Raw genomic sequence first — 112033 nt, 5'->3', positions numbered from 1 at the left:
TCATCGACGAGTCGCTGGCATCCCGGACGGTGGACGCGCAGGCAGGCGCGCTGCGCGAGGCCAGCATCGTGCTCGGCACGCTGCTCGCAGGCCTCGCGCTCGCCCTCTCGGTGGCCCGCACGCTGGTGGTTCCGGTGCGCAGGCTGCGGCGCGACGCGCTCGAGGTCGCGCACGTCAAGCTGCCGGACGAGCTCGCGGTGGTGCGCGCCGGTGGCGCCACCCCGCGGATCACCCCGGTCGGCGTGCACAGCACCGACGAGATCGGCCAGCTGGCCCGCGCGGTGGACGAGATCCACGAGCAGGCGCTCGCGCTCGCCGCCGAGCAGGCCAGGCTCCGGGTGCAGATCGGCAACATGTTCGAGACGCTCTCCCGGCGCAGCCAGTCGCTGGTCGAGCAGCAGCTCACCCTGATCGAGGAGCTGGAGCACGACGAGGACGACGGCGAGCGGCTGCAGGCCCTCTTCCGCCTCGACCACCTCGCCACCCGCATGCGGCGCAACGGCGACAACCTGCTCGTGCTCGCCGGTACCCAGCTGCGCCGCGGCCAGCTGCACGGCGTTCCGCTCTCGGACATGCTGTGGAGCGCGGTCTCCCAGGTGGAGGATTACCAGCGGGTGGAGATCGGCTCGGTGCCGGAGGGCGTCGTACCGGGCGAGCCCGCGGTCGACATCGAGCACCTGCTCGCCGAGCTGATCGACAACGCGCTGCGCTACTCGCCGCCGACCACCGCGGTCGCGGTGATGGTGGCCCGCGCGGTGGACGGCGGCTACCTGATCGAGATCACCGACCGCGGCCTCGGCATGGCGTCGGAGGATCTGCAGGCCACCAACGAGCGGCTGGCCTCCGGCGGTGAGGTCAATGTCGAGACCGCGCGCCGGATGGGGCTCTTCGTGGTGGGCAGGCTCGCCAAGCGGCACACCATCACGGTGAGCCTGCGGCGCACCTCGACCATGGCGCAGCAGCCGGGCATCACGGCGAGCGTGCACCTGCCCGGCGCGCTCGTGGCGCCGCAGCTGGACCCCACCGACCCCAGCGGCAAGCAGTTCGGCGGTGCGCGGGACGACGGCTTCGGCTCCGCGCCGACCCGCAACCTGGTTCCGGTGCCGAGCCTGCCCCAGCGCGAGACCGCGAGCAGCGGCTTCGGCACCACCACCAACGGGCTGCCGCAGCGCCGCCCGGCCATGCGGGTGGCGGAGGCGTCGGAGCAGCCGAGCGTCTCGGTCCCCGGCCGCGGCGACCGCACCGGCACCGAGCCGCCGCGCACCTCCGCGTTCGGCTCGGACGAGTCGTCGACCCCGACGACCGGTGGCTTCCCGGCGGTCGACCCGCACAACCCGCCCACCGGCACCGACCTGTGGGCGGAGAACAAGGACGAACCGGCCGACGACGGCGACTTCGCCCAGTTCACCAGCCGCTCCGGGCTTCCGGTTCGCAGGCCGGGCGAGCACGCGCCCGCCGCGGTCCGGCTGGACAACACCGACCGGTCCGATCGCGCGGCGCAGCCCTCGGCGCGCGACGACCAGCGGGCCGAGCCGGCCGAGACCGGCGAGCAGCCGGCCGCCGGACGTCGCCCGGTCCCGGATTGGGACGGCCCGGAGTACGCCACCCAGGCGTACCGTCCGTTCGACCGGCAGCCGCACACCGGCGAGCAGCAGCGGGTCCGCCGCACCGAGGAGACCGACGACGGCCGCGAGCAGACCGGCTCTTCCCGGCTGCAGCCCATCGCCGGGGAGTCACCGACTCCGATCTACCAGCGGATGGTCTCGGAGTGGCTGGTCGAGCCGGCATCGTCGGAGGCGTCCCCCGGCTCCTGGTCGTCGCCCGCCGACGCCGGCTGGTCCGCGGCGGCCGACGCGAGCAAGCCGACCACCTCCTCGCGCACCGCGGGCGGGCTGCCCATCCGCAGGCCGGGCGCGCAGCTGGTTCCGGGCGGGCTCGCCCAGGCGGAGGAGCAGGGTGACCGCGACCCTGAGGAGATCCGCACCAACCTCACCAGGCATCTCAGCGGAGTCCGCAGTGGGCGGGCCAATGTGCAGTACAACGACGGAGGGCTTGCATGACCAACGCCAACAGCACCACGGACGAGAACTTGAACTGGCTGGTCGCACGATTCACCCGGGACATCCCCGGCGTCTCGCACGCCGTCCTGGTGTCGGCCGACGGCCTGCTGCAGGCGACGAGCCCGCACCTGCCGTCGGACCGGGCCGAGCAGCTGGCGGCCGTCACCGCCGGGCTGGCGAGCCTCGCCACGGGGGCGGCGCAACTGTTCGACGGCGGTAAGGTGATGCAGTCGATCGTCGAGATGCAGCGCGGGTACCTCCTGGTGATGAGCGTCGGAAACGGCTCGCACCTGGCAGTTCTCGCCAATAAATCGCACGATATCGGCCGCATCGGGTACGAGATGGCCCTGCTCGTCGACCGGGTCGGCAGTGTCGTGTCGGCGACCGCGCGGACTGCCGTCTGAGCTTGCCATGTCCAGCCCGCACGGCTCCGGACCGTATCGACCCCCCACTCGCGTTCGGCCCTACGCTCTGACCTCGGGGCGGACCGAGCCCGCGGTGGACCTGCCGCTCGAAGCGGTGATCGAAACCCTGTCGCACAACGCGCATCTCGACTGGCCGTCCGGTGACATCCGTACCGAGATCCTGCGTCTCGGAACGCACCGGTTGTCCGTCGCCGAGATCGCCGCACATCTGGACCGCCCGCTGGGTATGGTCCGGGTGGTGATCGGCGATCTCGTCGTGGACGGCGCCATGCGCATGCACATCACACTGACCGAACAGACGAGCTTCAGCGAGCGCCGTACCCTGATGGAGAGGACATTGCGTGGACTCCGCGCCCTTTAGGAAACAAGGGCCCGAAAGCAAGATCGGGCCCGAAGGCAGCACCGGGCCCGATGATGCCGATACCAGGACCGCGTCCACCAAGATCGTGGTGGCGGGCGGGTTCGGCGCAGGGAAGACGACGTTCGTCGGCGCGGTGTCCGAAATCGTGCCGTTGCGCACCGAGGCCATGGTCACCCAGTTCTCGGACGGCATCGACGATCTCGCCGACACTCCGCAGAAGGAGACCACAACGGTCGCCATGGATTTCGGGCGGATCATCCTGCCGGGCAACCTCACGCTGTACCTGTTCGGCACGCCCGGCCAGCGCCGGTTCTGGTTCATGTGGGACGACCTGATCCGCGGCGCGATCGGCGCCGTCGTCCTGATCGACACCCGCAGGCTGGAGGACAGCTTCGCCGCGGTGGACTTCTTCGAGGCGCGCGGGCTGCCCTTCCTGATCGCGGTGAACCGCTTCCCGCACGCGCCGCGCTTCCCGATCGCCGAGCTGCGCGAGGCGCTCTCGGTGCGCGAGGGGGTGCCGATCGTCGACATCGACGCGCGCAACGCGGTCGAGGTGCGGCAGGCGCTCGCCGCGGTGACCGAGTACGCCATCGCGGAGCTCAAGTCGCAGGAACTGGAAGGGGCCGCTCGGCATGGGTGAGCCGCAACTGCTGGCGAGCGGAGGCACCGAGGTCGACCTGTTCGTCCTCGGGCCCTGGATCGCCGGGCTCTCCGTCGCCATCTCGGTGCTCGGCGCGCTGGTCGGGTTCGCCTGCATCGTGCACAGCGTGCGCTCGGCCCGGTTCCGGCTGGTCTGGCTGACCGCGGCCGCCGTCTCGATCGGCGGCATCGGCATCTGGCTCGCCACCTCGGTCACGCTGCTCGGGCTGGATGTCTCCAGCACCGTGCTCCGCTACGACCTGGCCTACCAGATCGCCGCGCTCGTCGTGGCCTTCGCGGCGGTACTGATCGGGCTGCTGCTGCTCGGCCGCTCGTTCCGGCTGCCGCTGCTGCTCGCGGGCGGGCTCGTCATGGGGCTCGGCACCGCGACCACGCTGTACCTGACCCTCGGTTCGATCAGCGTGCAGGGCAAGGTGGACATCTCGCCGTGGCCTGCCGCGTTGGCCGCCGTGGTGGCGGTGCTGGTGTGCGGCGGCGCGCTGTGGTCGTTCCAGGCGCTGCGCGGCAGGCCGGCCCGCGCGGCGAGCACGCTGCTCTTCGGCCTCGGCATCGCCGGGGTGTACTACCTCGGGCTCTCGGCGCTGGAGTTCGAGGTCGACCCGACCGCGACGGCGCCGGACGGCATGGAGCTGTTCGACTTCGTGTTCCCGATGTTCGTGGTCGGGCTGCTGTCGCTGACCATTCCGATCAGCGCGGTGCTCATCGCGCCGGATCGCCGTGCGCTGGCCGCGACCGCGCCCGCGCCGCGTCCGGACCTCGAGCCCGCACGCTGACCGGCTCGCGCGGCGACCAGGAGGGAGCGGGGTGTGACCCCGGAACAGGAAGCCGTGCTGCGCGAGATCCGGCGGCAGCTGCGCGTCCCCGAGCCCGCCGGGCTCGGGGAGCCGGATGCCACGCTGGCGGGGGCGGTGGCCGCGATCCGCGCCGACACCTCGGCGCTGCGCGAGCAGGCGGAGGCGCTGCGCGGCCAGATCGTGGCGCTGCGGACCGAGATCAGTGAGCTGGAGGCCACGACAGCCGATCTCTCGGCGGAGCTGCGCGGGCTGATCGAGCGGCGGCTGCCGTTCCCGCTGTCGCTGCTGGAGGGGCCTGCGGTGGCGCTGGTGGAGCGGTTGGAATCGCTGCTGCCCGCTCGGCCTGCCGAGCTGGCCGCCCCTACCGAAGGACCGGAACGTCACCCTTGAAACGGGGTGGAAATCCGCTGGTGGAGCTTGGCGATGAGCGGGTTCCCTTGGGGCACCGGCCAAACCGGGCCTTCGAGGAACCCGCCCTCCCGCACGAGGGTACCGGTGCGGATCGGTGAAATCCACTCATTCGGCAGGACTTTTATAGGGGTCCAAACCAACCTGTGGTCTGGACCACGCTCTGCCGCAAACTTTTCGCATCGCCGATCGAAACATCGTGAAAGGTCCGGCGGGTTCAGGGGGTCGCGGCGTGTTTGCCCAGCGGGCCCACCCTGTCGAGGGTCCTTACGCTGGATCACACCGCGCGTTCCCGGCCCGGCGCGCTCGAAACCGGGTTATTGTCGGCGCGCACGACGCATCCGGGTTCGTTCGTTCGAAGGAGTTCCGCATGGCTGTCACCGTCACGCTCGACAAGGCCCTCGACAAGGCGTTCGAGGATCAGTCGCTGCAGGAGATTCTCGCCGCTCCGCCCTCGGCGTTCGCCGGGCTCACCGAGGCGGCGGATCAGAAGCTGCTGGACGCGCTGAAGATCAAGACGATCGCTGATCTCGGGAACAACAAGTACTTCCGCCTCGCGGCGGCGCTCGTCGATCTCGCCGGGCGCGAGGGGTAGTTCTTTCCGCCGCATCGGCCGGTACTCGCGCAACGGGAACGTTCGACGGGGGCGGCGCACTGTCCTGTGCGCCGCCCCCGGCTCGCCCGAAAGCTGTCCCGACCTGCTACCGGCAGAGCTGGCCGAACGGCGCTCGCGCCGAGTGATATGGGCGGTGGCGCGAGTCCGGATCAGATCCGGGACGGGTCGACGAGTCCGCGGCGGACGGCGGCGACGAGGCGGCGGGGCACCCGGTGGGCGATACCGCCGACGGTCACGGTGACGAGGTCGGGGGCGACGGCTTTCCACTGCGCCCGCCTGCTCCGCGTATTGCTGCGCGACATCCGCCGCTTGGGGACTGCCACCGGATCACCCCTCCCGGCCGGGGCGAGCACGCCGCCCGTACCTGCGCTCGAACTTCTCGACTCGCCCCGCGGTGTCGAGCACCCGGTTCGCCCCGGTCCAGAACGGGTGCGAATCCGAGGTCACATCCACGACGATGAGCGGGTAGCTGCCCCCGTCGCTCCACTCGACGGTGCGCGAACTGCCCGCGGTCGAGCGGGTCAGGAACCGCGCCCCGGTACTGGAGTCCTCGAAGACCACCGGCCGGTACTCCGGGTGAATCCCTGCTTTCATGCGTTGTCCTCTCTCTGCATGCCCTCGGCGCCGACCCCGGACGGGTCGGCGCACGGATCGGTGTGCTGCTCGCCGAACGGGTCATCCCACCCGGCGACGACCTGCGGCGACCGCGCGACGAGGCGCAGCTCGTCGTCCTCGACCAGCGCCCAGTGCATGGCCCGCCGGATCTCGGCCGGGTCGGCGTCGTGCACGAGCACGACCAGCGAGACGTGCCGGTCACCGAAGCGCTCGTCCCAGCGCAGCGCGGCCAGCGCGGCGCGCTCGGGGTCGACGGCGGCCCGCTCGGCCGGGGTCATGGCGGCCAGCCAGCGCCCCGCTCCCCCGACCCGGAGCCCGCCGCCCGCCGACTCCAGCCACACCACGTCGGCGGGCTGGGTGGCCAGCCAGATCCGGCCGCGCGCGGTGACGACGCCGTCCAGCAGCACGTCCAGCGCCTCGTGCAGCCGGGCCGGGTGGAACGGCCGGTCGGCGGCGAACTCCACCCACTCGACGCCGTGCTCCCGGCTCAGCGGCGGCTGCCCGCGCAGCAGCGGCGCGTGCGGGTCGAAGCCGCGAGCGCGCTCGGGGACCACGGCGAGCAGCGCCTCGATCGCGTCGGCGGCCGGCTCGGCGCCCGGCTCAGCGCGCAGCGCGGGAACGCCGGGGACCAGCCGGTCCAGCACGGCCGCGGTGCGCACCCGCCGCACCGGGTCGGCGCTGCCCGCGATCAGCAGCGCGTCCGCGGACTCGACCCGGCCGAGCGCCGTCTGCGCCACCGTGCGGTCGTCGTCGACCGTGGTCAGGCCGTGCTCGGCCAGGGTGTCGTCGCCGGTGGCGTCGGCGAACCAGGTGTCTTCGTCCAGGCAGGCGAGCACCGCCGAGACTCGCACGTCGCGGCTCGCGGGCGCGTCCGGCCTGCCGACCATCCCCGCCACCACGACGTGCTCGATCGCCTCGCACACCGAGTCCGCCTCGAAAGCGGCGTCGAGGTCGAGCACGATGCGGCGCACCGGCTCCCGCGCCGCGAGCGTGCGCAGCAGCGGCAGCAGGTCGCCGCGGAGCGTGCAGGAGACGCAGCCGTGCGCGAGCTCGAGCACGGAGAGCTCGGCGCGGTCGCCGTCCAGCACGGTCCGCCGGACCACCCCCTCACGGAGGTCACGCAGATCGTGCCGGACGACGACGGTGCCGGGCGCGCGGAGCAGCGCCTCCGGCACCCCGCGCGGGCCGCTGCCGGTGAGCAGGACGACGGGGGTGCGCCGGTCGGACGCGGAGACGGGATCGGCCACCGGAACAAAATTCCTTTCGACAACGGTTTTCATTTGCTGGGTGCCGACGCTACAGTGTCGAACGGCCATTGTCGAAAACGATATTCAATAGGAGGTCGGGTCATGTCGGCCCACTGCCAGGTCACCGGGCGCGCGCCCGGGTTCGGCAAATCCGTCTCGCACTCGCACAAGCGCACCAACCGGCGCTGGGATCCGAACATCCAGCGCAAGACCTACTACCTGCCCAGCGCGGGGCGCCGGATCACGCTGACCGTCTCCGCGAAGGGCATCAAGACCATCGATCGCGACGGGATCGAGGCCGTGGCGGCACGGCTGCGGGCCCGCGGCGAGAAATTCTGAGGAGGGGCACATGGCCTCGAAGTCGACCGAACTCCGGCCGATCGTGAAGCTGAAGAGCACGGCCGGAACCGGCTACACCTACGTCACCAGGAAGAACCGGCGTAACGACCCGGACCGGATGGTGCTGCGGAAGTACGACCCCGTCGTGCGCAGGCACGTGGATTTCCGGGAGGAGCGCTGATGGCGAAGAAGTCGAAGATCGCGCGGGATCAGCAGCGCCGGGTGATCGTCGCGCGGTATGCCGAGCGCAGGGCGGAGCTGAAGGAGCTCGTCCGCAAGCCGGCCACGCCGGACCAGCTACGGGCCGCCGCACAGGCCGAGCTGCGGAAAATGCCGCGTGACGCCAGTCCGGTACGATTGCGCAATCGGGACGCCGCCGACGGTCGACCGCGCGGCCACCTCAGGAAGTTCGGGCTCTCGCGGGTCCGGGTGCGCGAGATGGCGCACCGGGGCGAGTTGCCCGGAGTGCGCAAATCGAGCTGGTAGATCATCCACGATCGCGGAGAAGGAAGTCGTCAGCATGGCAGTGAAGCGAGCACCGTCGAAGAAGGTCCGTGCCGAGCAGGCGCGCCGCCCGAAGAAGAACCCGTTGATCGCCGCGGGCATCGAGCACGTCGACTACAAGGACGTGAACCTGCTCCGCACGTTCATCTCCGATCGCGGCAAGATCCGCAGCCGCCGGGTCACCGGGCTCACCCCGCAGCAGCAGCGACAGGTCGCCATCGCCGTCAAGAACGCCCGTGAGATGGCGCTGCTGCCGTTCACCAGCCGCTGATCCCGGCGACCAGCGAGGCCCGGTGCGCGCGCACCGGGCCTCGGTCGTCTCACGGGATGGTGAGTACCTGGCCCGGGTGGATCAGGTCCGGGTCGTCGACGCCGCTGGCCGCCGCGATCTCGTGGTAGCGGTTGCCGTCGCCGTAGAAGTGCTCGGCGATGGCCCACAGCGTGTCACCGGGCTCGACGGTGTGCGTGCGCGGCGCGGGCGGCGGCGGGGGCACGTCGGCCGGGGCCTGCTCGAAGGCCGGCTGGGCGACGGCCTCGGCGACCGGCTCCGGCTCCGCGGGGGCGGCCTCGGCGACCGGCTCCGGGGCGGGCAGCGGGTTGTCGGTCTCGGTGCCGGAGGCCCACAGCGCGCTGCCGTCGGTGCCGTAGAGCACCACGTTGCGATCGGCCTGCACCACCAGGCGATCGGCCGACCGGTCATTGGTCTCGGTGGACCAGGCGGCGTCGCTGCCGTCCTTGTAGAGCACGAAGTTGCCGTCGTGCTGCAGCACCGCGTTGCGCACACCCTGATCGTGGGTCTGGGTGGACCACAGCACAGTGCCGCCGGGCTCGGAGAGCACCAGATTGCCGTCGTTCTGCAGGGTCAGGGTGTAGGCCCCGCCCGTCAGCGACTGCCCCAGCCCCAGTTCTTCACCTACGCGCAGCGTATCGACCACGTTCGTCCTTCCGGAAGTCAGCCTGAATTGTTCGAATACGGTGTGCCACCGGGCGTTCGGGGCAAACCGTCACCGAATGTACTGGCGTTCGGCGGAGAGCGCCCGTGCCGGGCGGGGGATTCGCTCACAATTCACCCGGCACCCGGTCCGACGGGAAGCGGCTAGGGTCGGTGGCATGGCTCGGATCTCGTTCCCGCGGCGGGTCGCCGCGCTCGCCCTGCTGCTCGGCACCGTCGTCTGCGCGGGGTGCGGGGGCTCCACATCGGAGGGGAACGACTCTGCCGCGCAGTCGGTTTCGTCCACTTCCGCGGCGCCGAGCATGCCGGTCGAGGGCGAGCCGGGGCTGCCCCCGCGGCCCTTCACGGAGTCTCCGGTGCTGGTCGAGGCGTACCCGATTCCGTTCGGCTCCTACTCGCGGGTGGGCGCGGATCGGCTCGCGGTGGTCTTCGAAACCGGTTCGCCGGAGTGTTACGGAGTGTCGGCAAAGGTCATCGCGGAGACCGATGCCGCGGTGACGATCGAGCTCAGGGCGGGGCGCAGGCCCGATGCGGCGAGCCGCATGTGCACCCTGATCGCGGTGACCGGGAGCCTCGAGGTGCAGCTGCCCTCGCCGCTGGGGCAGCGGCAGGTGCTCAGCGCGGCGTGACCCGGCTGGGCAGCGGCTCGTCGTGATCCGCCGGGGCTCGCGCGGCGCCGCATCGCGCCGGTCGACCAGCGAGGCGACAGCCGGGGCCGCGCAGACGCACCACGCTCCTCGGCCCCGGCGGCCGGGCGCCCCGCGGGGTGCCCGGCCGCCGGAGCGACCTCCTCAGTGCGCGAAGTGCCGTGCGCCGGTCAGGTAGAGCGTGACCCCGGCCTCGCGGGCCAGGTCGATGGTCTCCTGGTCGCGCACCGAGCCGCCGGGCTGCACGATGGCGCGCACCCCGGCCTGGATCAGCTGCTGCGGGCCGTCCGGGAAGGGGAAGTAGGCATCCGAGGCGGCCACCGAGCCCTTGGCCCGGTCGCCGGCCCGCTGCACCGCGAGCTGCACCGCGTCCACCCGGTTCACCTGGCCCATGCCGACGCCCACCGAGGCGCCGTCGGCGGCGAGCAGGATGGCGTTGGACTTCACCGCGCGGCAGGCCAGCCAGGCGAAGGCGAGGTCGGCGAGGGTGGCCTCGTCGGCCGGATCGCCCGCCGCCAGCGTCCAGTTCGCCGGGTCGTCGCCGGGGGCGTCCAGGATGTCCCGCTGCTGCAGCAGCAGGCCGCCGCTGATCGGGCGCAGCTCGGCGCCTGCCCGCTGTGGCGGCTCGGCGATCAGGATGCGCACGTTCTTCTTGCGCTGCAGCACCTCGACCGCGCCGTCCGCGTAGCCGGGGGCGACGATGACCTCGGTGAACACCTCGGCCACCTGCTCCGCCATCGCCACCGTGACCTCGCGGTTGGCCGCGATGACGCCGCCGAACGCGCTCACCGGGTCACAGGCGTGCGCCTTGCGGTGCGCCTCGGCGATATCGGCGCCGATCGCGATGCCGCACGGGTTGGCGTGCTTGATGATCGCCACCGCGGCCGCGTCGTGGTCGAACGCGGCGCGCCAGGCGGCGTCGGCGTCGGTGTAGTTGTTGTACGACATCTCCTTACCGTGCAGCTGCTCCGCCTGCGCCAGCCCGGTGCGCCCGTCGCCGTTGGTGTAGAGCGCGGCCGACTGGTGCGGGTTCTCGCCGTAGCGCAGCACCGCCGACCGCTCCCAGGTGCCGCCGACCCAGGCCGGGAAGCCCTCCGGCTCGCCGCCGACGTCCGGCACCCGGACACTGAGCATCCAGCTCGCCACCGCGACGTCGTAGCTCGCGGTGTGCTGGAACGCCTCGGCCGCCAGCGCGGTCCGCTCGGCGAGGGTGAAGCCGCCCGCCTCGACCGCGGCCTGCACGCTCGCGTAGTCGTCGGTGTTCACCACGACCGCCACCGACGGGTGGTTCTTGGCCGCCGCGCGCACCATGGACGGGCCGCCGATATCGATCTGCTCGACGCACTCGTCCGGGGTCGCGCCGCCGGCCACGGTCTCGGTGAACGGGTACAGGTTCACCACGACCAGCTCGAACGCCTCGACGCCGAGCTCGGTGAGCTGCGCCAGGTGCTCGGGACGCCTGGTGTCCGCGAGGATGCCCGCGTGCACCCGCGGGTGCAGCGTCTTCACCCGGCCGTCCAGGGTCTCCGGGAAGCCGGTGAGCTCCTCCACCTTGGTCACCGGGATGCCCGCGGCGGCGATCCGCCCCGCGGTGGAGCCGGTCGACACGATCTCGACGCCGGCCGCGTGCAGCCCGGTGGCCAGCTCCTCCAGCCCCGTCTTGTCGTAGACGCTCACCAGCGCCCTGCGGATCGGCCTGCGGTCACTCACCGGGGTACTCGCTCATCTGGGATCACTGCCTTTCGTCCGTCGGAGACAATGCCGCGGGTCGCGATGCCGGCGACGACCTCCGCCAGCAACCGTCGCTCGACAACCTTGATGCGCTCGTGCAGCGTGGCCTCGTCGTCGGCGGGCAGCACCGGCACCGGCTCCTGCGCCAGGATCGGGCCGGTGTCGACGCCGGCGTCGACCAGGTGCACGGTCGAGCCGGTGACCTTCACGCCGTAGGCGAGCGCGTCCCGCACGCCGTGCGCGCCGGGGAAGGCGGGCAGCAGCGCCGGGTGGGTATTGACGATCCGGCCGCCGAAGCGCTCCAGGAAGGCGGGGCCGAGGATCTTCATGAAGCCTGCCGAGACCACCAGGTCCGGCGTGTACTCCGCGACCGCGGCGGTGAGCGCGCGGTCCCAGGCGGCGCGGTCGGCGTGGTCGGCGAGTGCGACCAGGAAACTCGGGATACCGGCGGCCGCGGCGTGCCCGGTGGCCGCGCACTCGCGGTCCACCCCGACCGCGACGATCCGGGCCGGGTACCCGGGGGCGGCCGCCGCCTCGAGCAGGGCGCGGAGCAGCGATCCGGTGCCCGAGGCGAGCACGACGACGGTGGCGGGCACCCGGTCGACAGACGGTGACGTCAGCGCTCTACTCCTGCGTGAGATGGACGGCGGCAACGTGATCGTGGGCCGAACACCGCCGCCCCAGAGCCTAACGACCCGGGGTGCGGCCACCGTCCGGCAGGTCGGCATCCACGATCTCGGCGTCCAGGATCTCCGGGGTCGTCCCGGTGGTCGCGGATGGGGTTCGCGCGGTGCCGACGGGGTCGTCGGAGTCGAGCAGCTCGGCGTCGAACGGCTCTTCCGCGCCCGCGTCGAGGTAGCGGGCGCCGGGGTGGTCGGGGTCGTCGCCCGGTCCCGCGTCGGCGCGCGCGCCATCGGCTTCGTCCCGCCCGCTCGCCGAGTGGTCGCCGTCGTCATCGGCGTACCGGGCGTCGCCGCTCCCCGGCGCCGCGCGGTCGCCGTCGGCGCCGCTCCCGACCTCCGCGTCCGCGCTCCGGTCGTCGGAGTATTCGGCGGCACCGCCGCCTGCCGCCGCCTGCTCACCGTCCTCGTCGTCGTACTCGTCCCGGTGATATCCCTCGGTGTCGTACCCGTCCTCGTCGAAGCCGTGCCGGTCGAACCCGTCGTCGTCGTAGCCGTCCTCGTGCAGCCCGTCCTCGTGGTACCCGCGCTCGTCGTACCCCTCGTGGTCGTAGCCGTGCGCGTCGTACCCGTGCGCGTCGAAACCATCGCGGTCGTACCCGTCGCGGTCGAATCCGTCGGCATCGAAGCCGTATTCGTCGTACGGCACCGCCGCGGTGCGCTCGGCGACCGGCGCCGGACGCCGCAGCCGCGGCCGCCGCAGCTCGACGTTCCAGCGCCTGCCGAGCGCCATCCCGGCGTACCCGAAGAGCGCGAACCAGCCGAAGGAAATCACCGCGAAGGCGGGCAGCAGCATGCCGACCCGGCCCGCGTCGCCGAGCGTGCCGCCGCTGACCGCGCCGAGCAGCAGCAGCGCCAGCGTGGCGCTGCCGGCGGCGGTGAGCGTGGCCCACGGCGCGGTCAGCCGGTCGTCCGAGGTGCGCGCGGTGTCGAGCCCGCCGAGCGCGCCCACCGCGGCGGGCAGCACGAGCAGCGCGGGCCACCATCCGGCGGCCGGGCCGGTCGGCACCGCGGCCAGCACCGGAAGCCCCGGCACCGCGCCGCCGACCACCCCGAAGAGCCCGAACTCGGCGCCGCCGAGCTGCGCGCCCGGCCCGAGCAGCACGCTCACCGTCGCCACCACCACATTGGGCAGGTAGCCGATCGAGAGCAGAGTGAGGCCGAGCACGCCGACCACCCCGTCCGCGCCCGCGTAGGCGTCGAGCACGGCGGAGCCACGCGCGAACAGCGCGAGCACGACGACGACGGCCGCGCAGGCCAGCATGCGGAGCACGATCAGCCCGCCCGCGCGCAGCCCGGCCAGCACCAAGCGCGGCGGCTGCGGCAGCGGGAGGTCGACGTCGTGCAGCCGGGTCGCGATGCCGGCGCCCGCACCGAGCAGGTGCCAGCCGAAGACCCAGAGGAAGGCGGCGAGCGGGTTCGGCGGCTGTAGCGCGACGACGGCGGAGGCGTCCTCGGTGACCGCGATGCAGATGGAGGTCACCACCAGCGGCCCGAGCAGCGCGGCGCCCAGGATCCAGGACAGGTCGACCCGGTTCGCGCCCGGCCGGACGGCGTGCGCGCACTCCCGCGCCACACCCCAGACCAGCAGCGCGGTGGCGAGCAGCGGGAGCGCGCCGAGCGTGGTCTTGCCGATCGTGAGCGGCACCTGGTGGATGGCGAGCCAGCTCGCGGCGATGGCGCCGGCCCCGCCCCCGGTGCCGCTGCCCGCGGCGAGCAGCGTGGTCAGGATCAGCACGGTGGCGATGGTCAGCGCGAAGGTCGCCGGTCGCGCCGCGACCAGCAGGAGCACCCGCGCCCGCTCCGGGCTCAGCGCCCAGCCGCCCTCCGGGCCATGGCCCTCCGGGCCGTGGCGCTCCGGCCCGGGGCGCGTCGGACGGCGGCGTTCGGCCGTTGTTCTCGGGGCGCTCATGGGAGTGAAGCGTGGCACCGGCCCCGGCGCGCCGTCGTCAGGCGCGCCGGGGCCGGTGCGGCCGCGCTACTACTTGTTGTCGTCCGAGGGGCGGAAGGCCCTTGTCGCCTCGGCGGTCGGGTCGGCGCCCTGCTCCCCGCCGAACGGCTGCTGCTGGGCCTGGCCGCTCTGCGGCTGGGCGGACTGGGCGGGCTGGCTCTGCTGCCCGGCCTGCGGCTGAGCGGACTGCTGCTGCCCGGTCTGCGGCTGGCCGTAGCCCTGGGCGCCGTACTGCGGCTGCTGCCCGCCGAAGTGCTGGGTGGCCTGATCCGAGCCGGGGAAGGCCCCCTGCTGCTGCGCGCCGTACCCCTGCTGCTGGCCGTACTGCTGCCCGTAGGGCTGCTGCTGCCCGTAGGCGGGCTGGCTCTGCCCGTAGGGCTGCTGCTGGACCGGGTACTGCGCCCCGCTCTGCTGGCCGAAGGCCTGGGTGGACGGGCCGGCCTGCTGCCCGAACCCGGCCTGCTGCCCCTGCTGCCCGTAGCCGCCCTGCTGGCCGTACCCCGCCTGCTGACCCTGCTGGCCGTACCCGCCCTGCTGACCGTAGGCGCCCTGCTGGCCGTAGTTCTGCTGGCCGAAGTTCTGCTGCGCCGGAGCGGCCGGACGCGGCGCGGGCGGCTTGATGATGCCGAGCTCGAAGAGCACCGCGGCGACCGCGATGGCGGCCTGCACGAAGAGCAGCACCAGGATCACCCAGGCGCCCCACTTCAGCTCCAGCCCCTCGCCCAGGTTGAACGAGACGAAGAGCAGCGCGAAGAACGCCACCACCGCGGCGGCGGCGGCCGGCGGCAGCCAGGCCTGCTTGGGCAGCAGCGAGAAGGCGGCGAGCAGCCCGGCGAAGAGCGCGAAGCCGAGGATCGCCGCGCCGAAGGCGGTGTCGAACAGGCTGTTCGACACGTCCGACTCGATCGAGGTGTCGCCGAAGCTCACCGGGGAGGTGGTGAGGAACGGCAGGAAGCCGAGCAGGAAGTTCAGCACGCCGAGCGCCGCCACACCCACCGTCAGCAGGAAGGGCAGCCCCTTGCCCGCAACGCCGGTCGCCGAGGTGCTGGTGGCCGCGCCGGTCGCGCCGGCGCCGGTGCTCGGCGTACCCGCCTGCTGCCCGGTGCTCGGAGTGGCGGAGGGCGGGACGGGGTTGTTGTACCCGGAGCCCCCGGTCGGGTAGGACATGTCGTCGTCTCCTTGTCGATGGGTCGAGCGGCGCGGGCCGGTCGAGTCGTGCACGGCTTTCGACGGGTGATTACCCCCGACGCTACTGCAACCCACACCTCGGGTCATCACCAGCCGAGAAGAGCGGAGGCCGCCTCCCCGCTGGGAAGACGGCCTCCGCTGGCGCCCGGTGTGGATCAGGCCGTGACGGCCGCCTTCTCCAGGATTTCGCGGGCCAGCGCGGCGGTCTCGGACGGCGTCTTGCCGACCTTCACGCCCGCGGCCTCCAGCGCTTCCTTCTTGGCCGCCGCGGTGCCCGACGAGCCGGAGACGATGGCGCCCGCGTGGCCCATGGTCTTGCCCTCGGGGGCGGTGAAGCCCGCGACGTAGCCGACGACCGGCTTGGTGACATTGGCCTTGATGAAGGCCGCGGCGCGCTCCTCGGCGTCGCCGCCGATCTCGCCGATCATCACGATGAGCTCGGTCTCCGGGTCCTTCTCGAACGCCTCGATGGCGTCGATGTGGGTGGTGCCGATGACCGGGTCGCCGCCGATGCCGATGGAGGTCGAGAAGCCGAAATCGCGCAGCTCGTACATCATCTGGTAGGTCAGCGTGCCGGACTTGGAGACCAGCCCGATCGGGCCCTTGCCCGCGATGTTGGCGGGGGTGATGCCGACCAGCGACTCGCCCGGAGTGATGATGCCGGGGCAGTTGGGGCCGATGATCCGGGTCTTGTTGCCCTTCTCCAGGTTGTAGGCCCACGCGTACGCGGTGTCCTGCACCGGGATGCCCTCGGTGATGACCACGAGCAGCGGGATCTCCGCGTCGATGGCCTCGATGACGGCGTCCTTGGCGAACTTCGGCGGCACGAACGCGATCGACACGTCGGCGCCGGTCTTCTCGATGGCCTCGGCGACCGAGCCGAACACCGGCAGCTCGACGTCGCTGCCGTCCTTGGCGACGTGCGCGACGGTGGTGCCCGCCTTGCGCGCGTTCACGCCGCCGACGACCTGGGTGCCGGCCTTCAGCATCAGCGCGGTGTGCTTGGTGCCCTCGCCGCCGGTGATGCCCTGGACGATGACCTTGGAGTCCTTGTTCAGGAAGATAGACATTGCCGTTGTCCTTACTTGGCCGCTGCCAGTTCGGCCGCCTTGTCGGCGCCCTCGTCCATTGTCTGCGCCAGCGTCACCTGCGGGAGCGCGGCATCGGCGAGGATCTTGCGGCCCTCGTCCACCCGGTTGCCGTCGAGCCGGACCACCAGCGGCTTGGTGGCCGCGTCGCCCAGGATCTCCAGCGCCTTCACGATGCCGTTGGCCACCGCGTCACACGCGGTGATACCACCGAAGACGTTGACGAACACGCTCTTGACCTGCTCGTCGCCCAGGATGACGTCGAGCCCGGCCGCCATCACCTCGGCCGAGGCGCCGCCGCCGATGTCGAGGAAGTTGGCCGGCTTGACGCCGTTGTGCGCCTCGCCCGCGTAGGCCACCACGTCGAGGGTGGACATGACCAGCCCCGCGCCGTTGCCGATGATCCCGACCTCGCCGTCCAGCTTGACGTAGTTGAGGTCGTTCTCCTTGGCCTTGAGCTCCAGCGGATCGGTGGCGTCACGATCGGCGAAGGCCTCGTGGTCGGCGTGCCGGAACGAGGCGTTCTCGTCCAGGGTGACCTTGCCGTCCAGCGCGAGGATCTCGTCCTGCGGGGTGCGGACCAGCGGGTTGACCTCGACCAGGGTGGCGTCCTCGGCGACGAAGACCTCCCACAGCTTCTGGATGGTCACGGCCGCGGCGTCCAGCACCTCGGCGGGCAGGTGGCCCTGCTCGGCGATGGAGCGCGCGAACGCCAGGTCGACGCCCTTGACGGCGTCCACGGAGATCCGGGCCAGCCGGTCCGGCTTGGTCTCGGCGACCTCTTCGATCTCCATGCCGCCCTCGACCGAGCACATGGCCAGGTAGTTGCGGTTGGCGCGGTCCAGCAGGAAGGAGATGTAGTACTCCTCCGCGATGTCCTTCGCCTCCGCGACCAGGACCTTCTTGGTGATGTGGCCCTTGATGTCCAGGCCGAGGATGTTCGAGGCGTGGGTGAACGCGTCGTCCGGGGTGGCGGCGTACTTGACGCCACCCGCCTTGCCGCGGCCGCCGACCTTCACCTGGGACTTGATCATCACCGGCTTGCCGATTTCCTCCGCGATGGCGCGCGCGTCCTCGGCCGTGTCCGTGACGCGGCCCTCCGACGAGGGCACTCCGTGCTTAACGAAGAGCTCCTTCGCCTGATATTCGAAGAGATCCATGTACTCACCGTCTCGTCTGCGTTGTGATGACAACGTCTTTGTTGGGGCCCGACGTCGCAAGCGGGTCGGCTCGGACTCTAATCAGCCGCGCGGAGCGGGAATCGACCGCGTACCGCTCGAGTGGCACAGGTCACGGGCGCGTGCCGGGGGCCGCAAAACCGCCGGTCAACGCTACCGGCGAGTAGGTAAGCAGGTAGAGCGGCAGCGGGGAGGGAAGGAGGGTGAGCGCATCGGCGGCGGCTCGCGTACCCTCACACCGGTGCCCGCCGGGGTGTGCGTCGTTACCGTCCCGTGCGGTGATCAATCTCACATGCTTGGACAGAATCGGCCGAGCACTTGAAGCCTTGTAGTCGTTTCGTTACCGTTATGCGGTCGATGTCACAGCAAGGTCACGACACGTGCCAGGTCACGAGGAGGACGGCAAGCTTGTCACAGCACACCACTCCGCAGGTGCACTGCCGCTCTCTCACTGACCGGGTGCCCGGTACCAGGACGATTTACACCTCGATGCTTCTCCTCACCTCCGGTCGGTCCGTCCGATGACCGACGCGCTCTCGTTCGACGCCTTCGCGGGCACCCGCCGCCGTCAGGTCGGCTCGCTGTACCGCTACCGGGACGCCGAGCCGACGGCAGCCGTGCTCCCCTTCCGGCCGACCACCCCCGACGACAGAACCGGCCACTGCCTGCCGCACGACGGCACGCCCGGCCACTGGCCGGGCACCGACGGCCGGGGCGGTGCCTGGGACGACGGCTCGCCCGCCGCTCCCGCCTGGGGCGCCGAGCAGGCCTGGAACGCCGAGCAGAACTGGAACGACGCCCCCACCTGGAACGCCGACGCGGCCTGGGGCGAGCAGCCCGCCACCCAGGAGTGGCAGCAAGGCGCCGCCTGGGACGCCGAGCGGAACTGGGACGGTGGCTACGACGAGCCGGCCTGGAGCGCCGACCAGGCGTGGAACTCCGAGCCGCAGTGGAGCCCCGAGCAGACCTGGAGCCCGGACGAGCGCTGGGACGCCGAGCCGGAGGAACCGGCCGAGGAGTCGGGGCCGCGGCCGCGCTACATCGGCTCGCGCGCGGGCCACAAGGCAGGCACCGGCACACACCGCCTGCCCGCGCCTCCCGGATCGCTCAAGGGCAGGGCCGCCGTCGTCGCCGTCGCCGCAGGCGCGGTCGTCGCCGCGGGCCAGGCCGCGCTGGCCGCCCCCGGCCAGTCCGCGCAGGCCGTCGACTACGAGGCCGCCGGCCAGGTGCACGAGATCGCCGCGCAGTCGATGAGCGTCGCCGACCCGTCCGTCGCCTCGCCGGAATCGCCGCAGATGCTGAACATCTCCGCACCCACCGGGCTGGACCAGTTCAGCGACATCCTGCAGAAGGGCGCCAAGTACGCGGAGGATCTGGCAGCGGCCGAATCCGCCAAGTTCCGGCCGCTCTTCGCCAAGTTCACCTCCGGCACCTACACCTCCGGCTACGGCGCCCGCTGGGGCGTGCAGCACCTCGGCCTCGATATCGCCGGGCCGATCGGCACCCCGATCTACGCGGTCGCCGACGGCACGGTGCTCGAGTCCGGGCCTGCCTCCGGCTTCGGCATGTGGGTCCGGCTGCTGCACGACGACGGCACCGTCACCGTGTACGGCCACATCGACACCGCGACGGTGTCGCAGGGCGAGCGGGTGCTGGCAGGCGACCAGATCGCCACCATGGGCAACCGCGGCTTCTCCACCGGCCCGCACGTCCACTTCGAAGTCTGGCTGAACGGCTCCAACAAGATCGACCCGCAGCCCTGGCTCGCCACCCGCGGCATCAGCCTCGGCCCGATGGGCGACTAGCCGGCCGCGACGATCGCAAGGCCGAAGAGCGCGACCAGCTTGACCACTTCGGCCCCGATGTACCAGTAGTGCGCGTGCGAGCGCGATAGCTCCGCGCCCGCCAGCACTCGATCCGAGCGACGGCTCAGTGGCGGCCGGATCACGAATACCTGGATGGCTCGGCCCCGCGACCGCGCTGCCGAGCCATACCCGGCTCGCCGCCGCTGGGCCCAGCACCGCGGCGGCGAGCTGCTCAGAGCTTCATCAGTGACCGGCTGAACTGCGGGATCAGCCGGATGGTGCCCGCGGTGCCGAAATCGATGGTCACCGTCGCCAGCGGCCCGACGCCGTCGGCCGCCACCACCCGGCCGAGACCGTACTTGTCGTCGGTCACCCGATCGCCCACCGCCAGCACCAGGTCGGTGTTGTTCCGCTTGACCCCGCCGCCCGGCGCCGGCCTGCGCGGGCCGCCACGCACGCCGGGGCGCTCGTCCCAGCCGCTGCCCCGGGTCCAGTCCCTGGCCATGCCCTCGTCCTCGCCGCGCCGCCTGCCGCGCGGGCCGGTCTGGCTCACCGGCTCCAGCCGCTGCCAGTCGATGAGGTGCTGCGGAATCTCCTGGAGGAAACGGGATTCCGGGTTGCTCACCGGCTGGCCCCAGCCGGAGCGCACCACCGCGCGCGAGAGGTAGAGCCGCTGCCTGGCCCTGGTGATGCCGACGTAGGCGAGCCGGCGCTCCTCGGCCAGCTCGGTCGGGTCGCCGAGCGCCCGCATGTGCGGGAACTGCCCGTCCTCCCAGCCGGTCACGAAGACCACGGGGAACTCCAGCCCCTTGGCGGTGTGCAGGGTCATCATGGTGACCACGCCGGTGCCCTCGTCCGGGATCTGGTCGGTGTCGGCGACCAGCGAGACCCGCTCCAGGAAGGCCGCCAGCGAGCCCGGGTCGGGCTCGCCCTCCTCGGCCTCCGGCACCAGCCCCTCGGTGGCCGCCGCCTCGGCGTTGTTGTGCGCCTCGGAGCTGAATTCCCTGGCCACGCTGACGAGTTCGTTCAGGTTGTCCAGCCGGGCGCCGTCCTGCGGGTCGTCCGATGCCGCCAGCTCGGCGCGGTAGCCGGTGCGGTCGAGCACCGCGTCGACGACGGTGCCGACGTCGAAGTAGGCGGCGTCCGGCTGGGCGCCGAGCGCGCGCACCTCGTCCAGCAGGTCGAGGAAGCCGGCGATGGCGCGCTGCGCCCTGGTGTTCAACAGCGCGACCTTGCCGTCCGCCGCGTCCCGCAGCGCCGCCCCGAAGCCGAGGCCGCGCTGCTCGGCGTGCACCGCGACGCAGGCCTCCGCCCGGTCGCCGATGCCGCGGCGCGGGGTGTTCAGGATGCGGCGCATGCTCACCGCGTCCTCCGGGTTCGCCAGCACCCTGAGGTAGGCGACGATATCGCGCACCTCCTTGCGCTCGTAGAACCGGACGCCGCCGACCACCTTGTACGGCAGCCCCATCCGGATGAAGATCTCCTCCAGGGCGCGCGAGTTGTTGTTGGTGCGGTAGAAGACCGCGACGTCGCCGTAGTTGGCGTCGCCCGCGTCGACCAGCCGGTCGATCTCCCGCGCGACGAAGGAGGCCTCGTCGTGCTCGTTGTCCGCGACGTAGCCGACGATCAGGTCGCCCTCGCCGGAATCGGTCCACAGCCGCTTCTCGCGCCGGTTCTCGTTGCGCGCGATCACCGCGTTCGCGGCGGAGAGGATGTGCTGGGTGGAGCGGTAGTTCTGCTCCAGCAGGATGGTCTCCGCGTCCGGGAAGTCGCGCTCGAACTCCTCGATATTGCGGATCGTCGCGCCGCGGAAGGCGTAGATGGACTGGTCGGCGTCGCCGACCACGCAGAGCTCGCTCGGCGGCACCTCGCTGTGCAGCTCGCGGCCGTCGGGCCCCTGCTCCGGCGCGCTGATCGCGTGCCCGACCAGCTCGCGGATCAGCACGTACTGCGCGTGGTTGGTGTCCTGGTACTCGTCGACGAGGACGTGCCGGAAGCGGCGGCGGTAGTACTCGGCCACCTCGGGGTGGTTCCGCAGGATCGCGACCGTCTCGCCGATCAGGTCGTCGAAGTCGAGCGCGTTCGCCGCGCGCAGCCTGCGCTGGTACTCGGTGTAGACCTTGGCGACCAGGGTGGGCAGCTCGGACTCGTCCGACTCCGCGTCCGCGACCGCCTGCGCCGGGCCGATCAGCTCGTTCTTCAGGTTGGAGATGGCGGTGGCGAGCAGCCGGGCCGAGTACTTCTTGACGTCGATCTCCATGTCGCGGCTGATCATGGTGAGCAGCCGGCGCGAATCGTCCGCGTCGTAGATGGAGAAGTTCGAGTTCATCCCGGGCAGCAGCGCGGCCTGCATGCGCAGGATCCGCACGCAGCTGGAGTGGAACGTGGAGACCCACATGCTCTGCGCGCGCGGCCCGACCAGCCCGGCCACCCGCTCGCGCATCTCGGCGGCGGCCTTGTTGGTGAAGGTGATGGCCAGGATCTGCCCGGTGTGCGCGCCGCGGGCGGCGAGCAGGTAGGCGATCCGGCGGGTGAGCACGGCGGTCTTGCCCGACCCCGCGCCCGCGACGATGAGCAGCGGCGCTCCGGCGTGCACGACGGCGGCGCGCTGCTGCGGGTTCAGCCCCTCGAGCAGGTGCTCGGCCTCGTCCGCGCGCTTGCGCTCGCGCTCGACCCGCAGCCGCTCGCGCTCGTCCTGGCTGAGCGGGGCCTGCGCGGTGAGCGCGACCCGCTTCGCCGGAGCCGGACCCGTTCGATCCCTGTTCGTTTCGTTCTGCGCCACCGTGATGTCCATTGCCCATCCACGCTACCGGCGCGCACCGACAGAACCGAGCCCGGACCGGGGGTCCCGCCGCGCACCGGCCCCGCCGGGGGCGGTGTGGCAGACTGGGCGCGTGATCAGCGACCCGACCCGCAGCCCGGAGTTCCGGTTGTCCGCAGGCCACCCTTTCCGCGGATCCTGATCCACGTGTGACCGTGCGGGGGGAGAATACAAGGTCCACCAGGTCTGTTTCAGAGTGAAAGAACTGATCGGTAACGACAAGGGGATGACGACCGATCCACGTTCTGACACGAGGAGATGAATGATGAGCACCCCTGCCACCACCGCCGGGTCGAATTCCGCGTCGTCCCCCGGGTCCGACGCCGCGCTCCCGCAGAGCGAGGCCGAGATCGAGAAGCTCCGCAAGGAGATCGATCGGCTCGACGCGGAGATCCTCGCCGCCATCAAGCGGCGCAGTGAGATCTCCCGGGTGATCGGCCGGACCCGGATGGCCTCCGGCGGCCCGCGGCTGGTGCACAGCCGGGAGATGAAGGTGCTCGAGCGCTTCAGCGAGCTCGGGCAGGAGGGGCACACCCTCGCCATGCTGCTGCTGCGCCTCGGCCGCGGACGCCTCGGCCACTAGGCACTTCGGTCCTCGTCCGACAGCCGCCCCGGTCTCTCCGATCGGGGCGGCTGTCGCGCATCAGGTGAGCGCGATGTACTTCGTCGAGAGGTACTCCTCGATGCCCTCACTGCCGCCCTCGCGCCCGAAGCCGGAGGACTTGACCCCGCCGAACGGCGCGGCGGTATCGGAGATCACGCCGCGGTTCACCCCGACCATGCCGCTCTCCAGCCCCTCCGCGATCCGCAGCGCGCGGTCCAGATCCCGGGTGTAGATGTAGGCGACCAGCCCGAATTCGGTGTCGTTGGCGGCGGCCAGCCCCTCCTCCTCGGTCTCGAAGGTGACCACCGGCGCCACCGGCCCGAAGACCTCCTCGCGCAGGATGCGGGCGTCGGCTGGCAGCTCGGCGAGCACCGTCGCGGGGTAGTACCAGCCGGTGCCGTCCGGCCGCTCGCCGCCGATCCTGACCTTCGCGCCCTTCGCGACCGCGTCCTCGACCAGCTCCGACACCGTGTTCAGCTGGTCCTCGCTGACCAGCGGGCCGAGCGTGGTCTCCGGGTCGGTGCCGGGCCCGAGCACCACCGACTCCATCGCCTTCGCGAACTTGGCGGTGAACTCCTCGGCCACCCCGGCCTGCACGTGGAAGCGGTTGGCGGCGGTGCACGCCTCGCCGCCGTTGCGCAGCTTGGCCAGCATGGCGCCCTGCGCCGCGGCATCGACGTCGGCGTCGTCGAAGACCACGAACGGGGCGTTGCCGCCCAGCTCCATGGAGGTGCGCAGGAGCAGCGGCGCGGCCTGCTCGACCAGCTTGCGCCCCACCTCGGTCGAGCCGGTGAAGGTCAGCTTGCGCAACCGGGAATCCTCCAGCAGCGGCTTGGTGACGGCGGCCGAGCGGCTGGACGGGATCACCGAGAGCACGCCGTCCGGCAGCCCGGCCTCGCCGCACAGCTTCGCCAGCAGCAGCATGGTGAGCGGGGTCGCCGAGGCGGGCTTGACCAGCATGGTGCAGCCCGCGGCGAGCGCGGGACCGATCTTGCGGGTGCCCATGGCGAGCGGGAAGTTCCACGGGGTGATGGCCAGACAGGGCCCGACCGGCTGCTTGTGCACGATGATCCGGCCGGTGCCGAGCGGGGAGTGCTGGTAGCGGCCGTGCACCCGCACCGCCTCCTCGGCGAACCAGCGGAAGAACTCGGCGCCGTAGCGCACCTCGTTGCGGCTCTCCGGCAGCGCCTTGCCCATCTCCAGCGTCATGAGCAGCGCGAAATCCTCGCTGCGCGCGGTGATCGCCTCGAAGACGGCGCGCAGGATCTCGCCGCGCTCGCGGGACGGGGTCGCGGCCCACTCGGCCTGCACCGCGACCGCCGCGTCCAGCGCCTTCACCGCATCGCGCGGGCCCGCGTCTGCGATCTCCAGCAGGGTCTCGCCGGTCGCCGGGTTGTGCACGGCGAAGGTGCCGCCCTCGACCGGATCGGCCGGGCCGCCGATCCACAGCGAGGTGGGGACGGACTGCAGAACTTCGAGTGCTTCCTTTTCCAGGGCCATGCCGTCAGCCTAATGACCTCGTGCCCGGTTGCGGGGAGCCTTCTCCGGCTCGGAAACGGGTCTCAGAGCCGGCCGCGCAGCAGCAGATTCCAATAGACGCGGGGCAGGACGTAGCGGTCGAAGGCCCACGCGCTGCGGCGCGGCCGGAGCGGGTCCAGGAACGAGGGCAGCGCTGAGGAGAGGGCGCCGCTGCGGTCGAACTCGGCGGGGATGAGCCGGTGCGCGTCGGTGGCGATCGGCGCCACCGTGTAGCCGTCGTATTCGCGCAGCGCGGCTCCGGCGCGGGCGGCGGCGATGTTGTCGGCGAGCACCGCGATCTGGCGGCGCAGCGCACCGCCGGAGGGATCGGTGGCGACCGCGGCGGCGTCGCCCGCCGACCAGATGTCGTCGAAGGCGCGGTGCCGCAGCGTCCCGGGATCGATGTCGACGAGCCCGTGCGGCGCGGCGGCGAGTCCGGAGGTCTCGATCCACCGGGGGCCGCGGAACGGGGGAACCAGGTGCAGCAGGTCGTAGGGCAGCCGATGCTCGCTCCCCTCCGCGGTGACGGTGACAGCCTGGACGTCGGGGTGCAGCGCGGTGACCGTGCTGTCGTCCCACACCCGGACGTTCAGGGCGGCGAGCCTGGACCGCAGCGCGTCGTCGAGTTCCCGCACGCCGATCAGGTCGGGGCGGTCGACGACCAACGCCAGGTCGAGGGTGTCCAGGATCCCGCGTCGACGCCAGTGCGCCGCGGCCAGGAACAGCGGCTTGATCGTCGTTCCGGTGCAGCTCACCGGTGCTCTCGGCACCGTGAAGACCACCCGGCTCCCGGGTGCGAGGGTGCGGACGAGTTCCCAGGTCCGCGCGGCCCGGTCGAGATAGTTGCTGGTCACTCCCGGTGTGTCGAGCGCCGCGTCGAGGCCGGGCAGTGCGTCGGTGTCGGGGACCAGACCGGGCGCGACGACGAGATCGCGATAGCCGACGACCGCACCGGATTCGCAGCGCACCCGGTGCGCCGACGGCTCGACCGCGACCACCGCGTCGCGGATCCAGCTCGCTCCGGCGGGCGTGACGGAGCGCTGGGTCCGCTCCGCCTGCGTGAGGCTCGCCTGACCGCCGCCGACGTAGGACAGCAGCGGCCGGTAGGTGTGCACCGCGTTCGGCTCGACGATGGCGACATCCTCGATCCCCTGCCGGATCAGCCGGGCGGCCGCGCTGATGCCCGCGTTGCCGCCGCCGATGATCACCACGTCGAACTGCCGCTCGGGTCTGGTCGCCGTCATCGCCCGGAGCTACCCCCGTTCCCCGGCATCGAAACGAGCCGTGTGACCGCGGCCCGCCCGCTGTAATGTCGGTGGGCGTGAGCAGCGACATCACCGCGTCGGCGGCCTGGCGGAAACTGCACGATCACCACGAGGGTGTCAGGGGGATCCACCTGCGCGAGCTCTTCGCCGACGATCCGGAGCGCGGGCGCGAGCTCGTCGTCCAGGTCGGCGACCTGCGCATCGACTACAGCAAGCACCGCGTCACCCGCGAAACCCTCGCGCTGCTCGCCGAACTGGCGCGCGAGGCGGACGTCGCCGGGCACCGGGACGCCATGTTCCGCGGCGACCACATCAACACCAGCGAGGACCGCGCGGTCGGGCACATCGCCCTGCGCGCCCCCGCCGGGGAGCGGCTGACCATCGACGGCGCCGACGCCACCGCCGAGGTGCACGACGTGCTGCGCCGGATGGGCGAGTTCACCGACGCGGTGCGCTCCGGGGAGTGGCGCGGCGCCACCGGCGAGCGCATCCACACGGTCGTGAACATCGGCATCGGCGGCTCCGACCTCGGCCCGGTCATGGTGCACCGGGCGCTGCGGCACTACGCCGACGCCGGTGTGGACGCCCGCTTCGTCTCCAACGTGGACCCCGCCGACCTGGTCGCCGAGCTCACCGGGCTCGACCCCGCGCACACGCTCTTCGTCATCGCCTCCAAGACCTTCTCCACCCTGGAGACGCTCACCAACGCCACCGCGGCCAGGCGCTGGCTCACCGCCGCGCTCGGTGAGGACGCGGTGGCTGAGCACTTCGTCGCGGTCTCCACCAATGCCGAGCGGGTCGCCGAGTTCGGCATCGACACTGCGAACATGTTCGGCTTTTGGGACTGGGTCGGCGGGCGCTACTCGGTGGACTCCGCCATCGGGCTCTCCGTCATGGCGACCATCGGGAAGGAGCGGTTCGCCGAGTTCCTGGCCGGGATGCACGCCGTGGATCAGCACTTCGCGACCGCGCCGCTCGAGGCCAACGCCCCGGTACTGCTCGGCCTGCTCGGCGTCTGGTACTCGAACTTCTTCGGCGCGGAATCCCGCGCCGTGCTGCCGTACTCGAACGACCTCGACCGGTTCCCCGCCTACCTGCAGCAGCTCACCATGGAGTCCAACGGCAAGTCGGTGCGCGCCGACGGCACCCCGGTGCGCACCTCCACCGGCGAGATCTTCTGGGGCGAGCCGGGCACCAACGGCCAGCACGCCTTCTACCAGCTGCTGCACCAGGGCACCCGGCTGGTGCCCGCCGACTTCATCGGCTTCGCCACCCCCACCGACGACCTGCCGACCAGGGACGGCACCGGCAGCATGCACGATCTGCTCATGAGCAACCTCTTCGCGCAGACCAAGGTGCTCGCCTTCGGCAAGACCGCCGAGGAGATCGCCGCCGAGGGCACCGCCCCGGAGCTGGTGCCGCACAAGGTCATGCCGGGCAATCGGCCGACCACCACGATCCTGGCGCCGAAGCTCACCCCCTCGGTGGTGGGTCAGCTGATCGCGCTGTACGAGCACATCGTGTTCGTGGAGGGCGCGATCTGGGGCATCGACAGCTTCGACCAGTGGGGCGTCGAGCTCGGCAAACAGCAGGCGCTCGCCCTGGAGCCGCTGCTCACCGCCGCCGAGGAGCCGGAGCCGCAGGACGACTCCTCCACCGACGCCCTCATTCGCTGGTACCGCGCATCCCGCGGGTGATCGCGCCGGTGGCGACGGCGAGCAGGACGCCGACCACAACCAGGTCGAACACGATCTGCAGCATGGTGACGACGCGCGCCGTCTGCCCGACGGCGTGCACGTCGCCGAAGCCGACGGTGCCCAGCGTGACGATGGTGTAGTACAGCGCGTCGGTGCGCGTCACCAGCCCGTCGAACTGGCCGGGGTCGTTCTTCGCCAGCAGGTAGTAGGTGAGCGCGAAGAAGACGACGGTCACCGTGAGCAGCAGCAGAATGCCGTCCACCTGCCTGCCCGCCCGCTGCGGGGCCGCGGTCAGGCGGCGGATGTGCCGGTCGGTCAGCTGGGCCAGTCCGGCCAGGCCCGCGAGGAAGACGAGCACGCCGATGATGCGGTCCTCGAGGTTCAGGTTCAGCGGGATGCCGTAGTAGACGAGCAGGGCGCAGAGGATCGCGATCCCGTTGCGGAGCAGGCGGGTGCGGTGCGAGTCGGGCGGGGGCATCGGTTCATCATGTGTCCCTCGTGCGGCTTGTCGCGGTACCCGCGCCGCACCGGGGAGTCCGCCGAACGGCTCCCCGTCGGTCACAGCACATGCGCACCGATCACCAGATCGGCCCGGTCGCGGGTGCGGGCGATCAGATCGGCATTGCGCAGATCGCTGTCGTACACCTTGCGGTGTGCCTGATGCTCGCTGCGGCCACCCGCGCGGTGCCGCGCCAGCAGCCGCCGCGCGAGAAGGTCGCGCGGGGCGTCGAGGTACCAGACCTCGTCCAGGAGGGGGCGGACCTGCGGCCAGGTCAGCAGGTAGTTGCCCTCGACCAGGGCGACACGCTGGGTCGTGAAGGTGACACCCGCGGGTGTGGGCTCGTCCGTGGCGCGGTCGAAGGTGGGCCAGAGGACTCGGGCTTCGGTTCGGAGGGCTCGGAGATTCGCGACGAACCCCTCGACGTCGAAGGTGTCCGGCTCGCCCTTCCGCTCCCGCGCGCCGCGCTGGTCCAGGATCGCGTTCGACAGGTGGTACCCGTCCATCGGGGCGATCTCCGCGTCCGGCGCGAGGGCGGTGCGCAGCGCCTCGGCCAGGGTGGACTTGCCGGTGCCCGGCGGCCCGGTGATGCCGAGCAGGAAGCGGTGGTCACCCGTTCCGGCCCGGGCCCGGACCCGGCGGGCGAGCTCACCCGGCACCGGGCCGAGGGGAATCGACGCATCGCGCGCGGTTCCCCTCGGCCCGGTCATAGCAGGATGTATACACCCGATTCGGGCTACCAGCAGTACTTGAAGCTGCGGTAGTACTCGCACTCCTGCTGGTAGTTCCAGCGGTCCGGAACGTCGGAGTTCGGGACGGAGGCGCCGGCCGCGCCGCCGGCGGCCATGCCGCCGAGCAGGCCGACGATCAGCCCGATCGGCAGGGTGATGGGGAGGAGCAGCCCCATGGTCGCGATGCCGAGCACCACACCGAGGAAGCCGCCGGCGAGGCTGCCGAGCACGGCGCCGATCCCGGCGCCCGCCTCGATGCTGCGGTCCCGCGGCGACGTCATCCGCCAGTAGCCGATCTCCTGGGCGGAGACGGCGGCGATCAGCTTGGTGCCGTCGTCCTCGACGCGCGGGGCGAGGCTCACCTGGTGCTGCCCGACCGGGATGTGCAGCGGCACCGATGCCACCACCGCCCCCGCGGCGTCGGCGATCTCGATGACTTCTCCGGTGACCCGGAAGGTGCCGGAGGTGAGCGCGGCGGTGAGCGTGCGGCCGTCGGCGCCGCCGTTCACGGTGTAGCCGACGCCCTGCTCTTCACCCGTGGCACTACCGGGCAGTTCGGCCGCGGTGATCACCGCCGGGTCGGGCTGCGCGAACGCGGTGGCCTGGGTGACGGTGAACGCGGCGACGGCGAGCGCGAGGACGGCGGTGAGCTTCTTGATTCTCATCGTGCGGTGTTCTGTTCCGATCAGGGAGAGGGAATGGTGAGTAGCCGTAGATATACTCACGAGATGCTGTGCAGTGCAACAATTTCCGGATATACCCTGTTCGGATTACAGAACTACTGGTCGGTACCGCACGGACCGGCGATTCCGTGCGATGGCGAAAAGTTCGCGGGCGCAATGCCCGGAATCAGCTCACGAACGCCCGCTCGATGATCGACGTCGTGTCGACGCCCACCGGGAGGGTGCCGAAGGCGATGCCCCAGTCGCCGCCGAGCCGGGTGGCGCAGAAGGCGTCGGCGACGGCGGAGTGGCCGTGGCGGACCAGCTGCGCACCCTGGAGAACCAGGGCCATGAGTTCGATGACGCGGCGGGCGCGGTACTCGATGTCGGAGAAGTCGGTGAGTTCCTTGCCGACGCGGTCGATGGCGTCGTCCAGGCGCGGGTCGGCGCCGCGGGCGAGCGCGACCTCGGCGAAGTAGGCCTCGACCGACTCCGGTTGGCGAGCCATGGCGCGCAGTGCGTCGAGGGCGGCGACATTGCCCGACCCCTCCCAGATGGACATGAGCGGCGCCTCGCGGTAGAGCCGCGGCATGCCGGACTCCTCCGCGTACCCGTTGCCGCCCAGGCACTCCAGCGCCTCGGCGGCGTGCGCGGGGGCGCGTTTGCAGACCCAGTACTTGGTGATGGCGAGCGCGATCCGGCGCAGCGCGGCCTCGCCGGGGTCGGCGCCCGCCCGGTCGGTTGCGCCTGCCAGCCGCAGCATGACGGTGGTGGCGGCATCCGACTCGATCACCAGGTCGGCGAGGACGTTGCGCATGGCGGGGTGGTCGATCAGGGGCTTGCCGAAGGTCTGCCGGTGCCTGGCGTGGTGCACGGCGTGCACGGCGCCGACCCGCATGCCGGTCGCCGAGCCGATCACGCAGTCCAGCCTGGTCATGTTGACCATCTCGATGATGGTCTTCACGCCCGCGCCCTCGGCGCCGACCAGCCAGCCGGTGGCGTTCTCGTACTCGATCTCGGACGACGCGTTCGACTTGTTGCCGAGTTTGTCCTTGAGCCGCTGGATCCGGATCGGGTTGCGGGTGCCGTCCGGCAGCACCCGGGGCAGCAGGAAGCAGGAGAGCCCGCCGGGCGCCTCGGCCAGGGTGAGGAACATGTCGGACATGGGCGCGGAGGTGAACCACTTGTGCCCGACGATCCGGTACGCGCCGTCCGGCTGCGGGGTGGCGGTGGTGGTGTTGGCGCGGACGTCCGAGCCGCCCTGCTTCTCGGTCATGGACATGCCCGCGATCAGCCCGGCCTTGCCGGACGGCTCACGCAGCCCGAAGTCGTAGCTGCGCGAGCCGAGCAGCGGCTCGAAGCGGGCGGCGAGCTCGGGGTTGTGCCGGAGCGCGGGAATCACGGCGTAGGTCATGGAGATCGGGCACATGTGGCCCGCGTCGGCGACGCCCCAGGTGTAGAACTTGGCGGCCCGCGCGACGTGCGTGCCCGGCCGGTCGTCCAGCCAGGGCGAGCCGTGCAGGCCGTGCTCGACGGCGACCGCCATGAGCTGGTGCCAGGCCGGGTGGAACTCGACCTCGTCGATCCGGTTGCCGTAGCGGTCATGCGTGCGCAGCACCGGCGGGTAGTCGTTCGCGAGCCGGCCCCACTCCTGCGCCTCGGCGCCGCCCGCGCGCAGGCCGAGCGCGCGGACCTCGGGTTCGGCCCAGCCGCCGCCCTCGCGGTGCAGCCCCTCGAGCAGGGCCGGGTTGCGGGAGACATCGAACGGGACGAGGTCGGGCACCTGGTTGAAGACGTCGTGGGTGTGCATGGTCGCTCCTCTCAGCGGAGGCCGAGCGCGCGGAGCGCGAAGGCCACCAGGTCGTCGATGACGGCGGCGTCGGCGGGTTCGGCGGCGAGCGGGCCGACCAGCACCTCGCCGATCGCGCCGACCAGCGCCGCCGCGGTCACCGCCGGCCGCTGCGGCGGCAGCTCGCCGCGGGCGATGCCTGCGGCGACCGCGCCCTCGAAGGTCTCGGCGAAGGCGCGCCGGAAGTGCAGCCGCTCGGCGTCGACGGCGGCGTCCACCGGCTCGGCGAGCAGCACATAGGCCAGTTTCGGGTTGCGCAGGGCGCGGCCGGCGAAGGTGCGGACGGCGGCCGAGACCCGCTCCGCCGCCGCGAGCTCTTCGGCGTCGACAGCCGAGCGCACCGCGTCGACCTCGTGCGTGACCACCTCGAGGAAGACGGCGCGCACCAGTTCGGCCTTGCCCGCGTAGTGCTTGTAGACGGTGCCGGTGGCGATCTCGGCCTCGGCGGCCACCGCGGCCATCGAGAGCCCGGCGAAGCCGTCGCGGGCGAGCACCCGGCCCGCGGCCTGGGTGATCAGCCCGGCCTTGGCATCGAGCCGAGCTTGTACGGCGGGGGTTCTGCGGTATGCCACCCAAGAAGTGAATCATCAGTTCACTTCTTGGCGCAAGGGGTAGGGTCGAGCCGTGAATGCTGTGCGGGTAGAACGCTCCGGCCCCGTGACCACGGTGATCCTGGATCGCCCCGAGGCGCGCAATGCGGTGGACGGCCCCACCGCCGCCGCGCTCAGCGCCGCCTTCCGCGCGTTCGACGCGGATCCGGAGGCGGCCGTCGCGGTGCTCTGGGGTGCGAACGGCACCTTCTGCGCGGGCGCCGACCTGAAGGGGCTCGGCACCGAGCGCTCGAACGTCGTCACCGAGGACGGCGACGGCCCGATGGGGCCGACCCGGCTGGTGCTGAGCAAGCCGGTGATCGCCGCCGTCGCGGGGTACGCGGTGGCGGGCGGGCTGGAGCTGGCGCTCTGGTGCGATCTGCGAATCGCCGAGGAGGACAGCACCTTCGGCGTGTTCTGCCGGCGCTGGGGCGTACCGCTCATCGACGGGGGGACCGTGCGGCTGCCGCGGATCGTCGGGCAGGGGCGGGCCATGGAGCTGATCCTCACCGGGCGGGCGGTCGACGCCGCCGAGGCGCTCGCCATCGGGCTGGCGAACCGGTTGGTTCCGGCCGGGCAGGCGCGGGCCGCCGCCGAGCAACTCGCGCTGGAGCTGGCCGCGTCACCGCAGGCCTGTCTGCGCTCCGACCGCATGTCGGTGCTGGAGCAGGAGGGGTTGGACGAGGCCGCCGCGCTGCGCGCCGAGTACCGGCACGGGTTGCGGGCGCTCGCGGGTGGCGCGCTGGAGGGAGCGCGGCGGTTCGCCTCCGGTGCGGGCAGGCACGGGGAGACCGCCTCGTCGTGACGGCACGGCTGAGCGTCGTCGACGAGATCTTCCTGCGGACCCATCGCGGGCTGGGGACGCCGATCGTCCTGCAGGGGGTGTGGCGGACCGCGGAGCGGGTGCCCGTCGGGGTGCTGTGGGCGCTGCGCGAGGGGTTGCGGACCGGGGAGCTGGGGCGGCGGGTTCGCAGCGCGCGGGTGCCGGGGGCACGGCGCGCGTGGGTGCGGAATGTGCGGGGGTTGCCGCTGGTGCTGTACGGGGTGATTCCGGTTGCGGGGCTGCTGGATTGGGCCGATGCGCGCGGCGGGGAGCTGGATCCTTCGCGCGGGCCGGGGTGGCGGTTGGCGTACGCGCCGCTCGCCGACGGCGGGGCGGTGGTGTCGCTGACGTGTTCGCACGTGTTGGCGGATGGCCGGGCGCTGGTGCTGGCGGCGGATCACGCGCTGCGCGGGGTCGCGGGTGAGGTCGAGGCCCTTCCGCTGGACGCGCGGGGTGACTGGGCGGATGCCAGGCGGCAGTGGAGTGTGGTGCTCGAGGGAACCGGGCGGGCGTGGTGGAACAGGGTGCGAACCGAGATGGCCCGGGGTGTGCGGCGGGTCGTCGAGGCGACCGGCTCCACGCGGCGGGCGGACGAAGCCGTCGCACCGCGACCACGCTCCGCGCTGGCAGTGGCGACCCGGCCCACCGTCGCACTTCCGCGAACCGCGGGCCGGGCGGCGCTACCGACCGCCGACGAACCCCTGCCAGACCCGGGTGTCCCGCGAGCGCAGCCACGACGGCCTGCCGAGACCCTCGCCCGGAACGCGCTCCCGGCGGACCGCCGCGCACCACGGCTCCGCACCTCATCGGCGGGCACCGGCAACACCTCATCGGGGGGTACCGGCAACGCCACCGTCACCCTGGTCGCCCAATCCCCATCAGAGACCTGGGATTCCATCGCCACGAACTCCGGCGGCACCCCGAACAGCCTGTTCGTCGCGGTGATCGCGCACACCCTCTGGGAACTCGGCTACCAGCCCGACGAACTCACCGCGAGCCTCCCGGTCGACACCCGCGCCGAGCCGCGGGTGGACAACGACCTCGCCGTGACCGCCGTCCGGATCACCCGCTCCGACACACCGAAAGAACTGCGCGAGAAGGCCCGCGCCGCCTACGAGTACCGGATGACCAGCCCGGCCGGGATCCCGGAGGAGATCCTCCAGGTGATCCCGGACCGCCTGGCGCACACCCTCGCCGCGGGCGCGGGCGAACGCGACATCCTCTGCTCGAACATCGGCCCGCTCCCCGACTCCATCGGCGCGCTCGGCCCCAGCCGCTGCACCGGCATGGCCGCCCGCGCCATCCACCCCGGCCTGCGCCGGGACCGCCTGCCGCGCACCCGCCTCGCCGGCTACCTCTGCCACCTCGACGGCGAGTACACCCTGGCCCTGGTGAGCCTGGAGCCCGAGCGCAGCCGCGCCGAGCTGCGCGCCGCCCTGCTGCGCGCCGCCGAACCCTTCGGGCTGCCGCTCACACCGTGGTGACGGCCACCCGGCCGAGCACCGAATCCGGCACCGGCACGCCGGGTTCCAGGTCGGCCGAGGAGACCGGCGGGTCGAAGACCTGACGCAGGGGAAGCACCCCGGCCCAGACCCCACCGGCCGCGATGTCGTCGGCATCGTCCACCGGGCCGCCGGTGCGCACCTTGACCGACGCCTCGGTGAGGTCGAGCGCGAGCACCAGCGTCGCCGCCATCTCCTTGGGGTTGGGCGGGCGCACCCGCTCCCAGGAGCCGGGGGCGGTGTGCTCGACGATCACGCGCAGCGCGTGCAGCCGCTGCCCGGGGTCGGTGAGCCGCTCCGGCCTGCCGTGGATGACGGCGGAGTGGAAGTTCATCGAGAAGTGCATGGCCGAGCGGGCGTAGACGATGCCGTCCACCCGGGTGACGCTCACGCAGACGTCGCCGGCGAGCGCGGCCCGCATGTTCCCGGCGCCGGTGGAGCCGTGCAGGTAGAGGGTGTCGCCGTCGCGGCCGTAGACGGTCGGCACCACCAGCGGGGCGCCGTCGATGACGACGCCGAGGTGGCAGAGCGCGCCCGCGTCGAGCAGGGCGTCGAGTTCGGCGCGGTCGGTGCGGCCGCGCTCCCGGCTGCGGGTGAGCCGGGTGCGTCGGGTCGGGGCGAGCGGGGCGCGTTCGGTCATGGCTCTGATCGTGGCGCGACAAGTGGCATTATAGGAGGGCCAATTCCTTGGAACTTCGGAAGACCACTTTCGCGGATCGCACAGCGCGCGCCACGGCGTAGCCGGACCGCCCGCGGCGCAGCCGGATCCCGCCGCGGCGGGCAGCGCGGGGACCGAGACCCACCCGCCACGATGGAAGGAGGGCACGGCCCATGACCACCCCCGCCGACGACCTGCCCCTCACCCTCGACCGGGCGAGCGCCGTCCCGCTCGCCGTCCAGGTCGCGGACGGCCTGCGCGGCGCGGCGGGCTCCGGGATCCTGCGCCGGGGCGACCGCCTGCCCTCCTCCCGCGCGCTCGCGACCCGGCTCGGGGTGAGCCGCACCGTGGTCGCCGCGGCATACGACCGCCTGCACGCCGAAGGCTGGCTCGGCGGACGGCAGGGCTCGGGCACCTACCTGCTCGCCGCCCCCGCCGCGGCGCCCGCGACCCCGGTGCCGCAGCCCTCCGAGACCGAACCGGGTGGCCTGATCGACCTCGCCCCCGGCGCGCCCTGCGCGGCCGTCATCGACCGCGCGGCCTGGCGCCGGGCCTGGCGCGCCGCCGCCGACCGGCCGCCGGCCACCAGGCGCGACCGCGCGGGCGAACCCGCCTACCGCAGCGCCGTCGCCGAGCACCTGCTGCGCCACCGCGGCCTGGCCGCCGGCCCCGAGGTCACCGTGCTGGCGACCACCGGTACCGGCGCCGCGGTCGCCGAGATCGCGGCCGCCGCACTGCCGCCGGGCGCGACGGTCGCCGTCGAGGACCCCGGCTACCAGCGCGCGGTCGGCGGTCTCCTGGCGGCCGGGCTGCGGGTGCTCCCGGTGCCGGTGGACGACGGCGGGCTGCGCGTCGAGCTGATCCCGGACGGCGTCGCGGCGGTCTACTGCACCCCGGCGCATCAGTTCCCGCTCGGCAGCCGGATGAGCGCCGAGCGCCGGGTCCGCCTGGTCGACCTGGCCCGCGAGCGGCGGCTACTGGTACTGGAGGACGACTACGACGGTGAACTCCGCTACGACACCGCCCCGCTGCCGCTGCTCGCCGCGCTGGCCCCGGACGTGGTGGTGCACCTCGGCACCACGAGCAAGATCCTCTCCCCCACGCTCGGCGCCGGCTGGCTGGTCGCAGGCCCCGAGGTAGCCGCGGCGGTGCTCGCCCACCGCGACCGCACCGGCACCGCCCCCTCGCCCGCAGGCCAGCTGGTCCTCGCCGAACTCGCCGCACACGGCGACCTCGCCGGACACCTGCGCAAACTGCGCCGGGTCATGCCCGCCCGCAGGGTAACGCTGCTGTCCCACCTGACCGGGCTGGAAGTGCTCGGCGACGACGCGGGCTCGCACGTCGTCGTCCCGCTCCCCGACGCCGCCGCCGAACAGGCCGCGGTGGCCGCCGCCGCGGCCCGCGGCGTGCTCTTCGACGGCCTGGTTCGACACCACCTGGGCGAGCCGCACCACTTCGGCGTCGCGCTCGGCTACTCGGCGGCGAGCGAATCGGAGCTCGCCGTTGCCGCTCGGATAGCGGGCGAGTGCCTGCGGCGGTCGTAGCATGGGCGGCATGAGCGAACAGGACCTCCTGGCCCGTATCCGTGAACTGGTCGACCGGGAGCACGAGCTCCGGTCGCAGGCCGAGAACCGGGAGATCGACCCGGAGACCGAGCGCCGCAAGCTCGCCGAGCTCGAGGTCACCCTCGACCAGTGCTGGGACCTGCTGCGCCACCGCCGGGCCCGGCTCGACGCGGGCGAATCCCCCGACGACGCCGCGGTGAACCCGCCCGGCCAGGTCGAGAACTACCTCCAGTAGCCGTGGCCGACACCACCGACGAGTTCGACGTCGTCGTGATCGGGGCGGGGCCGGCCGGCGAGAACGCCGCCGCCTACGCCATCGCGGGCAGCGACCGCACCGCCGCGCTGGTCGAGCGCGAGCTGGTCGGTGGCGAGTGCTCCTATTGGGCCTGCATCCCCAGCAAGGCGCTGCTCCGCCCCGGCCACGTGCTCGCCGCCGCGAAAGCGATGCCCGGCGTCACCGCCGACGGCCTCGACGTGGCCGCGGTGCTGGCCCGCCGCGACTCCTTCACGCACCGCGACGACACCGGCCACGACGACTGCTCGCAGGTCGACTGGGCCGAGGACAATCGGATCACGGTGGTCCGCGGGCACGGCAGGCTCGCGGGCGAGCGCGCCGTCGAGGTCGGCGGCCGCACCCTGCGCGCCAGGCACGCCGTCGTGCTGGCCACCGGCACCACCGCCGCCGTCCCCGATGTCCCCGGGCTGCGCGCGGCGCTGCCATGGACCTCCCGCGACGCCACCGCCGTCACCGAGATCCCCGGCCACGTCGCGATCATCGGCGGCGGCGTCGTCGCCTGCGAGGCCGCGACCTGGCTGGCCGCGCTGGGCGCGCGGGTCACGCTGCTGGTGCGCGGGCACGCCCTGCTGGCCGGTAACGAGCCGTTCGCGGGCGAGCGGGTCGCGGCCGCGCTCGCCGGAACCGGTCAGGTCGAGATCCGCTTCGGCGCGCAGCCCGAGCGGGTGCACCGGCCGGATGTCGCCGACACCGGCGAGGGCCGGATCCACGGTGGGCGGGTCACCGTCGAGCTGGGCGGCGGCGGATCCGTCGAGGCCGACGAGATCCTGGTGGCCGCGGGCCGTGCCCCGCACACCGGCGACCTCGGGCTGGCCACCGTCGGGCTGGAGCCCGGCTACCTGCCGGTCGACGACCACCTCACCGTCGACGGGGTGCCGGGCGAGTGGCTGTACGCGGTCGGCGACGTGAACCACCGGGTCGCGCTCACGCACATGGGCAAGTACCAGGCCAGGGTCGCCGGCGATGTGATCGCCGCCCGGGCCGACGGCCGCCCGCTGGACAGCCCCCGCTACACCGCGCTGGCCGATCACGACCTCGCGCCGCAGGTGGTCTACACCGCGCCGGAGGTGGCGGCGGTCGGGCTCACCGAGGCCGCGGCCAGGGAGCGCGGGCTCACCGTCTCCGCGGTCGAGCTCGATATCGCGGTGGCGGGCTCTTCGCTGGCGAGGGACGATTACGCCGGGCACGCCAAGCTGGTGGTCGACGAGACCACCGACACCCTGGTCGGTGCCACCTTCGTCGGCCCCGACGTCGGCGAGCAGCTGCACGCCGCGACCATCGCGGTGGTCGGCCGGGTGCCGCTGGAGACGCTGTGGCACGCGGTTCCGGCGTTCCCCGCGGTGAGCGAGTTCTGGCTGCGGTTGCTGGAGGCGCGGCGGTAGCGCTGGCACTCGGTGCCGACAGGGTCCGCGGTACCGGCGGTTCCGGTTACCCCTGTCGGCAAGCGCTCGCGCTGGATACCATCGGGGCATGGTGGCAACGACAGATATCACGATCGCCGACGGAGTGGTCCGCGGTCGTCGCGGTCGTCGCGTACTGCGCTGGCGGTCCATTCCGTATGCGGCCCCACCCATCGGCGACCAGCGCTTCCGGTCGCCGCAGCCGGTGCGGCCGTGGACCGGCGTCCGGGACGCGACCGAGTTCGGGAACGCGGCCATGCAGCACCGCGAGGGCGCCAGGATCGGCCCCCGCGGGTACCAGCCGACCAGCGAGGATTCGCTGACACTCAATGTCACGGTGCCCGCGCGGGCCGCCGCGTCGCCGCGGCCGGTGCTGGTCTTCATCCACGGCGGCGGGTACCTCTTCGGCACCTCGGCGCTCGGGCTCTACTCCGGTGCCAGGCTGGCCCAGCGCGGCGACGCCGTCGTGGTCTCGCTGAACTACCGGCTCGGCGTCTTCGGCTACGTGGACTTCAGCGAGTACAGCAGCGAGAGCCGGGCCTACGAGAGCAATCTGGGGCTGCGCGACCAGGTCGCCGCGCTGCGCTGGGTGCGCGACAATATCGCCGCCTTCGGCGGCGACCCGGGCAATGTCACGATCTTCGGCGAGTCCGCGGGCGCGCACGCCGTGCTCGCGCTGCTCGGCACACCCGAGGCGGGCGGCCTCTTCCACCGCGCGATCTCGCAGAGCCCGCCCGCCGACTGGGCGATGACCGCCGACGACGCGCGCATCTTCGCCCGCCGCTGCCTGGACGAGCTGAACATCTCGCCGGAGGCGGCGAACAAAGAGCTCGGCACGGTCGACGGGCACGATCTGCGGCGCGCCTTCAACAAGGTCGCGCGGCGGGTGGTGCACGAGCGCCGCGGCCTCTTCCCCACCGCCCCCGTCGTCGACGGCGAGTACCTGCCGCTCCCGCCGGTGCAGGCCATCGAGGAGGGGCGCGCGCACCGGGTGCCGCTGATCATCGGCACCAACCGGGACGAGGGAACGCTCTTCGCCAAGTTCGCCGACGAACTGCCGACCACCCCCGACCGGCTGCGCTCCGCGCTGGAATCGGTCGGCGCCGATCAGGAGCGGATCGCCGCCGCCTACCCCGGCTTCGCGGAGAACCCGCGGGTCGCGGTCAGGGCAGGCGGCGACTACGTCTTCTGGCGGCCGTCGCTGCGGGTCATGGCCGGGCACAGCAAACACGCCCCGACCTACGCCTACCGCTACGACTTCGCGCCGCGCGCCCTGCACCTGGCCGGGCTCGGCGCCACCCACGCCTCCGACCTGATCCCGGTCTTCGGCGGCGGCGACGGCCCGCTCGGCCGCGCCATCACCGCCGCGGGCGGCGGTAGCGGACTGCGCGCCGTCACCAGGCAGTTCCAGGAGAACTGGGTGGAGTTCGCGCGCACCGGCTCGCCGCTGCCCTCCTGGCCGCGCTACACCGAGGAGCGGCGCAGCACCCTGATCATCGACGACCCGACCCGGGTCGAGCACGACCCGGAGCCGACCAGGCGGCTGGCCTGGCAGGGCGTCGGGGTGCCGAGCCTCACTTGAGCAGCCGGGACATCCGGCGGTCGGCGAGGATCCGGCCGCCGGTCTGGCAGGTCGGGCAGTACTGGAACGAGCGATCCACGTAGGACACCTCGCGCACGGTGTCGCCGCAGACCGGGCAGGGCTCGCCGGTGCGGGCGTGCACCCGCATGCCCGAGCGCTTCTCGCCCTTGAGCCGGGCGGCGTCCTGCCCGACCGAGCGCCGCACCGCGTCGGTGAGCACCGCGCGCATGGCCGCGTACAGCTCGCCCGTTTTCGCATCCGGCAGCGTCTTGGTGTTGGCGAACGGCGAGACCTTGGCGGTGTGCAGGATCTCGTCGGAGTAGGCGTTGCCGATGCCTGCCAGCAGCGTCTGGTCAACGATGGCGGACTTGATCCGCTGCGAAGTGCCGTGCAGGATCGCGCCGAACTCGGCCTCGGTGAGCGCGAGCGCGTCCGGCCCGAGCCGGGCGATGCCGGGCACCAGCTGCGGATCGTCCACCACGTACACCGCGAGCCGCTTCTTGGTGCCCGCCTCGGTGAGGTCGAAGGCGGGCGTCGCTCCCGCCGGGGTGAAGAAGTGCACCCGCAGCGCCAGCGGCCCCTTCCCCGGCTTCGGCGGCGCCGGGCTCGGCTCATCGATCCAGCGCAGCCAGCCGCCCCTGGACAGATGGGTGAGCAGCCACAGCCCGCCGCACTCCAGCCCGAGGAACTTCCCGAACCGCCCCGCCCCGGTCACATCCCGCCCGGAGAGCGCCGTGATCGGCGGCTCGAAGGTCTTCACCGCGCTCAGCGCCGCCACATCGATCCGCCCGACCACCGCACCGGTCGCATGCTCCCGCAGGAACTGCGCCAGCGCCTCGATCTCCGGCAGTTCGGGCACATCGTCAGGCTACCGGCGGGTGCCGACAGGTGCGGGGATTCAGCTCGGCGCCGTCAGCTGCCAGACGTGGCCGTCGGGGTCGGCGAAGGTGGCGCTGAAGCCCCAGGGCTGGGTGGCGGGTTCGGTGATGACGGTGGCGCCCGCCGCGCGGGCCCGGTCGACGGCGGCGACGACCTCGGCTTCGCCGGGGAGGGCGAGGCCGAGCAGGCATTCGCTGGTGCCGGGGGCGGCCACGGCGCGGTCGCCGAGCACCCAGCCGAAGCCGCCGGTGGGGACGAGCACGAGGGTGGTGCGGGCGTCGAGGCGGTACTGCAGGGGCTCGGGGACGCCGTCGTCGGCGAGTTCGCCGAAGGGTTCGAGGCCGAGTGCCGCGCGGTGGAAGGCGACGGCGCGGCGGCGGTCCTCGGTGGGTAGCGCGATCACCACGGGTGGGACCTGGGTGCCGCGGCGGAGCAGGTAGATGTCCATGATCCAGCCCTTGGCCGCGCGCAGCTCGGCGCGGCGGGCCACGATACGCGGGCCGGCATCGGCGAGCGGGCCTTCGATCAGCTCCTCGTCCGGCATGCCGAGGTAGGCGCCCCACCAGATGTGCACGCCGTCCGGCGGGAGGGTGGTCCACGCGCAGTCGCCGTCCAGCATGACCAGCGTCGGGTCGTTGCCGAGCCCTTCGGCGCGGAGCCTGCGGCCGGTGGTGATGTGCACCGGCTCGCCGATGCCGTGCAGCACCGTGCGGTGCGCCGCCGCCAGCGCCTGCGTGCTGGTGACGCCGGGGATCACGGTGTACTCGAAATCCTGGGTGGCGCGGATGGTCTCGATCAGCCGCAGGGTGCTGTCGTAGAGCGCGGGGTCGCCCCAGACCAGAATGCCGCCGACCCCGTCGATCGCCGCGAACTCGGCGGCGAGCAGCTCGGCGCGGCGGCGGTGCCAGTCCTCGACCGCGCGGCGGTAGTCGCCGGGGTCGCGGTCGCGCGGGGGGTCCTGCACCTCGACCACCCGGTGCCCCGGCCTGGCGTGCCGGTCGAGGATGGTGGCGCGCAGGTCGAGCAGTTCTCGCTTGTCCTCGCCCTTGCCGATGACGAAGAAGGTGTCGACCCGGCCGATCGCCGCGACGGCCTGCAGGGTCACCTGGTCCGGGTCGCCGGCGCCGATTCCGATCACGTGGAGCGTCCGCATGCGCCGAGACTAGAGTCGACGTGTGACGACTGCGCCGGACACCCAGTACGAGGACCTGCTCCGCCTGGTCCTGAGCACCGGAACCGCCAAGGGCGATCGCACCGGCACCGGCACCCGCAGCGTGTTCGGCCACCAGCTGCGCTACGACCTGAACGCCGGGTTCCCGCTGGTCACCACGAAGCGCGTGCACCTCAAGTCGGTGGTCTACGAGCTGCTCTGGTTCCTCCGCGGCGACTCCAACGCGCGCTGGCTGCAGGAGCGCGGGGTGAAGATCTGGGACGAGTGGGCCGGTCCGGACGGCGAGCTGGGCCCGGTCTACGGCGTGCAGTGGCGCTCATGGCCCACCCCGGACGGCAGCCACATCGACCAGATCGCGGGCGTGCTGCAGACCCTGCGCACCGACCCGGACTCCCGGCGCATGCTGGTCTCCGCCTGGAACGTCGCCGAGCTGGACAAGATGGCGCTCGCGCCGTGCCACGCGCTGTTCCAGTTCTACGTCGCGGGCGGGAGGCTCTCCTGCCAGCTGTACCAGCGCAGCGCCGACCTCTTCCTCGGCGTCCCGTTCAATATCGCGTCGTACGCCCTGCTCACGCACATGGTGGCGCAGCAGGCCGGGCTCGGCGTCGGCGAGTTCGTCTGGACCGGCGGCGACTGCCACATCTACGACAACCACGTCGCGCAGGTCACCGAGCAGCTGAGCCGCGCCCCCTACCCCTTCCCCGAGCTGCGGCTGCGCAGGGCCGATTCGCTCTTCGGCTACGACTACGCCGACGTCGAGATCCTCGGCTATCAGCACCACCCGACCATCAAGGCGCCGGTGGCGGTGTGACCGCCAGGACCGTCGGGCTGATCTGGGCGCAGACCCCGGCCGGGGTCATCGGCAGGGACAACGGCATCCCGTGGCGGGTGCCGGAGGACGTCGCGCACTTCAAGGCGACCACCGCGGAGCACCCGGTGATCATGGGCCGCCGCACCTGGGACTCGCTGCCCGCCCGTTTCCGCCCGCTGCCGGGCCGCCGCAATATCGTCGTCACCAGGCAGCCGGAGTGGCGCGCCGACGGCGCCGAACCCGCGCCCTCCGTCCCGGCCGCGCTGGCGCTGGCCGGGACCGGAACGGTCTGGGTGATCGGCGGCGCCGAGATCTACCGCGACGCGCTCGCCGCCGCCACCGATCTCGCCGTCACCGAGGTCGACCTGGATGTCGATGGCGACAGTTTCGCCCCCGCGCTCGGCCCGGAGTGGGCATCCGACGAGGCGGCCTGGCTGGAGTCGAGCACCGGCATCCACTACCGCATCCGCCGGTATCGGCGCGCGGACCGCTGATCCCGGCATATCGCCGCCCGGGGTCGGGCATACTTCGGTTCATCAGCACCTGTCGGCGCGAAAGGTTGTCATGGACAAGAAATCGCTCACCGCGGTGGCCCGGCAGCAACTGAAGCTCGCGGGGACCGCGACCAGCGGCCGGAGTTCACAGACCCTGTTCGGCGGGCACGCGAATGCGCTGCGGCAGACCGTGGTCGCGCTCACCGCGGGCCAGAGCCTCGGCGAGCACGACAATGCCGGAGAGGCGACGCTGCTGGTCATCAGCGGGACGCTCATCCTGATCAGCGGCACCACGGAGTGGAAGGGGTCGGCAGGCGACCTGCTGGTTGTCCCCAGGGCGCGGCACAGCGTCAAGGCTGTGGATGATGTGGCGTTTCTGCTGACCGTCGCCAAGTCCTGAGCGCGCCGACGCTCTAGGCTGGCGGGCATGGGTGAGCCACAGCCGATCCTCGAACCGCTCACACCGGCCGCCATCTTCCTCGTCGCCACGATTGCCGAGGGTGGCGAGCCGGTGGTCCGTGACCTGCTCGCCGACCTGCCAGGGCTCCGCCGCTCGGTCGGCTTCCGGCTGCCCGGCGCCGGGCTGACCTGCGTCGCCTCCATCGGGTCGGCGGCGTGGGACCGGCTCTTCGCCGGGCCGCGCCCGGCCGAGCTGCACGAGTTCCGCGAGTTCAGCGGTGCGGTGCACAGCGCGCCCGCCACCCCCGGCGACCTGCTGTTCCACATCAAGGCCGAGGTGCACGACGCCTGCTTCGAGCTGGCCATGGTGATCGGCGACCGGCTCGGTGACGCGGTGCGGATCGTGGACGAAACGGTCGGCTTCCGCTACTTCGAGCAGCGCGACCTGCTCGGCTTCGTGGACGGCACGGAGAACCCGGAGGGCGCCACCCCGCAGTCGGACGCCGGCCGCACCGCGCTGATCGGCGACGAGGATCCGGATTTCGCCGGCGGCAGCTACGTCATCGTGCAGAAGTACGTGCACCCGATGGACAAGTGGCGGGCGCTGCCGGTGCCGGAGCAGGAGCGGGTGATCGGCCGCACCAAGCTGGACGACTTCGAGATGGCCGACGAGGTGAAGCCGCCCGATTCGCACGTCGCGGTGAACACGATCATCGACGAAGACGGCACCGAGCGGCAGATCCTGCGCGCCAACATGCCGTTCGGGAGCGTCAAGGACGGCGAGTTCGGCACCTACTTCGTCGGCTACGCGGCCACGCCCAGCGTCACCGAACGGATGCTGGAGCGCATGTTCACCGGCACGCCGGACGCCGCCTACGACCGCATCCTGGACTTCTCGATCGCGGTCACGGGCACGCTGTTCTTCACGCCGCCGAACGACTTCTTCGACGACCTGCCCGATCCGCCGGAGCAGCCGGCGGCGCCCGTCGCCGCCCGACCGGCCGACGGCTCGCTGGGAATCGGCACGCTGAAAAGGAGCACCAACCGATGAACAACCTGCACCGCGAACTCGCGCCGATCACGCCGGAGGCCTGGGCACAGATCGAGGAGGAGGCCACCCGCACCTTCAAGCGGCACATCGCCGGGCGCCGCGTGGTCGACGTCTCCGGGCCGTTCGGGGTGGATTACAACGCGGTCGGGCTGGGCCGCACCAGCCCGATCGCCGCGCCGGACGAGGGCGTCGAGGCGCGGCAGCGGGTGGTGGCGCCGCTGGTCGAGCTGCGGGTGCCGTTCACGCTCTCCCGCGAGGAGCTCGACAATGTCGAGCGCGGGTCGCAGGACACCGACCTGGACCCGGTCAAGGACGCCGCGCGCAAGATCGCCTTCGCCGAGGACCGCGCGGTCTTCGAGGGCTACCCGGCGGCGGGCATCAAGGGCATCCGGGCCAGCGCCTCGAACCGGCCGATCGCACTGCCGACCGACACCAGGCTGGTGCCGGAGGCGGTTGCGCAGGCGCTCTCCGCGCTGCGGCTGGCCGGCGTGGACGGGCCGTACTCGGTGCTGCTCAGCGCCGACCTCTACACCGAGGTCTCGGAGACCTCCGACCACGGCCACCCGATCCGCACGCACATCGAGCGGCTGCTGCCGGACGGCGAGATCATCTGGGCGCCCGCCATCGACGGCGCCATCGTGCTGACCGGCCGCGGCGGCGATTTCGACCTGCGCGTCGGCCAGGATCTCTCGATCGGCTACCTGACCCACGACGCGGAGTCGGTGCGGTTGTACTTCCAGCAGAGCATCCAGTTCCTGGTGTACACCTCCGAGGCCGCGGTCTGCCTCTCCGCGTGATGGACGACGCGGTGACGACGGATCGCCCGGCCCCGGTGCGGGCCGGGGTGGTCCCCGGCTCGCGGATCGCGCTGTACGCCGCGGTGGCGGTGCTGGTGACGGCGGTGCCGTCGGCCGCGGTGGTCGCGCTCTTCGGGGTGAACCGGGTGGTCACCGGGGTGCTGCTGGGCGGGGTGTTCGGGATCGCGGTGCTGGTCGCGCTGTTCCGGCGCGATGCCGTCGTGCTCTCCGAGCGCGGGATCGAGCGGCGCACCCCGTGGTCGGCGCGGTCGCTGGACTGGGAGCGGGTGGTCGGCGGGCGGTTCACCCTCGACGAGAAGGCGCGCTGGGCGCTGGCGCTCGACCTCACCGGCGACGCCGAACTGGTGCTGCTCTCCATCCCGCCGGTGCTGCGACCGGTGAGCAACGCCTACGAGATGCGCAAACGCGAGCAGGTGCTGCAGGTGCGGCAGCTACTGCGGGAGAAGCGGATCCCGATCACCGTGCTGCCGGAGATCGCAACCGCATTACAACGACACTGGCGCCTGGCACCGCCCGCCCGCTGACCGGTATACCTGGTGCGGGACGAGACGCGGAGGCTGAAGTGTCGATGAAGAAGGGCGCCAATGTCGCGGTGCCGACCTCGGTGCTGCGGATCGAGGTCTCGGCGGCGCCGGATGTCGCCGCGCTGTTGCTGAGCGGCGGGCGGGTGCGCAGCGACGCCGACTTCGTGTTCTTCAACCAGCCCGCGCACCCGTCCGGGGCGGTGCACTACGAGCGCGAGCACATGCTGGTCGCGGATCTCTCGCGGATCGAGGACGCGGTCGACGCGGTGGCGATCGCCGTCGCAGGGGACGGACCGCTCGGCGCGTTCGCCGCGCGGGTGCTCGATTCGACCACCGGGGCCGAGGTCGCGGCCTTCGAGTGCCGGGGCGAAGGGGAGAACGCGCTGGTCGTCGGGGAGCTGTACCGGCGTGGCGGTGGGTGGAAGTTCCGGGCGGTCGGGCAGGGGTACACCTCCGGGCTGGAGGGGCTGGTCGTCGCGCACGGGGTGTCGGTGGACGAGGACGCGGCGGAGGGTGAGGCAGGTGCCGCGGCTGCGGCGCCCGGCGCCGGGGCAGGTAACGGCGCCGCGGGCGCACCGGGTGGTGTCGACGCGGACAGGTCGGAGCACAGCGCCGGGGGCGCGCCGGGGGTGCGGAACAGCGCGGGTCCTGGGCAGTGGGCGACACCGGGCCGGCAGTATCCGGTGGTCGAACCGGTTGCCCCGCCGCCATTTCCCGCACGGAACTCCTCGACGCCGCCGAACCCGAACCAGGGCGGCAGTGCTCCGCACCCGACGCTGGTCAACCCGCGCGACGGCCGACCGCACCCCACGGCGGTGAACCCGCGCTCCGACGGACCGCACCCGACACCGGCGAACCCGCGCGCAGGCACGCCGCAACCCACGCGGGCGAACCCGAACTCACGGGCAGGCTCGCCGCACCCGACGACACCGAATCGGCGCCCCTACTCCACCCCGCCGGTCGCGATCACCGAGGAACTTCCGACGCTCTCCCTGACCAGTGTCGGCGCCACCTCCGGGCTGCTCAGGATCAACCTCGGCTGGTCGATCCCGGCCATCCGCGGCATCGCGGGCCGCGGCGCCCCCGACCGCCCCCTCGACCTGGACCTGTGCTGCCTGTGGGAGCTGAACGACGGCAGCAAGGGCATCGTGCACGCCCTCGGCGAGTTCGGCACCCTCGCCGGCCCCCCGTTCCTGAAACTCGACACCGACGACCGCACCGGCCGCCCGGACGGCGAGAACCTGCTCATCGACCTCGACCACACCCGCGACTTCCGCCGCATCCTGATCTTCGCCTCGGTCTACGAGGGCGCCGACGACTTCCGCGGCGTCACCGCCACCGCCACCCTGCACCCGGTACACGGCGCCCCCATCGAACTCAGCGTCGCGGGCTGCACCGACAACTCGCGCAAGGTCGCCCTCGCCATGCTGGAGAACGTCGCGGGCGACCTGGTGCTGCGCCGCGAGGGCCGCTTCATCCCCCCGCCGACACACCCGCCCTACTTCCTGAACAAGGCGGTCGACGAGGCGTACGGCTGGGGTTTGGCCTGGGTGAGCGCACCGGCCAAGGAGTAGGGTGGCGCACCGGGAGGGGATATGACCGATGATGCACCGCTCCGGGTGGTTCCGGAAGATGTCCAGGCGATCGGCCGGTACGCCGCCGATGTGGCCGAGCAGCTGAAATCGGGGGCGAGTTCGCTGGACGGCGAGGTCCAGGCACTTTTCGGTACCTGGCGGGGCAGCGCCGCCGACGCCTACCGCACCGGCTGGGACGAGATGCGGGACGGCGTCCTGCAGACCTTCGACGCGCTGACCGATCTGGCGTCGAAGCTGGGCGCGGGTGTGGCAGCCCAGGTGGAGCAGGAGTCGAGCTCGGCGACGCTGCTGAACGTGGACTGACATGTCCGACGAGTTCGCCTTCGACCTCGACCACATCGATCAGGTGACCGCCCGTGCCCGCGGCTTCCAGGAGTTCCTCGCCGGGCACCTCGACGAGCTGGACCGCCGGGTGCGAGAGCTGGTCCAGGGCGGGAAGTGGACCGGCGCGGCCGCGACGGCCTACGCCGAGGAACACCGGGAGTGGATCATCGCGACCAGGGAACTGCTGGACGGCCTTGCCCAGATGGAGGAGGCCGCGCGCCTGGCCCGCGATTCCTACGCCGAGGCCGCCGCGGTGAACCTGCGCATGAGCGGAGGCTGACATGGCCTCCGTCGCCCCGCACACCTACTACACCGCCGCCGACGCCTGCTACCAGCTGTCCCGGGAGTTGCAGTCGGCCTACAACCCGCTGCAGACGGTCCTGCTCGAGACCGGCGGCATGGCTGGTAGCTATCCGGCGGTCCTCGCCTGGTCCGCCGCCTACGACGAGCACGCGGCCGCCTTCACCCTCGCGGCCACCGGTTTCGTCAACGCGCTCCAGCATTTCGCCGACATCCTGATCGCCTCCGGCTACAACTGGGAGTGCGCGAACTACGCCGCCAACCGGGATCCGAACAAGGGAATCGGCCCGGCCTGCCCGCGCACCATCCCGTCGGAGACGCCGTACGGGGTGAGCACCGTGACCGGCGTCGCCTCCTCCCGGAACAACGGCCCCGGGCTGGAGAGCGACTTTCCCGAGCTGTTCGACAAGGTGACCGCGCAGATCGCGGGCGGTGAGGTCCCGGACGGCGACACCGACAAGCTGGACCGCGCGGCGAAGGCGTGGAAGGCGTACGTCGACAACGACACCGCATTCGCCGCGGAGTCCCGGCTGCGGCTCATCGCCGACGGGCTGCAGCGGTTCGACGCACCCGATGTCCCCAACCTGACCGAGCATCTGCGCACGCTCTCCACGAACGCCGGCCAGATCCGGTTGGCCGCCGACGATCTGGCGAAATCGACGGCAAGCCATCACACCGCGCTCGTCGCGATGCGGGCGGAGATCAGCACGCAGATCGCGGCCACGCTCGTCGTGGCGTCCGTCGTCATCGCGGTCGCCCTGGTGGCGATCCGTAACCCGCGGGCCCTCGCGGCCGAGGGCATCGCCATCGATGTCACCGCGACCGCGATCGTCCGGATCGCGGGCACCTTCTTCGCCACGCTCGGCGGCATCAGTTTCGGCACGGGGGCGCTGACGACCGGTGCACTCGCCACCATCACCGGTCTGACTATCCTGTCCATCGCCGGTGATGCGACATTCAATGCGAATCGCAAGCCGCCGGGCGATGCCTACGACCCGGATGGGGCGAAGGCACCAGGAAAGCCGGGCGATGCCGAGGGATTCGTGCCGCCCAAGGGCGGCGAGCAGTGGGTTCCGTCCCCGAATGGCAGGGGCTTCGGCTGGCTCGACGCCGATGGCAAGGTGTGGGTTCCCACCGGGAAGGGTGCCACGGCCCACGGCGGCCCGCACTGGGATGTCCAGGACGGGAAGAGTTACGACAATGTCTACCCCGGCGGGAAGAGGCGATGACCAACATGGGTGATGTGGTACTCGAAGCCACGAGCGTTACGTACTACTCGTACAACGACGAGGCGGCCTTCTTCGAATGGCTCGACAAAATCGGCTGCGTCGCGTCGTACCGCGGCGAGTCGCGGACGCTGTACATCACGCTCGCGTTCGGCACCGTCGATGAGGAGGATCTGCGCGATCTCGTCGCCCTCTATCGGCGATACGCCATCGACCTGCGAGAACTGCGGGTTTTGAACACCGACGCGGTCGGGCCCTGGTTCAGCGACTCTGCACGTTCCTGGCACGACGAGGTTTTCGGAGCACCGGCGCAATGACCTGTTGCACCGAGCTCCACACCCGGTGCGGAGTTTTGCGACTTCATACCTCGCCACGGTGATCGACGGCGGCACGGAGCGCGGTACGGGCGGCGGCGACGGCGGGATGGCCGCCGGTCCCACGACGATAGGCAAGGTGCGTCCGACGCCGGATGGGCAGCGGGGTGAGTACGACGCCCTCCGGGGCACCGGCGGTTCCGAGGTCGGGGACGAAGGCGACGCCCTGCCCGGCGGCGACCAGCGCGAGTACCGCGCCGAAATCGTCGGCGTGGTGCCGGATGCGGGGCGTGAAACCGGCCGCCTCGCAGGCCCGCAGGGTGAGGGCGTGGCACAGGGTGCCCGGGGTTCCGGCGATCCACGCGGAGTCGCGATGAGCCACGAGCGGCTCCGCGCCCCGGGCGGCGAGGTGCACGGTTTCCCGGAGCAGCGGTTCGGTCTCCAGGCCGGGGTCGGCGAGCACGGGGACGTAGTCGTACTCCTGCACCAGGGCGATGTCGAGCCGCTCCCCACGCAGGGCGTCCGGCACCGAGGCCGGGTCGAGTTCGGTGACCATGAGATCGAGCCCGGGGTGCTCGCTGCTCAGCGCCACGATGGCGGGGGTCAGGATGGCGGGGACTGCGGAGGGGAAGACGCCGATACGCAGGGTTCCGGTGAGTTCGGTCGTGGCCGTCGCGAGTTCGGCGGTGGCGCGCTGCAGTACCGCCAGGAGCTCCTCGGTGCGGGCGACCAGGCCACGGGCGGCCGGAGTCAGCGTGACCCGGCGGCCGGTGCGCTCGAGCAGTGCCGCCCCCGTCTCCCGTTCCAACGCGGTGAGCTGCTGGGATACCGCCGAGGGGGTGTAGTTCAGCGCTTCGGCGACGGCGGCGATGGTTCCCCGGTGCGCCAGTTCCCGGAGTAGCCGCAGCTTGCGGACATCGAGCATAAGCACAGCTTAAGCTCGACGTCGGTAATCCGAACTGGACCTGAAGGACGCTGCGGGGCGAAGGTCGGTGCATGCTCCTCACCGGCCTGTACGTCCCGCTGATCACCCCGTTCACCGCCACCGGCGAACTCGCGACGACCGCGCTGGCGGAACTCGCGCACTCGGCACTGGCCGACGGCGCGACGGGGTTGGTCGCGCTCGGCACCACCGCCGAGGCGGCGGCGCTCACCCCGGAGGAGCGCGAGACCGTCATCGAGATCTGCGCCTCCGCCTGCGCCCGGTACGGCGCACCGCTCGTCGCGGGGGCAGGTACGAACACCACCGCATCCTCGATCGAGCAGGTCACGAGGCTCGATCCGCGGGTGAGCGCCGCGCTCACGGTGGTCCCGTACTACACCCGGCCCTCCGAAGACGGAGTGGTCGAACACTTCCGGCTGCTCGCGGCCGCCAGCCCGGTGCCGCTCATCGTCTACAACATCCCGTACCGCACCAGCCGCACGCTGAGCGCGGAGACGCTGGGCCGGATCGCCCGCATCCCGAACATCGCCGGCTTCAAGCACTCCACCGGCGGCATCGACGAAACCACCATCGCCTTCCTCGCCGACCTCCCCGCCGACACCGCGGTCCTGGCCGGGGACGACCTCTTCACCTCCCCGCTGCTCGCCCTCGGCGCGAGCGGCGCCATCCTGGCCTGCGCCACTGTCGCCGCCCGCCCGTACGCCGAGCTCATCGCCGCTTGGCGCGCGGGCTCGATCGAGCACGCCAGGCAGCTCGGCCACCGGCTCGTCCCGCTCACCCGCGCCCTCTTCGCCGAGCCCAATCCGACCGTCGTCAAGGCCGTACTCGCGGCCCAGGGCCGCATCCCGAGCCCGCACGTCCGCCTCCCCCTGCTGCCCGCGCGCCCGGAATCGACCGCCGCCGCCCTGGCCTGCGTGGACCGGCTCGACCCCGGACCACTCCCGCGGGGGTGAGCACACCGCCCGGTGCGGTCACCCGGTCTCACGAAACGTCCCTCACTCCCGCGCGACAGCCAGCGATTCCAGCAGTGCCACGGCCTCCGCCCGCACGACTCCCGCGGCCCCGAGCACCCGCAGCACAGCCTCCGGAATGGTCTGCTCGGCGTACTCCGGCGCGACCCCCTCGTCGGAGCGGATATTGATCACCGTCTCCACCAGGCGGAACGGAAGCACCTCCGAGCCGGGAACTGCGCGCGACCCCAGGTCCGCGAGGACGAGCCGGGCCAGCTCCTCGTAGTGCCCGCGCAATTCGTCACGGCGCAGGCGGAAGGCCGCGAACCGCTCGGTGCGCAGCTCGGGGAGCAGGTAGAGCGCACCGAGATTCCAGCGCGCGGCGCACAGCTGGCGGACGTCGAAGAGCGCGAGCGCGTAGAGCCGCACAGCGGCCGAAGCAGAGTGCGCGGCCAGCCCCTGGGCGAATTCCAGTGGCCCGGCCACGGTCTCGGCGAGCAGCGCGTCCAGGATGTCGTCCTTGGCCGCGAAGTGGTGATACAGCGAAGCCTGCCGGAGGCCGACCGCGTCGGCGACCGCGCGGGTCGAGGTATTGGCGTAGCCCTTGGTGGTGAAGAGCTCCCCCGCGGCGTCCAGTATCTCGGCCCGCGGCGTCTGCCCGTGCCTGCGCCGCTGCTCGAGCCGCGGGCGCCCCGGTCCGAGGTTCGTCACGGAGCCATTCTGGCACTGCCCGGAAGTCGGCCCCCCTCGCACCGGGCTGACCAGCGCGGAGAGATTCCTGTCACCCGACAGAAACCCACGCAACGCAGAAGTTACGGCGCTTGACCGGAGCGATACACAGCGGTCACCGGGAACGCGATCGACGGGTCAAAACTGTCACCCGATAGATATTTCGGCCCGTCCCGAAGGAACCGATCATGGCCACCACCCTGGAACCCACCGCCCCCGGGAATCCGCCGTCCGCCACCCGCGACGGCGCCGACCTGGCGACTTTCGGCTACGAACCGGTGCTGCACCGCAAGCTGGGGCGCTACGCCTCGTTCGCGGCGGGCTTCTCGTTCGTCTCCATCCTCACCACGATCTTCCAGTTCTTCGCCTTCGGGTACTCGTTCGGCGGCGCCGCCTTCTTCTGGACCTGGCCGCTGGTCTTCGCCGGCCAGTTCCTGGTGGCGCTGAACTTCGCCGAGCTGGCCGCCCGCTACCCCATCTCGGGCTGTATCTACCAGTGGTCGCGGCGGCTGGCGGGCGAGATGGTCGGCTGGTTCGCCGGCTGGCTGATGATCATCGCGCAGATCGTCACCGCGGCGGCCGCGGCGATCGCGCTGCAGGTGGTGCTGCCGAGCATCTGGAGCGGGTTCCAGATCATCGGCACCGACACCGCGCTGACCTCGCACGACGGCGCCATGAACGCGGTGCTGCTCGGCAGCGCGCTGCTGGTGGTGACCACGGTGATCAACGTGATCGGCATCGACCTGATGGCCCGGATCAACTCCATCGGCGTGACCATCGAGATCGTCGGCGTGCTCGCCATCATCGGGCTCTTCTTCACCAGCGCGGAGCGCGGGCCGGACGTCGTCTTCGACACCTCGCAGGCGGTCGAGGGGCCGTACTGGATGGCCTTCCTGGTCTCCGGGCTGATGGCGGCGTACGTGATGGTCGGCTTCGACTCGGCCGGTGAGCTCTCCGAGGAGACCAAGAACCCGCGCCGGGTGGCGCCGCGCACCATCCTCACCGCGCTCACCGCATCGGCGCTGGGCGGCGGGCTCATCCTGGTCGGCGCGCTGATGGCGGCGCCGAGCCTGGACGACGGCGCGCTCGCCGAGGGCGGGCTGGCCTACGTGCTCACCGCCAAGCTGGACAGCCCGGCCGGAACGGTGCTGCTCGGCTGCGTCGCGGTGGCGATCATGGTGTGCACGCTGGCCGTGCAGACCGCCGGTTCGCGGCTGCTGTTCTCGATGGCCCGGGACGGCAAGCTGCCCTTCGCGAAGGCGCTGGCCGCGGTGCACCCGCGGTACGGAACGCCGGTGCTGCCCGCCATCGTGATCGGCGCCGTCGGCATCGCGCTGCTGGTGCTGAACCTGGGCAACTCGGCGATCTTCGCCACCCTGGCCAGCGTCGGTATCGCCACGCTCTACCTGGCCTACCTGCTGGTGACCACGCCGCTGCTGGTGCGCCGGTTCCGCGGGTGGCAGAGCGAGCCGGGGCTGTTCGGGCTCGGCCGCTTCGGGATTCCGGTCAACCTGCTCGCGGTGGCCTGGGGCATCGCCATGACGGTGAACCTGGCCTGGCCGCGGGCCGAGGTGTACACGCCGGAGGGCGGCTCCTGGTGGATGCTCTGGGCCGCGCCGCTCTTCGTGCTGCTCGCCGTCGGTGTCGGCTTCGCGATCTACCGCACCGTGGCGGACAAGCCCGCCCCTGCCCTCGTCCCCTGATCCGCGCGGCGGTGGCGATGCCGGTCGCCACCGCCGCGGCGGTGCGGTCGCTGCCGACCCGGCGGCCGCCCCCCGCCGCCGCCCGGCGCACGCCCCCGGCGGCCGCGCTGTGTGGCCGTGCCGGATTCGACCGCCGGGTCGGTTCATCCGGTCCGGCTACCACCACCGCAGGGCAGAGCACACTCTCGCGAAATACCAGGAGCCTCGATGACCAGCACCGATTCGACTACGGCCGCTAGAGCGCACGCCCGCGCGCAGGCGTCCGCCGCCGCGCTTCCCGAACCCGAGCTGCCTGCGGGCATCGACCCCGCGCGGGTCGTGCTCCGCGACCGCATCCCGGCGGGCGGCTACCTGACCCGGGTACTCGGCCGCGGCACCCGCCTCCGCCTCACCGACCCCACCGGCGCGGCCTGCGCGCACCTCCTGTTGCTCCGCGCGGAGGCGCCGTGGGAGCGGCTGAACGTCGCCGACACGCTCAAGGTGCCGTGGCAGGCGTATCTCGGCGCGGGCCACCCGCTCCTTTCCGACCAGGGCCGGGTGCTGGCCACCGTGCTCGCCGACACCTCGGGTCGGCACGACGCGCTCTGCGGCCCGACCCCGGAGGTCAGGCACGCGCTGCGGCTGGGCGCGGCCAAGCACGGACTCGCGCCCGCCGACGTCGGGCCGACGCTCTCCTTCTTCCGCGGGGTCCGGGTGGACGCCGATGGCGGCCTGGTCAGCACCGGCAGCGCCGCGCCGGGCGCCGCACTCGACCTGCTCATCCACCTGCCGGTCACCGTGCTGCTGGCGACCGGCGGCCACCCGCTGGACGAGCGCCCCGCCGCCGAGCTGGACGTGGTCGCCTGGGCCGCCCCGGAGGACCTGACACTGCAACCCAATTCGGACCCGGAATACCTGCGGGCCGTCGACAACACCGAGGCGGCCTGGACCGCTTCCCGCAACCAGGGGGTCCCGGCATGACCAGCACCGAAACACTCGTCCTCGACGAGACCGTCGCCGCCTGCGCCCCCTGGTCCACCGTGGTGCGCGCCGGCGAGCAGCTGCGGATCATCGACCTGCACGGCAACCAGGCCGTCGACTGCCTGCTCTACTCCGCCGCCGACCCCACCGGCGAGCGGTACAGCGCGCAGGCGACCGTGACCGCGCAGCGCAATATCTTCCTGACCACCGGCAGCGTGCTGCGCACCGACTCCGGCGCCGCGCTCATGACGGTGCTCGCCGACGAGGTCGGCAACCACGACACCCTGGCCGGCGCCTGCTCGCAGGAGTCGAACACGCTGCGCTACGGGCAGCACACCAGGCACCAGCACGCCTGCGTGGAGAACTTCCTCACCGAGGCGCTGAAGTGGGGGCTCGGCAAGCGCGACCTGGTCTCGAACATCAACTGGTTCATGAACGTCCCGGTGGAGCCGGACGGCACGCTCGGCATCGTGGACGGGCGCTCCGCGCCCGGCAAGTCGGTGACGCTGCGCGCCGAGATCGACACCCTGGTGCTGGTCTCCAACTGCCCGCAGATCAACAACCCGTGCAACGGTTTCGACCCGACGCCGGTGCGCATGGTGGTGACCCGATGAGCGTTCTCACCGACTCCGTGCTCCTGCCGGACGACCTGGCGCAGGTCGCGACCGTCACCGTCGTGCGTCCCGGTCCGCTGAGCACGATCCAGGACTGGCCGGGCCGCACCGGGTACTGGCACGTCGGCGTCCCGCCGTCCGGTCCGATGGACGATCTGTCGTTCCGGCTGGGCAACCGCGCGGTCGGGAACCCGGAGGGCGCACCCGGCCTGGAGTGCACCCTGGCCGGACCGACCCTGCGCTTCGAGCGCGCCACCGCGATCTGCGTGACCGGTGCCCCCGCCCCGGTCACCGTGAACGGCGAACCGGTCCCGCAGTGGCGCGCGGTGACAGTGCCCGCGGGCGGCACGCTCGAGGTCGGCGCGGTGACCGGGCCGGGGCTGCGGGTCTACGTGCTGCTCGCGGGCGGCCTCGACCTGCCCGAATACCTCGGCAGCACCGCGACCTTCACGCTCGGCAAGTTCGGCGGCAGCACCGGCGGAATCCTCCGCGCGGGCGAGACGCTGCCGCTCGGCGAGCCGGAGAACACCCCCACCGGCGCGGTGCCGATGGAGCACCAGCCCGCGCTCACCCGGCACTGGCAGCTGGCCGTCACCGAGGGCCCGCACGGCGCCCCCGAGTTCTTCACCCGCGCCGACATCGACACCCTCTACGCGACCCCCTACGAGGTGCACTTCAACTCCGACCGCACGGGCGTCCGGCTGATCGGCCCGAAACCGGCCTGGGCCCGCCCGGACGGCGGCGAGGCCGGGCTGCACCCGTCCAATATCCACGACACCCCGTACTCCGTCGGCGCACTCGACTTCACCGGCGACACCCCCATCCTGCTCGGCCCGGACGGCCCCAGCCTGGGCGGTTTCGTCTGCCCCGTCACGGTGACCGCCGCCGACCGCTGGAAGCTCGGCCAGCTCGCCCCCGGCGACACCGTGCGCTTCGTCCCCGTGCGCAGTGCCGCCACCGCCCCGCTGCGCGAGCTCGGCCGGGAACGTCGCGCCGGCTTCCCGATCGTGCTCAGCGCAGGCGGCGACGGCGACAACGGCGTGCTGCGCCGCGGCCACGTCGACGACGAGACCTCGGTGACCTACCGGCGCGCGGGCGACGACGGCGTCCTCGTCGAATACGGCGAGATGACCCTGGATCTCGCGCTCCGCGCGCGGGTGCACGCGCTGCACCAGCACCTGCTCGCCGACCGCCTGCGCGGCATCACCGAGCTCACCCCCGGCATCCGCTCGCTGCAGATCCGGGTCGATCCGGCGCTGCTCCCGGTCCCCCGCCTGCTCGACCTGCTAGCCGAGGCGGAGACCGCCATCCCCGCCGCGGGCGACCTCGTGGTGCCGAGCCGGACCGTGCACCTCCCGCTCTCCTGGGACGACCCCGCCACCCGCGAGGCCATCACCCGCTACATGCACGGCGTGCGCGCCGACGCGCCCTGGTGCCCGTGGAACATCGAGTTCATCCGGCGCGTCAACGGTTTGGACACGGTCCAAGAGGTGTACGACACCGTCTTCGACGCCGAGTACCTGGTACTCGGGCTCGGCGACGTCTACCTGGGCGCCCCCGTCGCCACCCCCACCGACCCCAGACACCGGCTGGTCACCACCAAGTACAACCCGGCCCGCACCTGGACCCCGGAGAACGCCGTCGGCATCGGCGGGGCCTACATGTGCATCTACGGCATGGAAGGGCCGGGCGGGTACCAGTTCGTCGGCCGCACCACCCAGGTGTGGAACCACCGCGCCACTGGTTCCGACGACCCCTGGATGCTGCGCTTCTTCGACCGGATCCGCTGGTACCCGGTCGAGGCGGACGAACTGCTCGACCTGCGCGCCGACTTCACCGGGGATGTGCGCACCGAGGACGGTTCTTTCTCACTCGCCGAGTACCGAGGGTTCCTGGATGCCGAGGCGGATTCCATCGCGGAGTTCCGGGGGCGGCAGGCAGAGGCGTTCGGGGCCGAGCGGGAGTCGTGGCGGCGGGCGGGTGAGCTGTAGCGTTTCACGGCAGGTAGAGCCTCTCGTTCGGCAGGCGACGAAGCCGGGCACCCGGGTCGCCGATCGATGTCGATGCTTCGACATCGCTACGGTTGGCAATCTCAGCGACGAAGGTCGTCGCGGCTGTGACACAGGCCCGGTAGTCGAATCGCACGCTGCCGCGTTCGGTACGGATCGTCACCGAAACCAGCACATCCGGCTCCTGCGGTGCCGGTGAAGGTGGATCACTCACCGAGACGGATTCCTCCCTGAGCAGGCGGTGGTACCCGGCGCCGGGGGCGTTTCGCCACCGGCCCGCCACTCTGACGGGCTGGTGCGCCGAACGGGAATTCCAGGCGTCGGCCCGGCACCGGGTACCGGCTTCAACGATTGCGATTGCGGCCGCGAACCCCAATGCCCCGCCGGGGTAACCCCCTTGGGGCTTGACCACCGCGAAGTTCGATCACCCCGGCAAAGGGGGATTAGGCTTGCGAATGCGCGAGTACTCAGTCGCCGCGACCGGGGGGTTCAGGTGTCGGAAAAGAGCTGCGCCATATGCGGGGAACGGCCCCACGGCACCCTGTGTTCGTCGTGTATGCGGTCGGTCGGTCTGAGCGCGCCCATCCCGCCGGAGTTCTACGAACGGGTGAATATCCGGAAAGCCCTGGAGAATTACGACTTCGGCTCCGTCTTCACAGCGGTTCGTGGGCGCACGGGGCTGAGCCAGACCCGGCTCGGCATTCTCGTGGATCTGAGCCAGTCGCGGATATCGGCGATCGAGCGAGGTGAACGCCGTTTGGGGCATGTGAGAGTCGTGGCACGGGTGGCGTCCCGCCTCGGCATTCCGCCACATCTCCTGGGTTTTCCCGGCCGCGAGAACGGTAGCCTGGCGGCCAGGGAGGTGAACTGGGTGGACCGACGCGATTTCCTCATGCTGGTCACCGCCGCCCTCGCACAGGTACACCAGATTCGAGCGCTCGAGAACGCGGAGTGCAGCGAGAAGGTGCGCACGCGATATTGGGTTGCCGCAGCCGAACTCGCGGCGACCGCGGCCTGGCTTGCCTACGACCTCGAAGACCACGGAACAGCTCGTAGACTCTGGGCATACGCACTCGATGCCACTCGCAAGGGGGAGGATCATCCGCGCAGCACCGATCTCGCGGTATCCATCCTGCTGGACATGACCCACCAGTCGTTGCACCTGTGGCGGTCCGAAGTACCCGGCGATCGACGGCGGCAGGAGGCACTGTCGTTCGCTCAGCTCGCGTCGGCGACCTCCAGCAACAGGAAGCATCCCGTCAGCTCGATGACTTCCGGCTACATCTCGGCCGTCACAGCGTGGTGCTGGGCAGCACTGGGACAGGGGGAGCCGATGCGGCGCGCTATCGCAACCGCACAGGACCACTCCGGAGCCGCCGACAACATCCCCCCGTGGGCGTCATTGGTCACCCCCGCCGAGCTCACCGCACAGCGGGGACACTCCTACTACCTGCTGTCACTGACGGAACCGGCAGCCGCATCGACCGCAGTCGAGCAACTCGCCGAAGCGATCGACGGCCACGTCATCGAGCACGCGCGAAGCCGAGCCGTCGCACTGCCGACCTTAGCGGGCGCCTATCTCCAGGCGGGCGACTACGACAGTGCCGCGAAGGCCACCACCGACGCGATCAACGCGGTCACCAGTACGTCCTCCGCGCGCTGCTATACAAGACTGCGCGATCTCGACCGCATCGCGGCCCGGCACGATCGCGAGCCGGTCGTCGCCGAACTGCGCCGACAAATCCGGGTAGCCGCTCCGGCCACGGTATGAGCATCGATGCCGGACTCCCCGAAGCCGATGCGCTGGCGGCGGCGTGCGCGGCATTCGGTGTCTCCGCCGAAGGCGCCCAGCTACTGCACCACCGGTCGAACGCCGTGTACCTGCTGCCCGCCGGGGCGGTGATCGCCCGACTGGCACCCGACACCGAACTACGCAGGGCGCGCGCCCACGTCGGCATCGCGGTCACCCGGTGGTTGAGTGATTCGATAGCGCTGCGTCCGCTTGCCGGTCCGCAGCCGGTTGCCGGAAATGGTGCCGTCGCCACCTTTTGGCCGTATCGCGCACCACAGGAGACAGCTACGTTGAGCGACGTCGCGATCCTGCTGCGCCGACTCCACGAACAGCCGATCCCACCATTTCCGCTCCCGCGATACCGCCCGCTGCACCGGCTGCGCGAGGCGCTCGCTCTCGACGCCGCCCGCAGGCATCCAGCTCTCGACCGCGATGACCACACGTGGCTCACCGATCGCGCCGAGGAACTGATCGCGACCTACGCCGCTACCCGATTTCCCCTCGGATACGGGCTGGTCCATGCCGATGCCCACACGGAGAATGTCGTCTCGACCGAGCACGGCTTCGTCCTGATCGACTGGGACGGCTGCTGCATCGGTCCCAGAGAACTGGACCTGATCAGCGCTCTGCCGGATCACTTCCACGCACCAGAAGGCGACCGACGCCAATTTCTCGATGCCTACGGCTACGACCTGCTGGCATGGCCTCGGTGGCCGCTTCTCCGCGACGTCGCCGAAATGCACTCGCTGGGGGCGTATATCCGGCTCGCACCGGACAAGCCTCGAGCGGCTGAGCAGCTCGCGGTACGGCTCGCATCCCTGCGCACCGGTGACCGCCGAATACGCTGGTCGGCAATCTCCTGATGACGCGTCAGGTGTGCGCGAAACCGGCGGTGTCGTGCTGCGGGCGCTCCTGGGCGCGCAACCGCGGCATGACCTCCTCGAGAGCCTCGAGCAGCAGCCCCGCGAGGTCGTGGGTGAATCCGTTGCGCACCACGACGCGCAGCGCCGCGAGATCCTCGCGATCGGCCGGGAAGGTGTAGGCGGGGACCAGCCAGCCGTGTTCGCGCAGCGCGGCGGAGACGTCGAAGACCGAGTAGCCGGTCTCGCCGTCGGCCAGGGTGAAGGCGAAGACCGGGAGTTCGCTGCCGTCGGTGAGCAGGCGGAACGGGCCGAGCGCGGCGATCCGCTCGGCCAGCCCGGTGGCGACCTCGCGGCAGTACTGCTGGATGCGGGTGTAGCCGGTGCGGCCGAGCCGGAGGAAGGTGTAGTACTGGGCCACCACCTGGGCGCCGGGACGGGAGAAGTTGAGGGCGAAGGTGGGCATTTCGCCGCCGAGGTAGTTGACGCGGAAGATGAGGTCGTCGGGGAGCGCGGGGGTGTCGCGCCAGAGCACCCAGCCGACGCCCGGGTAGACCAGGCCGTACTTGTGGCCGGAGGTATTGATCGAGGCGACGCGCGGGAGGCGGAAGTCCCACACCAGGTCCGGGTCGCAGAACGGGGCGATCATCGCGCCGGAGGCGCCGTCCACGTGCACCGGGATGTTCCAGCCCCTGTCCGCTTCCAGCTGGTCGAGCGCCGCGCAGACCTCGGCGACCGGCTCGTAGCTGCCGTCGAAGGTGGAGCCGAGGATGGCGACGACGCCGATGGTGTTCTCGTCGCAGTACGGGAGCGCGGCCTCGGCGGTGAGGTGGAAGCGGTCGCCCGCCATCGGCACCAGGCGGGGCTCGACATCCCAGTAGTTGGCGAACTTGTCCCAGCAGACCTGGACATTGCCGCCCATCACCAGGTTCGGTCTCTCGGTCGAGAGCCCGGCCGCCCGCCGCGTCTGCTGCCAGCGGCGCTTCAAGGCCAGCCCGGCCAGCATGCACGCCTCGCTCGACCCGGTCGTGGAGCAGCCGGGCGCCGTCGCCGGGTCCGGGGCGTTCCACAGGTCGGCGAGCATGTGCACGCAGCGCTGCTCCAGCTCCGCGGTGCGCGGGTACTCGTCCTTGTCGATCATGTTCTTGTCGAAGCACTCGCGCATGAGTTGCTCCGCGGACGGCTCCATCCAGGTGGTCACGAAGGTCGCCAGGTTGAGCCGGGCATTGCCGTCGAGCATGAGCTCGTCGTGCACCACCTGGTACGCGACATCGCTGTCCAGCTCGCCGTCCGGCATGCGATCCCGCGGCACGGTGATCGGCTCCCTCGTGAACACCGGGTTGATCGCCACCTCCGCCGGGCGGTGCCGGTGCGGGTCGGACGGGTGCGACAGCGGCATAGCGGCTCCTGCCTCTCGGCCGGGCAATCAGGTGGGCCCAGCGTATCGGCAGGTCGGCCCCGTTCCCCGCTTCCCCGCTACCCGGCGTGCCGGTCCAGATACTCGGCGACCGCTTTCCTGATGACCTCGCTCTGCGAGACGGCTTCGCGTTCCGCGCGGGCGGCGAGGCGTTCTCGCAGGGCCGTCGGCAGGCGAACCGACTGCCCCGGCGTCTTGCCCGGCCTCGTGCCCGACGGCCTGCCCTCGCGCAGGACCGTGAGGCCGACCTCCACCGGGCCGAGTATCTCCGTGTCGCGGACAGGGTTCGCGGCGTAGTCGTCGGCCATGCGCTCGTAGTCGTCGGCGCTGAGCCGCCGATCCGGGGCATCGTCCTTACTCATGAACTGCCCCTCCTCTCCTTGCGTTGCGGGGCGAAATCGCGGTCCGCTTCCGCGAGCAGTGCGCCGAGGCGCGTCTGCTCGACCAGTTCTCGTCGCAGCATCATCGCGTGGAACACGATCCACTCCTCAGGATTCGCCAGGTCTGCGATGACCTCCATCAGAGGGTGCCGTGACGGGTGGCGCTCGCGAGGATGGTGAGTCGCACGAAGCGCTCAGCGGACTTTGCGCTCCAGTTCGTCCAGGCTCCACGGCGGCTCGCCGTTGTGGTCGCGGTAGGCGACGATGCTGGGGGTGGGGCGCTCGAAGCGGCCGACGAAATTGCCAGCGGCGATGAAGATCTGGCCGGTGATGTCCTTGGCTCGGTCGGTCGCGAGGTAGAGGTAGAGCTGCGCGGCGTAGTCGGGGGGTGGGGCCTCGAGGGCGCCCTGGGTGGAGAGTTCGTCGAGCATTCCGCGCTGGTGTAGCTCGTGGATCTTCGCTTCGTAGGCGTCGCCGGTGGAGAGGCGGGTGCGAGCGCCGGGGCAGATGACGTTGGCGCGGATGCCGTGTTCGCGGAGTTCGGCGGCGATGGCAAGGGTCAGGCTGGTCACCGCGCCTTTTCCGGCCGCGTAGCCGGTGCCGCCGTAGTCGCCGAGGTAGGCGAAGGAGCCGGTGTTGATGATGGTGCCGCGGCCCTGCTCGACCATCAGCGGGGCGGCGGCTCGGCAGGTGGCGAAGACGGTTTCCAGGTGGGAGTCGAGGAGGGTGCGCCACTGTTCGGGGCGCACGGTGAGGATCGATGACCCGTCCGGCTCCGCGATGCCGGCGCAGTTGACCAGTACGTCCACGGCGCCGAACTCGGCGGCGCAGGTGGCGACCAGCTGTTCCGCAACAGAGGCGGCCGACCCTGGTACGCCGACAGCACCGAGCTCGGACGAAACGCGATCGACCGCGGCGGGATCGCGGCCGTTCACCACCACCCCGGCCCCCGCGGCGGCGAGCGCGGCGGCGACCGCGCGGCCGATCCCGCTGGTGCCGCCGACGACTACGGCACCGCGGCCGGACAACTCGGGCATGGATCTCCTAGGGGTTTCCGACGCCGGGCATACCGGCGAAGAGCAGGCGGAATACCGACGGCAGGTTGGGGGTGACCTGCGTGGGGGGCACGAAGGGCGGGCCCGCGTTGGTGTCGGTGACGATGTAGTCGGCGTGGCTGTTCGGCACCCGGTCCAGCACGCCGCTGCAGTTGGGGCCGCCGGTGGCGTTCACCTTCGGCAGGTCCTGCGGGTACTTGTAGGCGGGGGCGCCGTACATGAAGCTGGCGAAGAACGAGGCGCCCGGCTTGTTGCCGCCGAAGAGCGACTCGGCCAGCGGCATGGCGTTGTTGATCCCGACCACCAGGCAGTACAGCACCGGCTTGTACTCGAGGAGCAGTTCGGCGGTGGGGCGGAGCAGGGCGAGGGACTCGGTCAGTGCCTGCTCGTTCTCGCCGAGCACCGCGGTGCCGGTGTCGGACAACCCGATCAGCCCTAGCAGCATGGCGTCGACGTCCTGGGAGCGCTCCGCGATGGTGCCCGAGGTGACGGTGCCATTGTCGACAGTGCGCAGCAGGTCGGGCGCGGTGTCGGCGTAGAGGTTCGTGACCTGCGCGGTGGCGGCGAGATCGCGCTCCAGCGCGGGCAGGCTGGGGTTCAGCTCGGCGAGGTAGGCGTCCGAGCGGGTGAGCAGGTCGCCGAGTTTGGCCCCGCGCCCGTCCAGCGCCTGGCCGATGGCGCTCAGCGTGGCATTGAGCTTGGCCGGTTCGACGGCGGCGAGCAGCCTGCTCAGCCGCTGGAAGAGGGTGTCGAACTCGACCGTCACCGCAGCCGCGCGCAGCAGCGTTCCGGGCCGCATGGCGGTCGGCGCGGGATCGGCGGGGATGATGAAGTTCACGTACTTGGCGCCGAACACCGTGGTCGAGCGGATGTCGACGGTGGCATTGCTCGGCACCAGCTCCAGCCGCTCCGGGTCCACCCGCAGCTCCAGCCGCGCGGTGTCGCCGCTCGACTCGACCGAGGCGACCGAGCCGATCTCCACCCCGCGCACCCGGACCTTGGCGTCCGGGTCGAGCACCAGCCCGCTGCGCGGCGCCTCGACGGTGAGCGCGACGGTGTCGGTGAACCGCCCGGCGAAGAGGGCGAGCGAGAGCCCGGCCACGGCCAGCAGGAGGCCGACCATCGCCAGCGCCGCCACCTTGTAGCGGATGAGCGACCAGAACACAGCAGCCTGCGTTTTCGCCGACGCTTCATTGCGTTTCTGCACGGTTCACCTCTCGCCGGACGAGCGCTTTCTTCCTTGCTTGGCCGGGAAGGCCGTAGTACTGTCCAGACAGGTGTCCATCATATATCTGGACAGCAACCTGGGGAAGGATTTCCGATGAGTCCGGTGAAACCGCGACGGGTCTCCGGTGGCGAGCACGAGCACGGCCATCTCGAGGAGTTCCGCACCGACCCGATCGCCCTGATGAAGCGCACCCGCTCCGAGTGCGGCGACGTCGGCGCGTTCCAGCTGGCGGACAAGAAGGTCCTGCTGCTCACCGGCGCCGAGGCCAACGAGTTCTTCTTCCGCTCCGCCGACGAGGACCTGGATCAGGCCGCGGCCTACCCGTTCATGAAGCCGATCTTCGGCGAGGGCGTGGTCTTCGACGCCAGCCCGGAGCGGCGCAAGGAGATGCTGCACAACTCCGCGCTGCGCGCCGACCAGATGAAGGGCCACGCCGCGACCATCGAGCGCGAGGTCGAGCGGATGCTGGCGAACTGGGGCGACGAGGGCGAGATCGACCTGCTCGAGTTCTTCGCCGAGCTGACGATCTACACCTCGTCGGCGTGTCTGATCGGCACCAAGTTCCGCGAGGAGCTGGATATCCGGTTCGCCAAGCTCTACCACGAGCTGGAGCGCGGCACCGATGCGCTCGCCTACGTCGACCCGTACCTGCCGATCGAGAGCTTCCGCATCCGCGACGAGTCGCGCGCCGCGCTGGTCGACCTGGTGCAGGGGATCATGGATCAGCGGCGGGCGAACCCGGCGGCGGGCAAGGAGGACCGGGACCTGCTCGACGTGCTGATCTCGGTCCCGGACGACGACGGCAACCCGCGCTTCGACGCCGGCGTGATCACCGGCATCTTCATCTCGATGATGTTCGCCGGGCACCACACCACCTCGGGCACGGCGGCCTGGTCGGTGATCGAGCTGCTCCGGCACCCGGAGGTGCTCTCCGGCGTGGTGAAGGAGCTGGACGAGCTGTATGCCGACGGGTCGGCGGTGAGCTTCAACGCGCTGCGCCAGATCCCGAACCTGGAGGCGGTGCTCAAGGAGACGCTGCGGCTGCACCCGCCGCTGATCATCCTGATGCGGGTCGCGCGCGACGCCTTCGAGGTCTGCGGCACCGAGATCACCGAGGGCGACCTGGTGGCGGCGTCCCCGGCCATCTCGAACCGGCTGCCGGAGGACTTCCCGAACCCGGACTCCTTCGACCCCGGCCGCTACATCGACCCGAACCAGGAGGACCTGGTCAATCGCTGGACCTGGATTCCGTTCGGCGCGGGCCGTCACCGCTGCGTGGGAGCGGCCTTCGCGCTCATGCAGCTCAAGGCGATCTTCTCGGTGCTGCTGCGGGACTGGGAGTTCGAGATGACGCAGCCGTCGGAGAGCTACCGCAACGACCACAGCAAGATGGTGGTGCAGCTGGCCCAGCCGTGCCGGGTGCGCTACCGGCGTCGGCGGCGCTGAGAACAGGAGGGGCCCGCCGCGCGCGTGACGCGCGGCGGGCCCCACCTCGTTCCGGTGGGAGTTCACTCGAAGGCGACCTGCCAGCTCTTGATGCCGTTGATCCAGCCGTTGCGCAGCCGCACCGGCTCGCTCACCTCGCGCACGTGCGGCATGACGTCCGCGATCGCATTGAACATCAGATCGATCTCCAGCCGGGCCAGATTCGCGCCGACGCAGTAGTGCGTTCCGGTGCCGCCGAACCCGACGTGCGGGTTGGGGTCGCGGCCGATGTCGAAGGCGAAGGGCTCGGTGAAGCCGTCCTCGTCGAAGTTGGCCGAGCCGTAGAAGAGCCCGATCCGTTCGCCCTCCTTGATCTGCTGGCCGCCGAGCTCCAGATCCTGGGTCGCGGTGCGCTGGAAGACGGTGACCGGGGTGGCCCAGCGGACGATCTCGTCCGGCGCGGTTTTCGGCCGCTCGGCCTTGTACCGCTCCCACTGCTCCGGGTGATCGACGAAGGCCTTCATGCCGTGCGTGATGGCATTGCGGGTGGTCTCGTTGCCCGCGACGGCGAGCAGGATGACGAAGAAGCCGAACTCGTCCGAGGCCAGCCCCTCGCCGTCGATATCGGCCTGGATCAGCTCGGAGACGATGTCGTTCGCCGGGCTGGTCCTGCGCTGCTCGGCCATGTTCCAGGCGTAGCCGAGGATCTCGGCGGAGGCGACGGTCGGGTCGCCGTACTCCGGGTCGTCGTAGTTGAGCATGGCGTTGGACCAGTCGAAGACCTTCCTCCGGTCCTCCTGCGGCACGCCGAGCAGCTCGGCGATGGCCTGCAGCGGCAGCTCCACCGCGACCTGCTCGACGAAGTCGCCGCCGCCGCTCTTCTTGGCGGCGTGCACGATCCGGTCGGCGCGCTCGGCCAGCGCCGCGCGCAGGCTCTGCACCGCGCGCGGAGTGAAGCCCTTGGCGATGATCCGGCGGATCTTGGAGTGCTTGGGCGGGTCCATGTTCACCAGCAGCGCGCTGGTCAGCTCCATCTGGTCGATGGTGATGTCGCCGGGGAGCCGGATGATCGAGCCCTTGCGCTGCGAGGAGTACAGCTCGGGGTGGCGCGAGATCTCCTTGATGTCGGCCAGTTTGCTGACCACCCAGTAGCCGCCGTCGAAGAAGCCGCCCGAGTTCTCGTCGGCCTGCGGGTTCCACCACACCGGCGCGGTGCGCCGCAGCATCGCGAACTCCTCGACCGGGCGGCGGCTCTCCCACAGCGCGGGATCGGTGAAGTCGAAGCCGGTGGGCAACGAGGGTGCGGACATCTCTACCTCCTGGGGATACGGAACGCTCACCGGACCGGGGATCGGTCGCTCCGGTGGGCGTGATGCAGGTGCGGGGCGGCGCGGCCCGCCGTGAGCGGCAGGTCGAGGTACGTGCGCACGCCGGGGTCGGCGGCGACGACGTACGGGATGCTGTTCACGCAGTGCGCGGCAGTCGCGACGATGCCGGGGTGCCGTTCGACCGGGGCACCGGCGCCGTGCGAGTGCATGCCGGAGATCGTGGTGAACGAGCCGGGGTCGCCCGCGATCTCGATCTCGTAGCGCTCGCCTGCGGCGCCGAATCGCCACGGCGGGTCCAGCGCGGCCTCGCCCATGAACCAGTTCACGGCGGCGGTGATCACCGGCTCGCCGTCGACGGTGCCCTGCCAGCGCAGGCGTTGCGCGGCGACCTGGCCGGGCTCGATCACCCCGATCGGGGAGTCGATGGGCGCGGTCGCGACCGCGGCCTCGTGCGTGACCCGCAGCTCGGCGTCGAGGTCGAAGCCGAGCGCGGCGGCGATCATCCACACCGACTGGCGGTAGCCGGAGCCGAGCGCGTCGGCGGTGCCGGACGAGGTCGCCTCCTCGGGGGTGCCGCCGAACTTCATCCAGTACCGGACCACGTCCGGGGCGGCGTAGGTGCGGATGTCGGAGAACTCCTCCGCGCGCACCGACGTCACCGAGCCGGAGAGCGCGGTGAGCGCGAGCGGGATCTTCTCGGTGATGCCGCCGGGGTGGATGCCGGTGCCGTGCAGGGTGACGCCGTGCGCTCTGCAGAGCGCGTCGTAGCGTTCGCGCTGCTCGGCATCGGGGTAGAACCAGCCGAGCGGGGTGACCACGTTCTTGCCCGCGGCGAGGATGGCGCGCAGCGTCGTGCCGTCGGCCAGGAGCGGGCTGTAGAGCACGCAGTCGGCGGCGGTGGCGAGCAGCGCATCGGCGTCGGTGGTCGCGGTGACGCCGATCGGGCCGCGGCCGACCAGGGTGCCGAGGTCGGTGCCTGCCTTCTCCGCGCTGTGCACCCAGGCGCCTGCGAGTTCCAGGTCGGGGTGGTCGAGGATGGTCTCGATCGCGGCCCGGCCGACGCCGCCGGTCGCCCACTGGATCACCCGGATCACGGGCGGGGCCCGCCGTCCGCGGTGCGGTTCTCCTCGAGTGCCGCGGCGCCGACCTCGGCGAGCGCGGCGCCGCCGGGGTCGGGCGCGTTCGCCGTGCCCGATTCGGGCACCCGGTGGTCCGGCTCGCGCTCGGCGACGTGGTCACGGGCCCAGCCGTAGTCCGGCTTACCGCTCGGCGCCCGCAGCACGCGCTCCGCGATCCACAGCGAGCGCGGGATCTTGTACCCGGCCAGGTGCTGCCTGGTGTGCGCGCAGAACTCGGTGAAGTCCAGCTCGGCGCCGTCGGCGAGCGCGACCACCGCGGCGACCGTGTTCCCCCAGCGCTCGTGCGGCACCGCGACCACGGTGGCGTCGAAGACCGCGGGATGCGCCTTGACCACGCTCTCCACCTCTTCGGCGAAGACCTTCTCGCCGCCGGTGTTGATCACCATGTTGCCGCGGCCGATCAGCGTGATCGAGCCGTCCTCCTCGCGCCGCGCCCGGTCGTCGGTGATCACGATGCGCTCGCCGTCGACGGTCTTGAACAGCCGCTCCGACTTCACCGGGTCCTTGTAGTAGCCGAGCGGCACCTGTCCGGTCTTGGCCAGCCACCCCTCGGCGCCCGGCGGCACCGGGGCTCCGTCGTCGTCGACGATCACCGCGCCGCGCCCGGTGTTCACCCGCGGCCCGCGCGCCGGGTCGTCGTCCCGCTGCGCGAAGCCGATGCCGCCGAAGCCGGTCTCGGAGGAGCCGATGGAGTCCGAGATGACCGCGCCGGGGAAGAGCTCGAGCAGCGCGTTCTTGGTGGACTGGGAGAGCAGCGCCGCGCCGGAGGCGATGGCGATCACCGAGGAGACGTCGACCGGGTGCTGCCGGTAGGCGTCGATCAGCGGCCGCGCCATGGCGTCACCGGTGATCACGATGACATTCGGCTGCTCGCGGGCGACCTGCCGCCAGACCCGCTCCGGGTCGAAGCGGCGCTCGAAGATCACCGCGTGCCCGCACCACAGCGCCAGGAAGGTCGGCATCATGGCGGCGGCGTGGATGAGCGGCGGCAGGATGTAGTAGATCGCCTGGCCGCCCGCCGCGCCGGTGCGGGACTGCTGGTACTCGTCGGTGACGTACTCGTTGGTGTAGAAGTCGATGCCGCCGCCGAGCACCCGCCACATGTCCTCCTGGCGCCACATGACGCCTTTGGGCAGGCCGGTGGTGCCGCCGGTGTACATCATGAACAGGTCGTCACCACTGCGGTCGGCGAACGGCCGCCAGGGTGCGCCCGCCTTCATGACCGTCTCGTAGCGCAGCGCGTCGATGCCGAACTCCCAGCTCGCCACATCGTCGTCCACGCAGATCACGTGCCGCAGACCGGGCACCGCCGCGCGCGCCGCGCGCACCTGCTCGCCGTAACAGGCGTGGTAGAGCAGTACCTCCAGGTCGGCGTTGTCGTAGAGGTAGGTCAGCTCGGACGGGCCGTACCGGAAGTTGACGTTGATCGGGACCGCGGAGAGCTTGAAGCAGGCGATCAGCGTCTCCATGGTCTCGATGCTGTTGTGCATCTGGAAGCCGACGTGGGTGCCGGTGCCGACCCCGAGCGTTGCCAGGTAGTGCGCCAGCTGGTTCGCCCTGGTGTCCAGGTCGCGGAAGCGGAGCCTGCGGTCGCCCAGGATCAGCGCGGTGCGCTCCGGCATCGCGTCGACGGCGTGTTCGAAGAGGTCGGCGAAGTTGTTGGCCATGTCGCTTCCGTCTCGTACTGGTTTCCGGAGCTCACACCACGGTGAGCGGGAGGGGGATCCCCCGGTCGGTGAAGGTCCAGTCGGCGCCGGTGCTGAACCGGGTCACCGCCACCTCGGGCGCCTCTTTGTGCGGCTTGTCGGTCAGCTCGACCTCGACGGTCCAGCCGTCCGCCGCGCTCTCGGCGCGGCAGCTGAAGCGCGGGTTCACCCCGCGGACCAGCGCGTCCAGCGGGCCGAGGTGCTCGGGGTCGAGCATGGCGGGCCAGGCGCCGTCGGTCTGCGCGCCGGAGTCGGCCGGGAACCACAGGGCGAGCCCGCCCTCTCGCGGCCGGATCTCGATCCCGGTGTAGGACAACGGGTTCAGCACCGGGTGCGCGCGCAGTACCGTGGCCAGCCCGGCGTGGTCGTGGCCGGCGCCGAGCGCGGCGCGCAGCCGCTCGGAGGCGACGCCCGCGACCCCGGCCAGCGTCTTGCGGGCGATCTCGGAGGCCGCCGCCAGGTCGGTGCGCTCGTTGATCGCCACCAGGAAGCCGAGCGTGAGCAGGTGCTGCTGCAGGCAGACCTCGTCGGCGATCCGGACCAGCGCGGAGCGGGAGAAGTCCGGGAACCGGACGTCGCTGAGCAGCGGGCCCGAGTAGTCCGCCGCGCCCTCGTCGGCCGGGTCGATCGGAGCCAGCTCCAGCCCGGCGGCCACGGTCTCCGCCACCAGCGCCGCATTGCGCGGCACCGGGGGCGGCTCGTGCGCCGGATCGATGATGACGGTCCACGCGCACATGGGTTTCCGGTCCGCAGGCTTGCGCGGCGGGCGGTGGATCGGCCGCACCTGGGCGTGCGGGTTGGTGGCGAGCGCGGTGGCGTCGAAGGTGGGGTCCTCGATGTCGTGGCACATGGAGACGACGTACTTGTCCCCCATCGGCTCGACGTCGATCAGCGCGCCGCAGTGGTCCAGCCAGAACTCGCCGTGGTCGCGGTCGGTGACCTCGAACCGGAAGTCCATGAACTGCGGCGGCGCGCCGATGTCGAGCTGCAGCCCCTTGAAGATGGTGACCACGTCGTCGCCGGTGTAGCGCAGCGCGCGCTGCATGCGCCTGGTGTAGATCGGGCTGGCGAGCTGCCACTCCTCGATCGCCACCTCGGCCATTCCCTCGCGGCCGAAGGCGCCGATCACGTGCGCCATGCCGGAGCGGTCGATGAGCTGGCCGCAGAGCAGCAGCTCGGGCACGAGCGCCGCGAGCTGCGCGCGGGTGAAATCCTGGAATCCGCTGCCGGGCTGAGTCATCGGATTACCAGATCGGAACCGGCGACGTGCCGATCTTGTACCAGCCGGGCAGCGGCTCCTTGGCGGTGGAGCGCTCGATCCGCTTCAGCATCCCCGGCGAGAGGGCGTTCGCGGTGATCATGTCGAGGAACAGCGCGGAGACATTGCCGAAGTCGAAGAAGTCGCGCTGCCAGGACCACTGGAAGTCGCCGCCGTACTTGAACCAGCTGCCGCCGATCCCGTCCACGGTGTACTTGCTCCCATCCGGGCGGGTGGCGTCGGCCACCTGCTTCCACAGCCCGATCACGTTGCCGGAGCGCTCGTCGACCACGAAGTCCTGGTAGGGGTAGGTCCACCCCTCCAGCCCCTCCATCTCCTGGCCGAGCGCCAGTTCGCGGATCTCCTCCCGGCCGACCGCCATGAACTCCTGCTTGGGGCCGTAGTTCCAGCCGTAGGTGGCGTCGACGGTGTAGAGCTCGGCCAGCGGGCGCCAGTCGCCCTTCTCCTCGGCGCGCTCGTTCTCCGCGATCCAGCGGGCGATCATCTCGTCCAGCTCGGCGCGATCGAATCCGGTCATAGCTCTTCGCCTTTCACAAAAAGGGCCTGGGTGGGGCAGTAGCGGACGGCATTGCGCACGTCCTCGCGGTGTTCGGGGCCTGGTTCGGCGTCGAGGATCTGCACCTGGCCCCGCTTGGGCACGGTGAACACCTCGGGCGCCTCCGCCGCGCAGACGGCGTGGCCCTGGCACAGATCCAGGTCGACCTCGACGCGCATTACGCGCCGCCCTCGGCGCGGGGCTTCAGCGGGGCCTCGGGCTGCACCTCGACCAGCACCATGTGCGCGCCGCGCGGCACCGAGACCACGGTCGCGACGGCGTCGGCCAGGTGCTCCGGCTTGAGCATGTACGGGTGCCTGGCGAAGCCCCAGGCCATCCAGCTCTCCAGCAGCGGTCCGACCGACTCGGGCGAGGCGTTCATGCCCATGCCGGTGACGGTCGGGCCCGGACGCACCAGCGAAGCGCGGATCCCGGTGCCCTCCAGCTCCATCCGCAATTGGTGCCCGAAGGCCTCCAGCCCGGTCTTGGCGGCGTTGTAGGCGCCGTTGTGCGGGCGCGGGATCTCGGCGCAGTCCGAGGAGATCAGCACCAGGTCGCCGCGCTGCCGCTCCAGCATGCCGGGCAGCACCGTGTGCACCAGCCGGTGCGCGCCGACCAGGTGCACCTGCACCTGGGCCAGGAACCGGTCCGGCGCCATGTCCTGGATCCGGCCGAACTCGATATCGCCCGCGCCGGAGACCAGGATCTCGGCCGGGCCGTGCTCGCGCTCCGCGGTGGCGACGAATTCCTCCACCGAGTCCTGCTCGGTGACGTCGAGGCGGATCGCGGTGGCGGTGCCGCCGTCGGCCCTGATCTTCTCGGCCAGCTCCCGGCACTGCGCCACCCGGCGGGCGCCGAGCGCCACCGGGTGCCCGAGCCCGGCCAGCCGCACCGCGGTGGCCGCGCCGATGCCGGACGAGGCGCCTGCGACCAGCACCGGCCTGCGCTCGGGATGGGGTTCGAAACGGGGCATCAGTGCACCTCCACCGAGATCGGGAGCTTGGCGAAACCGCGGACGTTGGTCGAGTGCACGCGCTCGATCCCGTCCTCGTGAACGTGGTATTCACGCACCCGCTGGGCGAATTCGGCCAGCGCGACATTGGCCTCCAGCCGCGCCAGGTGCGCGCCGAGGCAGAAGTGCACGCCCGCGCCGAAGCTGGCGAGCGCGGTGGAGTCGGTGCGGTCGATCCGATAGCTGTCGGCGTCGTCGAACGCCTCGGAATCCCGGTTCGCCGAGCCGATCAGCAGCAGCACCTTGGAGCCCTGCGGGATCGTGCCGCCGTGGTAATCCAGGTCGGCGGTGGCGGTGCGGGCCACGATCTGGCTGGAGGTGTCGTAGCGCAGCGTCTCCTCGACCCAGTCGCTGACGTGCTCCTGGTCGCCTGCGACCTTCGCGTACTCGGCCGGGTTGTGGCCGCCCCAGTAGAGCGCGTTGCCGAGCAGCTTGGTGGTGGTCTCGTTACCCGCGACCACCATGAGGAACATGAAGCCGATGATCTCGTCGTCGGTCAGCACGTCGCCGTCGATCTCGGCGTCCAGCAGCGCCGAGGTCAGGTCGTCGGTGGGGTTCTTCCTGCGGGCGGCCACCATGTCGGCGTAGTAGCCGACCAGGCCGAGCGAGGCGTCGATGGCCTCCGGCGGGACGTCGAGGACGCCGTCCGCGCGGTGCACGACCAGGTCGGCCTGTCTGCGGATCTCCGCCCGGTCGCTCGCCGGGACGCCCATCAGCTCGCTGATCACGTCCATCGGCAGCTTGCCGGCGACCTCGTCGATCCAGTCGAAGCGGCCGCCCGCCAGCGCGGGCTCCAGGTACTCGAGGGTGAGCTCCCGGATCCGGTCCTCCATCTCGGCCACCCGCTTGGGGGTGAAGCCCTTGTAGACCAGCCTGCGCATGCGCATGTGCCGCGGGTCGTCCATCGCCAGGAAGGACATGGTCCGGTGCGCGTGCGGGCCCCAGGCGGCGGGGTCGAGCGAGACGCCGTTGGCGCTGGAGAGCTTGGCGCTGTCCCGGAACCCGGCGGTGACGTCGGCGTACCGGCTCAGCGCCCAGAACCCGATCTCCGGGTTGTGGTAGAGCGGCGCCTCGGCGCGCAGCCGCCGGTAGGTCGGGTACGGGTCCTCGTGGAAGCCGTAGTCGTACGGATCGAACGCCAAGGGTTCCAGGGAGGCGGTGGAACCGGTCATCGCGAGCACCCCGATTTCGATAACGAGTTCTCTGCGCCGCGCGGCCGCACCGCGTGCCGGACAGACAGACAGCTGGACATGTGTCTGGACGGTACCACTGACACCTGTGGAGGACAATGGAATCTGCGCGGACGGCCGAGCACACCTCCGAGAATGCGACACTCGGGGCGGCGGCGCGGCAGAATCGCCACGACCAGGTGAACAAGAACGTGTTCTTGCGCCATCAAGGCTGATCGGAATATATTCCGAACACATGTCCAGACACTTGGGAGAGATCGCGATGAGCCTGCTGCCAACGGACAGCTCACGGTTGTTGATCGACGGGAAGCTCGTCAGCGGCGGCGGTGGCGAGTTCGACACCGTCAACCCGGCGACCGAGGAGGTGCTCGGCGCCGCCGCCGACGCGAACGGCGCCGACATGGACGCGGCGATCCAGGCCGCCCGCACCGCCTTCGACTCGACCTCCTGGTCGCGCGATCACGCCTTCCGGGCCCGCTGCGTCGGCCAGCTGCGGGATGCGCTGAAGGCCGACGTGGAGCGGCTGCGCGCCGTCACCGTCGCGGAGGCGGGCGCACCGGTCATGCTGACCAGCGGCCCGCAGCTGGAGGCGCCGATCGACGACCTGACCTTCGCGGCCGAGCTGGCCGCGAACTACACCTGGGAGACCGACCACGGCGAGGCCGCCCCGATGGGGATGCGCAGCCACCGCACGGTGCGCCGCGAGGCGATCGGGGTGGTCGGCGCGATCACGCCGTGGAACTTCCCGCACCAGATCAACTTCGCCAAGCTCGGCCCCGCGCTCGCCGCGGGCAACACGGTGGTGCTCAAGCCGGCGCCGGACACCCCGTGGTGCGCCGCCGAGGTGGGCCGGATCATCGCCGAGCAGACCGATATCCCGCCGGGCGTCGTCAATATCGTGACCTCGTCCGACCACGGCCTCGGCACCCAGCTCACCACTGACCCGCGGGTCGACATGGTGACCTTCACCGGCTCCACCGCGACCGGCAAGTCGGTCATGACCGCCGCCGCGGGCACGCTGAAGAAGACCTTCCTCGAGCTCGGCGGCAAGTCCGCCAGCATCGTCCTGGACGACGCCGACCTGGGCGGCGCCGTCGGCATGACCGCCTTCGCGGTGGCCATCCACGCCGGTCAGGGCTGCGCGCTCTACACCAGGCTGGTGGTGCCGCGGGCCAAGTACGCCGAGGCGGTGGAGATCGCCGCAGGCACGCTCGGCGGGATCAGGGCGGGCGATCCGACAGACCCGCGCACCGTCTGCGGGCCGCTCATCTCCGAGCGGCAGCGCGCCCGGGTGGAGCGCTACCTGGAGATCGCGAAGGCCGAGGGCGGCCGGATCGTGGTCGGCGGCAAGCGCCCGGAGTACCAGGAGCGCGGCTGGTTCCTCGAGCCGACGCTGATCGCCGACGTGGACAACAGCCACACCGTCGCCCGCGAGGAGATCTTCGGCCCGGTGCTCGTCGTCATCCCGCACGACGGCGACGACGACGCCGTCGCCATCGCCAACGACTCCCCCTACGGCCTCTCCGGGCAGATCTGGGGCTCCGACCCCGGGCGCATCCGCCGGGTCACCGACGCCGTGCGCAGCGGCACGCTCTCGGTGAACGGCGGCGTCTGGTACTCGGGCGACGTGCCGTTCGGCGGCTACAAGCAGTCCGGCATCGGCCGCGAGATGGGCGTGCTCGGGTTCGAGGAGTACCTGGAAGCCAAGCTCGTCGCGACCGGGCTCTGAGCCCCTTTTCCCGAAAACGAATGGAGCAGAACGTGTCCCGTTTCGCAGGACGATCCGCCATCGTCACCGGCGCCGCACAGGGCATCGGCGCCGCGTACGCGCAGGCGCTGGCCGCCGAGGGCGCCAAGGTGGTCGTCGCCGACCGCAATGCCGAGGCCGGGAAGGCCGTCGCGGAGAAGATCGTCGCCGACGGCGGCACCGCCGTCTTCGGCGAGGTCGACGTGGCCGACCCGGATTCCGCCGCCGCGCTCGCCGCCTTCACGCTGGAGCGGTTCGGCGCCATCGACCACCTGGTGAACAATGCCGCCATCTACGGCGACATGAAGCTGGACCTGCTGCTCACCGTGCCGTGGGACTACTACAAGAAGTTCATGAGCGTGAACATGGACGGCGCGCTGAACGTCACCCGCGCGGTCTGGGAGCACATGGCCAAGGGGGGCGGCGGCTCGATCGTCAACCAGTCCTCCACCGCGGCCTGGCTCTACTCCGGCTTCTACGGCCTGGCCAAGGTCGGGGTGAACGGCCTGACCCAGCAGCTCGCCACCGAGCTGGGCGGCTCGAACATCAGGATCAACGCCATCGCGCCCGGCCCGATCGACACCGAGGCCACCAAGAACGTCACCCCGGGCAACATGGTCAGGGACATGGTGAATCGGCTGCCGCTCAAGCGGATGGGCACCCCCGAGGATCTCGTCGGCGCCTGCCTGTTCCTGCTCTCCGACGACGCGAACTGGGTGACCGGCCAGATCGTCAACGTCGACGGCGGACAGATCTTCCGGTCATGAGCGAGCGGGTCGCCTTCATCGGGCTCGGCAACATGGGCGCGCCCATGGCGAAGCGGCTGCTCGCCTGGCCCGGCGGGCTCACGGTGTGCGACGTGCGCGCCGAGGCGGTCGAGCCGTTCACGGCGAAGGGCGCGGTCGCGGCGGCCACGCCTGCCGAGGCCGCGGCCGGGGCGCGGGTCGTCTCGATCACCGTGCTCGACGATGCCCAGGTGCGCGAGGTGGTCGCGGGCGAGAACGGGGTGCTGCGCAGGGCCGCCCCCGGCACCGTGATCGCGGTGCACTCCACGATCGCCGACCGGACCGCCGAGGAACTGGCCGGGCAGTGTGCCGCACAGGGGGTCGACCTGGTCGACGCCCCGGTGAGCGGCGGCGCGGGCGGGGCCAAGGACGGGCGGCTCGCGGTCATGGTCGGCGGCAGCGACGCCGCCTTCGCGGCGGTCGAGGAGCCGTTCGGGCTCTTCTCCGACCTCGTGGTGCACGCGGGGCCGGTGGGCGCGGGGACCAGGATGAAGCTGGCCCGCAACCTGCTGCACTTCGTCGCCTTCACCGCCGCCACCGAGGGGCAGCGGCTGGCCGAGGCGGCCGGGCTGGACATCACCGCGCTCGGCAAGGTGGTGCGGCACTCGGACGCCGTGACCGGCGGCGCGGGCTCGATCATGCTGCGCGACACCACCGCGCCGATCCCGGAGGGCGACTTCTGGCTGCCGATCCTCACCCACGTGCGCGGGCTCGGCGAGAAGGATCTGAGCCTGGCGCTCGACCTGGGCGAGCGGCTCGGTGTCTCGCTGCCGCTGGCGCAGCAGGCGCTGCGGGACTTCGGTATCGGGCTCGGCGTCGGGCGCGGCCCGCTCGCCGAGAAAGCGGAGGAGGACCGTTCATGAGCGAACGCAGGGAGAAGGGCCTCGCCAAGATGAGCGAGGTCTATGGCTGGGAATTCAAGGACGGCCCCGGCGATCACTTCGCCGCCACCGCCGACCACCTCTTCGCCGACATCTGGTCCCGCGAGGCGCTGAGCATCCGGGATCGCAGGCTGCTGCTGATCGGGCTGCTCACCGCGCAGAACCTCTTCGACGTCGCCGAGATCCAGATCGGCGCGGCGCTCGGCAACGGCGAGTTCACCCCGGAGCAGCTGCGCGACGCGGCGCTGTTCCTGTGTCACTACGCGGGCTGGCCGCTCGGCACCAAGCTGGATTCCGTGGTCGGCAAGGTCATCGCCCAGCAGGAGAAGAAGAAGTGAGCGATCAGGAAACCTCGCTGCGGCCGGTCGCGGCCGAGTCGATCACCGAGTGGGACGAGACCGCGGACGTGGTGATCGCCGGGTACGGCATCGCCGGGGTCTGCGCCGCCATCGAGGCGGCGCGGGCGGGCGCGAACGTACTCATCCTGGAGCGCACCAGCGGGTGGGGCGGAGCCGCCTCACTGGCGGGCGGCTGGGTGTACCTGGGCGGCGGCACCCCGCTGCAGCAGGCGCTCGGCTTCGAGGATTCGCCGGAGAACATGGAGAAGTTCCTGCTCGCGGCGGTCGGGCCCGGCGCGGACAGGGCGAAGATCGGCGACTACAGCCGGGGCAGCGTCGAGCACTACAACTGGCTGGTCGGCAACGGCGTCCCGTTCAAGGAGGCGTTCTGGGGTGAGCCGGGCTGGGAGCCGCCGCACGACGAGGGGCTCGGCTACTCCGGCGGCGAGAACGCGGCGCCGTTCAACGCCATCGCCACCCCGGCCCCGCGCGGGCACGTGCCGCAGATGTCGAACAAGCGCACCGGCTCCAAGGGCGGCGGCTACATGCTGATGAAGCCGCTCGCCGAGACCGCCGAGTCGCTCGGCGTCCGGGTCGAGTACGACATCCGGCTGGCCCGGCTGATCACCGACGGCGAGCGGGTGGTCGGGGTGCTGGCCAAGCGCTACGGCAAGGAGATCGCCGTGCGCGCCGAGCGCGGGGTGGTGCTGGCCACGGGCAGCTTCGCCTACGCCGAGCAGATGATCTCCGACTACGCGCCGCAGCTCATCGGCCGCCCCGGCGCCGCCATCGAGGAGCACGACGGCATCGGCATCAAGCTGGCCGCCGCGCTCGGCGCCGCCACCTCGCACCTGAACGCCACCGAGGTCGCCTTCTTCGGCGACCCGCAGCTCATGGCGCGCGGCATCATGGTCAACGGCCGCGGCCAGCGCTACGTCCCGGAGGACACCTACCCGGGCCGGATCGGGCAGATGACGCTGTTCCACCAGGAGAACCAGGCGTACCTGGTGATCGACGAGCGGGCGCACGAGGAGGCGCTGGCCACCGAGACCTCGACGCCGTTCTTCCGGGTGCCGCCCACCTGGGCCGCGGAGACGGTGGCCGAGCTGGAGATCGACATGGGGCTCCCGGAGCGGGCGCTGCAGAGCACGGTCGAGGTCTACAACCACTACGCCGCCGAAGGCACCGACCCGCTGTTCGGCAAGAAGGAGCAGTGGCTGCGGCCGCTCACCGGCGCGGTGGCCGCCTTCGACATGCGCAACTTCACCGCCGGGTTCACCCTCGGCGGGCTGCGCACCGATCTCGATGCCAGGGTGCTGCATGTTTCCGGGGAGCCGATCGCTGGCCTCTACGCCGCCGGACGCTGCACTTCCGGCATCTGTACCGGCGGTTATGTCAGCGGAGCATCACTCGGAGACGGTAGCTTCTACGGCCGGAGGGCCGGACTCGCCGCGGCGAAGAACTGACCCGCGATCGGCGGGATTCCCGGCGGCGCACTACCGTGCAAGATCAAGCCGCCTGATCACCTGAGCGAAAGACGAGGCAGGCAATGCGTTTCGGCATCGTGCTGTTCACCAGTGACCGCGGTATCACCCCCGCGGCGGCGGCCAAGGCCGCCGAGGAGACCGGCTTCCACTCCTTCTACGTGCCCGAGCACACCCACATCCCGGTGAAGCGCGAGGCCGCCCATCCGCAGACCGGCGACGCGTCGCTGCCGGACGACCGCTACATGCGCACCCTCGACCCGTGGGTCGCGCTCGGCACCGCCGCCGCGGTGACCTCACGGATCGAGCTGGCCACCGCGGTCGCGCTGCCGGTGGAGCACGACCCGATCACCCTGGCCAAGACCATCGCCACGCTGGACCACCTCTCCGGTGGCCGGGTGGTGCTCGGCGCCGGCTTCGGCTGGAACACCGACGAGCTGAGCGACCACGGCGTCCCGCCGGGCAAGCGGCGCACGGTGCTGCGCGAGTACCTGGAGGCCATGCGCGCGCTGTGGACCCAGGAGGAGGCGTCCTACCAGGGCGACTACGTCAGCTTCGGCCCCAGCTGGGCCTACCCCAAGCCGACCGGCGAAGTGCCGGTGCTGATCGGCGCGGCGGGCACCGAGAAGACCTTCGGCTGGATCGCGAAGTCGGCGGACGGCTGGATCACCACCCCCGGCGAGACCGACGTGACCGACCGGCTGGCGCTGCTGCACCGGATCTGGGACGAGGCGGGCCGGGCGGGCAAGCCGCGGGTGGTCGCGCTGGACTTCAAGCCGGACGCCGACCGGCTCACCGACTGGGCCGCGGCAGGCGTCACCGACGTGCTCTACGGCCTGCCGGACAAACCGGAGCCCGAGGTCAGGGCCTACCTGGAACGGCTGGCGGGCAAGCTCGCCGCACTGCCCGCAGCCGTCGAAGCGGGGCGCTGATGCGGGTCGCCCTGCTCTCCTACCGCAGCAAGACGCACTGCGGCGGGCAGGGCGTCTACGTCCGGCTGCTCAGCTCCGGGCTGGTCGAGCTGGGCCACGAGGTCGAGGTCTTCTCCGGGCAGCCGTACCCGGAGGAGCTCGACCCGAGGGTCCGGCTGACCGAGGTACCGAGCCTCGACCTCTACTGCGACGAGAATCCCTTCCGGACCCCGCACCCGCGCGAGATCAGGGACCGGCTCGACGTACTCGAGGTCGCCACCATGTGGACCGCGGGCTTCCCCGAGCCGCGCACCTTCAGCCTGCGCGCGGCCCGGCTGCTGCGCGAGCGGCTCGCCGACTTCGACGTGGTGCACGACAACCAGTGCCTCGGCACCGGGCTGCTCGACATCGCGAAGCACCTGCCGGTGGTCGCCACCGTGCACCACCCGATCACCAGGGACCGCGCGGTCGACCTGGCCGCCGCGAAGTGGTGGCGCAAGCCGCTGGTGCACCGCTGGTACGGCTTCCTCGGCATGCAGCAGCGGGTGGCGCGGCGGCTCCCGGAGCTGGTCACCGTCTCCTCCACCTCGGCCACCGATATCGCCACCGACTTCGGCGTCGACCCGGCGCAGCTGCACGTGGTGCCGCTCGGCGTCGACACCGAGCTCTTCGCCCCGCGACCCGCGCCGCGGGTGCCGGGCCGGATCGTCGCCGTGGCGAGCGCGGACAAGCCGCTCAAGGGCGTCGCGCACCTGCTGCGCGCCTGCGCCCGGATGCGCTCGCTGCGCTCGATCGAGCTGCACCTGGTGGCCAAGCTGGAGCCGAACGGCCCTACCGAGAAGCTGATCGCCGAGCTCGGCCTCACCGACATCGTCACCGTGCACTCCGGCGTCGCCGACCTGGAGCTGGCCGAGCTGCTCGCCTCCGCCGAGGTCGCGGCCATCCCGTCGCTGTACGAGGGGTTCTCGCTGCCCGCCGTCGAGGCCATGGCCAGCGGGACCCCGCTGGTGGTGAGCCGGGCGGGTGCGCTCCCCGAGGTGGTCGGCGAGCCCGGCGTCTGCGCCGAGCTCACCACCCCCGGCGACGACGCCGCGCTGGCCACCGTGATCGGCGGGCTGCTCGACGACCCCGCCCGCCGGGCCCGCATGCAGCTGGCCTGCCGGGAGCGCGCGGTCACCGTGTTCAGCTGGGAGTCGGTGGCGGCCCAGACCGTGGAGGTGTACCGGCGCGCGATCGAGCGGCACGCCGGTTCGGAGCAGGAGGAGGGCGCGCGTGCTGACCGTTGATTTCGACCGGATCGGTGTCGGACCGGGGGTGCGGGTCATCGACGTGGGCTGCGGCGCAGGCAGGCACTCCTTCGAGGCCTACCGCCGCGGTGCCGAGGTGATCGCCTTCGACCAGGACGCCCCCGAACTCGACAATGTCGAGACCATGTTCGGCGCCATGGCCGCCGCCGGCGAGGCGCCCCCCGGCGCCTCGGCCAAGACCGTGCAGGGCGACGCGCTCGCGCTGCCCTACGGCGACGACACCTTCGACGTGGTGATCGCCTCGGAGATCCTGGAGCACGTCCCCGCCGACGAGGCCGCCATCGCCGAGCTGGTCCGCGTGCTTCGTCCCGGCGGGCAGCTCGTGGTGACGGTGCCGCGCTGGCTGCCGGAGCGGATCTGCTGGGCGCTGTCGGACGAGTACCACGCCAACGAGGGCGGGCACGTCCGGATCTACAAGGCCAGCGAGCTGCGGGAGAAGGTCGCCAAGCTGGGGATGCGGTTCGTCCGCGACACCCACGTGCACGCGCTGCACGCGCCGTACTGGTGGATCAAGTGCGCGGTCGGGGTGCGCAACGACAACCACCCGTTGGCGAAGGCGTATCACAAGCTGCTGGTCTGGGACATGATGAAGGCGCCACGGGTGACCCGGACCGCGGAGCGGCTGCTCGACCCGCTGATCGGCAAGAGCGTTGCCCTGTACTTCGTCAAGCCGGCGGTGCAGCGTGCCGCCCTCTGAACTTCCCTCCGTCGCGGGGGTGTTCAGCAGGCGGCAGTGCCTGAAGACCGCGGAGTCGATCGCGACCGTGCAGGAGTCGACGGGCGCCATCCCGTGGTTCACCGGCGGGCACACCGACCCGTGGGACCACGTGGAGTCGGCCATGGCGCTGTCCGTGGCCGGGCTCTACGACGAGGCGGTGGCCGCCTACCGCTGGTCGGCGTCGACGCAGAACGCCGACGGCTCCTGGCCGCGGCAGTTCCGCTCCGGCGTCGTCGAATCCGCGGATATCGACGTCAACTTCTGCGCCTACCTGGCGGTCGGCGTCTGGCACCACCTGCTGCGCAGCGGCGATCTCGACTTCGCCCGCGAGCTGTGGCCGAGCGTGCGCGCCGGGCTCGATTTCGTGGTCGCGCTGCAACTGCCGCGCGGGGTGATCCCGTGGACCCTCGGCACGGACGAAGCGCTGGTCACCGGCAACTCCAGCATGTACCAGAGCCTGGGCTGCGGGCTCGCGCTCGCCGAGCGGCTCGGTGATCCGCAGCCTCTCTGGGCCTCGGCCAGGCATCGGCTCGGCGCGGCTTTGCGCGACGATCCCGGCGCCTGCACGCCCAAGGACCGCTACTCCATGGACTGGTACTACCCGATCCTCGGTGGTGCCCTGCGCGGCCCGGCCGCGCACGCGCGGATCGACGCCTCGTGGTCGCGGTTCGTGGTCGGCAATATCGGCATCCGCTGCGTCTCCGACCGGCCGTGGGTCACCGGGGCCGAGACCTGCGAACTCGTCCTCGCGCTGGATGCCATGGGTGAGCACTCGCGCGCCGGTTCCCTGTTCGCCGCCATGCAGCACCTGCGGGAGCAGGACGGGTCCTACTGGACCGGGCTGGTCTTCGCGGACGGTAAGCGCTGGCCCGAAGAGCGCACCACCTGGACCGGCGCCGCGGTGGTACTCGCTGCCGATGCGCTCTCCCGGGCGACCCCCGCCAACGGCATCTTCCGCGACCTGCTGCCCGACGCAGTCCCCGTCACCTCCAGATAGCGCGAGCGCCGCCCCGCCAATGCCCAGCGGGTAGATTGTTTCGAGCACGGGTGCGGGGCAAGGGGGCACGATGGCATCACAGCGTTCAATTCCGGGCGGCCAGCGGTGACCGCCGAAAACACGCCGTTCTCCGTGGACCTCGACGAGGTCGAGCAGGTCGTCTCGCGGCTGGCCGGGCTCGCCGGATTTCTCGCCGATCACATCGACCAGATCGACGCGAAGGTGTCGACGCTACTGGGCAGTACAGCTTGGGAGGGCGCCGCCGCCGAGGCCTACGGGACGGCACAGCGGCAGTGGTCGGCCGGTGCCCGCCAGTTCGTCGATGGCGTCCGCGAGATGAGCACAGCGGCCCGCACCGCGCACGATTCCTATACCGAAGCCGGCGCCGTCAATACCCGGCTGTTCCGCGGCCGGTAGGGGCTCGACATTGTCGCCGATCACCGTCGACCCCGCTGTCTACTACGCTGCCGCGCAAGCGATTCGCAACGAGTACGCGGGTGTGCTCGACTCGGTCCGCAACTCCCTGAACCCGGGGCTCGCGACCAGCGCGGGAATGGCCGGAAACTACCCGGCCGCCGCTCCGTGGGTGAGCAGATACTCCGCGGTCGCCGCCGATCTGGAGGGCGTGCTCGTCGCCTACGGCAACGCGGTTCAGACCATGGGCGACATGCTCGAACTCGCCGGCTACACCTGGGCGAAGGCCGAACACGACGCGAACCCGGCCGCGAACAAGGGCGGCGGGCCGGTGTCACCGCCACCCCGAATCGGCCAGACCTGGGATGACAGGAACATCGACATTCCCGACCCCATGCCCGCGCCGTACACCACCTCCGACCGCGGCCTGCGGTCCAATTCGGACATCTTCCGGGATACGTTCGCCGCCGCCCTCCGGCACGGCAATGCGCAGGTACCGACCGGGGACACCGACGCACTCGACGCGGCGAGCACCGCGTGGCGCAGCTTCGGCGACCATGACACATGGCGCGCAGGCCCCGCCCGCATCCAGGCGATAGCCGCCTCCTTCGACACAGCCGAGGCGCCGGAGAAGGCAGACATCCTCGACATGCTCGGCATTCTCGCCGCGGCGCCCACCGCCGTCACCGAAGTCAGCGCGGGGTTCGCCGCGGCCACCGCGGCGCATGCCGCCGCGCTCGCGGACCTGCGATCGCGGCTCGTGGCGAATGCGGCCGGAGCCTTCCCGGACAGCACCGTCACCGCGGCGGCCTCGAATACCGCGGTCACCATCTCCTTCGCTGAAGCGCCGGAGGGCGCAGCCCTGGTGGACGGGGCCGCGGCGCTCGCGACCACGATCATGGGCCATACGCTCTACAGCCTGCTCGCCGCCGCCGAGTTCACCGGCGCCGTAGGCCTTCCGCAACTGAAGGCGAGACTGGAGGAGATCATGTCCTCCCCCGTCGACGAACTCGTCAACCGAGCCAGCTGGAAATCTCCCGCGCCCAAGTGCGAACTCAACCCCGACGGTCTGCGTGACCACCACGGGGCCAACGACATCGTGCGCGGATGGATCGATGATGCGGTCCGCTACGGCAACGAAGCCGGAGTAGACCCCAAGCAGGTACTCGCCGTCGTCTTCAATGAGGGCGGGAACCGGGCAGATACCCAGCTCGAGCAGATCGGGAGCGGATACTGGGATGCGATCAGAGAGATCCTCAATCCGATCCGCGAGGCCACCAGTCCCGCCGACATGGGTATGTCTCTCGGCTTGACCAATATCAAAGAGAAGACATACCAGCAACTTCAGGAGAAGTACCCGGACGAGTTCGGCAGCATTCCATGGGAGCGCGTTCAGTACGATGATTCATTCGCCATCATGTCGGCCACCTACACACTGAAGCGAATCCAGGAGCAGTACGGTCTGCGAGCGCCGGGAGAGATTCAAGAGAAATATAGTAGCAACGATTTCATGGCCGCTGGGTATAATTCTGAGCTGAGTATGGAATCTTACTTTCAACAGGGTGATCTCGGCCCACAGGTGAAGCAGTACCTCACCATGAATGACAGCTCATATGCGAAAGCTTCTGAGATAATAGACGGGGCCTACACATGTCGATAGCAACCAGCGCACGGAGATTGCTGAGGTACGGACTGATCGGATTCCTTGTCCTGGTCGGCCTCTCCCCCCTGATCGTGGGCGGACTCATCGCCTGGAACCAGATTCGCATCAGGGTGGACCCACCCGCCGAGATGCGGCATGCGACCGCCACCGAAGTATCCGGCTTCGAGGAGGTATCCCTGAGCAAGGCCGACCTCGGAGGCTTGCAGGTGACTAGAGTATTCCTCGGTCCGGTCGTGGAACGGCCCCGCGACCACATCACATCGCCGGGAGCGGGATTCACAGAGAAGAGCGGGCCGAGCAACCCGTTCGGCGAATCCTGGATCCTCCAGGGCAACTACCCGGACGATTGCTTCGTCAGCGTTTATCGCATCTACGACGGGCGGGTACTGCGCGGGATCGAAGGGTTATCGGACATCCAGCGCAGCGAAGTTTCGAAAGGTGAAAAGATGGTTCTTCAGATGAAGTTCGCGTGCGGGAGAGGCTGAGTACAGCATGTCGCTATTAATGACGCTTCGTACGCGAGAGCTTCCGAGATAATAGACGGAACATACACATGCCGATAGCTCGCCGAGCACCGAAGGCTTCGAAGCGCCTGCTGATCCCCCTTCTGGTGGCGATAGGAATCTCGCCGGTGATCCTCGTCGGCGTAGTCGCATGGGGGAAAATCCGCGCCGAAGTCGATCCTCCGGCGGAAATGCGACATGCCACGTCCACCGAGGTGGAGGGCTTCGAGGAAGTATCTCTCGATAGCGCGAACATCGATCGCCTGGTGGTCACCAAGACCTTCATCGGACCCGTTGCCGAAAGGCCACAGGACGGAATCACATCACCAGGTGCGGTATTCACGCCGATGGATAAGGTGAACGCCTCGTACGGCACGATTTTTCTCGTGCACGGGGCCTACCGAGATGGTTGTTTCGTGGGCGTCCATCAGATCGGCGATGGACGAGCACTGCGAGGCGTCGACGGGCTGTCGGATAGTCAACGCGACGAGGTGGTCCGGGGCGAAAAGGTAGTCCTGGAGATGAAATTCGCGTGCGGCGAGGGATGACGTCGCATTTCCGCCAGGCCTGGCGGATTTCCGTACGGCGTTGGCCGGCTATGAACGAAAACGCCCCAGCCCTTGCGAGAGCCGGGGCGTTCGACCGATCCGGGCGTTCAGGCGAGGTCGAACTCCCCACCCCGGACACCCGCGGTGAAGGCGGCCCACTCACCGGGGGTGAAGACCAGGGCGGGCCCGGTCGGGTTCTTGGAGTCGCGCATGCCGACCAGTCCCCCGTCCAGATGCGCGACCTCCACGCAGTCGTTGCCCCCGGAGCTGAAAGACGACTTGAACCACTCGGCATTGGACAGGTCTACGGTCACTGCTGGTACTCCCTCGCTATGCGCCGCAGCGCTTGCTTGCTGTCGGCTGGGGACAACGCGGAGGCGGTGAGGCGACTGAACGTCTCACGGTACTGCTCGATCACCTCCGGCTTGTCGTAGTACATGTTTCCACGGTAGCCCTCGATGTAGGCCGTCGCCTTCTCTCCCGTCGAAGCATCGAAGTCCAGGAGAGTGAACGGTCCGGGAGCCACACCGAGGGGGTATCCACTGGTGAACGGAAGGAGCTGCACGTTCACGTTGACGGGCAGATCGATGATGTGCAGTAGCTGCTCGGCCATGGTCCGCGGATTACCTACCAAGTATCGGAGAGCTGCCTCCGACAGCAGAAGCCGGACTTCAACCGGGTTCCGCTTCCTGGTGATGATCCTCTGCCTGTTCACACGGACGGTGTACAACTTGTCGAGCAATTCTTCTCCGGCTGCGTTGCTGTGGAACGCGCTCTCCAAAGCTCTCGCATAGCTACGAGTTTGGAAGAGTCCGCTGATCAGGTCAGGCCGGAAGATGGTCAACTTCGACGCGGCAGCTTCCAGACTGACGTACAGCTCGAAGTCGGCGCGAATCGCACCACCGCTGTACTCGTGCCACCACATCCCCTCCCCATCATTGGACGCCGCGACCTTCGCCAGCTCCAAGAGCCCGTCCAGCCTGTCCGTCGTCTCGTACACCTGGCACAGCGCCTGGATGTCCAGCATCCGGATGCGCCCGGCCTCGCCCTTCTCCAGGCGCTGCAAGGTGCCGGTGCCGCGCTCGATCAGCCTGGCGGCGTTGGCAATCGACATTCCCGCCTCCAACCGCATGTCGCGGAGGTGCCTGCCGAGCTGGCGGCGCGGGATCGTGGTGAGGGGCTTCTTCGGGCTTGGCATTGGGTGGCATCTCCCCGGATTTTTGGGTGGCGCACGAACTGATGGATGGACAGCGCGGGAGGAAGCTCTCGGGCCGGTATCTCGCCGGTAGCTGGGATGCGGATACCGGACCGATGGGCGACCTTCAGGGACTTTGGGCGAAGTCCCTTGGACCTCCCATTCTACCCGTGCCGGTGAGCGTATCCGGTATCTACTGACGCCGGATCACCGGTGATTTCAACAGCTTTCCCACTCTCGACTCACCGGTCGGTCCCTCCGAACGGACTACGCAGGGGCAGGGGCGGCATGGTTTCAGTAGACGAGCGATGGCTGGATTGCGGATTCGATCCCGACCAACTGAACCGGCACTCCGCGACGCTGATCCTGTCGTTCCACCGGCACCCGCCGGGACAGCACTGCCTGCCGGAGATCGCCGCGCTGGCCTTCCTCTCGGAGCCGGCCGCCGGGTATGAGTGGGAGTAGACCCGTGGACAGGCATATCCGCATCGAGTACGCGGTCGGGGTGATCTTCGACTTCCGGATCAGTGACACCGCGGTCGGACAGCTGGAGAGCATGCTGCACGAGTGGGCGCCGGACGCCGAGATCACCGTGGACGACGACGTGACCGACGAACTGCCCATGATTCCGTGCGCGAGCCTGTGGGAGCCGTGATGGGGTGGGTGGTCATACCCGCGGCAGAGGTCTACGAACGGCTGCTTCCACTGCTGCCACCGCCCGGTTCCGTCGCGGCGGCGGACCGGGGGCAGCTGCCGGACGTGCCCGACCCGACCGTGGTCTTCCGGCGCCCCAATGCCCCACTCCACCTCGAGGAAGTACCACTGACCATTCGGTTTCGGGGTGCACTCGCCGATCAACGGCGACGTCCTCGAGGAACGGCTGCGGCAGCAGACGCAGGAGTACCGCGCGTTGCTCGCCGACAAACGCCCGCTGCAGGCGGCCGACGCCCTCAGCAGCGTCCTCGAACCGGCGACCCGCGCCTTCGGCGCGGACAGTCCGCGGGTACTCGAACTCCGGCTCGACGTCGCGCCGGCGCGTTTCCTCGGTGGCGAATTCCGCAAGACGAGGGCGGAATTCGACGCACTCGTGTCGGCCTTCGCCCGGGTGCGGGGTTTCGCCGACGAGCTGACCGTTCAATGTCGCAAGTTCGCCGCGGACTGTCGGATCGAACTCGGCGAACTCACCGAGGCACTCACCGGGCTGCGCGCGGTGCTCGACGATGTGTGCGCCGTACAGGGTGACGGCAGCGAGACGGCGCTGGAGCTGCGACTCGCCCTGGGGCGGCTGCTCGCGCACATGGGGGATCGCTCGGAAGCCTGTGAGGTCCTGGATGCGCTGTACGAGGATCTGCTGATCGTTCGTGGTGCCGACGATCCGCTGACCGGGGAGGTCGCGGCAGCGTTGGAGCGGTTCGGCGACGATGATCCGGCGCTCGTCGGGGAAGAATGGTCGTGATCGGCCCTTGGTGCCGGAACAGTACCCCGGCCGCCGATGAGTTCGGCAGCTGCGGACCGTCGATACCTCGGACCAACCGAAGCGCAGGAGGTACGGGATGACCAGGGTTTTGATTGCGGGAGCGAGTATCGCGGGGCCGGCGCTGGCACTCTGGCTGCACCGGTGGGGCGCCGAGGTCACCGTGGTGGAGCGGGCCCCCGAGCTGCGGCCGGGCGGGCAGGCGGTGGATGCGCGCGGGGTGACGAAGGAGGTCATCCGGCGGATGGGGCTGGACGCGGCGGTGCGCGCGGCCCGCACCGCTACCGCGGGCGGGCACATCGTGGACGCGGACGGGAACGTGCTGGAGACGTTCAGCGCGGAGGACGACGGCGGGGACGGGCACATCGCGGAGATCGAGATCCTGCGCGGCGACCTGTCGCAGGTGCTCTACGACGCCACCCGCGCCGACGTCGAGTACCGCTTCGATGACCGGATCGCCGAGCTCACCCAGGACGCCGACGGGGTCGACGTGATCTTCGCCAGCGGCGAACGGCGGCGTTTCGAGCTGGTGATCGGCGCGGACGGGCTGCACTCGTCGCTGCGCGCACTGGTCTTCGGCCCGCACGAGCGGTTCGTCCGCCACCTCGGGCACATGCTCGCCTTCTACAGCGTGCCCAACGAGTTCGGGCTGGACCGCTGGCTGCTCGACCACCAGGAGCCGGGCCGTTCCGCCGGCCTGCGCCCTATCCGGGACGCCACCCAGGCCATGGCGATCTTCGCCTTCGCCGCGCCCGGTCTCGAAGTCGACCATCGCGACATCGAGGCGCAGAAGCGGCTGCTGCGGGAGCGGATGTCCGGGTTCGGCTGGGAGACGCAGCGGATCCTCGCGCATCTCGATGACGCGCAGGACTTCTACCTGGACCAGGTCGCCCAGGTGAAGATGGAGCGCTGGTCGAACGGCCGGGTCGCGCTGCTCGGGGACGCGGCCTTCAGCTCGTCCCCGCTCTCCGGGCAGGGCACCGGACTCGCCCTGGTCGGCGCCTACCTGCTGGCTGGCGAGCTGGCCGCGGCGGGCTGGAACCCGGAAGCCGGGTTCGCGGCCTACGAAGCGCGGATGCGGCCGTTCGTCGAGGCCAATCAGGAGATGGGCCGGTTGCACGCCCGCAGCAAAGACGTCCCTCCCCCGCCGGAACCGGACTTCGATTTCGAGCTCATCGACCGCGCGATCAACGGCGTCGAACTGCCCGACTACGCCGTCGATGAGCAGTACGCGCCACGCACTGGATAGCCGAGCGATCCCGCTGTGTCGGCTATTCCGGCTGCCAGGGATCGATCACGGACCCCCATCAGGGCGAAGTCCCGGTCATCGCGGGTCACCACCGGCATGCCGTGCTCGGACGCGGTGGCCGCGATGAAGGCGTCGCGCTCCGGTCGAGTACCGGCTCGACGGGCGCCGAGCGGAAACCCATGCACCGACCGAGGGCCGGCCGCGCCGGCGGACTTGCGCAATTCGCTGATGACATTGGTGTCCAGGAGGAAGGTCACAGGTCGGGGACCTGCAGTTCGATCGACAACGGCGCAGGTTCGAACGCGATATCGCCGTCCAGGCTGAGCCTGGATACGAGGTCCTGGCCGTCGGCGCGGAGCCGACGGTACTCGGCCATGGACAGGAGGACGAAGGCATCCTCGCCGCGATCGGTGATCACGACGGGACCATGTTCCGCGGCGCGCTTCGCCGCGCTGACATCGCGGTTGAACTCACGAGCGCTGATGGTCGCCATCGGCCCACCCGTGTCGACGTAGGGACGTACCACCTCAGCCGACCGGCGCCACCCGCTGCAGGATCCGCAGCGAACCGGTGTGCCCGACCTCGCGGAACTCCCCGCTCTCCAGCGCCCGGCAGTAGATCTCGTAGGGCGGGCGCCCACCGTCGGCCGGATCCGGGAAGACGTCGTGGATCGCCATGACCCCGCCCTCGGCGACCCACGGCGCCCAGCCCTCGTAGTCGCGGTGTGCTGCCTCGCTGGAGTGCCCGCCGTCGACGAAGAGGAAGGCGATGGGGGTGCGCCAGGTGGCGGCGACGGTGGGCGAATCGCCGACGATCGCGAGCACGCGGTCGGTGAGCCCGGCCTTGACCACGGCACGGCGGAATGTCGGCAGCGTGTCGAAACGGCCGGTCTCGGAGTCGACCAGGGAGGTGTCGTGGTATTCCCAGCCGGGCTGGTGCTCTTCCGAACCCTGGTGGTGATCGATGGTGTAGAGCACCGCGTCGATTTCCCGCGCGGCGGCACCGAGCAGAATTGCGGATTTTCCGCAATAGGTTCCGATCTCCACCATTACGGCGCCCGCGGCGAATTGTTTCGCGGCCTCGAAGAGCGCCAGCCCCTCGTGTTCGGGAAGAAAGCCGGGGACCTTCTCCGCGAAGGCGAACAACTCCTCGGTCGTCGCTACTCCCAGGGTGTTGACCGGTGCCATTGTGACCTGTCTCTCCACTCGTTGACCTGCGGTGACGCCACTCGGGCGAGTTGATCCCACCCGGTGTTCAGAGTATCATCCAGACACATGTCCGATGGCGATTCCAAAATCCTCGAAGCGACCCGCAGGCGCCTCACCGGGAAGCAAGCCGAAACGGTCGAGAAGCTCACGACATCGGCCATGACGGTACTCGCGCGCGAGGGTTTCGCCGGGATGACCATCCGTATGGTAGCGGCAGGCGCCGGGGTCGGGACGGCCACCGCCTACACCTATTTCTCCTCCAAGGAGCACCTGGTCGCGGAGATATTCTGGCGCAGGCTGCGCACCTCGCCCTCGCCGGTGAGCGATGACGCCGACCCCGTGGTGCGGGTGCTCGCCGAACTGCGCAATATCGCTCTGCTCGTCGCGGACGAGCCGGAATTCTCCGGCGCGGTCACCAGCGCGCTACTCGGGCGCGACCCGGACGTGCAGCACCTCCGGCTGCGCATCGGCGTCGAGATCCGCAACCGGCTCACCGGCGCGCTCGCCCCGAACGCGGACGCCGAAATCGTGGAATCGCTGGAGTTGCTCTATGCCGGCGCCCTGGTGCGCGCCGGAATGGGGTACGAATCGTATTCCGAGATCGCCGAGCGCATCGAGCGCTCCGCCAAGCTCATCCTGCGTTGAAAAGGACGTCCATGGACAAGCCCCGCCTGCTCGACTCCGCCCTGGTCGGGACGATCATGAAATACGGGTCGCGGGCCAACGCCTGGATCTACCGCCGCACCGACGGCAAGGTCGGCGGCAGCTGGCGGGTCGGGGCGGGCTTCCGCAAGCCGGTGCCGACGCTGCTGCTCGAGCACACCGGGCGGCGCTCCGGTAAGACATTCACCGCGCCACTGCTCTACATCACCGACGGGGCCGACATCGTGGTGGTCGGTTCGCAGGGCGGCAAGGCGGACCACCCGCAGTGGTACCTGAACCTGCTCGCGCATCCGCAGGCGCACGTGCAGATCGGCGGGGAGCGCACGGCGGTCGTCGCGCGCGCGGCCGACGATGCCGAGCGGGAGCGGCTGTGGCCGCGGCTGGTCGAGGCGTATGCGGATTTCGACACCTACCAGTCGTGGACGCAGCGGCGGATTCCGGTCGTGCTGCTCAGCCCGGCCTGATTTCGCTCGAGCCGAGCCGAGGGGTTTGCCGGAGGCGCGGGCAGGCGGCACGGTGGAGTGATGCTGCCCGTGCTGGATCTCGCCGCCGACCCGGCCACGCTGCGCCCCGCTCTGCGTGCGGCCGCGCACTCCGTGGGGTTCTTCTACCTCGTCGGGCACGGGGTGCCGGAGGCCGAGATCAGCGGGATCCTCGCGCTCGCCCGCGAGTTCTTCGCGCTGCCCGCTGCGGCGAAGGCCGAGATCAGCCAGTTGGAGAGCCCGCAGTTCCGCGGGTACTCGCGGCTCGGGGGTGAACTCACCAACGGGGCCGTCGACTGGCGCGAGCAGGTCGATATCGGCCCCGAGCGGCCGGTGATCCCCGGCGCCTCGGGCTATCTGCGGTTGCAGGGACCGAACCTGTGGCCGTCCGCGCTGCCCGCCTTCCGGCCTGCCTTCGAGCGGTGGGACGCGCTGCTCTCCGCGGTGGGGCTGCGGTTGCTGCGGCACTGGTCGGTGTCGCTCGGCGCTGCCGAATCGCACTTCGACGCCGCGTTCGCCCGCGATCCGGCCACCTTGATCAAGGTGGTGCGCTACCCGGGCAGCGCGGAGAATCCGCAGGGCGTCGGGGCGCACAAGGACTCCGGCGTCCTGACGCTCCTGCTGGTCGAGCCCGGTTCGCGCGGGTTGCAGGTCGAGGGCGAGGACGGGAGTTGGATCGACGCCGACCCGCTCCCCGGTGCCTTCATCGTCAATATCGGCGAACTGCTCGAAGTAGCCACCGGCGGATACCTGCGCGCCACCCGCCACCGCGTGCTCGCTCCCGCCCCCGGTACCGACCGCATCTCCATCCCCTACTTCCTCAACCCCGCCCTCGACGCCCGCGTCCCGGTGATCACCCTGCCGCCGGAGCTCGCCGCGCACTCCCGCGGAGTGGAGGCCGATCCCGATAATCCGATCTTCGGCACGTACGGGGCGAATGCCTGGAAGTCGCGCACTCGCGCGCACCCGGACGTCGCGCTGCGGCACCACGGAATCCGAGAGGACGCGACCCGGACACAAGGAACTCCTTAGTATCTCCAGTGATACTATTACTCGGTGGCCAAGGCCGAGAAGATTCTCGTGCGGATGCGGGAATCGCCCACCAACATCAGCTATTCGGAACTCTATCTCGTGTGCTGCGCGCACTTCGGTGCGCCGCGGCGGAAGGGAACCAGTCACGCGGTGTTCCGAATGCCGTGGCCGGGCGATCCGCGCGTCAATATCCAGCGGGGCTCAGATGGTAGCGCCAAGGTCTACCAGGTGAAACAAGCTGTCGCGGCGATAGACCGACTGCTGCGGCTGGGATCGGAAGACGGTGACTGACATGGCTGACCTCCCCGACCACACCCACTACGCCTACCGGGTGCTGTGGTCCGCCGAAGATGCCGAATTCGTCGGCCTGTGCGCCGAGCTGCCCTCACTCTCGTGGCTCGCCGCCACGCAGGAGGAGGCGCTGACCGGTATCCGCGACCTGGTGCTGGACACGGTCACGGACCTGGCGGAGAACGGTGAGCCGATGCCACAGCCCCTGGCGGAGCGGAAGTACAGCGGGAAGTTCATGGTGCGCGTCTCGGCCGAGCTTCATGCCCGGCTGGTGCGCGAGGCAGCCGAGATGAATGTGTCGCTCAATCAGCTGGCGGGGCAGCGGCTGGCGGCCGGCTGACACCCGCGCACCAACACTCGAGGGCGTGGAGCTCCGTACTCCCCACGCCCCGTGCGCTGTCCACTCGGATCAGCAGGGTGGGGGCGGGGTGGTGGTGCTGGAGCCAGTCTCGGTCGCGGGTGGTGAGTTCGTCGTCGAGCCAGGCGAAGGGGGACGAGGCGGCTCGGGTGCTGAGGGCGCGGGTTTTCCAGTGCAGGCCGAACCAGCGGTCTTCGGCGAGCTGGGCGGGGGTGGGGTCGGGGAAGGGGGTGGTGGGGAGCGGGGGCCAGGAGAGGTGGGGGCAGAGGTCGCGGTTGGGGTCGGTCCAGGTGGTGGCCCAGACCAGGGCGCAGGGAAGGGCGGCCAGGCGGTGGGTGATGCGGCGGTCGATGCGGTCGGGGCCGGGGGCGGCGGGGTGGGTGGGGCCGAAGGGGATGAGGGTGCCGTCGACGTCGAGGAAGAGCAGGGGGCGCATGGTGCGAATGAGGGTAGCGAGAACGGGTAGGTGCTGGAGGTGCAGACCTTTCTGCCCTACCCCGACTTCGCGGCCACTGCTCGCGTGCTGGATGTGAAGCGGCTGGGGAAGCAGCGGGTGGAGGGGATTCAGGTGGTGCGGGCGCTGACGGTGCCCGGCTACGGGTGGCGGCATCATCCGGCGGCGGCCATGTGGGCGGGGTACGAGGAGGCGCTGGTCCGGTACGGGCTGGATGTGTGCGCGGTGTGGGTGGAGCTGGGGCACGCGGATACCTGTGCGGCGACCATGCTGAACGATCTCGCGGTGGGAACCGGGATCACCGCGCCGCGGACGCAGGCGGAGCTGGCGGCGGCGGGTGAGCTGCCGCCGTGGCTGGGGGACGCGGCGTTCCACCGCAGTCACCAGGCGGCGCTGGTGCACAAGGATCCGGAGTTCTACCGGGTGCGGTTCCCGGAGGTGCCGGACGACTTGCCGTACGTGTGGCCGGGGTCGGATCGGCCGCGCCGGGTGGCGGTGAGTACGCCCGCCGCCCGAGCGAAGCCGTGATCGCCCCGCGGCCCCGCGCAAGACGGGGCCGCGGGCGGATCACTCCACCGTGACGATCGTGACCTCGTCCCCCGCGGCGGACGTATCGTCCCCGGCCGCGACGAACCAGTGCGACACCTCACCGTCGGCGAGATCGTCCCCGACCGCGCCGGTGGGCAGTACCGAGAGCGCACCCGCGGTCGCGGCGGCGAGGAACTCGACGACCGCGACCAGCCCGCCGGTGGCGGTGGTGTAGGTCGTCGACTCGTAATCGACGCCGTGCTCGTCGCGCGCCCGGAGCGCGAGATCGAGCGCGGCCACCTGGCTGAACACCGTGCCGTCCGCGAGGACGAACGCCGGGCTCTCCTCGCCGAGCGGGCGAACCCGGTCGGCGTAGGAGACCGGGTGCGCGGGTGCCTCGGCGATGGCCGAGCGGACCGCGGCGTCGGCCGGGTCGATCCACTCGAGCTCGCCTGCCCCGGAGCCGATTCCGTAGCGCGCGCCGGTGACGGCGTCGAGCAGCGCGGCGGCTCCCGCCTTCTGCACCGCCCAGACGGCGACGATCGAGTCCACGGAGCGCGGCAGGGCGACGGCGACCACGTCGTCCGGGCCGATCCCGCGCCCGATGAGCACCCGGGCCAGCTGCGAGGAGCGGCGGTCGAGCACGTGGTACGGCAGCTCGTCCTCGCCTGCGAGCAGCGCGGGCGCCTCCGGATCGGCCTCGACCACCTCGCCGAGCACCTTCGACACGGTCCGCGCGCCGACCCGGTTCACCGGCTCGGGCGCGGCGGCGACCACCCCGGACTCGGCGAGCAGCCTGCTGCGCTCCTCGGCGTCCAGGATGTCGATGTCGCCGACGAGGCCGTCCGGGTCGCCGAGCAGCCCCTCCAGCACCCGCATCAGCCTGGCGGCGAGGGTGCGCACCTCGTCGGCGGTGAAGCGGCTGGTGAGGTACTCGAAGGCGAACTCGATGGTCGACTCGGCGGTGACCTGCAGCGTCATCGGGTAGTGCGTGTTGCTGAGCACGCCGACGCCGTTCACCGACATGCCGTCGATGGAGCTGGCGGCGGCGATCGCCTCCCGGTCGATCGGGTACGACTCGAAGACCAGCAGGGTGTCGAAGAGCGAGCCCGCGCCCGCGCTCCGCTGGATCTCGGCGAGCCCGACGTAGTGGTGGTCGAGCAGGTCGGCCTGCTCGCGCTGCAGCCGCACCAGCTGGTCGGCGATGGGTGCGTGGTCGTCGATCCGCACCCGCACCGGGAGGGTGTTGATGAAGAGCCCGACCATGGACTCGACGCCGGGCAGCTCGGCCGGTCGGCCGGAGACGGTGGCGCCGAAGACCACGTCGGTGCGGCCGGTGAGCCGCCCGATCAGGATCCCCCACGCCGCCTGGACCAGCGTGTTCACCGTGACGCCGAGGTCGGCGCAGTGCTTGGTGAGCCTGCGGGCCCGCTCCGGGTCGATCGAGGTGATCAGCTTGCCGGTCTCGTACCGCTCGGGGCCGCGGGCGGCCGAGGCCAGCTCGGTCGGCTCGGCGGCGCCCTCCAGCGCCTCCGCCCAGGTGCGCAGCGAGGCGTTCAGGTCGCGCTCGCCCAGCCAGCCCAGGAAGTCCCGGTACGGAGTCACCGCCGGCAGCTGCGAGCGGTTGCCGTGCACCGCGTACAGCACCAGCAGGTCCTGCATGAGCAGCGGCATGGACCAGCCGTCGATCAGCACGTGGTGCGTGGTGATCGAGAGGTGGTACTGCTCGGCGGCGGTGCGGTAGAGGGTGAACCGGACCAGCGGCGGGGCCGCCATGTCGAACCGGGTGGCCTGGTCGGCCGCGAGCAGTTCGCGCAGCGCGGCGGCGGGGTCGTCGCGGTCGGTCAGGTCGACCTCGCGCCACGGCACCTCGGCGCGCTCCGGCACCACCTGGACGGCCTGGCCGTCGGAGTCGGTGACGAAGCCGGCGCGCAGGTTCGGGTAGCGGTCGAGGATGCCCTGGGCCGCGGTGTGCAGCCGGTCCGCGTCCACCGTGCCGAGCAGGTCGACCATGGCCTGCATGACGTAGATGTCGGTGCTCGCGGTGGTCATCAGGGCGTGGAAGAGCAGCCCGGACTGCAGCGGGGTGAGCGGCCAGACCTCGGCGAGCCCGGGGTAGCCGCGCTCCCACTCCTCCAGGTCGCCCTGGCGCACCCGGACCAGCGGCATGTCGGACGGGGTGAAGCCGCCCGCGTCCGGCGAGCCCGCGTGCTCGGCGAGCCCGGCGAGTGCGGCGGTCCAGAGCTCGGCCAGCTCCGCGAGCCGCTCGGCGGGCAGGCTCCCGCTGAAGTCGGTGACCAGCTCGCCACCGGCGCCGACAGCGGCCAGCACCTCGATGCCCGCGGTCGCGGCGGCCGTGCCCTCCCCCTCGATCGTGGAAGCCGACGTGACACCTGCGGTCGCGACAGCCGACGTGACACCTGCGACCGCGGCGGCCACTGCGGGCAGCGGGTATTCGTCGAAGCCCTCGACCCTGGCCCCGGCGAAGCGGAAGGTGATCCCGCCCGGCTCCCCGGCCGCGAAGAGCGCGGGGTATCCGTGCTCCGGCACCGCGAGCACCTGCTCCTTGACCAGCTTGAGCGCCTCGCCCTCGCCGACCCCGGCCGCACCGAGATCGAGCCGCAGCGGATGCGTGACGGTGAAGTCACCGACCGTGCGGGTGAGCTCGGCACCGCGCTCGGCCGCGACCGGGCGCAGGTCGTTCACGTACCGCACGGTGGCGGCGGCGTTCCCGGTCCAGCGCGCGGTGGCCAGCGCCAGCGCGGTGAGCAGCGCGTCGGTGGCGACCCCGTGGTAGAGGCCGGGAACCACGCGCAGCACCGCGTCGCTCTCGGCCGCGGGAAGCACGGCCCGCACGTGCTGTACGGGTGCGTCCGCCGCGCCGAAGGCATCCACCTCGGTCGTGACCGCGACGGTCTCGCGATCCTGCGCGACCTCGTGCAACCAGCGGCGCAGCGAGGTCTCCGCCGCGGGCAGTTCGACGACCTCGCCCGCGGTGGCCTGCGCCAGCGCCCGGCCGAGATCGCCGGTGATGATCCGCCAGGAGGCGGGGTCGACCGCGAGCCGGTGCGCGACCAGCAGCAGCACATCCGCGCCGCCGTCGACCGCGAACCGCACCGCGCGGAACACGATCCCCGCGCCCGGGTCGAGCGCCGCCGCCTCGGTCGCGAGTGCGCGCGCCAGCGCGGCGTCCAGCTCGGCCGCGTCCGACGGCGCCGCGTCGGCCACGGCGGAATCCGGCTCGAGCGCGGTGACCCGCTCGTTCCGCAGTACGTCGGCGACGGCGACGGCGCCGCGCTCACGCAGCTCGAGCACCGCGTCGGTGCGCCGCAGCCGCAGCGCCTCGTGCCGGTCCAGCACGGCTGCGAGCGCCGCCCGCAGCTCCTGCTCGCCGGTCCCGGTCGGCAGCCGCAGCGCGACCGCGTCGCTGCCGTCGAGCGCGACCAGCGCCGGGGGCAGCGCGACCTCGCCGATCCCGCCGCCGGAGAGCTCGGCCAGGCGCTGCCGCCCGGTCACCGCACCGGCGACCGCGGCCAGTCCGGCCACGCTGCGCTGGTCGAAGACGTCGCGCACGGAGAAGACCGCGCCGAGCGTCTTGGCCCTGGAGACCAGCTGGATGGAGAGGATGCTGTTGCCGCCGAGCGCGAAGAAGTCGTCGTCGGCGCCGATCTGCTCGGCCCCGAGGACGTCGGCGAAGACCCGCGCCACCAGCTTCTCGGCCGGGGTGGACGGCGCGCGGAAGACGGCCTTCTCGAACTCGGGCTCGGGCAGGGCGTTGCGGTCCAGCTTGCCGTTGGCGTTCAGCGGCAGCGCCGCCAGCTCGACGAAGGCGCTCGGCACCATGTACGAGGGCAGCTCGCCGGCCAGCGCGTGCGCCAGCGCGCGCTTGTCGAGTTCGGCGGCGGGCACCACGTAGGCGACCAACCGGTCACCGAGGCCGGGATCGGTCCTGGCCAGCACCGCCGCGGCGGCGATCCCGGGCTGCCTGAGCAGCGCGGCCTCGATCTCGCCCAGCTCGATGCGGAAGCCGCGGATCTTCACCTGGAAGTCGGTGCGGCCCCGGTACTCCAACTCGCCGCCCGCGTTCCAGGCCACCAGGTCGCCGGTGCGGTACATCCGCGCGCCCGGCTCGAAGGGGCTGGCCACGAAGCGGTCCGCGGTCAGCTCGGGCCGCGCGAAGTAGCCGCGGGCCAGCTGCGCACCGGCCAGGTAGAGCTCACCGGAGACCCCGACCGGAACCGGCCGCAGCCGCGAATCCAGCACGTAGACCCGGGAGTTCCACTCCGGCACGCCGATCGGCACCGAGACGACGTCGCCCGCCGTGACCTCGTGCGCGGTGATCGACACCGCGGCCTCGGTGGGGCCGTACAGGTTGAACAGCCCGGCGGCATTGCCGCGCCGGAATCGCTGCGCGGTCGCCGCGGGCAGCGCCTCGCCGATGGCGAGCACCCGGCGCAGCGAGCCGGGCAGCGTGCCGTCGGCCTCGGTGAGCAGCGCGTCCAGCATGGAGGGCACCACGTGCAGCGTGGTCACCCCGGTCTCGGCCATGAGCGTGCGCAGGTAGGCCGGGTCGCGGTGGCCGTCGGCGGTGGCGATCACCAGGGTGCCGCCCGCGGCCGCGGCGGACCAGAACTCCCAGACCGAGAGGTCGAAGGTGGCCGCGGTCTTGAGCAGCACCGCGTCGTCGGCGCCGAGGCCGTACTCGGCGGTCTTCCACTGCAACTGGTTGGCGATGGCGCCGTGCGGCACCGCGACGCCCTTGGGCTGGCCGGTGGAGCCGGAGGTGAAGATGACGTACGCCGTGTTCGCCGGGGTGAGCGCCGCGCGGCGCTCGGCCGGGCGCACCGGCGCGCCGTCCAGCCCGGCCAGATCCAGCTCGTCCAGCACGACCACCTCCGCCGCGGTGGTCGCGAAGGCGTCCCCTGCCGTGGTGAGCACGCAGGTCGGGGCGGCGGTGCCGAGGATGTACTCGACCCGCTCGGCCGGCTGGTCCGGGTCGACCGGCACGTAGGCGGCGCCTGCCACCGCGACCGCGTACATGGCGATCACCAGGTCGGCGGAGCGCCGGATGGCCAGCGCCACCCGATCCTCCGGGCCGACCCCGCGCTCGATCAGGTAGCGGGCGAGCCGGTTCACCCGCACCCCGAGCCCGGCGTAGCTCAGCTCGCCGTCGGGGCTGATCAGGGCGGTGTTCTCGCGCTGGGCCTCGACGCTCGCGTTCAGCAGCGAGACCAGCGTGGCCGCGGTGTCCACCGGGTGCGCGGTGTCGTTCCAGGTGTCGAGGATGCGCTCGCTCTCGTCGGCGGCAAGCAGCTCGAGCTCGCCGACGGCGACCGCCGGGTCGGCGATGACCGCGTCCAGCACCCGGAGGAACCGGTCGGCGAAGCCCTGCACCGTCGCCTCGTCGAAGAGGTCGGTGGCGTAGCCGAATTCGGTGATGATCTCGGCGGGGGTGCCGTCCTCGGCGTACCGGTCGTAGAGCGTGACGTGCAGGTCGGTCTTGGCCAGCTGGGAGTCGAAGTCGACCGCGCTCACCGTCAGCCCGGGCAGGGTGATGGTGGTCTCGGCCAGGTTCTGGAACGACAGCCCGATCTGGAAGAGCGGGTTGCGGGCGGTGGAGCGCTCCGGGTTGAGCACCTCGACCAGCCGCTCGAACGGGACGTCGGCGTTGGCGAAGGCCTCGAGGTCGCGGTCGCGCACCTCGGCGAGCAGGCCGGCGAAGCCCACCTCCGGCCGGACCCTGGTGCGGAACACGAGGGTGTTGACGAACATGCCGATCAGGTCGTCGAGTTCGCGCTCGCCGCGGCCGGCGATCGGGGTGCCGACGGCGATGTCCTCGGTGCCGGAGAGCCGGGCGAGCAGCACCGCGAGCGCGGCGTGCACGACCATGAACAGTGACGACTGGTTGGCCCGGGCCAGCTCGGCCAGCGCCTGGTGCCGATCGGGCGAGATCTCGAAGCGGATCGCCTTGCCGTGGAAGGACTGCGCGGGCGGGCGCGGCCGGTCGGCGGGCAGCTCGAGCTGGTCGGGGAGCCCGTCCAGCGCGGCCTTCCAGTAGGCGACCTGGCGGGCGACCAGCGATTCCGGGTCGTCCTCGGCGCCGAGCACCTCGCGCTGCCACAGCGCGTAGTCGGCGTACTGCACCGGCAGCGGCGTCCAGGACGGTGCCTCGCCGCCGACCCGCGCGATGTAGGCGGCCATCAGGTCGCGGGCCAGCGGGCCCATCGACGCGCCGTCGGCCGCGACGTGGTGCACCACGAAGGCGACGACGTGCTCCGGGGTCTCGGTGGCCTCCGTGATCCGGAAGAGCGCCACCGCGAGCGGCACCTCGACGGTGACGTCGAAGGTGGTCATGGCGAACCGGATCACCGCGGGCACCAGGTCGGCTTCGGTGACGTCGGTGATCGCCAGCGTCGGCGCGGTGCGCCCGGCGGGCAGGATCACCTGCCGCGGGCCCTCCTCGGCGCTCGGGTACGTGGTGCGCAGCACCTCGTGCCTGGCGAAGACGTCGCCGATGGCCTGCTCCAGCGCGGTGACGTCCAGCGCGCCGGAGAGCCGCACCGCGAGCGGGATGTTGTCGACGGCCGAGGTGGTGGTGTCGAACTGGTTCAGGAACCAGTACCTGGCCTGCGCCGGGGAGAGCGGGATCTGCTCCGGCCGCTCCCCCGCCACCAGGACCGGGCGGGCCCGGCCGGAGCCGGCCGCGCGCTCGACCCTGGTGGCCAGCGCGGCCACCGTCGACGCCTCGAACAGGTCGCGCACCGCGAGCTGGGTGTCCAGCGCGGCGCCGATTCGCGCCGTGACCTGGGTGGCGAGCAGCGAGTTGCCGCCGAGTTCGAAGAAGTCGTCGTCGACGCCGACCCGGCCGACGCCGAGCACGTCGGCGAAGGTGTTGGCGACGATCTCCTCGATCGGTGTCGACGGCGCCCGGAACACCTTGGCCTCGAAGACCGGCGCGGGCAGCGCCCTGCGGTCCAGCTTGCCGGACGGGTTCAGCGGGAAGGCGTCGAGCAGCACGAAGGCGTTCGGCACCATGTAGCCGGGCAGCTCGCCGCCGAGTTCGGCGCGCACGGCCTCGATGTCGACGGTCGCGCCCGCGGCCGGGATCACGTAGGCGACCAGCTGGTCGCCGAGGCGGTCGTCCGAGCGGACCAGGACCACCGACTGCGCGATGCTCGGCAGCGCGGTCAGCGCCGACTCGATCTCGCCCAGCTCGATCCGCAGGCCGCGCAGCTTGACCTGGAAGTCGGTGCGGCCCAGGTACTCCAGCTCGCCGTTCGCGCGCCAGGTGACCAGGTCGCCGGTGCGGTACATGCGCGCGCCCGGCTCGCCGTACGGGCTCGCCACGAAGCGGTCGGCGGTCAGCTCCGGCCGCGCGACGTAGCCGCGGGCCAGCTGGGCGCCTGCCAGGTACAGCTCACCCGGGACCCCGGCCGGAACCGGCCGCAGCCGCGAATCCAGCACGTACACCCGGGTGTTGAAGACCGGCGCGCCGATCGGCACGGTGACCGCGTCGGCCTCGGTGACCTCGTGGAAGGTCACGTCGACCGCGGCCTCGGTCGGCCCGTAGAGGTTGTGCAGCCTGGCGCCGGTCAGCTCGACGAGCCGCTGCGCGGTCGCCGCGGGCAGCGCCTCGCCGGAGGCGAAGACCGCGCGCAGCGAGGTGCACTCGTCGGCCCGCTCCTCGGCGACGAAGACCGACATCATCGAGGGGACGAAGTGCGCGACCGTGACCCGCTCCTCGGTGATGATCCGGACCAGGTAGCCGGGGTCGCGATGGCCGTCCGGCCGCGCGACCACCAGCCGGGCGCCGAGCTGCAGCGGCCAGAAGAACTCCCACACCGACACGTCGAAGGTGGCGGGCGTCTTCTGCAGCACGGTGTCGGTCGCGTCCAGCCCGTACTCGGCCTGCATCCAGACCAGCCGGTTGACGATGGCGCCGTGCGTGACCGCGACGCCCTTGGGGCGCCCGGTGGAGCCGGAGGTGAAGATGACGTACGCGGTGTTCGACGGCCGCAGCGGCGCGCGCCGCTCCGCCGCGGCGATCGGCGCGCCGGAGAGCTCGGCGAGGTCGAGGCCGTCGATCGCGACGGTCCGGACGCCGGGGGCCGCGAAGCCGTCCCGCTCGGTGGTGAGCACCGCGACCGGGCGCGCGGTCTCCAGCACGTAGGCGATGCGTTCGGCCGGGTGGTCCGGGTCGAGCGGCACGTAGGCGCCGCCGGCCGCGCTCACCGCGTACATGCCGATCACCAGCTCGAAGGAGCGGCGCATGCCGAGCGCGACGAGCGCGTCCGGCCCGACCCCGAGGTCGATGAGGTGCCTGGCCAGCCGGTGCACCCGGTCGGCGAACTCGGCGTAGCTCAGCGTCTCGCCCTCGAAGGTGAGCGCGGGCGCGTCCGGGGTGCGGGCCGCCTGCGCCTCGAACAGCGAGACCAGGGTGGCGGCGGAGTCGACCGGGTGCGCGGTGGCGTTCCAGGTCTCCAGCACCCGGGTGCGCTCGGCGGCGTCGAGCAGCTCGATCTCGCCGACCGGGGTGGCGGGCGCGGCGACGGCCGCGGTGAGCAGCCGGACCAGCCGCAGCGCGAAGCCGTTGACGGTGGCCGGGTCGAAGAGATCGGTGGCGTAGGCGAACTCGGCCGCCATGCCCTCGTGCTCGCCTGCGCTGGTCAGGTTGAGGTGCAGGTCGAACTTGGCGGTCACCACGTCCAGCGGCACCCCGGCGACCTCCAGCCCGGGCAGCGTGAAGGTGGCCTCGCCGGTGTTCTGGAAGGAGAGCATGACCTGGAACAGCGGGTGCCTGGCCTGCGAGCGGGCCGGGTTCAGGATCTCCACCAGCCGCTCGAAGGGCAGGTCGGCGTGGCCGAAGGCGGCCAGGTCGGTCTCCCTGGTCCTGGTCAGCAGCTCGACGAAGGGCTCGGCCGGGTCGACCGCGCTGCGCAGTACCAGGGTGTTGACGAACATGCCGATGGCGTCGTCCAGCGCGGCCTCACCGCGGCCGGCGACCGCGGTGCCGATGGCGACGTCGTCGCTGTTCGAGAGCCGGGCCAGCAGCGCGGCCAGCGCGGCGTGCACCACCATGAAGAGGCTGGCGCCGTGCGCGCGGGCCATCGAGTTCAGCCCGTGCACCAGGTCGGCGTCGAGCCAGAAGGCGTGTACGCCACCGCGGTTGGAGGCGACGGCGGGGCGGGAGCGGTCGGCGGGCAGGTCGAGCTGGTCGGGCAGCCCGGCCAGGTTCGCCGACCAGTACCGCACCTGCTGGGCGATGAGCGAGTCCGGCTCGTCCTCGGAGCCGAGCGTTTCGCGCTGCCAGAGCGCGTAGTCGGCGTACTGCACCGGCAGCGGCGCCCAGCCGGGAGCCTCGCCGCGCGAGCGCGCGGCGTAGGCGATCATCACGTCCTTGGCCAGCGGCTGCACCGACCAGCCGTCGCCGGAGATGTGGTGCACCACGAAGACGAGCACGTGGGTGTCTGGCTGCGAGCCGTCCATGGAACCGGCGACGCGCAGCAGCGCGGCGCGCACCGGCACCGCGGTGGTGACGTCGAAGCCGGCCAGCACCAGTTCGCTGATCCGCTCCTCCAGCTCGGCCTCGGCGACGGTGATCGGCGTGAGGTCGATGCCGACCTGGCTCGCGGGCAGCACCACCTGCACGCCGTGGCCGTCCGCGGTCTCCGGGTAGACCGTGCGCAGCACCTCGTGCCGCTCGATCACGTCGGCGACCGCGCGGCGCAGCGCGTCGGTGTCGAGCGCGCCGGTGAGCCGGACCGCCATCGGGATGTTGTTCACCGCGGTGGCGCTGTCGAAGCGGTTCAGGAACCACATGCGCTGCTGGGCCAGCGAGAGCGGGATGGTCGCCGGACGGGCCCCGGCCACCAGCTCCCGGCCGCGGCCGCTGCCCGCACCGGCCTCGACCCTGGCCGCGAGCGCGGCGACGGTCGGCGCCTCGAAGACCATCCGCACCGGCACCCTGGTGTTCAGCGCGGCACCGAGCCTGGCCACCACCTGGGTCGCGATCAGCGAGTTGCCGCCGAGGTCGAAGAAGTCGTCGTCCTGGCCGATCGGCCGGTCGCCGTCCACCTCGATGCCGAGCACCCGCGCGAAGGTGTCGGCCACCAGCTCCTGCACCGGCGTCGCCGGCGCGCGGAACTCCCTGACCTCGAACTCCGGCTCCGGCAGCGCGCGCCGGTCCAGCTTGCCGTTCGCGTTCAGCGGCAGCTCGGCCAGCACCACCAGCGCGGCCGGGACCATGTACGAGGGCAGCTGTGCCGCGACGTGTTCGCGAACGGCCGCGACGTCGATCGGGGTCGAGCTCGGCACCACGTAGGCGACGAGGCGGTCGCCGAGGCGATCGTCGCTGCGCACCAGGGCGACGGCCTGGGCGACCGTCTCGTGCGCGGTCAACGCCGTCTCGATCTCACCCAGCTCGATCCGCAGACCACGCAACTTCACCTGGAAATCGGTACGACCCAGATAGACGATCGCACCGAAGCCATCACGAGTCACCAGATCACCCGTGCGATACATGCGAGCACCCCGCCCGCCATACGGATTCGCCACGAAACGATCCGCCGTCAGATCCGCACGACCGAAATAACCACGGGCCAACTGAGCACCCGCGAGATAGAGCTCACCCGCAATACCCGGGGCAACAGGATGCATCCTGGCATCGAGCACATACGCCTCGGCATTCCACACCGGAAGACCGATCGGCACCGCACCCGCGACCTCGACAGGCACCGCGTGATGAGTAGCGTGCACCGCGAACTCGGTCGGACCGTACAGATTGTGCAGCTCCGCCGAGGACACCCGGCGCATAGCCTGGACCGAGTCGGCCGTGAACGCCTCACCGGCCACCAACACCACGCGCAGCGAATCCAGCGCGCCGGAACTGATCCCGGCGGCCTCGACAGTGCTCGCGAAGACACTGAGCATCGACGGCACGAACGAGGTCATGGTGACCCGCTCAGCCGCGATCACCTCGGCCAGATAAGCCGGATCACGATGACCATCCGGGCTCGCCACAACCATCCGGCCACCGACGCTCAACGGACCGAACAACTCCCACACCGACACATCGAACGTGGCCGGAGTCTTGAACAACACCACATCATCGACACCGATGCCGTACTCGGCAGTGATCCACCGAACCTGATTCACCACCGCCGCGTGCGGCAACGCGACACCCTTGGGGCGACCCGTCGAACCCGAGGTGAAGATGACATACGCCGGATTGTGCGGACGCAGCGGCGCGATCCGGTCGGCGTCGGTCAGCGGAGTGTCGGCATAGCCGTCGAGCGCGAGGCCATCGAGGACGAACACCGGAATACCGTCCGCGGTGAAACCGGTATCACCACTGGTCAGCACCGCCGCGGGACGCGCGGTCTCCAACACGTGGGCGATCCGCTCGGCCGGCTGATCCAGATCGAGCGGGACATAACCGCCACCGGCCTCCTGCACCGCGTACGCGGCGACCACCAGATCCACCGAACGGCGCAGCGCCAACCCGATCAACCGCTCCGGGCCCGCACCAGCGGCAACCAGATAACGAGCCAACCGGTGCACCCGCGCACCGAACTCGGCATAGGTCAGGGTCGTTCCGGTCGCCGGATCCACGATCGCCACAGCGCCGGGGGTGCGACGCTCCTGTGCGGCGAACGCCGAGACCAGCGTCTCCGCCGGATCCAGCGGGTAGGAAGTGTCGTTCCACCCCCGCAACGCCAGCTCCCGCTCACGCTCGTCGAGCAGGGAGATGTCGCCGACGGGCAGGTCGGGATCCGCGATGACGGCGGCGAGCACCCGGTCCAGCCGGTGCGCGAAGGCGGCGACCGTCGCCTCGTCGAAGAGGTCGACGGCGTAGGAGAACTCGGCCGACATGCCTGCCGCTTCGCCGTTGCCGTCCCTGATCTCCTGCATGGTCAGCTGCAGGTCGAACTTGGCCAGGTTGGCGTCGTAGTCGATGCCGGTGACCGAGAGCCCCGGCAGTTCGAGCCGCGCCTGCTTGGTGTTCTGGAAGGCGAGCATCACCTGGAAGAGCGGGTGCCGCGCCTGCGAGCGGGCCGGGTTCAGGATCTCGACCAGCCGCTCGAAGGGCAGGTCGGCGTGCGCGAAGGCGTGCAGGTCGGTCTCGCGGGCCTGCGCGAGGAGTTCGGCGAAGGTCTGCCCCGCGGCCACCCGCGTCCGGAGCACGAGGGTGTTGACGAACATGCCGACCAGGTCGTCGAGCGCGGCTTCACCGCGGCCGGCGACCGGGGTGCCGATGGCGATGTCGTCGGTGCCGGAGAGCCGGGCGAGCAGCACCGCGAGGGCGCTGTGCACGACCATGAACGGCGAGGCGTTGTGTTTGCGGCCCAGCTCGACGAGGGCGTGCTGGGTGGCGGCCGAGACGACGAACGAGTAGGTGCCGCCGCGGTAGCCGGCGACGGCGGGCCGCGGGCGGTCGGCGGGCAGCGCCAGCTCGTCCGGCAGGTCGGCGAGCTCGCGCGACCAGTAGTCGATCTGCGCCGCGATGAGCGACTCCGGATCGTCCTCCGAGCCGAGCACCTCGCGCTGCCACAGCGCGTAGTCGGCGTACTGGACCGGCAGTTCGGTCCAGGCGGGGGCCTCCCAGGTGGTGCGCGCCGCGTAGGCGACGATCACATCGCGGGAGAGCGGCGCCATCGACCACCCGTCGGCCGAGATGTGGTGCACGACCATGCAGAGCACGTACTCGGTCTCGCTGATCTCGAAGAGCCGCGCGTGCAGCGGCACCTCGCTGGTGACGTCGAACGCCATCGTCGCCAGGTCGATCAGGTGCTCGAGCAGCGTGTCCTCGCTCACCCGGTACGGCGTGAGGTCGGGGACGATCTGCGCGGCGTCCAGCACGACCTGGACGGGGCCGCCGACGGTCTCCGGGAAGACGGTGCGCAGCGACTCGTGCCGGTCGATGACGTCGATGACGGCGACCTGCAGCGCGGCGATGTCGAGTTCACCGGAGAGCCGGATGGCGACCGGGATGTTGTTGACCGCGGAGGCGGTGTCGAAGCGGTTCAGGAACCACATGCGCTGCTGCGCCAGCGAGAGCGGGACCTGCTCCGGCCGCTCCCTGGCGACGAGCGCCTTGCGCGCGCCCTCGCCCGCCTGGGACTCCACCCGCGCGGCGAGCGCGGCGACGGTCGGCGCCTCGAAGACGGTGCGCACCGGCACCCTGGTGTCCAGCGCGATGCCGACGCGCGAGGCGACCTGGGTGGCGATCAGCGAGTTGCCGCCCAGCTCGAAGAAGTCGTCGTCGACCCCGACCCGCGCCAGGTCGAGCACCTCCGCGAAGACCGCGGCGACGATCTCCTCGATCGGGGTCGACGGCGCCCGGAACTCCTTGACCTCGAAGACCGGAGCGGGCAGCGCCCTGCGGTCCAGCTTGCCGACCGGGGTCAGCGGAATCCGGTCGAGCACCATGATCGAGGACGGCACCATGTAGCCGGGCAGCCTCGCCTCGACATGCTCGGTCAGCTCCGCCACGTCGATCGAGTGCGCCTGCGCGGCAACGACGTAGGACACCAGCGAGGTTCCGCCCGCGGTGCCACGGTGGCCGATGGTGACCGCGAAGTCGACCGATTCGTGCGCCGCGAGCGCGGCGTCGATCTCGCCCAGCTCGATGCGGAAACCGCGCACCTTGACCTGGAAGTCCGAGCGGCCCACGTACTCGACCTCGCCGGTCCGGGTCCAGCGCACCACGTCACCGGTGCGGTACATCCGCTGTCCGGCGGCGAACGGGTTCGCCACGAACCGCTCGGCGGTCAGCCCCGGACGCGCGTGGTAGCCGCGCGCCAGCTGAACGCCGGACAGGTACAGCTCACCCGCGACACCCACCGGAACCGGCCGCAGCCGCGAGTCCAGGATCAGCGACTGCATGCCCCTGGTCGGGCCGCCGATCGTGACCGGCTCCCCCGGCCGCAGCGGAGCGCTGATGTTGGTCATGATCGTGGTCTCGGTGGGGCCGTAGCCGTTGTGGAAGGCGCGAGCGGCGCCGCCGGGCAGCGGGACCGCCCATTTCGCCACCAGCTCCGGCGGGCAGGCCTCACCACCGGCGACCAGCACCGCCAGGGTGTCGAGGCCGGACGGGTCGAACGTCGCCAGCGCGGCCGGGGTGATGAAGGCGTGCGTGACGGCCTCGTCGCGGATGAGCTCGGACAGCTCCTCGCCGCCGTACACCCCCGGCGGCACCACGACCAGCGCACCGCCGCGCGCCAGCGCGAGCAGCAGCTCCAGGATCGAGGCGTCGAAGCTCGGCGAGGCGAAATGCAGTGCCCGGCTGCGGGAATCGAGCCCGTACCGCTCGGCCTGCTCCGCGGCGAAGTTCGCCAGCCCCGAGTGCGTCACCACGACGCCCTTCGGGACGCCGGTCGAGCCGGAGGTGTAGATGACGTAGGCCGGATGCTCCGGCCGCAGCGCACGCACCCGCTCGGCATCGGTGATCACCGAGCCGTCGATGCCTGCGAGCTCCAGATCCTCCAGCACCAGCCAGCGCACCGACTCGGGCAGCCCGGCCCGCACCGACCGCACCGTCAACCCGATCGGCGAACCCGAATCGGTGACCATGTGCGCGATCCGCTCGGCCGGGTAGTTCGGATCGACCGGAACGAACGCCGCCCCCGTCTTGGCGACCGCCCACGCGGCGAACACCGAATCCGCCGATCGCGGCACAGCGACGGCAACCAGATCCTCGGCCCCGATGCCATCGGCGATGAGCGACCGCGCCAGGCGGTTCGACTGCTCGTCCAGCTCACCGTAGGAGGTCGGCACGCCGTCGAAGATCACCGCGGGCGCGGCCGGATCGACCGCGGCGGCCGCGGCCATCAGCTCCGCGAGCGGACGCGGCGGCACCGCGGGGGCGCCGGTCCTGGCGATCAGGTCGTCGCGCTCGGCGGCGTCGAGCACGTCGACCGCACCGACCGGCACCGCCGGATCGGCGACGACGGCCCGCAGGACGCGCACGAACCGCTCGGCGAACGAGGCCACCGTCGCGGCGTCGAAGAGATCGGTCGCGAAGTTCACGACGCCGGCGATCCCGCCGGCCTCGCCCTTGGCCCCGCGGTGCTCGGTCAGCGTCCACTGCAGGTCGAACTTGGCGATGGCGACCTCGAGCTCCTCGGCGGAGACCGAGAGGCCGGGCAGCTCGACCGTGCCGTTCGCGAGCTCCTGGAAGGAGAGCATGACCTGGAACAGCGGGTGCCTGGCCTGCGAGCGGGCCGGGTTCAGCACCTCGACCAGCCGCTCGAAGGGAACGTCGGCGTGTGCGAAGGCGGCGAGATCCAGCTCCCGCGCCGCGCCGAGGAACTCGGTGAACGTCTGCCCCTGCTGCACCTGCGTGCGCAGCACGAGGGTGTTGACGAACATGCCGATCAGGTCGTCGAGCGCCTCCTCACCGCGCCCCGCGATCGGGGTGCCGACCGCGATGTCGGAGCTGCCGGAGAGCCGGGAGAGCAGCAGCGCCAAGGCCGCGTGCACGACCATGAACAGGGTGACGCCCTCGGCCCGCGCGAGCGCGGCCAGCTGCGCGTGCAGTTCCGCGTCGATATCGAACCCGAGCTGCGCGCCCTGGAAGCTCTGCGCCTGCGGGCGCGGCCGGTCGAACGGGAGATCCAGCTGGTCGGGCAGGTCGGCCAGCGTCGTCCGCCAGTACGCGATCTGCCCGGCGGCCATGGATTCGGGGTCGGACTCGGCGCCGAGCAGTTCGCGCTGCCACAGCGTGTAGTCGCGGTACTGCACCGGCAGCGGCGTCCAGTTCGGCTCCTGCCCGGCCGCCCTGGCCAGGTAGGCGGCCGCGACGTCGCGAGCGAGCGGGCCGAAGGAGAAGCCGTCCGCGGCGATGTGGTGCACGACGAACGCGACCGCGTAGTCGCCCGTGCCGTTGTGCGACCCGGCGAGGTGGAAGACCCGCATGCGGATCGGCAGATCCTCGGAGACGTCGAACCCGCGCGAGGCGAAGCTCCGCAGCTCGCCGGGGAGGTCGGCGGCCTCGATGGTCTGCAGCGTGATGCCGAGGTCGACCTCGTCGATCGGCAGCACCTTCTGGAAGCCGCCGTCGGCGTCCGGGAAGACGGTGCGCAGCGACTCCTGGCGCACCACCACGTCGGTGAGCGCCGCCCGCAGCGCGGGCACATCCACGTGGCCGCGCAGCCGCACCACGAAGGGCAGGTTGTAGGTCGGGACGGTGGGATCGAACTGGTTGAGGAACCACATCCGCTGCTGGGCCAGCGAGAGCGGCACCAGCTCCGGGTGCTGCCGCGCGGTCAGCGCGGGGCGGGCGACCTCGGCCGGGGTGGTGTGCTCGGCGCGGGCCGCGATCGCGGCGACGGTCGGCGTCTCGAAGAGCGCGCGCACCCCGAGCCGGATCCCGAAGGCGGCGCCGATCCGCGCCACCACCTGGGTGGCGACCAGCGAGTTACCGCCCAGCTCGAAGAAGTTGTCGTCCGCGCCGACCCGCTCCTGGCTGAGCACGTCGGCGAAGATGCCCGCGACGATCTCCTCGGCGGCCGTGCGCGGGGCACGGAAACCGGCGGCGTCGGCGGTGAACACCGGCTCCGGCAGGCCCTTGCGGTCCAGCTTGCCGCTGGTGTTCAGCGGGAAGGCGTCCAGCACGACGAGCGCGGCGGGCACCATGTAGCTCGGCAGCCGCTCGGCGGCGGTTCTGGTCGCCACCGCGGGGTCGATGGTGGCGCCGGGGGCGGGCACCACGTACGCCACCAACTGCTGGCCGGTGGCGGTGTCGAGCACCAGGACGGCGGCCTGGCTGATGGCCGGGTTGGCCAGCAGGACCGTCTCGATTTCGCCGAGTTCGATGCGTTGGCCGCGGAATTTGACCTGGAAGTCGGTACGGCCGATGTACTCCAGGACCCCGTCGCTGTTCCACCGCACCAGATCACCCGTGCGGTACATGCGCTCGCCGGGTGCGGCGAAGGGGTTGGCGACGAAACGGTCCGAGGTCAGATCCGCGCGGCCACGGTAGCCCCGCGCGAGCTGCCGCCCACCCAGATACAACTCACCCGGCGCACCGATCGCGGCCGGACGCAACCGCCCGTCCAGGACGTAGACCGCCACGTTCCATTCCGGGATACCGATCGGCACGGTGACGGTGTCGGCGGTGGTCGCTTCCCAGTAGGTCACCGACACCGCGGCCTCGGTCGGCCCGTACAGGTTGTGCAACCCGGCCGAGGAGATCGCCCGCAACCCCGCCGCGGTCTCCGGCGGCAGGGCCTCACCGATCACGAACACCGCGCGCAGCGTCGCGACCTGCTCGGCGGTGGCGTGAGCGACGAACACCGTCAACATCGACGGCACGAAATCGGTGACCGTGACCC

The 112033-nt window shown here is 71.3% G+C and carries 108 protein-coding genes and 1 pseudogene (1 of these 109 cut by a window edge); 63 read left to right on the top strand and 46 right to left on the bottom strand.

Features of this window, described 5'->3' with window-relative positions; all coding sequences use genetic code 11:
- The 7 genes from ACFO0B_RS00550 to ACFO0B_RS00520 form a co-directional block, all read left to right on the top strand.
- Nucleotides 1-2060 carry the 3' portion of an ATP-binding protein gene (locus ACFO0B_RS00550; protein WP_378610249.1) on the top strand. Its footprint begins 841 nt before the window's first position, so the window shows 2060 of its 2901 coding nt (coding positions 842-2901); its start codon lies beyond the left edge, outside the window; it ends in the stop codon at nucleotides 2058-2060.
- Nucleotides 2057-2464, top strand: coding sequence for a roadblock/LC7 domain-containing protein (locus ACFO0B_RS00545; protein WP_378610248.1), 408 nt, complete (start codon nucleotides 2057-2059; stop codon nucleotides 2462-2464). The genes ACFO0B_RS00550 and ACFO0B_RS00545 overlap by 4 nt, the downstream gene beginning before the upstream one ends.
- A 7-nt stretch (nucleotides 2465-2471) precedes the next feature.
- Nucleotides 2472-2846, top strand: a complete 375-nt coding sequence (locus tag ACFO0B_RS00540; protein WP_233020518.1) for a DUF742 domain-containing protein — start codon at nucleotides 2472-2474, stop codon at nucleotides 2844-2846.
- Between the two features lie 22 nt (nucleotides 2847-2868).
- Entirely contained in the window at nucleotides 2869-3486 is a 618-nt protein-coding gene (locus ACFO0B_RS00535) for a GTP-binding protein (protein WP_378610476.1), read from the top strand.
- Nucleotides 3479-4279, top strand: a complete 801-nt coding sequence (locus ACFO0B_RS00530; RefSeq protein ID WP_378610247.1) for an MHYT domain-containing protein — start codon at nucleotides 3479-3481, stop codon at nucleotides 4277-4279. The genes ACFO0B_RS00535 and ACFO0B_RS00530 overlap by 8 nt, the downstream gene beginning before the upstream one ends.
- A gap of 33 nt (nucleotides 4280-4312) precedes the next feature.
- Complete coding sequence (locus ACFO0B_RS00525; protein WP_378610246.1) at nucleotides 4313-4690, top strand: hypothetical protein; 378 nt, start codon at nucleotides 4313-4315, stop codon at nucleotides 4688-4690.
- Between the two features lie 388 nt (nucleotides 4691-5078).
- Nucleotides 5079-5303: a hypothetical protein gene (locus ACFO0B_RS00520; protein ID WP_378610245.1), complete on the top strand. Its 225-nt coding sequence runs from the start codon at nucleotides 5079-5081 to the stop codon at nucleotides 5301-5303.
- A gap of 170 nt (nucleotides 5304-5473) precedes the next feature.
- On the opposite strand, the gene rpmF is transcribed toward ACFO0B_RS00520, so the two are convergent.
- The 3 genes from rpmF to mrf are packed head-to-tail and all read right to left on the bottom strand — an operon-like array spanning nucleotide 5474 to nucleotide 7186.
- On the bottom strand, nucleotides 5474-5647 hold the full coding sequence (gene rpmF, locus ACFO0B_RS00515; RefSeq protein WP_378610244.1) for a 50S ribosomal protein L32: 174 nt from the start codon (nucleotides 5645-5647) through the stop codon (nucleotides 5474-5476).
- 4 nt (nucleotides 5648-5651) lie between these two features.
- Nucleotides 5652-5918 carry a type B 50S ribosomal protein L31 gene (locus ACFO0B_RS00510; RefSeq protein WP_378610243.1) on the bottom strand — a complete coding sequence of 89 codons (267 nt, stop codon included), beginning with the start codon at nucleotides 5916-5918 and terminating at the stop codon, nucleotides 5652-5654.
- A complete protein-coding gene (mrf, locus tag ACFO0B_RS00505; RefSeq protein WP_378610242.1) occupies nucleotides 5915-7186 on the bottom strand; it encodes a ribosome hibernation factor-recruiting GTPase MRF in 1272 nt (423 codons plus the stop codon). The genes ACFO0B_RS00510 and mrf overlap by 4 nt, the downstream gene beginning before the upstream one ends.
- A 102-nt stretch (nucleotides 7187-7288) precedes the next feature.
- Between mrf and rpmB the strand changes: the two genes are divergently transcribed.
- Genes rpmB through rpsR form a run of 4 tightly spaced genes read left to right on the top strand, consistent with a single transcriptional unit; the run spans nucleotide 7289 to nucleotide 8300 of the window.
- Nucleotides 7289-7525, top strand: a complete 237-nt coding sequence (rpmB, locus tag ACFO0B_RS00500; RefSeq protein WP_378610241.1) for a 50S ribosomal protein L28 — start codon at nucleotides 7289-7291, stop codon at nucleotides 7523-7525.
- A gap of 10 nt (nucleotides 7526-7535) precedes the next feature.
- The gene (gene rpmG, locus ACFO0B_RS00495; RefSeq protein WP_357025221.1) at nucleotides 7536-7706 is read left to right on the top strand and encodes a 50S ribosomal protein L33; all 171 of its coding nucleotides are present in this window, start codon (nucleotides 7536-7538) and stop codon (nucleotides 7704-7706) included.
- Nucleotides 7706-8011: a 30S ribosomal protein S14 gene (gene rpsN, locus ACFO0B_RS00490; protein ID WP_378610240.1), complete on the top strand. Its 306-nt coding sequence runs from the start codon at nucleotides 7706-7708 to the stop codon at nucleotides 8009-8011. The genes rpmG and rpsN overlap by 1 nt, the downstream gene beginning before the upstream one ends.
- A gap of 34 nt (nucleotides 8012-8045) precedes the next feature.
- Complete coding sequence (gene rpsR / locus ACFO0B_RS00485; protein ID WP_357025227.1) at nucleotides 8046-8300, top strand: 30S ribosomal protein S18; 255 nt, start codon at nucleotides 8046-8048, stop codon at nucleotides 8298-8300.
- A gap of 49 nt (nucleotides 8301-8349) precedes the next feature.
- On the opposite strand, the gene ACFO0B_RS00480 is transcribed toward rpsR, so the two are convergent.
- Nucleotides 8350-8964 carry a LysM peptidoglycan-binding domain-containing protein gene (locus ACFO0B_RS00480; RefSeq protein WP_378610239.1) on the bottom strand — a complete coding sequence of 205 codons (615 nt, stop codon included), beginning with the start codon at nucleotides 8962-8964 and terminating at the stop codon, nucleotides 8350-8352.
- Between the two features lie 175 nt (nucleotides 8965-9139).
- On the opposite strand from ACFO0B_RS00480, the gene ACFO0B_RS00475 reads away from it, so the two are divergent.
- Complete coding sequence (locus ACFO0B_RS00475; RefSeq protein WP_378610238.1) at nucleotides 9140-9610, top strand: hypothetical protein; 471 nt, start codon at nucleotides 9140-9142, stop codon at nucleotides 9608-9610.
- A 162-nt stretch (nucleotides 9611-9772) separates the two neighbouring features.
- On the opposite strand, the gene purH is transcribed toward ACFO0B_RS00475, so the two are convergent.
- The 6 genes from purH to sucC all read right to left on the bottom strand — a co-directional run bounded on the left by purH (nucleotide 9773) and on the right by sucC (nucleotide 17426).
- The gene (gene purH, locus ACFO0B_RS00470; protein WP_378610237.1) at nucleotides 9773-11338 is read right to left on the bottom strand and encodes a bifunctional phosphoribosylaminoimidazolecarboxamide formyltransferase/IMP cyclohydrolase; all 1566 of its coding nucleotides are present in this window, start codon (nucleotides 11336-11338) and stop codon (nucleotides 9773-9775) included.
- Nucleotides 11335-12018 carry a phosphoribosylglycinamide formyltransferase gene (gene purN / locus ACFO0B_RS00465; protein ID WP_378610475.1) on the bottom strand — a complete coding sequence of 228 codons (684 nt, stop codon included), beginning with the start codon at nucleotides 12016-12018 and terminating at the stop codon, nucleotides 11335-11337. The genes purH and purN overlap by 4 nt, the downstream gene beginning before the upstream one ends.
- A gap of 28 nt (nucleotides 12019-12046) precedes the next feature.
- Nucleotides 12047-13951 (bottom strand): cell division protein PerM, encoded by a 1905-nt coding sequence (locus tag ACFO0B_RS00460; RefSeq protein WP_378610236.1) that lies wholly within the window; start codon nucleotides 13949-13951, stop codon nucleotides 12047-12049.
- A gap of 69 nt (nucleotides 13952-14020) precedes the next feature.
- Nucleotides 14021-15157, bottom strand: coding sequence for a DUF5336 domain-containing protein (locus tag ACFO0B_RS00455; protein ID WP_378610235.1), 1137 nt, complete (start codon nucleotides 15155-15157; stop codon nucleotides 14021-14023).
- A 176-nt stretch (nucleotides 15158-15333) separates the two neighbouring features.
- Entirely contained in the window at nucleotides 15334-16248 is a 915-nt protein-coding gene (sucD, locus tag ACFO0B_RS00450; protein ID WP_378610234.1) for a succinate--CoA ligase subunit alpha, read from the bottom strand.
- Nucleotides 16249-16259: 11 nt separating this feature from the next.
- On the bottom strand, nucleotides 16260-17426 hold the full coding sequence (gene sucC / locus ACFO0B_RS00445; protein ID WP_378610233.1) for an ADP-forming succinate--CoA ligase subunit beta: 1167 nt from the start codon (nucleotides 17424-17426) through the stop codon (nucleotides 16260-16262).
- A 539-nt stretch (nucleotides 17427-17965) separates the two neighbouring features.
- On the opposite strand from sucC, the gene ACFO0B_RS00440 reads away from it, so the two are divergent.
- Nucleotides 17966-19249 (top strand): M23 family metallopeptidase, encoded by a 1284-nt coding sequence (locus ACFO0B_RS00440; protein ID WP_378610232.1) that lies wholly within the window; start codon nucleotides 17966-17968, stop codon nucleotides 19247-19249.
- Here the strand turns inward: ACFO0B_RS00440 and ACFO0B_RS00435 are convergent.
- Both ACFO0B_RS00435 and ACFO0B_RS00430 read right to left on the bottom strand, forming a co-directional pair.
- Complete coding sequence (locus ACFO0B_RS00435; RefSeq protein WP_378610231.1) at nucleotides 19246-19392, bottom strand: hypothetical protein; 147 nt, start codon at nucleotides 19390-19392, stop codon at nucleotides 19246-19248. The genes ACFO0B_RS00440 and ACFO0B_RS00435 overlap by 4 nt on opposite strands.
- Nucleotides 19393-19481: 89 nt before the next feature.
- Nucleotides 19482-22043 (bottom strand): UvrD-helicase domain-containing protein, encoded by a 2562-nt coding sequence (locus tag ACFO0B_RS00430; protein WP_378610230.1) that lies wholly within the window; start codon nucleotides 22041-22043, stop codon nucleotides 19482-19484.
- A 292-nt stretch (nucleotides 22044-22335) separates the two neighbouring features.
- On the opposite strand from ACFO0B_RS00430, the gene ACFO0B_RS00425 reads away from it, so the two are divergent.
- A complete protein-coding gene (locus tag ACFO0B_RS00425) occupies nucleotides 22336-22653 on the top strand; it encodes a chorismate mutase (protein ID WP_378610229.1) in 318 nt (105 codons plus the stop codon).
- Between the two features lie 60 nt (nucleotides 22654-22713).
- On the opposite strand, the gene ACFO0B_RS00420 is transcribed toward ACFO0B_RS00425, so the two are convergent.
- Together ACFO0B_RS00420 and ACFO0B_RS00415 are read right to left on the bottom strand one after the other, a co-directional pair.
- Nucleotides 22714-24174: an NAD-dependent succinate-semialdehyde dehydrogenase gene (locus ACFO0B_RS00420; RefSeq protein WP_378610228.1), complete on the bottom strand. Its 1461-nt coding sequence runs from the start codon at nucleotides 24172-24174 to the stop codon at nucleotides 22714-22716.
- Nucleotides 24175-24236: 62 nt separating this feature from the next.
- The gene (locus ACFO0B_RS00415) at nucleotides 24237-25436 is read right to left on the bottom strand and encodes an NAD(P)/FAD-dependent oxidoreductase (protein ID WP_378610227.1); all 1200 of its coding nucleotides are present in this window, start codon (nucleotides 25434-25436) and stop codon (nucleotides 24237-24239) included.
- Between the two features lie 77 nt (nucleotides 25437-25513).
- Between ACFO0B_RS00415 and pgi the strand changes: the two genes are divergently transcribed.
- Nucleotides 25514-27154, top strand: coding sequence for a glucose-6-phosphate isomerase (gene pgi / locus ACFO0B_RS00410; protein ID WP_378610226.1), 1641 nt, complete (start codon nucleotides 25514-25516; stop codon nucleotides 27152-27154).
- Here pgi and ACFO0B_RS00405 read toward each other — a convergent pair.
- The 5 genes from ACFO0B_RS00405 to ACFO0B_RS00385 form a co-directional block, all read right to left on the bottom strand.
- On the bottom strand, nucleotides 27123-27632 hold the full coding sequence (locus ACFO0B_RS00405) for a potassium channel family protein (protein ID WP_378610225.1): 510 nt from the start codon (nucleotides 27630-27632) through the stop codon (nucleotides 27123-27125). The two genes, pgi and ACFO0B_RS00405, sit on opposite strands and share 32 nt — an antisense overlap.
- An 80-nt stretch (nucleotides 27633-27712) precedes the next feature.
- The gene (locus ACFO0B_RS00400; protein WP_378610224.1) at nucleotides 27713-28363 is read right to left on the bottom strand and encodes a nucleoside/nucleotide kinase family protein; all 651 of its coding nucleotides are present in this window, start codon (nucleotides 28361-28363) and stop codon (nucleotides 27713-27715) included.
- A gap of 26 nt (nucleotides 28364-28389) precedes the next feature.
- A complete protein-coding gene (locus ACFO0B_RS00395) occupies nucleotides 28390-29049 on the bottom strand; it encodes a hypothetical protein (protein ID WP_378610223.1) in 660 nt (219 codons plus the stop codon).
- A 184-nt stretch (nucleotides 29050-29233) separates the two neighbouring features.
- Nucleotides 29234-30856, bottom strand: a complete 1623-nt coding sequence (locus ACFO0B_RS00390) for an acyl-CoA dehydrogenase family protein (protein ID WP_378610222.1) — start codon at nucleotides 30854-30856, stop codon at nucleotides 29234-29236.
- A gap of 11 nt (nucleotides 30857-30867) precedes the next feature.
- A complete protein-coding gene (locus tag ACFO0B_RS00385; RefSeq protein ID WP_378610221.1) occupies nucleotides 30868-31467 on the bottom strand; it encodes a TetR/AcrR family transcriptional regulator in 600 nt (199 codons plus the stop codon).
- 61 nt (nucleotides 31468-31528) lie between these two features.
- Here ACFO0B_RS00385 and ACFO0B_RS00380 point away from each other — a divergent pair, with 61 nt between their 5' ends.
- Both ACFO0B_RS00380 and ACFO0B_RS00375 read left to right on the top strand, forming a co-directional pair.
- Nucleotides 31529-32290, top strand: coding sequence for a crotonase/enoyl-CoA hydratase family protein (locus ACFO0B_RS00380; protein ID WP_378610474.1), 762 nt, complete (start codon nucleotides 31529-31531; stop codon nucleotides 32288-32290).
- Nucleotides 32287-33792, top strand: coding sequence for a hypothetical protein (locus ACFO0B_RS00375; protein WP_378610220.1), 1506 nt, complete (start codon nucleotides 32287-32289; stop codon nucleotides 33790-33792). The genes ACFO0B_RS00380 and ACFO0B_RS00375 overlap by 4 nt, the downstream gene beginning before the upstream one ends.
- Here ACFO0B_RS00375 and ACFO0B_RS00370 read toward each other — a convergent pair.
- The gene (locus ACFO0B_RS00370) at nucleotides 33779-34450 is read right to left on the bottom strand and encodes a pyridoxamine 5'-phosphate oxidase family protein (RefSeq protein ID WP_378610219.1); all 672 of its coding nucleotides are present in this window, start codon (nucleotides 34448-34450) and stop codon (nucleotides 33779-33781) included. The genes ACFO0B_RS00375 and ACFO0B_RS00370 overlap by 14 nt on opposite strands.
- A gap of 191 nt (nucleotides 34451-34641) precedes the next feature.
- Here ACFO0B_RS00370 and ACFO0B_RS00365 point away from each other — a divergent pair, with 191 nt between their 5' ends.
- The 4 genes from ACFO0B_RS00365 to ACFO0B_RS00350 all read left to right on the top strand — a co-directional run bounded on the left by ACFO0B_RS00365 (nucleotide 34642) and on the right by ACFO0B_RS00350 (nucleotide 39310).
- Nucleotides 34642-36012: an aminotransferase-like domain-containing protein gene (locus ACFO0B_RS00365; RefSeq protein WP_378610218.1), complete on the top strand. Its 1371-nt coding sequence runs from the start codon at nucleotides 34642-34644 to the stop codon at nucleotides 36010-36012.
- Between the two features lie 10 nt (nucleotides 36013-36022).
- Nucleotides 36023-36268 (top strand): DUF2630 family protein, encoded by a 246-nt coding sequence (locus ACFO0B_RS00360; RefSeq protein WP_378610217.1) that lies wholly within the window; start codon nucleotides 36023-36025, stop codon nucleotides 36266-36268.
- Nucleotides 36269-36270: 2 nt separating this feature from the next.
- Nucleotides 36271-37710 (top strand): dihydrolipoyl dehydrogenase family protein, encoded by a 1440-nt coding sequence (locus ACFO0B_RS00355; protein WP_378610216.1) that lies wholly within the window; start codon nucleotides 36271-36273, stop codon nucleotides 37708-37710.
- An 88-nt stretch (nucleotides 37711-37798) separates the two neighbouring features.
- Nucleotides 37799-39310 (top strand): carboxylesterase/lipase family protein, encoded by a 1512-nt coding sequence (locus ACFO0B_RS00350; RefSeq protein WP_378610215.1) that lies wholly within the window; start codon nucleotides 37799-37801, stop codon nucleotides 39308-39310.
- On the opposite strand, the gene ACFO0B_RS00345 is transcribed toward ACFO0B_RS00350, so the two are convergent.
- From ACFO0B_RS00345 to cobF, 3 genes and pseudogenes are all read right to left on the bottom strand, one after another.
- Entirely contained in the window at nucleotides 39303-40169 is an 867-nt protein-coding gene (locus ACFO0B_RS00345; protein ID WP_378610214.1) for an Fpg/Nei family DNA glycosylase, read from the bottom strand. The two genes, ACFO0B_RS00350 and ACFO0B_RS00345, sit on opposite strands and share 8 nt — an antisense overlap.
- 39 nt (nucleotides 40170-40208) lie before the next feature.
- The gene (locus ACFO0B_RS00340; RefSeq protein WP_378610473.1) at nucleotides 40209-40637 is read right to left on the bottom strand and encodes a VOC family protein; all 429 of its coding nucleotides are present in this window, start codon (nucleotides 40635-40637) and stop codon (nucleotides 40209-40211) included.
- Nucleotides 40614-41342: pseudogene (gene cobF / locus ACFO0B_RS00335) on the bottom strand (precorrin-6A synthase (deacetylating)); the annotation flags it as partial. The pseudogene cobF and the gene ACFO0B_RS00340, both read right to left, overlap by 24 nt.
- 22 nt (nucleotides 41343-41364) lie before the next feature.
- On the opposite strand from cobF, the gene ACFO0B_RS00330 reads away from it, so the two are divergent.
- From ACFO0B_RS00330 to ACFO0B_RS00280, 11 genes are all read left to right on the top strand, one after another.
- Entirely contained in the window at nucleotides 41365-42171 is an 807-nt protein-coding gene (locus tag ACFO0B_RS00330; RefSeq protein ID WP_378610213.1) for a thymidylate synthase, read from the top strand.
- Nucleotides 42168-42665 (top strand): dihydrofolate reductase, encoded by a 498-nt coding sequence (locus ACFO0B_RS00325; protein WP_378610212.1) that lies wholly within the window; start codon nucleotides 42168-42170, stop codon nucleotides 42663-42665. The genes ACFO0B_RS00330 and ACFO0B_RS00325 overlap by 4 nt, the downstream gene beginning before the upstream one ends.
- 70 nt (nucleotides 42666-42735) lie before the next feature.
- Nucleotides 42736-43065 carry a cupin domain-containing protein gene (locus ACFO0B_RS00320; protein ID WP_378610211.1) on the top strand — a complete coding sequence of 110 codons (330 nt, stop codon included), beginning with the start codon at nucleotides 42736-42738 and terminating at the stop codon, nucleotides 43063-43065.
- Between the two features lie 27 nt (nucleotides 43066-43092).
- Nucleotides 43093-44115, top strand: a complete 1023-nt coding sequence (locus ACFO0B_RS00315; protein WP_378610210.1) for a Dyp-type peroxidase — start codon at nucleotides 43093-43095, stop codon at nucleotides 44113-44115.
- Nucleotides 44112-44912, top strand: a complete 801-nt coding sequence (locus ACFO0B_RS00310; RefSeq protein ID WP_378610209.1) for a family 1 encapsulin nanocompartment shell protein — start codon at nucleotides 44112-44114, stop codon at nucleotides 44910-44912. Before ACFO0B_RS00315 ends, ACFO0B_RS00310 begins: the two co-directional genes overlap by 4 nt.
- A gap of 11 nt (nucleotides 44913-44923) precedes the next feature.
- Nucleotides 44924-45457 carry a hypothetical protein gene (locus ACFO0B_RS00305; protein WP_378610208.1) on the top strand — a complete coding sequence of 178 codons (534 nt, stop codon included), beginning with the start codon at nucleotides 44924-44926 and terminating at the stop codon, nucleotides 45455-45457.
- Between the two features lie 44 nt (nucleotides 45458-45501).
- Complete coding sequence (locus ACFO0B_RS00300) at nucleotides 45502-47031, top strand: TerD family protein (protein WP_378610472.1); 1530 nt, start codon at nucleotides 45502-45504, stop codon at nucleotides 47029-47031.
- 21 nt (nucleotides 47032-47052) lie between these two features.
- Nucleotides 47053-47355 carry a WXG100 family type VII secretion target gene (locus tag ACFO0B_RS00295; protein ID WP_378610207.1) on the top strand — a complete coding sequence of 101 codons (303 nt, stop codon included), beginning with the start codon at nucleotides 47053-47055 and terminating at the stop codon, nucleotides 47353-47355.
- A gap of 1 nt (nucleotide 47356) precedes the next feature.
- On the top strand, nucleotides 47357-47656 hold the full coding sequence (locus tag ACFO0B_RS00290) for a WXG100 family type VII secretion target (RefSeq protein WP_378610206.1): 300 nt from the start codon (nucleotides 47357-47359) through the stop codon (nucleotides 47654-47656).
- A gap of 1 nt (nucleotide 47657) precedes the next feature.
- On the top strand, nucleotides 47658-48905 hold the full coding sequence (locus ACFO0B_RS00285) for a polymorphic toxin type 37 domain-containing protein (RefSeq protein ID WP_378610205.1): 1248 nt from the start codon (nucleotides 47658-47660) through the stop codon (nucleotides 48903-48905).
- On the top strand, nucleotides 48902-49219 hold the full coding sequence (locus ACFO0B_RS00280) for a hypothetical protein (protein WP_378610204.1): 318 nt from the start codon (nucleotides 48902-48904) through the stop codon (nucleotides 49217-49219). The genes ACFO0B_RS00285 and ACFO0B_RS00280 overlap by 4 nt, the downstream gene beginning before the upstream one ends.
- Before the next feature lie 43 nt (nucleotides 49220-49262).
- Here the strand turns inward: ACFO0B_RS00280 and ACFO0B_RS00275 are convergent, their stop codons facing one another.
- The gene (locus ACFO0B_RS00275) at nucleotides 49263-50141 is read right to left on the bottom strand and encodes a LysR family transcriptional regulator (protein ID WP_378610203.1); all 879 of its coding nucleotides are present in this window, start codon (nucleotides 50139-50141) and stop codon (nucleotides 49263-49265) included.
- 71 nt (nucleotides 50142-50212) lie between these two features.
- On the opposite strand from ACFO0B_RS00275, the gene dapA reads away from it, so the two are divergent.
- The gene (gene dapA / locus ACFO0B_RS00270) at nucleotides 50213-51112 is read left to right on the top strand and encodes a 4-hydroxy-tetrahydrodipicolinate synthase (RefSeq protein ID WP_378610202.1); all 900 of its coding nucleotides are present in this window, start codon (nucleotides 50213-50215) and stop codon (nucleotides 51110-51112) included.
- A 42-nt stretch (nucleotides 51113-51154) separates the two neighbouring features.
- Here the strand turns inward: dapA and ACFO0B_RS00265 are convergent, their stop codons facing one another.
- On the bottom strand, nucleotides 51155-51820 hold the full coding sequence (locus ACFO0B_RS00265) for a TetR/AcrR family transcriptional regulator (protein WP_378610201.1): 666 nt from the start codon (nucleotides 51818-51820) through the stop codon (nucleotides 51155-51157).
- A 206-nt stretch (nucleotides 51821-52026) separates the two neighbouring features.
- Here ACFO0B_RS00265 and ACFO0B_RS00260 point away from each other — a divergent pair, with 206 nt between their 5' ends.
- The 4 genes from ACFO0B_RS00260 (at nucleotide 52027) to ACFO0B_RS00245 (ending at nucleotide 57106) form a co-directional block, all read left to right on the top strand.
- Entirely contained in the window at nucleotides 52027-53541 is a 1515-nt protein-coding gene (locus ACFO0B_RS00260; RefSeq protein WP_378610200.1) for an amino acid permease, read from the top strand.
- A 207-nt stretch (nucleotides 53542-53748) separates the two neighbouring features.
- Nucleotides 53749-54501 (top strand): DUF1989 domain-containing protein, encoded by a 753-nt coding sequence (locus ACFO0B_RS00255; RefSeq protein WP_378610199.1) that lies wholly within the window; start codon nucleotides 53749-53751, stop codon nucleotides 54499-54501.
- The gene (locus ACFO0B_RS00250; RefSeq protein WP_378610198.1) at nucleotides 54498-55115 is read left to right on the top strand and encodes an urea amidolyase associated protein UAAP2; all 618 of its coding nucleotides are present in this window, start codon (nucleotides 54498-54500) and stop codon (nucleotides 55113-55115) included. The genes ACFO0B_RS00255 and ACFO0B_RS00250 overlap by 4 nt, the downstream gene beginning before the upstream one ends.
- Nucleotides 55112-57106: a 5-oxoprolinase/urea amidolyase family protein gene (locus ACFO0B_RS00245; RefSeq protein WP_378610197.1), complete on the top strand. Its 1995-nt coding sequence runs from the start codon at nucleotides 55112-55114 to the stop codon at nucleotides 57104-57106. The genes ACFO0B_RS00250 and ACFO0B_RS00245 overlap by 4 nt, the downstream gene beginning before the upstream one ends.
- A 4-nt stretch (nucleotides 57107-57110) precedes the next feature.
- Here the strand turns inward: ACFO0B_RS00245 and ACFO0B_RS00240 are convergent, their stop codons facing one another.
- Nucleotides 57111-57338 (bottom strand): hypothetical protein, encoded by a 228-nt coding sequence (locus ACFO0B_RS00240; RefSeq protein ID WP_378610196.1) that lies wholly within the window; start codon nucleotides 57336-57338, stop codon nucleotides 57111-57113.
- A gap of 342 nt (nucleotides 57339-57680) precedes the next feature.
- On the opposite strand from ACFO0B_RS00240, the gene ACFO0B_RS00235 reads away from it, so the two are divergent.
- The gene (locus tag ACFO0B_RS00235) at nucleotides 57681-58895 is read left to right on the top strand and encodes a helix-turn-helix domain-containing protein (RefSeq protein ID WP_378610195.1); all 1215 of its coding nucleotides are present in this window, start codon (nucleotides 57681-57683) and stop codon (nucleotides 58893-58895) included.
- Nucleotides 58892-59779, top strand: coding sequence for a phosphotransferase family protein (locus ACFO0B_RS00230; protein ID WP_378610194.1), 888 nt, complete (start codon nucleotides 58892-58894; stop codon nucleotides 59777-59779). The genes ACFO0B_RS00235 and ACFO0B_RS00230 overlap by 4 nt, the downstream gene beginning before the upstream one ends.
- A gap of 7 nt (nucleotides 59780-59786) precedes the next feature.
- On the opposite strand, the gene ACFO0B_RS00225 is transcribed toward ACFO0B_RS00230, so the two are convergent.
- The 5 genes from ACFO0B_RS00225 to ACFO0B_RS00205 all read right to left on the bottom strand — a co-directional run bounded on the left by ACFO0B_RS00225 (nucleotide 59787) and on the right by ACFO0B_RS00205 (nucleotide 63751).
- Nucleotides 59787-61175 (bottom strand): glutamate decarboxylase, encoded by a 1389-nt coding sequence (locus tag ACFO0B_RS00225; RefSeq protein ID WP_378610193.1) that lies wholly within the window; start codon nucleotides 61173-61175, stop codon nucleotides 59787-59789.
- Between the two features lie 77 nt (nucleotides 61176-61252).
- The gene (locus ACFO0B_RS00220) at nucleotides 61253-61555 is read right to left on the bottom strand and encodes a CopG family ribbon-helix-helix protein (RefSeq protein ID WP_378610192.1); all 303 of its coding nucleotides are present in this window, start codon (nucleotides 61553-61555) and stop codon (nucleotides 61253-61255) included.
- Entirely contained in the window at nucleotides 61552-61713 is a 162-nt protein-coding gene (locus ACFO0B_RS00215; RefSeq protein ID WP_378610191.1) for a hypothetical protein, read from the bottom strand. Before ACFO0B_RS00215 ends, ACFO0B_RS00220 begins: the two co-directional genes overlap by 4 nt.
- Nucleotides 61714-61767: 54 nt before the next feature.
- Complete coding sequence (locus tag ACFO0B_RS00210; RefSeq protein WP_378610190.1) at nucleotides 61768-62610, bottom strand: SDR family NAD(P)-dependent oxidoreductase; 843 nt, start codon at nucleotides 62608-62610, stop codon at nucleotides 61768-61770.
- A gap of 7 nt (nucleotides 62611-62617) precedes the next feature.
- Nucleotides 62618-63751, bottom strand: a complete 1134-nt coding sequence (locus tag ACFO0B_RS00205; protein ID WP_378610471.1) for an MCE family protein — start codon at nucleotides 63749-63751, stop codon at nucleotides 62618-62620.
- Nucleotides 63752-63949: 198 nt separating this feature from the next.
- Here ACFO0B_RS00205 and ACFO0B_RS00200 point away from each other — a divergent pair, with 198 nt between their 5' ends.
- Nucleotides 63950-65302, top strand: coding sequence for a cytochrome P450 (locus tag ACFO0B_RS00200; RefSeq protein WP_378610189.1), 1353 nt, complete (start codon nucleotides 63950-63952; stop codon nucleotides 65300-65302).
- Nucleotides 65303-65364: 62 nt separating this feature from the next.
- Here the strand turns inward: ACFO0B_RS00200 and ACFO0B_RS00195 are convergent, their stop codons facing one another.
- Genes ACFO0B_RS00195 through ACFO0B_RS00160 form a run of 8 tightly spaced genes read right to left on the bottom strand, consistent with a single transcriptional unit; the run spans nucleotide 65365 to nucleotide 73452 of the window.
- Nucleotides 65365-66591 (bottom strand): cytochrome P450, encoded by a 1227-nt coding sequence (locus ACFO0B_RS00195; protein WP_378610188.1) that lies wholly within the window; start codon nucleotides 66589-66591, stop codon nucleotides 65365-65367.
- 26 nt (nucleotides 66592-66617) lie between these two features.
- Nucleotides 66618-67703 carry an NAD(P)H-dependent amine dehydrogenase family protein gene (locus tag ACFO0B_RS00190; RefSeq protein WP_378610187.1) on the bottom strand — a complete coding sequence of 362 codons (1086 nt, stop codon included), beginning with the start codon at nucleotides 67701-67703 and terminating at the stop codon, nucleotides 66618-66620.
- Nucleotides 67700-69415 (bottom strand): acyl-CoA synthetase, encoded by a 1716-nt coding sequence (locus ACFO0B_RS00185; RefSeq protein WP_378610186.1) that lies wholly within the window; start codon nucleotides 69413-69415, stop codon nucleotides 67700-67702. The genes ACFO0B_RS00190 and ACFO0B_RS00185 overlap by 4 nt, the downstream gene beginning before the upstream one ends.
- 31 nt (nucleotides 69416-69446) lie before the next feature.
- Complete coding sequence (locus ACFO0B_RS00180; RefSeq protein ID WP_378610185.1) at nucleotides 69447-70694, bottom strand: hypothetical protein; 1248 nt, start codon at nucleotides 70692-70694, stop codon at nucleotides 69447-69449.
- A gap of 4 nt (nucleotides 70695-70698) precedes the next feature.
- Nucleotides 70699-71250: a nuclear transport factor 2 family protein gene (locus ACFO0B_RS00175; protein WP_378610184.1), complete on the bottom strand. Its 552-nt coding sequence runs from the start codon at nucleotides 71248-71250 to the stop codon at nucleotides 70699-70701.
- Nucleotides 71247-71447 (bottom strand): ferredoxin, encoded by a 201-nt coding sequence (locus ACFO0B_RS00170; RefSeq protein WP_378610183.1) that lies wholly within the window; start codon nucleotides 71445-71447, stop codon nucleotides 71247-71249. Before ACFO0B_RS00170 ends, ACFO0B_RS00175 begins: the two co-directional genes overlap by 4 nt.
- Nucleotides 71447-72241: an SDR family oxidoreductase gene (locus ACFO0B_RS00165; protein WP_378610182.1), complete on the bottom strand. Its 795-nt coding sequence runs from the start codon at nucleotides 72239-72241 to the stop codon at nucleotides 71447-71449. Before ACFO0B_RS00165 ends, ACFO0B_RS00170 begins: the two co-directional genes overlap by 1 nt.
- Nucleotides 72241-73452 (bottom strand): cytochrome P450, encoded by a 1212-nt coding sequence (locus tag ACFO0B_RS00160; RefSeq protein WP_378610181.1) that lies wholly within the window; start codon nucleotides 73450-73452, stop codon nucleotides 72241-72243. Before ACFO0B_RS00160 ends, ACFO0B_RS00165 begins: the two co-directional genes overlap by 1 nt.
- Before the next feature lie 280 nt (nucleotides 73453-73732).
- Here ACFO0B_RS00160 and ACFO0B_RS00155 point away from each other — a divergent pair, with 280 nt between their 5' ends.
- The 13 genes from ACFO0B_RS00155 (at nucleotide 73733) to ACFO0B_RS00095 (ending at nucleotide 85766) form a co-directional block, all read left to right on the top strand.
- A complete protein-coding gene (locus tag ACFO0B_RS00155) occupies nucleotides 73733-75199 on the top strand; it encodes an aldehyde dehydrogenase (RefSeq protein ID WP_378610180.1) in 1467 nt (488 codons plus the stop codon).
- Nucleotides 75200-75231: 32 nt separating this feature from the next.
- Nucleotides 75232-75984: an SDR family oxidoreductase gene (locus ACFO0B_RS00150; protein WP_378610179.1), complete on the top strand. Its 753-nt coding sequence runs from the start codon at nucleotides 75232-75234 to the stop codon at nucleotides 75982-75984.
- A complete protein-coding gene (locus ACFO0B_RS00145) occupies nucleotides 75981-76865 on the top strand; it encodes an NAD(P)-dependent oxidoreductase (protein WP_378610178.1) in 885 nt (294 codons plus the stop codon). The genes ACFO0B_RS00150 and ACFO0B_RS00145 overlap by 4 nt, the downstream gene beginning before the upstream one ends.
- The gene (locus ACFO0B_RS00140) at nucleotides 76862-77221 is read left to right on the top strand and encodes a carboxymuconolactone decarboxylase family protein (protein WP_378610177.1); all 360 of its coding nucleotides are present in this window, start codon (nucleotides 76862-76864) and stop codon (nucleotides 77219-77221) included. Before ACFO0B_RS00145 ends, ACFO0B_RS00140 begins: the two co-directional genes overlap by 4 nt.
- Nucleotides 77218-78687: an FAD-dependent oxidoreductase gene (locus ACFO0B_RS00135; protein WP_378610176.1), complete on the top strand. Its 1470-nt coding sequence runs from the start codon at nucleotides 77218-77220 to the stop codon at nucleotides 78685-78687. Before ACFO0B_RS00140 ends, ACFO0B_RS00135 begins: the two co-directional genes overlap by 4 nt.
- Before the next feature lie 83 nt (nucleotides 78688-78770).
- Nucleotides 78771-79637, top strand: coding sequence for an LLM class F420-dependent oxidoreductase (locus ACFO0B_RS00130; RefSeq protein WP_378610175.1), 867 nt, complete (start codon nucleotides 78771-78773; stop codon nucleotides 79635-79637).
- Complete coding sequence (locus tag ACFO0B_RS00125; RefSeq protein ID WP_378610174.1) at nucleotides 79637-80902, top strand: glycosyltransferase family 4 protein; 1266 nt, start codon at nucleotides 79637-79639, stop codon at nucleotides 80900-80902. The genes ACFO0B_RS00130 and ACFO0B_RS00125 overlap by 1 nt, the downstream gene beginning before the upstream one ends.
- Entirely contained in the window at nucleotides 80889-81620 is a 732-nt protein-coding gene (locus ACFO0B_RS00120; protein ID WP_378610173.1) for a class I SAM-dependent methyltransferase, read from the top strand. The genes ACFO0B_RS00125 and ACFO0B_RS00120 overlap by 14 nt, the downstream gene beginning before the upstream one ends.
- Entirely contained in the window at nucleotides 81607-82638 is a 1032-nt protein-coding gene (locus ACFO0B_RS00115; protein WP_378610172.1) for a prenyltransferase, read from the top strand. The genes ACFO0B_RS00120 and ACFO0B_RS00115 overlap by 14 nt, the downstream gene beginning before the upstream one ends.
- 105 nt (nucleotides 82639-82743) lie before the next feature.
- Nucleotides 82744-83055 (top strand): WXG100 family type VII secretion target, encoded by a 312-nt coding sequence (locus ACFO0B_RS00110; protein WP_378610171.1) that lies wholly within the window; start codon nucleotides 82744-82746, stop codon nucleotides 83053-83055.
- Nucleotides 83056-83065: 10 nt separating this feature from the next.
- Nucleotides 83066-84712, top strand: coding sequence for a hypothetical protein (locus tag ACFO0B_RS00105; protein WP_378610170.1), 1647 nt, complete (start codon nucleotides 83066-83068; stop codon nucleotides 84710-84712).
- Complete coding sequence (locus ACFO0B_RS00100) at nucleotides 84703-85200, top strand: hypothetical protein (RefSeq protein WP_378610169.1); 498 nt, start codon at nucleotides 84703-84705, stop codon at nucleotides 85198-85200. The genes ACFO0B_RS00105 and ACFO0B_RS00100 overlap by 10 nt, the downstream gene beginning before the upstream one ends.
- Nucleotides 85201-85268: 68 nt before the next feature.
- Nucleotides 85269-85766 carry a hypothetical protein gene (locus ACFO0B_RS00095; RefSeq protein ID WP_378610168.1) on the top strand — a complete coding sequence of 166 codons (498 nt, stop codon included), beginning with the start codon at nucleotides 85269-85271 and terminating at the stop codon, nucleotides 85764-85766.
- Nucleotides 85767-85873: 107 nt separating this feature from the next.
- On the opposite strand, the gene ACFO0B_RS00090 is transcribed toward ACFO0B_RS00095, so the two are convergent.
- Both ACFO0B_RS00090 and ACFO0B_RS00085 read right to left on the bottom strand, forming a co-directional pair.
- Nucleotides 85874-86080, bottom strand: a complete 207-nt coding sequence (locus tag ACFO0B_RS00090) for a DUF397 domain-containing protein (protein WP_378610167.1) — start codon at nucleotides 86078-86080, stop codon at nucleotides 85874-85876.
- A complete protein-coding gene (locus ACFO0B_RS00085; protein WP_378610166.1) occupies nucleotides 86077-86964 on the bottom strand; it encodes a helix-turn-helix domain-containing protein in 888 nt (295 codons plus the stop codon). Before ACFO0B_RS00085 ends, ACFO0B_RS00090 begins: the two co-directional genes overlap by 4 nt.
- A 285-nt stretch (nucleotides 86965-87249) precedes the next feature.
- Here ACFO0B_RS00085 and ACFO0B_RS00080 point away from each other — a divergent pair, with 285 nt between their 5' ends.
- The 4 genes from ACFO0B_RS00080 (at nucleotide 87250) to ACFO0B_RS00065 (ending at nucleotide 89684) form a co-directional block, all read left to right on the top strand.
- The gene (locus ACFO0B_RS00080; RefSeq protein ID WP_378610165.1) at nucleotides 87250-87426 is read left to right on the top strand and encodes a hypothetical protein; all 177 of its coding nucleotides are present in this window, start codon (nucleotides 87250-87252) and stop codon (nucleotides 87424-87426) included.
- A 4-nt stretch (nucleotides 87427-87430) separates the two neighbouring features.
- Nucleotides 87431-87616, top strand: coding sequence for a hypothetical protein (locus ACFO0B_RS00075; RefSeq protein WP_378610164.1), 186 nt, complete (start codon nucleotides 87431-87433; stop codon nucleotides 87614-87616).
- Nucleotides 87617-87802: 186 nt separating this feature from the next.
- Nucleotides 87803-88417 carry a hypothetical protein gene (locus ACFO0B_RS00070; protein WP_378610163.1) on the top strand — a complete coding sequence of 205 codons (615 nt, stop codon included), beginning with the start codon at nucleotides 87803-87805 and terminating at the stop codon, nucleotides 88415-88417.
- 97 nt (nucleotides 88418-88514) lie between these two features.
- Nucleotides 88515-89684, top strand: a complete 1170-nt coding sequence (locus tag ACFO0B_RS00065) for an FAD-dependent monooxygenase (RefSeq protein WP_378610162.1) — start codon at nucleotides 88515-88517, stop codon at nucleotides 89682-89684.
- Here ACFO0B_RS00065 and ACFO0B_RS00060 read toward each other — a convergent pair.
- The 3 genes from ACFO0B_RS00060 to ACFO0B_RS00050 are packed head-to-tail and all read right to left on the bottom strand — an operon-like array spanning nucleotide 89645 to nucleotide 90871.
- Nucleotides 89645-89941: a DUF5615 family PIN-like protein gene (locus tag ACFO0B_RS00060; RefSeq protein WP_378610161.1), complete on the bottom strand. Its 297-nt coding sequence runs from the start codon at nucleotides 89939-89941 to the stop codon at nucleotides 89645-89647. The genes ACFO0B_RS00065 and ACFO0B_RS00060 overlap by 40 nt on opposite strands.
- Complete coding sequence (locus ACFO0B_RS00055; protein WP_378610160.1) at nucleotides 89938-90177, bottom strand: type II toxin-antitoxin system Phd/YefM family antitoxin; 240 nt, start codon at nucleotides 90175-90177, stop codon at nucleotides 89938-89940. The genes ACFO0B_RS00060 and ACFO0B_RS00055 overlap by 4 nt, the downstream gene beginning before the upstream one ends.
- A gap of 34 nt (nucleotides 90178-90211) precedes the next feature.
- Nucleotides 90212-90871 carry a class I SAM-dependent methyltransferase gene (locus tag ACFO0B_RS00050; RefSeq protein ID WP_378610159.1) on the bottom strand — a complete coding sequence of 220 codons (660 nt, stop codon included), beginning with the start codon at nucleotides 90869-90871 and terminating at the stop codon, nucleotides 90212-90214.
- Nucleotides 90872-90958: 87 nt separating this feature from the next.
- Between ACFO0B_RS00050 and ACFO0B_RS00045 the strand changes: the two genes are divergently transcribed.
- Genes ACFO0B_RS00045 through ACFO0B_RS00025 form a run of 5 tightly spaced genes read left to right on the top strand, consistent with a single transcriptional unit; the run spans nucleotide 90959 to nucleotide 93700 of the window.
- The gene (locus ACFO0B_RS00045; RefSeq protein WP_357025411.1) at nucleotides 90959-91537 is read left to right on the top strand and encodes a TetR/AcrR family transcriptional regulator; all 579 of its coding nucleotides are present in this window, start codon (nucleotides 90959-90961) and stop codon (nucleotides 91535-91537) included.
- 11 nt (nucleotides 91538-91548) lie between these two features.
- Nucleotides 91549-92019, top strand: coding sequence for a nitroreductase family deazaflavin-dependent oxidoreductase (locus tag ACFO0B_RS00040; protein ID WP_378610158.1), 471 nt, complete (start codon nucleotides 91549-91551; stop codon nucleotides 92017-92019).
- Nucleotides 92020-92079: 60 nt separating this feature from the next.
- Complete coding sequence (locus ACFO0B_RS00035; RefSeq protein WP_378610157.1) at nucleotides 92080-93069, top strand: isopenicillin N synthase family dioxygenase; 990 nt, start codon at nucleotides 92080-92082, stop codon at nucleotides 93067-93069.
- Between the two features lie 24 nt (nucleotides 93070-93093).
- Nucleotides 93094-93360 (top strand): toxin HicA, encoded by a 267-nt coding sequence (locus ACFO0B_RS00030; RefSeq protein WP_378610156.1) that lies wholly within the window; start codon nucleotides 93094-93096, stop codon nucleotides 93358-93360.
- A gap of 1 nt (nucleotide 93361) precedes the next feature.
- Complete coding sequence (locus ACFO0B_RS00025) at nucleotides 93362-93700, top strand: type II toxin-antitoxin system HicB family antitoxin (protein WP_378610155.1); 339 nt, start codon at nucleotides 93362-93364, stop codon at nucleotides 93698-93700.
- Here ACFO0B_RS00025 and ACFO0B_RS00020 read toward each other — a convergent pair.
- On the bottom strand, nucleotides 93663-94154 hold the full coding sequence (locus tag ACFO0B_RS00020) for an HAD domain-containing protein (RefSeq protein ID WP_378610154.1): 492 nt from the start codon (nucleotides 94152-94154) through the stop codon (nucleotides 93663-93665). The two genes, ACFO0B_RS00025 and ACFO0B_RS00020, sit on opposite strands and share 38 nt — an antisense overlap.
- Nucleotides 94155-94193: 39 nt before the next feature.
- Between ACFO0B_RS00020 and ACFO0B_RS00015 the strand changes: the two genes are divergently transcribed.
- Nucleotides 94194-94700: an MSMEG_6728 family protein gene (locus tag ACFO0B_RS00015; RefSeq protein ID WP_378610153.1), complete on the top strand. Its 507-nt coding sequence runs from the start codon at nucleotides 94194-94196 to the stop codon at nucleotides 94698-94700.
- A gap of 39 nt (nucleotides 94701-94739) precedes the next feature.
- On the opposite strand, the gene ACFO0B_RS00010 is transcribed toward ACFO0B_RS00015, so the two are convergent.
- The coding region (locus ACFO0B_RS00010) for a non-ribosomal peptide synthase/polyketide synthase (RefSeq protein ID WP_378610152.1) at nucleotides 94740-112033 on the bottom strand (17294 nt) is incomplete at its 5' end.

Source organism: Nocardia jiangsuensis (assembly GCF_042650385.1).
Classification (GTDB): Bacteria; Actinomycetota; Actinomycetes; order Mycobacteriales; family Mycobacteriaceae; genus Nocardia; species Nocardia jiangsuensis.
This window is presented reverse-complemented; position numbering and strand designations above follow the sequence as displayed.

Bases quoted from the DNA above. Each gene is read 5' to 3' on its own strand.
- ACFO0B_RS00100 (WP_378610169.1), top strand. From the start codon at position 84,703: ATGTCGATAGCAACCAGCGCACGGAGATTGCTGAGGTACGGACTGATC.
- ACFO0B_RS00285 (WP_378610205.1), top strand. From the start codon at position 47,658: ATGGCCTCCGTCGCCCCGCACACCTACTACACCGCCGCCGACGCCTGC.
- ACFO0B_RS00545 (WP_378610248.1), top strand. From the start codon at position 2,057: ATGACCAACGCCAACAGCACCACGGACGAGAACTTGAACTGGCTGGTC.
- ACFO0B_RS00025 (WP_378610155.1), top strand. From the start codon at position 93,362: ATGGCTGACCTCCCCGACCACACCCACTACGCCTACCGGGTGCTGTGG.
- ACFO0B_RS00220 (WP_378610192.1), bottom strand. From the start codon at position 61,555: ATGAGTAAGGACGATGCCCCGGATCGGCGGCTCAGCGCCGACGACTAC.
- ACFO0B_RS00020 (WP_378610154.1), bottom strand. From the start codon at position 94,154: ATGCGCCCCCTGCTCTTCCTCGACGTCGACGGCACCCTCATCCCCTTC.
- ACFO0B_RS00140 (WP_378610177.1), top strand. From the start codon at position 76,862: ATGAGCGAACGCAGGGAGAAGGGCCTCGCCAAGATGAGCGAGGTCTAT.
- rpsR (WP_357025227.1), top strand. From the start codon at position 8,046: ATGGCAGTGAAGCGAGCACCGTCGAAGAAGGTCCGTGCCGAGCAGGCG.
- ACFO0B_RS00365 (WP_378610218.1), top strand. From the start codon at position 34,642: ATGACCACCCCCGCCGACGACCTGCCCCTCACCCTCGACCGGGCGAGC.
- ACFO0B_RS00095 (WP_378610168.1), top strand. From the start codon at position 85,269: ATGCCGATAGCTCGCCGAGCACCGAAGGCTTCGAAGCGCCTGCTGATC.
- ACFO0B_RS00165 (WP_378610182.1), bottom strand. From the start codon at position 72,241: ATGCCCCGTTTCGAACCCCATCCCGAGCGCAGGCCGGTGCTGGTCGCA.
- ACFO0B_RS00420 (WP_378610228.1), bottom strand. From the start codon at position 24,174: ATGGCCCTGGAAAAGGAAGCACTCGAAGTTCTGCAGTCCGTCCCCACC.
- ACFO0B_RS00520 (WP_378610245.1), top strand. From the start codon at position 5,079: ATGGCTGTCACCGTCACGCTCGACAAGGCCCTCGACAAGGCGTTCGAG.
- ACFO0B_RS00350 (WP_378610215.1), top strand. From the start codon at position 37,799: ATGGTGGCAACGACAGATATCACGATCGCCGACGGAGTGGTCCGCGGT.
- ACFO0B_RS00415 (WP_378610227.1), bottom strand. From the start codon at position 25,436: ATGACGGCGACCAGACCCGAGCGGCAGTTCGACGTGGTGATCATCGGC.
- ACFO0B_RS00295 (WP_378610207.1), top strand. From the start codon at position 47,053: ATGACCGATGATGCACCGCTCCGGGTGGTTCCGGAAGATGTCCAGGCG.
- ACFO0B_RS00390 (WP_378610222.1), bottom strand. From the start codon at position 30,856: ATGCACACCCACGACGTCTTCAACCAGGTGCCCGACCTCGTCCCGTTC.
- ACFO0B_RS00200 (WP_378610189.1), top strand. From the start codon at position 63,950: ATGAGTCCGGTGAAACCGCGACGGGTCTCCGGTGGCGAGCACGAGCAC.
- ACFO0B_RS00280 (WP_378610204.1), top strand. From the start codon at position 48,902: ATGACCAACATGGGTGATGTGGTACTCGAAGCCACGAGCGTTACGTAC.
- ACFO0B_RS00400 (WP_378610224.1), bottom strand. From the start codon at position 28,363: ATGACCGGGCCGAGGGGAACCGCGCGCGATGCGTCGATTCCCCTCGGC.
- ACFO0B_RS00530 (WP_378610247.1), top strand. From the start codon at position 3,479: ATGGGTGAGCCGCAACTGCTGGCGAGCGGAGGCACCGAGGTCGACCTG.
- rpsN (WP_378610240.1), top strand. From the start codon at position 7,706: ATGGCGAAGAAGTCGAAGATCGCGCGGGATCAGCAGCGCCGGGTGATC.
- rpmB (WP_378610241.1), top strand. From the start codon at position 7,289: ATGTCGGCCCACTGCCAGGTCACCGGGCGCGCGCCCGGGTTCGGCAAA.
- ACFO0B_RS00065 (WP_378610162.1), top strand. From the start codon at position 88,515: ATGACCAGGGTTTTGATTGCGGGAGCGAGTATCGCGGGGCCGGCGCTG.
- ACFO0B_RS00040 (WP_378610158.1), top strand. From the start codon at position 91,549: ATGGACAAGCCCCGCCTGCTCGACTCCGCCCTGGTCGGGACGATCATG.
- ACFO0B_RS00510 (WP_378610243.1), bottom strand. From the start codon at position 5,918: ATGAAAGCAGGGATTCACCCGGAGTACCGGCCGGTGGTCTTCGAGGAC.
- ACFO0B_RS00225 (WP_378610193.1), bottom strand. From the start codon at position 61,175: ATGCCGCTGTCGCACCCGTCCGACCCGCACCGGCACCGCCCGGCGGAG.
- ACFO0B_RS00460 (WP_378610236.1), bottom strand. From the start codon at position 13,951: ATGAGCGCCCCGAGAACAACGGCCGAACGCCGCCGTCCGACGCGCCCC.
- ACFO0B_RS00145 (WP_378610178.1), top strand. From the start codon at position 75,981: ATGAGCGAGCGGGTCGCCTTCATCGGGCTCGGCAACATGGGCGCGCCC.
- ACFO0B_RS00320 (WP_378610211.1), top strand. From the start codon at position 42,736: ATGGACAAGAAATCGCTCACCGCGGTGGCCCGGCAGCAACTGAAGCTC.
- ACFO0B_RS00205 (WP_378610471.1), bottom strand. From the start codon at position 63,751: ATGGTCGGCCTCCTGCTGGCCGTGGCCGGGCTCTCGCTCGCCCTCTTC.
- ACFO0B_RS00055 (WP_378610160.1), bottom strand. From the start codon at position 90,177: ATGGCGACCATCAGCGCTCGTGAGTTCAACCGCGATGTCAGCGCGGCG.
- ACFO0B_RS00440 (WP_378610232.1), top strand. From the start codon at position 17,966: ATGACCGACGCGCTCTCGTTCGACGCCTTCGCGGGCACCCGCCGCCGT.
- ACFO0B_RS00405 (WP_378610225.1), bottom strand. From the start codon at position 27,632: ATGCCCCCGCCCGACTCGCACCGCACCCGCCTGCTCCGCAACGGGATC.
- ACFO0B_RS00395 (WP_378610223.1), bottom strand. From the start codon at position 29,049: ATGAGAATCAAGAAGCTCACCGCCGTCCTCGCGCTCGCCGTCGCCGCG.
- ACFO0B_RS00230 (WP_378610194.1), top strand. From the start codon at position 58,892: ATGAGCATCGATGCCGGACTCCCCGAAGCCGATGCGCTGGCGGCGGCG.
- ACFO0B_RS00255 (WP_378610199.1), top strand. From the start codon at position 53,749: ATGACCAGCACCGATTCGACTACGGCCGCTAGAGCGCACGCCCGCGCG.
- ACFO0B_RS00050 (WP_378610159.1), bottom strand. From the start codon at position 90,871: ATGGCACCGGTCAACACCCTGGGAGTAGCGACGACCGAGGAGTTGTTC.
- ACFO0B_RS00185 (WP_378610186.1), bottom strand. From the start codon at position 69,415: ATGGCCAACAACTTCGCCGACCTCTTCGAACACGCCGTCGACGCGATG.
- sucC (WP_378610233.1), bottom strand. From the start codon at position 17,426: ATGGATCTCTTCGAATATCAGGCGAAGGAGCTCTTCGTTAAGCACGGA.
- ACFO0B_RS00170 (WP_378610183.1), bottom strand. From the start codon at position 71,447: ATGCGCGTCGAGGTCGACCTGGATCTGTGCCAGGGCCACGCCGTCTGC.
- ACFO0B_RS00360 (WP_378610217.1), top strand. From the start codon at position 36,023: ATGAGCGAACAGGACCTCCTGGCCCGTATCCGTGAACTGGTCGACCGG.
- ACFO0B_RS00370 (WP_378610219.1), bottom strand. From the start codon at position 34,450: ATGACCGAACGCGCCCCGCTCGCCCCGACCCGACGCACCCGGCTCACC.
- ACFO0B_RS00290 (WP_378610206.1), top strand. From the start codon at position 47,357: ATGTCCGACGAGTTCGCCTTCGACCTCGACCACATCGATCAGGTGACC.
- ACFO0B_RS00215 (WP_378610191.1), bottom strand. From the start codon at position 61,713: ATGGAGGTCATCGCAGACCTGGCGAATCCTGAGGAGTGGATCGTGTTC.
- ACFO0B_RS00300 (WP_378610472.1), top strand. From the start codon at position 45,502: ATGAAGAAGGGCGCCAATGTCGCGGTGCCGACCTCGGTGCTGCGGATC.
- ACFO0B_RS00035 (WP_378610157.1), top strand. From the start codon at position 92,080: ATGCTGCCCGTGCTGGATCTCGCCGCCGACCCGGCCACGCTGCGCCCC.
- ACFO0B_RS00130 (WP_378610175.1), top strand. From the start codon at position 78,771: ATGCGTTTCGGCATCGTGCTGTTCACCAGTGACCGCGGTATCACCCCC.
- ACFO0B_RS00085 (WP_378610166.1), bottom strand. From the start codon at position 86,964: ATGCCAAGCCCGAAGAAGCCCCTCACCACGATCCCGCGCCGCCAGCTC.
- ACFO0B_RS00310 (WP_378610209.1), top strand. From the start codon at position 44,112: ATGAACAACCTGCACCGCGAACTCGCGCCGATCACGCCGGAGGCCTGG.
- ACFO0B_RS00045 (WP_357025411.1), top strand. From the start codon at position 90,959: ATGTCCGATGGCGATTCCAAAATCCTCGAAGCGACCCGCAGGCGCCTC.
- ACFO0B_RS00195 (WP_378610188.1), bottom strand. From the start codon at position 66,591: ATGTCCGCACCCTCGTTGCCCACCGGCTTCGACTTCACCGATCCCGCG.
- ACFO0B_RS00275 (WP_378610203.1), bottom strand. From the start codon at position 50,141: ATGCTCGATGTCCGCAAGCTGCGGCTACTCCGGGAACTGGCGCACCGG.
- ACFO0B_RS00155 (WP_378610180.1), top strand. From the start codon at position 73,733: ATGAGCCTGCTGCCAACGGACAGCTCACGGTTGTTGATCGACGGGAAG.
- rpmG (WP_357025221.1), top strand. From the start codon at position 7,536: ATGGCCTCGAAGTCGACCGAACTCCGGCCGATCGTGAAGCTGAAGAGC.
- ACFO0B_RS00260 (WP_378610200.1), top strand. From the start codon at position 52,027: ATGGCCACCACCCTGGAACCCACCGCCCCCGGGAATCCGCCGTCCGCC.
- ACFO0B_RS00340 (WP_378610473.1), bottom strand. From the start codon at position 40,637: ATGGACATCTACCTGCTCCGCCGCGGCACCCAGGTCCCACCCGTGGTG.
- ACFO0B_RS00540 (WP_233020518.1), top strand. From the start codon at position 2,472: ATGTCCAGCCCGCACGGCTCCGGACCGTATCGACCCCCCACTCGCGTT.
- ACFO0B_RS00430 (WP_378610230.1), bottom strand. From the start codon at position 22,043: ATGGACATCACGGTGGCGCAGAACGAAACGAACAGGGATCGAACGGGT.
- ACFO0B_RS00235 (WP_378610195.1), top strand. From the start codon at position 57,681: ATGCGGTCGGTCGGTCTGAGCGCGCCCATCCCGCCGGAGTTCTACGAA.
- ACFO0B_RS00250 (WP_378610198.1), top strand. From the start codon at position 54,498: ATGACCAGCACCGAAACACTCGTCCTCGACGAGACCGTCGCCGCCTGC.
- ACFO0B_RS00455 (WP_378610235.1), bottom strand. From the start codon at position 15,157: ATGTCCTACCCGACCGGGGGCTCCGGGTACAACAACCCCGTCCCGCCC.
- ACFO0B_RS00315 (WP_378610210.1), top strand. From the start codon at position 43,093: ATGGGTGAGCCACAGCCGATCCTCGAACCGCTCACACCGGCCGCCATC.
- ACFO0B_RS00160 (WP_378610181.1), bottom strand. From the start codon at position 73,452: ATGACCGGTTCCACCGCCTCCCTGGAACCCTTGGCGTTCGATCCGTAC.
- ACFO0B_RS00475 (WP_378610238.1), top strand. From the start codon at position 9,140: ATGGCTCGGATCTCGTTCCCGCGGCGGGTCGCCGCGCTCGCCCTGCTG.
- ACFO0B_RS00080 (WP_378610165.1), top strand. From the start codon at position 87,250: ATGGTTTCAGTAGACGAGCGATGGCTGGATTGCGGATTCGATCCCGAC.
- ACFO0B_RS00125 (WP_378610174.1), top strand. From the start codon at position 79,637: ATGCGGGTCGCCCTGCTCTCCTACCGCAGCAAGACGCACTGCGGCGGG.
- ACFO0B_RS00180 (WP_378610185.1), bottom strand. From the start codon at position 70,694: ATGACTCAGCCCGGCAGCGGATTCCAGGATTTCACCCGCGCGCAGCTC.
- dapA (WP_378610202.1), top strand. From the start codon at position 50,213: ATGCTCCTCACCGGCCTGTACGTCCCGCTGATCACCCCGTTCACCGCC.
- ACFO0B_RS00175 (WP_378610184.1), bottom strand. From the start codon at position 71,250: ATGACCGGATTCGATCGCGCCGAGCTGGACGAGATGATCGCCCGCTGG.
- sucD (WP_378610234.1), bottom strand. From the start codon at position 16,248: ATGTCTATCTTCCTGAACAAGGACTCCAAGGTCATCGTCCAGGGCATC.
- ACFO0B_RS00425 (WP_378610229.1), top strand. From the start codon at position 22,336: ATGAGCACCCCTGCCACCACCGCCGGGTCGAATTCCGCGTCGTCCCCC.
- ACFO0B_RS00245 (WP_378610197.1), top strand. From the start codon at position 55,112: ATGAGCGTTCTCACCGACTCCGTGCTCCTGCCGGACGACCTGGCGCAG.
- ACFO0B_RS00210 (WP_378610190.1), bottom strand. From the start codon at position 62,610: ATGCCCGAGTTGTCCGGCCGCGGTGCCGTAGTCGTCGGCGGCACCAGC.